General features: G+C 32.8%; 101 protein-coding genes and 1 other RNA gene (2 of these 102 only partly in view). 47 read left to right on the top strand and 55 right to left on the bottom strand.

Annotated elements, in window-relative coordinates; genetic code table 11:
- On the bottom strand, positions 1 to 321 hold the 5' end (the start) of the coding sequence (locus ACRHNM_RS07985) for a TetR family transcriptional regulator C-terminal domain-containing protein (protein ID WP_431135402.1). It extends 336 nt beyond the left edge of the window; the window shows 321 of its 657 coding nt (coding positions 1-321); its start codon is at positions 319 to 321; the stop codon falls past the left edge of the window.
- A 252-nt stretch (positions 322 to 573) separates the two neighbouring features.
- On the opposite strand from ACRHNM_RS07985, the gene ACRHNM_RS07990 reads away from it, so the two are divergent.
- Complete coding sequence (locus ACRHNM_RS07990) at positions 574 to 1,422, top strand: DUF2911 domain-containing protein (RefSeq protein ID WP_431135404.1); 849 nt, start codon at positions 574 to 576, stop codon at positions 1,420 to 1,422.
- Between the two features lie 69 nt (positions 1,423 to 1,491).
- Here ACRHNM_RS07990 and ACRHNM_RS07995 read toward each other — a convergent pair whose 3' ends face one another.
- From ACRHNM_RS07995 to dnaA, 6 genes are all read right to left on the bottom strand, one after another.
- Positions 1,492 to 3,195, bottom strand: a complete 1,704-nt coding sequence (locus ACRHNM_RS07995) for a sodium:solute symporter (protein WP_431135406.1) — start codon at positions 3,193 to 3,195, stop codon at positions 1,492 to 1,494.
- Between the two features lie 112 nt (positions 3,196 to 3,307).
- Positions 3,308 to 5,812 (bottom strand): PIG-L family deacetylase, encoded by a 2,505-nt coding sequence (locus ACRHNM_RS08000; RefSeq protein ID WP_431135408.1) that lies wholly within the window; start codon positions 5,810 to 5,812, stop codon positions 3,308 to 3,310.
- Between the two features lie 84 nt (positions 5,813 to 5,896).
- Positions 5,897 to 6,613, bottom strand: a complete 717-nt coding sequence (locus ACRHNM_RS08005) for an SAM-dependent methyltransferase (protein ID WP_431135409.1) — start codon at positions 6,611 to 6,613, stop codon at positions 5,897 to 5,899.
- A 2-nt stretch (positions 6,614 to 6,615) separates the two neighbouring features.
- Positions 6,616 to 8,010: a PQQ-dependent sugar dehydrogenase gene (locus tag ACRHNM_RS08010; protein ID WP_431135411.1), complete on the bottom strand. Its 1,395-nt coding sequence runs from the start codon at positions 8,008 to 8,010 to the stop codon at positions 6,616 to 6,618.
- Positions 8,011 to 8,080: 70 nt separating this feature from the next.
- On the bottom strand, positions 8,081 to 8,545 hold the full coding sequence (locus ACRHNM_RS08015) for a low molecular weight protein-tyrosine-phosphatase (protein ID WP_431135413.1): 465 nt from the start codon (positions 8,543 to 8,545) through the stop codon (positions 8,081 to 8,083).
- A gap of 11 nt (positions 8,546 to 8,556) precedes the next feature.
- Positions 8,557 to 9,984: a chromosomal replication initiator protein DnaA gene (dnaA, locus tag ACRHNM_RS08020; RefSeq protein ID WP_431135415.1), complete on the bottom strand. Its 1,428-nt coding sequence runs from the start codon at positions 9,982 to 9,984 to the stop codon at positions 8,557 to 8,559.
- 192 nt (positions 9,985 to 10,176) lie between these two features.
- Between dnaA and ACRHNM_RS08025 the strand changes: the two genes are divergently transcribed.
- Positions 10,177 to 10,587 carry an acyl-CoA thioesterase gene (locus tag ACRHNM_RS08025; RefSeq protein WP_431135417.1) on the top strand — a complete coding sequence of 137 codons (411 nt, stop codon included), beginning with the start codon at positions 10,177 to 10,179 and terminating at the stop codon, positions 10,585 to 10,587.
- On the opposite strand, the gene ACRHNM_RS08030 is transcribed toward ACRHNM_RS08025, so the two are convergent.
- Genes ACRHNM_RS08030 through ACRHNM_RS08050 form a run of 5 tightly spaced genes read right to left on the bottom strand, consistent with a single transcriptional unit; the run spans position 10,584 to position 14,129 of the window.
- The gene (locus ACRHNM_RS08030) at positions 10,584 to 11,204 is read right to left on the bottom strand and encodes an IMPACT family protein (RefSeq protein WP_431135419.1); all 621 of its coding nucleotides are present in this window, start codon (positions 11,202 to 11,204) and stop codon (positions 10,584 to 10,586) included. The genes ACRHNM_RS08025 and ACRHNM_RS08030 overlap by 4 nt on opposite strands.
- Positions 11,205 to 12,068: an EamA family transporter gene (locus ACRHNM_RS08035; protein ID WP_431135420.1), complete on the bottom strand. Its 864-nt coding sequence runs from the start codon at positions 12,066 to 12,068 to the stop codon at positions 11,205 to 11,207.
- Positions 12,065 to 12,682 carry an HAD family hydrolase gene (locus tag ACRHNM_RS08040; RefSeq protein WP_431135422.1) on the bottom strand — a complete coding sequence of 206 codons (618 nt, stop codon included), beginning with the start codon at positions 12,680 to 12,682 and terminating at the stop codon, positions 12,065 to 12,067. The genes ACRHNM_RS08035 and ACRHNM_RS08040 overlap by 4 nt, the downstream gene beginning before the upstream one ends.
- Positions 12,669 to 13,673, bottom strand: a complete 1,005-nt coding sequence (ribD, locus tag ACRHNM_RS08045) for a bifunctional diaminohydroxyphosphoribosylaminopyrimidine deaminase/5-amino-6-(5-phosphoribosylamino)uracil reductase RibD (RefSeq protein ID WP_431135424.1) — start codon at positions 13,671 to 13,673, stop codon at positions 12,669 to 12,671. The genes ACRHNM_RS08040 and ribD overlap by 14 nt, the downstream gene beginning before the upstream one ends.
- Entirely contained in the window at positions 13,674 to 14,129 is a 456-nt protein-coding gene (locus ACRHNM_RS08050) for an LEA type 2 family protein (RefSeq protein WP_431135426.1), read from the bottom strand.
- Between the two features lie 53 nt (positions 14,130 to 14,182).
- On the opposite strand from ACRHNM_RS08050, the gene ACRHNM_RS08055 reads away from it, so the two are divergent.
- Positions 14,183 to 14,674, top strand: coding sequence for a GNAT family N-acetyltransferase (locus ACRHNM_RS08055; protein WP_431135428.1), 492 nt, complete (start codon positions 14,183 to 14,185; stop codon positions 14,672 to 14,674).
- A complete protein-coding gene (prmC, locus tag ACRHNM_RS08060; RefSeq protein ID WP_431135430.1) occupies positions 14,671 to 15,540 on the top strand; it encodes a peptide chain release factor N(5)-glutamine methyltransferase in 870 nt (289 codons plus the stop codon). Before ACRHNM_RS08055 ends, prmC begins: the two co-directional genes overlap by 4 nt.
- Before the next feature lie 34 nt (positions 15,541 to 15,574).
- On the opposite strand, the gene ACRHNM_RS08065 is transcribed toward prmC, so the two are convergent.
- From ACRHNM_RS08065 to ACRHNM_RS08075, 3 genes are all read right to left on the bottom strand, one after another.
- On the bottom strand, positions 15,575 to 18,046 hold the full coding sequence (locus ACRHNM_RS08065) for a glycosyl hydrolase 2 galactose-binding domain-containing protein (protein ID WP_431135432.1): 2,472 nt from the start codon (positions 18,044 to 18,046) through the stop codon (positions 15,575 to 15,577).
- Positions 18,036 to 18,743 (bottom strand): copper homeostasis protein CutC, encoded by a 708-nt coding sequence (locus ACRHNM_RS08070; RefSeq protein WP_431135434.1) that lies wholly within the window; start codon positions 18,741 to 18,743, stop codon positions 18,036 to 18,038. The genes ACRHNM_RS08065 and ACRHNM_RS08070 overlap by 11 nt, the downstream gene beginning before the upstream one ends.
- A 94-nt stretch (positions 18,744 to 18,837) precedes the next feature.
- Positions 18,838 to 21,141 (bottom strand): beta-N-acetylhexosaminidase, encoded by a 2,304-nt coding sequence (locus tag ACRHNM_RS08075; RefSeq protein ID WP_431135436.1) that lies wholly within the window; start codon positions 21,139 to 21,141, stop codon positions 18,838 to 18,840.
- Positions 21,142 to 21,204: 63 nt separating this feature from the next.
- On the opposite strand from ACRHNM_RS08075, the gene ligA reads away from it, so the two are divergent.
- Both ligA and ACRHNM_RS08085 read left to right on the top strand, forming a co-directional pair.
- On the top strand, positions 21,205 to 23,199 hold the full coding sequence (gene ligA, locus ACRHNM_RS08080) for an NAD-dependent DNA ligase LigA (RefSeq protein ID WP_431135438.1): 1,995 nt from the start codon (positions 21,205 to 21,207) through the stop codon (positions 23,197 to 23,199).
- A gap of 98 nt (positions 23,200 to 23,297) precedes the next feature.
- Positions 23,298 to 24,038, top strand: coding sequence for a hypothetical protein (locus ACRHNM_RS08085; RefSeq protein ID WP_431135440.1), 741 nt, complete (start codon positions 23,298 to 23,300; stop codon positions 24,036 to 24,038).
- On the opposite strand, the gene ACRHNM_RS08090 is transcribed toward ACRHNM_RS08085, so the two are convergent.
- The 3 genes from ACRHNM_RS08090 to ACRHNM_RS08100 form a co-directional block, all read right to left on the bottom strand.
- Entirely contained in the window at positions 24,023 to 24,418 is a 396-nt protein-coding gene (locus tag ACRHNM_RS08090; protein ID WP_431135442.1) for a DoxX family membrane protein, read from the bottom strand. The genes ACRHNM_RS08085 and ACRHNM_RS08090 overlap by 16 nt on opposite strands.
- Before the next feature lie 365 nt (positions 24,419 to 24,783).
- The gene (locus tag ACRHNM_RS08095; RefSeq protein ID WP_431135444.1) at positions 24,784 to 25,695 is read right to left on the bottom strand and encodes a bifunctional metallophosphatase/5'-nucleotidase; all 912 of its coding nucleotides are present in this window, start codon (positions 25,693 to 25,695) and stop codon (positions 24,784 to 24,786) included.
- Positions 25,696 to 25,698: 3 nt separating this feature from the next.
- Positions 25,699 to 26,454, bottom strand: coding sequence for a 5'-nucleotidase C-terminal domain-containing protein (locus tag ACRHNM_RS08100; protein ID WP_431135446.1), 756 nt, complete (start codon positions 26,452 to 26,454; stop codon positions 25,699 to 25,701).
- 72 nt (positions 26,455 to 26,526) lie between these two features.
- Here ACRHNM_RS08100 and ACRHNM_RS08105 point away from each other — a divergent pair, with 72 nt between their 5' ends.
- The 17 genes from ACRHNM_RS08105 to ACRHNM_RS08185 all read left to right on the top strand — a co-directional run bounded on the left by ACRHNM_RS08105 (position 26,527) and on the right by ACRHNM_RS08185 (position 46,416).
- Positions 26,527 to 27,045: a DUF6913 domain-containing protein gene (locus ACRHNM_RS08105; RefSeq protein WP_431135447.1), complete on the top strand. Its 519-nt coding sequence runs from the start codon at positions 26,527 to 26,529 to the stop codon at positions 27,043 to 27,045.
- Positions 27,046 to 27,924: a 4-hydroxy-tetrahydrodipicolinate synthase gene (dapA, locus tag ACRHNM_RS08110; protein WP_431135449.1), complete on the top strand. Its 879-nt coding sequence runs from the start codon at positions 27,046 to 27,048 to the stop codon at positions 27,922 to 27,924.
- 123 nt (positions 27,925 to 28,047) lie between these two features.
- A complete protein-coding gene (locus tag ACRHNM_RS08115) occupies positions 28,048 to 28,863 on the top strand; it encodes an outer membrane protein assembly factor BamD (RefSeq protein WP_431135451.1) in 816 nt (271 codons plus the stop codon).
- 12 nt (positions 28,864 to 28,875) lie between these two features.
- Entirely contained in the window at positions 28,876 to 29,208 is a 333-nt protein-coding gene (locus tag ACRHNM_RS08120) for a DNA-directed RNA polymerase subunit omega (RefSeq protein ID WP_431135453.1), read from the top strand.
- Between the two features lie 6 nt (positions 29,209 to 29,214).
- Positions 29,215 to 30,426, top strand: a complete 1,212-nt coding sequence (gene coaBC, locus ACRHNM_RS08125; RefSeq protein WP_431135455.1) for a bifunctional phosphopantothenoylcysteine decarboxylase/phosphopantothenate--cysteine ligase CoaBC — start codon at positions 29,215 to 29,217, stop codon at positions 30,424 to 30,426.
- A complete protein-coding gene (locus tag ACRHNM_RS08130) occupies positions 30,419 to 31,306 on the top strand; it encodes a DUF4835 family protein (protein ID WP_431135457.1) in 888 nt (295 codons plus the stop codon). Before coaBC ends, ACRHNM_RS08130 begins: the two co-directional genes overlap by 8 nt.
- Positions 31,307 to 31,400: 94 nt before the next feature.
- Positions 31,401 to 33,053 carry a DNA repair protein RecN gene (gene recN, locus ACRHNM_RS08135; RefSeq protein WP_431135459.1) on the top strand — a complete coding sequence of 551 codons (1,653 nt, stop codon included), beginning with the start codon at positions 31,401 to 31,403 and terminating at the stop codon, positions 33,051 to 33,053.
- Positions 33,054 to 33,068: 15 nt separating this feature from the next.
- Positions 33,069 to 33,332 carry a hypothetical protein gene (locus tag ACRHNM_RS08140; RefSeq protein ID WP_431135461.1) on the top strand — a complete coding sequence of 88 codons (264 nt, stop codon included), beginning with the start codon at positions 33,069 to 33,071 and terminating at the stop codon, positions 33,330 to 33,332.
- Between the two features lie 121 nt (positions 33,333 to 33,453).
- The gene (locus ACRHNM_RS08145) at positions 33,454 to 34,266 is read left to right on the top strand and encodes an enoyl-ACP reductase FabI (RefSeq protein WP_431135463.1); all 813 of its coding nucleotides are present in this window, start codon (positions 33,454 to 33,456) and stop codon (positions 34,264 to 34,266) included.
- Between the two features lie 191 nt (positions 34,267 to 34,457).
- On the top strand, positions 34,458 to 37,433 hold the full coding sequence (locus ACRHNM_RS08150) for a T9SS type A sorting domain-containing protein (RefSeq protein ID WP_431135465.1): 2,976 nt from the start codon (positions 34,458 to 34,460) through the stop codon (positions 37,431 to 37,433).
- Between the two features lie 237 nt (positions 37,434 to 37,670).
- Complete coding sequence (locus tag ACRHNM_RS08155; RefSeq protein ID WP_431135466.1) at positions 37,671 to 39,374, top strand: FG-GAP-like repeat-containing protein; 1,704 nt, start codon at positions 37,671 to 37,673, stop codon at positions 39,372 to 39,374.
- A 150-nt stretch (positions 39,375 to 39,524) separates the two neighbouring features.
- Positions 39,525 to 41,426, top strand: a complete 1,902-nt coding sequence (locus ACRHNM_RS08160; protein ID WP_431135468.1) for a T9SS type A sorting domain-containing protein — start codon at positions 39,525 to 39,527, stop codon at positions 41,424 to 41,426.
- A 73-nt stretch (positions 41,427 to 41,499) separates the two neighbouring features.
- Complete coding sequence (locus ACRHNM_RS08165; protein ID WP_431135470.1) at positions 41,500 to 42,501, top strand: glycosyltransferase; 1,002 nt, start codon at positions 41,500 to 41,502, stop codon at positions 42,499 to 42,501.
- Between the two features lies 1 nt (position 42,502).
- Positions 42,503 to 43,471: a CdaR family protein gene (locus ACRHNM_RS08170; protein ID WP_431135472.1), complete on the top strand. Its 969-nt coding sequence runs from the start codon at positions 42,503 to 42,505 to the stop codon at positions 43,469 to 43,471.
- Positions 43,468 to 44,067 (top strand): dephospho-CoA kinase, encoded by a 600-nt coding sequence (gene coaE, locus ACRHNM_RS08175; protein WP_431135474.1) that lies wholly within the window; start codon positions 43,468 to 43,470, stop codon positions 44,065 to 44,067. The genes ACRHNM_RS08170 and coaE overlap by 4 nt, the downstream gene beginning before the upstream one ends.
- 63 nt (positions 44,068 to 44,130) lie before the next feature.
- Positions 44,131 to 45,702, top strand: a complete 1,572-nt coding sequence (locus ACRHNM_RS08180) for a sensor histidine kinase (RefSeq protein ID WP_431135476.1) — start codon at positions 44,131 to 44,133, stop codon at positions 45,700 to 45,702.
- Positions 45,703 to 45,705: 3 nt separating this feature from the next.
- Positions 45,706 to 46,416, top strand: a complete 711-nt coding sequence (locus ACRHNM_RS08185) for a response regulator transcription factor (protein WP_431135478.1) — start codon at positions 45,706 to 45,708, stop codon at positions 46,414 to 46,416.
- A gap of 105 nt (positions 46,417 to 46,521) precedes the next feature.
- On the opposite strand, the gene ACRHNM_RS08190 is transcribed toward ACRHNM_RS08185, so the two are convergent.
- From ACRHNM_RS08190 to ACRHNM_RS08230, 9 genes are all read right to left on the bottom strand, one after another.
- Entirely contained in the window at positions 46,522 to 46,713 is a 192-nt protein-coding gene (locus tag ACRHNM_RS08190) for a cold-shock protein (RefSeq protein WP_431135480.1), read from the bottom strand.
- A gap of 83 nt (positions 46,714 to 46,796) precedes the next feature.
- On the bottom strand, positions 46,797 to 47,756 hold the full coding sequence (miaA, locus tag ACRHNM_RS08195; protein ID WP_431135481.1) for a tRNA (adenosine(37)-N6)-dimethylallyltransferase MiaA: 960 nt from the start codon (positions 47,754 to 47,756) through the stop codon (positions 46,797 to 46,799).
- The gene (locus tag ACRHNM_RS08200) at positions 47,707 to 48,582 is read right to left on the bottom strand and encodes an ion transporter (RefSeq protein WP_431135483.1); all 876 of its coding nucleotides are present in this window, start codon (positions 48,580 to 48,582) and stop codon (positions 47,707 to 47,709) included. The genes miaA and ACRHNM_RS08200 overlap by 50 nt, the downstream gene beginning before the upstream one ends.
- Positions 48,583 to 48,604: 22 nt before the next feature.
- On the bottom strand, positions 48,605 to 50,560 hold the full coding sequence (locus ACRHNM_RS08205) for a DUF3857 domain-containing protein (RefSeq protein ID WP_431135485.1): 1,956 nt from the start codon (positions 50,558 to 50,560) through the stop codon (positions 48,605 to 48,607).
- 8 nt (positions 50,561 to 50,568) lie between these two features.
- Positions 50,569 to 51,933: an exonuclease domain-containing protein gene (locus tag ACRHNM_RS08210; protein WP_431135653.1), complete on the bottom strand. Its 1,365-nt coding sequence runs from the start codon at positions 51,931 to 51,933 to the stop codon at positions 50,569 to 50,571.
- 75 nt (positions 51,934 to 52,008) lie between these two features.
- Positions 52,009 to 52,674 (bottom strand): YggS family pyridoxal phosphate-dependent enzyme, encoded by a 666-nt coding sequence (locus tag ACRHNM_RS08215; protein ID WP_431135487.1) that lies wholly within the window; start codon positions 52,672 to 52,674, stop codon positions 52,009 to 52,011.
- 52 nt (positions 52,675 to 52,726) lie between these two features.
- Complete coding sequence (locus tag ACRHNM_RS08220) at positions 52,727 to 53,965, bottom strand: DUF1015 domain-containing protein (RefSeq protein ID WP_431135489.1); 1,239 nt, start codon at positions 53,963 to 53,965, stop codon at positions 52,727 to 52,729.
- 69 nt (positions 53,966 to 54,034) lie between these two features.
- Positions 54,035 to 54,922 carry a 3-hydroxyacyl-CoA dehydrogenase family protein gene (locus ACRHNM_RS08225; protein ID WP_431135491.1) on the bottom strand — a complete coding sequence of 296 codons (888 nt, stop codon included), beginning with the start codon at positions 54,920 to 54,922 and terminating at the stop codon, positions 54,035 to 54,037.
- Between the two features lie 50 nt (positions 54,923 to 54,972).
- Complete coding sequence (locus tag ACRHNM_RS08230) at positions 54,973 to 55,935, bottom strand: Gfo/Idh/MocA family protein (RefSeq protein ID WP_431135493.1); 963 nt, start codon at positions 55,933 to 55,935, stop codon at positions 54,973 to 54,975.
- 156 nt (positions 55,936 to 56,091) lie between these two features.
- On the opposite strand from ACRHNM_RS08230, the gene ACRHNM_RS08235 reads away from it, so the two are divergent.
- Together ACRHNM_RS08235 and ACRHNM_RS08240 are read left to right on the top strand one after the other, a co-directional pair.
- Positions 56,092 to 56,733: a protein-L-isoaspartate(D-aspartate) O-methyltransferase gene (locus ACRHNM_RS08235; RefSeq protein WP_431135495.1), complete on the top strand. Its 642-nt coding sequence runs from the start codon at positions 56,092 to 56,094 to the stop codon at positions 56,731 to 56,733.
- 2 nt (positions 56,734 to 56,735) lie between these two features.
- Positions 56,736 to 58,016 (top strand): T9SS type A sorting domain-containing protein, encoded by a 1,281-nt coding sequence (locus ACRHNM_RS08240; protein ID WP_431135497.1) that lies wholly within the window; start codon positions 56,736 to 56,738, stop codon positions 58,014 to 58,016.
- A gap of 2 nt (positions 58,017 to 58,018) precedes the next feature.
- Here the strand turns inward: ACRHNM_RS08240 and ACRHNM_RS08245 are convergent, their stop codons facing one another.
- On the bottom strand, positions 58,019 to 60,487 hold the full coding sequence (locus ACRHNM_RS08245) for a DUF5686 and carboxypeptidase regulatory-like domain-containing protein (protein WP_431135499.1): 2,469 nt from the start codon (positions 60,485 to 60,487) through the stop codon (positions 58,019 to 58,021).
- Between the two features lie 164 nt (positions 60,488 to 60,651).
- Positions 60,652 to 61,110 carry an SsrA-binding protein SmpB gene (gene smpB, locus ACRHNM_RS08250; protein WP_431135501.1) on the bottom strand — a complete coding sequence of 153 codons (459 nt, stop codon included), beginning with the start codon at positions 61,108 to 61,110 and terminating at the stop codon, positions 60,652 to 60,654.
- Positions 61,111 to 61,232: 122 nt separating this feature from the next.
- Here smpB and ACRHNM_RS08255 point away from each other — a divergent pair, with 122 nt between their 5' ends.
- Complete coding sequence (locus tag ACRHNM_RS08255) at positions 61,233 to 61,979, top strand: DUF6503 family protein (RefSeq protein ID WP_431135503.1); 747 nt, start codon at positions 61,233 to 61,235, stop codon at positions 61,977 to 61,979.
- On the opposite strand, the gene ACRHNM_RS08260 is transcribed toward ACRHNM_RS08255, so the two are convergent.
- The 3 genes from ACRHNM_RS08260 to deoC all read right to left on the bottom strand — a co-directional run bounded on the left by ACRHNM_RS08260 (position 61,972) and on the right by deoC (position 63,940).
- Entirely contained in the window at positions 61,972 to 62,481 is a 510-nt protein-coding gene (locus ACRHNM_RS08260) for a phosphoglycerate mutase family protein (RefSeq protein WP_431135505.1), read from the bottom strand. The two genes, ACRHNM_RS08255 and ACRHNM_RS08260, sit on opposite strands and share 8 nt — an antisense overlap.
- Before the next feature lie 71 nt (positions 62,482 to 62,552).
- The gene (gene deoD, locus ACRHNM_RS08265) at positions 62,553 to 63,251 is read right to left on the bottom strand and encodes a purine-nucleoside phosphorylase (protein ID WP_431135507.1); all 699 of its coding nucleotides are present in this window, start codon (positions 63,249 to 63,251) and stop codon (positions 62,553 to 62,555) included.
- Positions 63,252 to 63,283: 32 nt separating this feature from the next.
- Entirely contained in the window at positions 63,284 to 63,940 is a 657-nt protein-coding gene (deoC, locus tag ACRHNM_RS08270; protein ID WP_431135509.1) for a deoxyribose-phosphate aldolase, read from the bottom strand.
- A gap of 423 nt (positions 63,941 to 64,363) precedes the next feature.
- Here deoC and ACRHNM_RS08275 point away from each other — a divergent pair, with 423 nt between their 5' ends.
- On the top strand, positions 64,364 to 64,981 hold the full coding sequence (locus ACRHNM_RS08275) for an OmpW/AlkL family protein (RefSeq protein WP_431135511.1): 618 nt from the start codon (positions 64,364 to 64,366) through the stop codon (positions 64,979 to 64,981).
- Between the two features lie 58 nt (positions 64,982 to 65,039).
- Here the strand turns inward: ACRHNM_RS08275 and ACRHNM_RS08280 are convergent, their stop codons facing one another.
- Both ACRHNM_RS08280 and clpB read right to left on the bottom strand, forming a co-directional pair.
- A complete protein-coding gene (locus tag ACRHNM_RS08280; RefSeq protein ID WP_431135513.1) occupies positions 65,040 to 65,444 on the bottom strand; it encodes a hypothetical protein in 405 nt (134 codons plus the stop codon).
- 153 nt (positions 65,445 to 65,597) lie between these two features.
- Entirely contained in the window at positions 65,598 to 68,207 is a 2,610-nt protein-coding gene (gene clpB, locus ACRHNM_RS08285) for an ATP-dependent chaperone ClpB (protein WP_431135515.1), read from the bottom strand.
- Positions 68,208 to 68,409: 202 nt separating this feature from the next.
- On the opposite strand from clpB, the gene ytxJ reads away from it, so the two are divergent.
- The 4 genes from ytxJ to ACRHNM_RS08305 all read left to right on the top strand — a co-directional run bounded on the left by ytxJ (position 68,410) and on the right by ACRHNM_RS08305 (position 77,420).
- Positions 68,410 to 68,793 carry a bacillithiol system redox-active protein YtxJ gene (ytxJ, locus tag ACRHNM_RS08290; RefSeq protein WP_431135655.1) on the top strand — a complete coding sequence of 128 codons (384 nt, stop codon included), beginning with the start codon at positions 68,410 to 68,412 and terminating at the stop codon, positions 68,791 to 68,793.
- 219 nt (positions 68,794 to 69,012) lie between these two features.
- Positions 69,013 to 72,303 (top strand): tetratricopeptide repeat protein, encoded by a 3,291-nt coding sequence (locus ACRHNM_RS08295; RefSeq protein ID WP_431135517.1) that lies wholly within the window; start codon positions 69,013 to 69,015, stop codon positions 72,301 to 72,303.
- Between the two features lie 203 nt (positions 72,304 to 72,506).
- Complete coding sequence (locus ACRHNM_RS08300; protein WP_431135518.1) at positions 72,507 to 76,502, top strand: hypothetical protein; 3,996 nt, start codon at positions 72,507 to 72,509, stop codon at positions 76,500 to 76,502.
- A gap of 36 nt (positions 76,503 to 76,538) precedes the next feature.
- Positions 76,539 to 77,420, top strand: a complete 882-nt coding sequence (locus tag ACRHNM_RS08305) for a T9SS type A sorting domain-containing protein (RefSeq protein WP_431135520.1) — start codon at positions 76,539 to 76,541, stop codon at positions 77,418 to 77,420.
- Here the strand turns inward: ACRHNM_RS08305 and ACRHNM_RS08310 are convergent, their stop codons facing one another.
- The 4 genes from ACRHNM_RS08310 to fahA form a co-directional block, all read right to left on the bottom strand.
- A complete protein-coding gene (locus tag ACRHNM_RS08310) occupies positions 77,421 to 78,233 on the bottom strand; it encodes a hypothetical protein (protein WP_431135522.1) in 813 nt (270 codons plus the stop codon).
- Entirely contained in the window at positions 78,212 to 79,390 is a 1,179-nt protein-coding gene (locus ACRHNM_RS08315; protein WP_431135524.1) for a CHASE2 domain-containing protein, read from the bottom strand. The genes ACRHNM_RS08310 and ACRHNM_RS08315 overlap by 22 nt, the downstream gene beginning before the upstream one ends.
- A gap of 168 nt (positions 79,391 to 79,558) precedes the next feature.
- Positions 79,559 to 80,743 carry a hypothetical protein gene (locus ACRHNM_RS08320; protein ID WP_431135526.1) on the bottom strand — a complete coding sequence of 395 codons (1,185 nt, stop codon included), beginning with the start codon at positions 80,741 to 80,743 and terminating at the stop codon, positions 79,559 to 79,561.
- 114 nt (positions 80,744 to 80,857) lie between these two features.
- Positions 80,858 to 82,150, bottom strand: coding sequence for a fumarylacetoacetase (fahA, locus tag ACRHNM_RS08325; RefSeq protein ID WP_431135657.1), 1,293 nt, complete (start codon positions 82,148 to 82,150; stop codon positions 80,858 to 80,860).
- 200 nt (positions 82,151 to 82,350) lie between these two features.
- Here fahA and glyA point away from each other — a divergent pair, with 200 nt between their 5' ends.
- On the top strand, positions 82,351 to 83,625 hold the full coding sequence (gene glyA, locus ACRHNM_RS08330) for a serine hydroxymethyltransferase (protein WP_431135528.1): 1,275 nt from the start codon (positions 82,351 to 82,353) through the stop codon (positions 83,623 to 83,625).
- Positions 83,626 to 83,819: 194 nt separating this feature from the next.
- Here the strand turns inward: glyA and ACRHNM_RS08335 are convergent, their stop codons facing one another.
- From ACRHNM_RS08335 to ACRHNM_RS08350, 4 genes are all read right to left on the bottom strand, one after another.
- Positions 83,820 to 85,376 (bottom strand): right-handed parallel beta-helix repeat-containing protein, encoded by a 1,557-nt coding sequence (locus ACRHNM_RS08335; RefSeq protein WP_431135530.1) that lies wholly within the window; start codon positions 85,374 to 85,376, stop codon positions 83,820 to 83,822.
- 112 nt (positions 85,377 to 85,488) lie between these two features.
- On the bottom strand, positions 85,489 to 86,232 hold the full coding sequence (locus ACRHNM_RS08340; RefSeq protein ID WP_431135532.1) for a hypothetical protein: 744 nt from the start codon (positions 86,230 to 86,232) through the stop codon (positions 85,489 to 85,491).
- 97 nt (positions 86,233 to 86,329) lie between these two features.
- A complete protein-coding gene (locus tag ACRHNM_RS08345; RefSeq protein WP_431135533.1) occupies positions 86,330 to 86,716 on the bottom strand; it encodes an acyl-CoA thioesterase in 387 nt (128 codons plus the stop codon).
- A gap of 3 nt (positions 86,717 to 86,719) precedes the next feature.
- The gene (locus ACRHNM_RS08350; protein ID WP_431135535.1) at positions 86,720 to 87,751 is read right to left on the bottom strand and encodes a glutaminyl-peptide cyclotransferase; all 1,032 of its coding nucleotides are present in this window, start codon (positions 87,749 to 87,751) and stop codon (positions 86,720 to 86,722) included.
- Positions 87,752 to 87,838: 87 nt separating this feature from the next.
- Here ACRHNM_RS08350 and ffs point away from each other — a divergent pair.
- From ffs to fsa, 4 genes are all read left to right on the top strand, one after another.
- Positions 87,839 to 87,937, top strand: an RNA gene (gene ffs / locus ACRHNM_RS08355) — signal recognition particle sRNA small type.
- Between the two features lie 108 nt (positions 87,938 to 88,045).
- Entirely contained in the window at positions 88,046 to 88,849 is an 804-nt protein-coding gene (locus ACRHNM_RS08360; protein ID WP_431135537.1) for an SDR family oxidoreductase, read from the top strand.
- A gap of 44 nt (positions 88,850 to 88,893) precedes the next feature.
- Entirely contained in the window at positions 88,894 to 89,310 is a 417-nt protein-coding gene (locus ACRHNM_RS08365) for a hypothetical protein (RefSeq protein WP_431135539.1), read from the top strand.
- A 157-nt stretch (positions 89,311 to 89,467) separates the two neighbouring features.
- Positions 89,468 to 90,121: a fructose-6-phosphate aldolase gene (gene fsa, locus ACRHNM_RS08370; RefSeq protein ID WP_431135541.1), complete on the top strand. Its 654-nt coding sequence runs from the start codon at positions 89,468 to 89,470 to the stop codon at positions 90,119 to 90,121.
- 58 nt (positions 90,122 to 90,179) lie between these two features.
- Here fsa and ACRHNM_RS08375 read toward each other — a convergent pair whose 3' ends face one another.
- Positions 90,180 to 91,619, bottom strand: coding sequence for a TlpA family protein disulfide reductase (locus ACRHNM_RS08375; RefSeq protein ID WP_431135543.1), 1,440 nt, complete (start codon positions 91,617 to 91,619; stop codon positions 90,180 to 90,182).
- 186 nt (positions 91,620 to 91,805) lie between these two features.
- Here ACRHNM_RS08375 and ACRHNM_RS08380 point away from each other — a divergent pair, with 186 nt between their 5' ends.
- Entirely contained in the window at positions 91,806 to 93,431 is a 1,626-nt protein-coding gene (locus tag ACRHNM_RS08380) for an ABC-F family ATP-binding cassette domain-containing protein (protein WP_431135545.1), read from the top strand.
- Positions 93,432 to 93,521: 90 nt separating this feature from the next.
- Here ACRHNM_RS08380 and ACRHNM_RS08385 read toward each other — a convergent pair whose 3' ends face one another.
- The 5 genes from ACRHNM_RS08385 to nhaC all read right to left on the bottom strand — a co-directional run bounded on the left by ACRHNM_RS08385 (position 93,522) and on the right by nhaC (position 97,045).
- On the bottom strand, positions 93,522 to 93,764 hold the full coding sequence (locus ACRHNM_RS08385; RefSeq protein WP_431135547.1) for a putative signal transducing protein: 243 nt from the start codon (positions 93,762 to 93,764) through the stop codon (positions 93,522 to 93,524).
- A 358-nt stretch (positions 93,765 to 94,122) separates the two neighbouring features.
- Complete coding sequence (locus tag ACRHNM_RS08390) at positions 94,123 to 94,380, bottom strand: DUF6952 family protein (RefSeq protein WP_431135549.1); 258 nt, start codon at positions 94,378 to 94,380, stop codon at positions 94,123 to 94,125.
- Positions 94,381 to 94,392: 12 nt separating this feature from the next.
- On the bottom strand, positions 94,393 to 94,701 hold the full coding sequence (locus ACRHNM_RS08395; protein WP_431135551.1) for a thioredoxin family protein: 309 nt from the start codon (positions 94,699 to 94,701) through the stop codon (positions 94,393 to 94,395).
- Between the two features lie 96 nt (positions 94,702 to 94,797).
- On the bottom strand, positions 94,798 to 95,436 hold the full coding sequence (locus tag ACRHNM_RS08400) for a peroxiredoxin (protein ID WP_431135553.1): 639 nt from the start codon (positions 95,434 to 95,436) through the stop codon (positions 94,798 to 94,800).
- 139 nt (positions 95,437 to 95,575) lie between these two features.
- Positions 95,576 to 97,045 carry a Na+/H+ antiporter NhaC gene (gene nhaC, locus ACRHNM_RS08405; RefSeq protein ID WP_431135555.1) on the bottom strand — a complete coding sequence of 490 codons (1,470 nt, stop codon included), beginning with the start codon at positions 97,043 to 97,045 and terminating at the stop codon, positions 95,576 to 95,578.
- Between the two features lie 205 nt (positions 97,046 to 97,250).
- Between nhaC and ACRHNM_RS08410 the strand changes: the two genes are divergently transcribed.
- A complete protein-coding gene (locus ACRHNM_RS08410) occupies positions 97,251 to 98,816 on the top strand; it encodes a LuxR C-terminal-related transcriptional regulator (RefSeq protein ID WP_431135557.1) in 1,566 nt (521 codons plus the stop codon).
- Between the two features lie 176 nt (positions 98,817 to 98,992).
- Positions 98,993 to 101,680, top strand: coding sequence for a tail fiber domain-containing protein (locus tag ACRHNM_RS08415; RefSeq protein WP_431135559.1), 2,688 nt, complete (start codon positions 98,993 to 98,995; stop codon positions 101,678 to 101,680).
- Here ACRHNM_RS08415 and ACRHNM_RS08420 read toward each other — a convergent pair.
- The gene (locus tag ACRHNM_RS08420; protein WP_431135561.1) at positions 101,677 to 102,894 is read right to left on the bottom strand and encodes an aminotransferase class I/II-fold pyridoxal phosphate-dependent enzyme; all 1,218 of its coding nucleotides are present in this window, start codon (positions 102,892 to 102,894) and stop codon (positions 101,677 to 101,679) included. The genes ACRHNM_RS08415 and ACRHNM_RS08420 overlap by 4 nt on opposite strands.
- Positions 102,895 to 103,081: 187 nt before the next feature.
- Here ACRHNM_RS08420 and ACRHNM_RS08425 point away from each other — a divergent pair, with 187 nt between their 5' ends.
- Both ACRHNM_RS08425 and ACRHNM_RS08430 read left to right on the top strand, forming a co-directional pair.
- A complete protein-coding gene (locus tag ACRHNM_RS08425) occupies positions 103,082 to 103,543 on the top strand; it encodes an Lrp/AsnC family transcriptional regulator (RefSeq protein ID WP_431135563.1) in 462 nt (153 codons plus the stop codon).
- Positions 103,544 to 103,598: 55 nt separating this feature from the next.
- Entirely contained in the window at positions 103,599 to 104,225 is a 627-nt protein-coding gene (locus ACRHNM_RS08430) for a CPBP family intramembrane glutamic endopeptidase (protein ID WP_431135565.1), read from the top strand.
- Positions 104,226 to 104,281: 56 nt separating this feature from the next.
- Here the strand turns inward: ACRHNM_RS08430 and ACRHNM_RS08435 are convergent, their stop codons facing one another.
- Entirely contained in the window at positions 104,282 to 104,494 is a 213-nt protein-coding gene (locus ACRHNM_RS08435) for a dodecin (protein ID WP_431135567.1), read from the bottom strand.
- 117 nt (positions 104,495 to 104,611) lie between these two features.
- On the opposite strand from ACRHNM_RS08435, the gene lpdA reads away from it, so the two are divergent.
- Positions 104,612 to 106,012 (top strand): dihydrolipoyl dehydrogenase, encoded by a 1,401-nt coding sequence (gene lpdA / locus ACRHNM_RS08440; protein WP_431135569.1) that lies wholly within the window; start codon positions 104,612 to 104,614, stop codon positions 106,010 to 106,012.
- A gap of 247 nt (positions 106,013 to 106,259) precedes the next feature.
- Positions 106,260 to 107,000, top strand: coding sequence for a DUF6090 family protein (locus ACRHNM_RS08445; RefSeq protein ID WP_431135570.1), 741 nt, complete (start codon positions 106,260 to 106,262; stop codon positions 106,998 to 107,000).
- Between the two features lie 148 nt (positions 107,001 to 107,148).
- On the opposite strand, the gene ACRHNM_RS08450 is transcribed toward ACRHNM_RS08445, so the two are convergent.
- The 3 genes from ACRHNM_RS08450 to ACRHNM_RS08460 all read right to left on the bottom strand — a co-directional run bounded on the left by ACRHNM_RS08450 (position 107,149) and on the right by ACRHNM_RS08460 (position 109,556).
- Complete coding sequence (locus ACRHNM_RS08450) at positions 107,149 to 107,739, bottom strand: hypothetical protein (RefSeq protein WP_431135572.1); 591 nt, start codon at positions 107,737 to 107,739, stop codon at positions 107,149 to 107,151.
- A 67-nt stretch (positions 107,740 to 107,806) separates the two neighbouring features.
- Complete coding sequence (locus ACRHNM_RS08455) at positions 107,807 to 108,544, bottom strand: LytR/AlgR family response regulator transcription factor (RefSeq protein WP_431135574.1); 738 nt, start codon at positions 108,542 to 108,544, stop codon at positions 107,807 to 107,809.
- Positions 108,537 to 109,556: a sensor histidine kinase gene (locus tag ACRHNM_RS08460; RefSeq protein ID WP_431135576.1), complete on the bottom strand. Its 1,020-nt coding sequence runs from the start codon at positions 109,554 to 109,556 to the stop codon at positions 108,537 to 108,539. The genes ACRHNM_RS08455 and ACRHNM_RS08460 overlap by 8 nt, the downstream gene beginning before the upstream one ends.
- 224 nt (positions 109,557 to 109,780) lie before the next feature.
- Here ACRHNM_RS08460 and ACRHNM_RS08465 point away from each other — a divergent pair, with 224 nt between their 5' ends.
- From ACRHNM_RS08465 to ACRHNM_RS08475, 3 genes are all read left to right on the top strand, one after another.
- Positions 109,781 to 110,203 (top strand): MotA/TolQ/ExbB proton channel family protein, encoded by a 423-nt coding sequence (locus tag ACRHNM_RS08465; RefSeq protein ID WP_431135578.1) that lies wholly within the window; start codon positions 109,781 to 109,783, stop codon positions 110,201 to 110,203.
- A gap of 166 nt (positions 110,204 to 110,369) precedes the next feature.
- Entirely contained in the window at positions 110,370 to 110,942 is a 573-nt protein-coding gene (locus tag ACRHNM_RS08470; protein ID WP_431135580.1) for an RNA polymerase sigma factor, read from the top strand.
- Positions 110,943 to 111,143: 201 nt separating this feature from the next.
- Positions 111,144 to 111,971: a mechanosensitive ion channel family protein gene (locus tag ACRHNM_RS08475; protein WP_431135582.1), complete on the top strand. Its 828-nt coding sequence runs from the start codon at positions 111,144 to 111,146 to the stop codon at positions 111,969 to 111,971.
- 112 nt (positions 111,972 to 112,083) lie between these two features.
- Here the strand turns inward: ACRHNM_RS08475 and ACRHNM_RS08480 are convergent, their stop codons facing one another.
- The gene (locus tag ACRHNM_RS08480; RefSeq protein ID WP_431135659.1) at positions 112,084 to 113,436 is read right to left on the bottom strand and encodes a DEAD/DEAH box helicase; all 1,353 of its coding nucleotides are present in this window, start codon (positions 113,434 to 113,436) and stop codon (positions 112,084 to 112,086) included.
- 101 nt (positions 113,437 to 113,537) lie between these two features.
- Between ACRHNM_RS08480 and pabB the strand changes: the two genes are divergently transcribed.
- Positions 113,538 to 114,839 carry an aminodeoxychorismate synthase component I gene (gene pabB, locus ACRHNM_RS08485; RefSeq protein WP_431135583.1) on the top strand — a complete coding sequence of 434 codons (1,302 nt, stop codon included), beginning with the start codon at positions 113,538 to 113,540 and terminating at the stop codon, positions 114,837 to 114,839.
- Here the strand turns inward: pabB and ACRHNM_RS08490 are convergent.
- Positions 114,836 to 115,343 carry the 3' portion of a hypothetical protein gene (locus ACRHNM_RS08490; protein ID WP_431135585.1) on the bottom strand. It continues 185 nt past the right edge of the window, so only the last 508 of its 693 coding nucleotides appear in the window; its start codon lies beyond the right edge, outside the window — the gene reads right to left on this strand; its stop codon occupies positions 114,836 to 114,838. The two genes, pabB and ACRHNM_RS08490, sit on opposite strands and share 4 nt — an antisense overlap.

The following is a 115,343-nucleotide window of genomic DNA, read 5'->3' on the forward strand; positions in this document are numbered from 1 at the left end:
TAATGCATAAACAACATAGCTTCGATTGGCTGTTAAGTTTTCAAAAAATGTAAAATAGAAACTTAATAGTTTGTTACGAGCATCGAAAGACATGTAATCTTTATTTTTTTCTAAAGCATTGTGAGTATTGTCAAAAAAAACTTTGAATATGTGTTTTTCTATGGCTTCAAATGAACCAAAAAACTCATAGAACTTATGTTCTTCAAAGTTGTTGGCTTTAGCAAAAGCATATACTGTTTTTGGTTGATGATTATGCTCTAGGACATAATCCATATAAAATGTTATGATGTCGCTGGTGGTAATATTTTTCTTTTTTGCCATGACGAATAATTATGCTGTAAATATACAAAACGTTTAACTATTTGCTTAATATATTAAACAAAATTTAACAAGACATTATCAATTACAAAAAGAATTTCAAACCGCAAGAAGAGTCTTTGTTTTCACAATTTAATTCTAATAGATTCTTAATGTCTAGACAAACTCAAGTAATTTATAGTTTTATTAACAAATTAAGGCTCACCTAGTTTGTAAATTTACCTGAATTAAAAACTAATCATTAAATCTAAAACTATGAAAAAATTATTACTAGTTTTTGCAGTATTTACAATGTCTTTTAGCGTGAATGCTCAAATTGAAACACCACAACCTAGTCCGTTCTCAAAAATGGAACAAAAAGTTGGATTGACAGATGTGTCTTTAGAATATTCCAGACCAAACATGAGAGGTCGTACGATTTTTGGAGATTTAGTCCCATACAATAAGCTTTGGAGAACTGGAGCAAACAAGAATACGATGATTACCTTCAGTGATGATGTTACGGTTGAAGGCAAAACGCTTAAAGCTGGCTCTTATGCTATTTTTGTAACACCTTCAGAAAAATCTTGGGATGTTGTTTTTTATTCAGATACTGAAAATTGGGGAGCTCCAAGAGAGTGGGATGAAACTAAAGTCGCTGCAAAAGTTACTGCAGAAGTATATCCGTTACCAATGAAAATTGAAACATTTACTATTTCATTTGATGATTTAGCAAGTGACTCTGCTGTTCTTGGTATGATGTGGTCTGATGTTTATGTAGGAGTTAAGTTTGAAGTGCCAACGGATAAAGTAGTTACGGCTTCTATAGATAAAGCAATGGCTGGTCCAGGAGCAGACGATTATTATGCTGCTGCGCGATATTACTTAGAAGCAGACAAAGACATCAAACAAGCTGTTCAATGGATTGATAAAGCAATTGATATGACAAAAGATGAACCGCGTTTTTGGTGGTTGCGTCAACAATCTTTAATTCATGCTAAAGCTGGAAATAAAGATAAAGCAATTGCTGCTGCCAAAGCATCTATGGCTGGAGCTAAAGAAGCAAAGAATGATGATTATGTAAAGATGAATATGGACTCTCTAAAAGAATGGGGAGCACTGTAATTGTTGACTTATAATCATAAAAAAGACCTTTTGAAATTTCAAAAGGTCTTTTTTATTTTAATTTGTGGCTTAAGCTTCAGGTAACGAGGTGTTTCTGTTTATACTTTGAATTATAAAAGCAATACCAATTACAATGACGCAACCTACGAAGTTTAACCAAAGAAATGGAAGGTTGATGACCTCATATTGATTTAATAAAAATAAGGCTATAACCAGAATTTGAGTGATTAAAGCAGCTGTAAATACTGCATTACCTTTTACATATTTGAAAAAGAATCCCAGTAAAAATATACCGAGGACATTTCCATAGAAAATAGAGCCGATAATATTGACGAGTTGAATTAAGTTTTCAGCGAGATTAGCCACACAAGCAACTCCAATAGCTACAATTCCCCAACCTAAGGTAAACCACCTCGATACTTTAACCATTTCGGTTTCTGATTTTTCAGGCATGTTTCTTTTGTACAAATCCATAGTGGTTGTGCTAGCTAGCGCATTTAATTCACTTGATGTGCTAGACATGGCTGCGCTTAAAATTACGGCTAGTAACAAGCCAATTAAACCTCTGGGTAGATTGTTTAAAATGAAGTGTATAAATACATAATCTTTATCGTTGCTTTCTACCTTTAAGTTTTGCGCGTCTCCAGCTTTTTCTATTAATTCTCTGGCATCTGCCCGAAGCTTATCGTTAGAGGCGTTTAAAGCCGCAATTTCTTTTGAAAGGTCTTTATCTTTTGATTGCACAAACGCACTAATGAGTACTTGCTTATCTTCAAATATTAATTGTTGTTGTTTCTGAATTGTTTTGTATTCTTGAGCATATTCAGAATTTAAAACCACATCAGTTGCAGTTGGGTTAAAGTTAACAGGAGCCTGATTAAATTGGTAAAACACAAACACCATCACACCAACCATTAAAATAAAAAATTGCATTGGCACTTTTAAAAGTCCGTTAAACATCATGCCTATTTGCATTTCCTTTAAAGACTTTCCAGATAAATAACGTTGCACCTGACTTTGATCTGTTCCGAAGTAAGATAACATTAAGAAGGTTCCACCAATAAGACCGCTCCAAACTGTATATCGATTGTTTAAATTGAATGAAAAATCCAAAACTTCCATTTTTCCGCTTGCTCCAGCTATATGTAATGCTTTTGAAAACGTAATATCTGCAGGAAGTTTACTGATAATTAGAACAAAAGCAATAATCATTCCTGTGAAAATAACGACCATTTGATGTTTTTGAGTCACATTTACAGCTTTAGTACCACCAGAAACGGTGTAAATAATTACCAAAACACCTATAATGATATTTAGTAGAAGTAAATTCCATCCTAAAACAGCTGAGAGAATAATAGCAGGAGCAAAAATGGTTATACCAGCTGCTAATCCGCGTTGAATTAAAAATAAAATAGCTGTAAGTGTTCTGGTTTTTAAATCAAATCTGTTTTCAAGAAACTCATAAGCTGTATAAACTTTTAATCGATGGTATAAAGGAATAAACACCATACAAATCACGACCATGGCAATGGGTAAGCCAAAGTAAAATTGTACAAATCCCATTCCGTCATTAAAGGCTTGTCCAGGTGTAGACAGAAATGTAATAGCACTGGCTTGTGTTGCCATGACAGACAATCCAATGGTCCACCATTTTGACGTGTTGCCACCTTTTAGATAATCTTTTACATTTTTACTACCACGAGACTGGTAGGTTCCATAGACAACAATAAGTAACAACGTACTGATAAGTACAATCCAATCTAATGTTTGCATTTTAAAAGGCTTTGGTTATGAAGTAAAATGCAATGATGTAAATGACATTAGCAAGAAGTACAAGTGTGTACATTCGATTCCATTTATACTTTTCCATGGGTTGTTATTTATATTAGTTGATATTGTTTTTTCCTAAAGATAACATGTTGGCAAATAAGCGATAAGCTCCAGAAACACCTGCAGGAAATTCCCTAAAGAAGCTTAAACCTGTGTATATGTAATGTCCTTTTCCATATTTGGCGACTAATAAACTTCCAGATTTTGGAGTTTCATCTTTATCATGCATTGAAAGAACAGGCGTAAATTCATCTGCCCATTGATCTGGAAAATACAAACCACGTTCTTGAGTCCATCCTTCAAAATCTTTGGTTGTGATTTTATTTGGGTAGTTTAAAATTTCATGGTTTGAAGCCAGTAAGGTCACTTCAGCAAATTCATCAGTTACGCGATCTCTTGACAATTTTAAATCATAAGGAGCAATGTTATCTACAATCAATCTGCGATTTGTATTGTATTGCACAATCATATTTCCACCTTGAGCCACATAATCAAAAAGTAGCTGCTGTTTAAATTTTAAGGCCTCAACCGTGTTATAAGCTCTAATCCCTAAAACAATAGCGTCAAAACGATTCAAGGTTTCTGAGGAGATATCTTCAGGTTTAATAATGGTTACGTTGTATCCAATTTGTCTTAAACTTTCGGGTACAACATCTCCAGCACCTTCGATATAACCGATATTTTTACCGCGTTTTTGAATGTCTAACCGTACAATTTTACTTTCACTAGGTAATAAGACTGTTTGAAATGGAATATGGTCATAATCAATCTCAATTAATTCCTTAGAATACACCTGTTCTCCTACATGAACCACAGGTTTTAAAAAGCCTTCACTTTGTGTTTTAGGAGGAATAACAGTAAAGGTTAGAGGTTGTTCTTGGCCTCTGTTAGCGATACTGATTTTTTGTTTTTGAGGAAAAACACTCCAGTCATCTGGATGTTCTATTTGGATATAGCCTTCCAGATTGTTACGTCCAGCTTTAACAATTATTTCAATTTCACGTGGTGCATCAGCGTCTAAAATAATGACACGTTCTGAAATTTTTGCTGAAGCTTCAGGAATAATTTCAAAAGGTTTGTAAACTTCTCCTTTTACTGGATCATTTGTTTTGTAAACGATAGGTTTTGTATAGGATATGTTCACACTTTCAATATTCAGATTAAAAGTAACATTCAATGCACTTGGTCTTTCAGGTTTACCGATAAGGCTTTTATCTGTGACAGTATACATGCCTAAGCTTCCTTTTTTAGTAAGCCAGTAAGGTGTTGAAACATCTTGATTGTTATTAATTTTAAGTGTTTCTTTAAATTCGTAGCTTGTATTGTTATCTAACTTTAAATGTTTATCAATTTGAATTCCGTTTGGATTGATGATAGTATTCAATGTAATATCAGAATTGCTTCTGTTTATAACTTCTATGTTTAAATCTACACTTGAACCAGCAGCTGTATGGTTTGTGTTAGATGATGCTTCGAGATATAATCCAGCGCAAGCCGCTATGATACCTTTAATTTCATTTGTTTTAATGGTTTTCCAATGCGTATCGTTTAAATCTTGTATGGCTTTGTAAGCTCTTAACAGTTCAGGAATTGAAGCTGAAGGGTTTTTGAAATCATATTGATTTTGAACGGCATGCAAAATGTCACCAATAACTTTTCCACCTTCAACTCTATTCCAAGAGGTATCAATGCCTTCAAATAGATTGTCTTTATTAACAGGTAAATCACCCTTAATTAATTCGATGTATTCAATTTGACTTCCACGACTTCCTGTGCTGCCAAACCCTTGAGATTTATGCTGACTTCTGCTTAGTGCTGCAATTTCAGGGTTACTTAAACCACTGCTTGGAAAATACACGCCAGTATCTATTTGTAATAAATTGGTTTTGTCTGCTTTTTCAAAATTTTCCTGACTTCCGTAAAACCACCATGATGTATTAAAAAATAATCGTTTTGGTTGCCAGGTATCAACAGACGATAATTGTTTAGGATACGAATTTTTGTCGCCAACCAAATCAAAGGCTTCAATACTTAACATAGCTGAACTCGTATGGTGACCATGGGTAGAACCAGGACTTCTGTGATCAAACCTATTGATAATTACGTCTGGTTTAAATTTTCGTATCGCTAATACAACGTCACTTAAAACTTCTTCTTTATTCCAGATGGCAAGTGTTTCTTCTGGATGCTTTGAATAACCAAAATCATTGGCTCTCGTAAATAATTGTTCTCCACCATCGGTTCGTCTTGCAGCTAATAATTCTTGAGTTCTGATGACGCCTAATAATTCTCTTATTTCTGGACCAACCAGGTTTTGACCACCATCACCTCTGGTTAATGAAAGGTAAGCTGTTCTGGCCTTAATTTCATTAGACATGTAAGAGATAAGTCGCGTGTTTTCGTCATCAGGATGTGCAGCAACGTATAATACAGAACCTAAAAAATTTAATTTTTTTATGGACTCAAAAATCTCTGAAGATGTAGGTTTTTTAGGTTGTTGTGCAAGTGTTAAAGATGAAGTAAGTATTAAAAAAACTATAAGATGTAAATATCTTCGCATAATAGATCAGTTAGCTAAAAATCAAATATAGCAAAGTAATCTAGGGTAGTGGTTTGTTTTAATGTTTCTTTAACTTAATAAAAATTAGTCTTTGTGAATCACAAAAATAGCAGGACGCTTATGCAAATCTATATTGACATGCCTCCATTCTTTAACGGTTAAAGTTTTAATAAATTCTGTAGGTAAGGTAAGGTCGCATGCTATGCAAACTCTTGTCTGAGGATGCAGTGCATTACAGATGTCTTCTATAATTTTGTTATTTCGGTAAGGGGTTTCAATAAAAAGTTGTGTTTGATTTTGTTCAAATGATATGCGTTCCATTTTTTTTAGAGTCGCTTTTCGTTCATTTTTATCAATAGGAATATATCCATTGAAAGCAAAACTTTGACCATTCATTCCAGAACTCATTAAAGCCAGAACAATTGAAGAAGGGCCTACCAGAGGAACCACTTGAATATCGTTTTCATGAGCTAATTTTACAACATCAGCACCAGGATCTGCTATTCCTGGGCAACCAGCTTCAGAGAGGAGTCCCATTGGTTTTCCTTTTTTGCAGGAATCAAGAAAATGAATAATGTCTTCAGGTTGTGTGTATTTGTTTAATAGTTCAAATTTTAGTGTAGATTGTTGCTTTCTTGAGTCTACTTTTTTTATGAACCGTCTTGCTGTTTTTTCGTTTTCAACAATATAATCATCAACGACTTCAATTATTTTTTTTACTGAAATAGGCAACACTTCTAAAGGAGGGGTATCTCCAAGACGGGTTGGAATGAGATAGAGTTTTCCAAAATCTGTATTCATACTTAATTCACTACGAGTTTGCGAGTATCCTTATTTCCATTAATGTCTGAGATTTCAACCAGATACATACCATTAGACATATCTTTTGTAGAGATTGATATGTTTTGATTGGTAAATCCTGAAACCGTTTTGATGGTTTTGCCTAAAATATTATAAAATGTAATGGAATTAATTTGGACAGAGCTACCTGTTGTATCAAAATTTAAAACAGTATCTGAAGGATTTGGAAACATTTTAATACTTTTTAAGACGTTTTCATCAACACTTAAATTTACATCTACGATTCTTGAAATGGTTCCAGAGTTTAATCCTACAACAAACAATTCGCCATTAACATCTTCTGCAAAAGCTGAAAAACCACCACTGAATTGATCTTCAAAAGTCAATTGAAATACATCAGGAGAAGTTTCCTCTACAACACCAATTTGATCGCTGCAATAATCTGCAAAGAAGTATAATCCTTCCAAACTGGATTGTAAAGACCCTCTATATCTATAACCACCAGTTATAGCACATTTAAATGGGCTTCCTCCATAATCATATTCAGCAACAGGAGGTGTGTGTGTAATTTCGCTACATCCAGTCACAAAAGTTCCTATTATGGACCCTTCGTAACATTTCCAGCCATAGTTTTCTCCGCCAGTACTAGATGCAGGAACTCTGTTTATTTCCTCTTTAGCACTTTGACCAACATCAGCAATCCACATATCTCCATTGTCGCGATCAAAAGAAAACTTGAAAGGGTTTCTTAAACCATAAGACCAAATTTCATCTAAGGCAGTAGAATTGCTTATAAACGGATTATCAGCAGGAATGCCATAATTTCCATTACTTGTTCCATCGACATCAATACGAAGCATTTTTCCTAATAATAAACCTAAATTTTGAGCTCTATTTCCGGGATCATTTCCAGAGCCACCATCTCCTGTAGAAATATAAAGGTAGCCATCATTTGGACCAAAGTGCATGTCACCACCATTGTGATTACTAAAAGGTTGAGATATGGTTAATAAAATGACTTCAGATGTTGGATCTGCTGTATTCGCTGTGTTTCTGGTAAATCTTGAAATTACGGTATCTCCCGAATTATTGATGTAATTCACATAAAAGTAACCGTTAACAGTATAATTTGGGTGAAACGCCATAGCAAGTAATCCGCGTTCTCCACTGGTAAAAACTTGTGAGTCGATGTCTAAAAAGGGGGTTGAGTTTGTGCTACCATCAGAATTTAAAATCTTGATAACACCACCTTGTTCAACAACAAATAAACGATCATCACCTGCATGTTTTACATTTACAGGGCTTGAAAATCCGGTAGCAAACGTTTCTAATTCGATGTCTTGAGAAAAACCAAATGCATATATTACACACATTAAGTATAGGGTAATTTTTTTCATAGCTTATAATATTAAGTCTTCTATATTGTCTAAAAATACGAAAAAACAAATAATTGGTTACAGAAAACTCCTATAAACTAGTATTTTCTAAACTGTGAGATAGGGTGTTACATGCTTTTTCTAACAGTTGAAATACCTGTTTGAAATCTGACATATCTCCATAATACGGATCTGGAACGTGTGTAAGTTTGATGGTTTTATCTACATCAAGAATACATTGTACTTTGGCAATATCATTTGTGTTTCTGGCTAATGCTATTACGTTTCGATAGTTCGAGTCGTCCATCGTGAAGATGTGGTCAAACGCATCAAAATCAGCCACTTTAAATTGTCTGCCACGTTGATGAGAAATATCAATACCATGAGATTTTGCTACAGCAATTGAGCGATGATCAGGAGCTTCGCCAACATGATAATTGGCAGTTCCTGCAGAATCTACATAAAATTGATTGGTTGCTAATTTTGATTCTAAAATACCATGCGCTAATGGTGAACGACAAATATTGCCTAAACAAACCATCAAAATACGTGTCATGGTGTGATTATTTATAAAGAAAGTTTCTTAGAAAGGTCTTCTACATACTTTCTAAATTGTTTATCGGTAGACGACAAGTTGTCTACAGTTTTACAAGCATGAAGAACTGTAGCGTGATCTCGTTTCCCAATTTGTGAACCTATACTTGCTAATGACGCTTTGGTATATTTTTTAGCAAAAAACATAGCTAATTGTCTTGCTTGGACAATGTGTCTTTTTCTAGTTTTAGATTGAAGAGTGCTAACGTCCATTTGGAAATAATCTGATACAACTTTTTGAATGTAGTCGATAGATACTTCACGCTTGGTATTCTTTACGAATTTTTCAACGATTTCTTTAGCAAGATTAACTGTGATTTCCTTTTTATTAAATGACGATTGAGCAATTAAAGAAATGATAGCGCCTTCAAGTTCACGAACATTTGTTTTGATGTGTTTTGCAACATATTCAATAATATCATTGGGCATTTCTACACCATCACGATATAATTTGTTTTTTAGGATAGACACTCTGGTTTCAAAGTCTGGACTTTGAAGTTCGGCAGAAAGTCCCCATTTAAAACGTGATAATAAGCGTTGTTCAATATCTTGCATATCAACTGGAGCTTTATCACTGGTTAATATGACCTGCTTGCCATTTTGGTGTAAATGATTGAAAATGTGGAAGAAAACATCTTGAGTTCCAGATTTACCAGATAAGAACTGAACATCATCAATAATTAAAACGTCAATGATTTGATAAAAGTGAATGAAATCATTTCTATTATTCTTCTTAACTGAGTCTATGTATTGTTGGGTAAACTTTTCAGCAGAAATATACAATACAGTTTTTTCAGGATATTTGTCTTTTATATCAACACCTATAGCATGTGCTAAATGTGTTTTTCCTAATCCGACACCTCCAAAAATTAACAACGGATTAAATGATGTGCCTCCAGGTTTACTGGCAACAGCTAATCCTGCATTTCTAGCTAATCTATTAGAATCACCTTCTAAGAAATTTTCAAAACTGTAATTTGGGTTTAGTTGCGATTCAATCTTAACGTTCCTGATACCAGGAATTATAAACGGATTTTTTAATTCAGGATTTTTATTATTAAGAGGAACATCGACATCTTGAGATTTCATAGCGCCACGATTAGAACTAGGAATCTTTTCTGTGAACGGTTGTTTGTTACCATAGGTGTTTTCCATTTTGATAACATAAACCAGTTTTGCTGTTTCGCCTAACTGTTTTGTTAAAGCGACTTTGAGAATTTTCACGTAATGTTCTTCAAGCCACTCATAGAAAAATTTACTAGGTACTTGAATACTTAATGCGTTATCAGAAAGTTTAACCGCTTTGATTGGCTCAAACCAAGTTTTGTAGGCTTGAGGTTGAATATTATCTTTAATAAAAGACAAGCAATTAATCCAAACCGATTGCGCAGTTACATCCATTCTCTAAGTGTAATTTTTGTGTTGTTAGTTAGTCAGCAAAAAAAAGAGAAATCCGAGTTTCTCCTGATTGATTTTTACATGGCAAATATGTGAACAAAATTTTTAATAAAAAAATCAAAAGGTGTTGATTTTTTAGAATTTTTTTCTCATGTTTAAATCGGTATCGAATTTACAAAAAAAATATCAATAACAATGACCAATCTTACAAAAACCGACGAAATACAGTTTAGAGTTCGCTATGGAGAAACGGATCAAATGGGTGTCGTTTATCATGGCAATTATGCACAATATTTTGAGATAGGCAGAACAGAGTGGTTACGTAAAATTGGTTTTTCTTACAGGCAAATGGAACAAGACGGAATTATGTTGCCAGTGATAAGTTTGTCTATAAATTACAAAAAGTCAGCGCGTTATGACGATCTGATTAAAGTAAAAACTACACTTGTAAAAAAACCTACGGCAAAAATTGAATTTGATTATGAAATCTTAAATGAAAAAGATGAGATTTTAACAACAGGAAATACAGTTTTAGTATTTATGGATATGCATAAGAATCGACCTACAAGATGTCCAGAATATATTTTAGACCAACTGTCAATTTAATCGTTAAAAGTTCTTATGTTTATTTCGTACAGACGATCAAATATTTCAAAAACTGTAGCAGCTTCTTTTAATCTTACTGAAATGATTAGCTCACAGCTTAATTCTAAAGTTTGATTTATTACATTTAGATTTTTTTCTTTTACAATGCGCATGACTTTATTCATGTTCTTGTAATCAAAAGTGATGGCATATTCAACATTAATCGTTTTGGTAATTATTTTCGAAGCTTCTAAAGCCATCTGAGCTCCAGTTCTGTAAGCATTGATAAGTCCGCTTACACCTAATTTTACACCTCCAAAATACCTGACAACAACAATTAAAATATTAGTAACTTCAAACGATTGTATTTGTCCGTAAATAGGCATTCCTGCACTATTGTTTGGCTCACCATCATCATTAGCTCTAAAACTAAATTCGCTTTGAGATTTTCCTATTTGATAAGCATAACACCAGTGTCTTGCCTGATGATGTTGTTTTTTTAAGTTTTCAATATGCGTTTTAACGTCATCTTCAGTCGTAATAGGAAAGGCGTAGCCAAAAAACTTACTATGTTTATCTTTAAATAGTACTTCAGGAGAGGCTTTGGTTATTGTTTTATACGTGTCTTTTTCTGTCATTTAAGACAAAGTTACTAATACAATTGAAATTACAGCCAATACAATACCAAACCAATTTGTTTTTGAGATGGTTTCTTTAAAAACGATAAGACCTAAAAGAGTTGAAACCATAACTATGGCAACATTGTTTACCGTAAACAGTGTTGAACTTTCTAGGCTTTCATGGTTAAGTGCTTTCAGTAAGTAGTAAATGGAAAAGTAGTTGACAATACCTAAGAGGCTTCCTGCTATTAATGCCTTGATAGTTAATTTAACGGGCTTTTTTAATAATTTTAAGGAGAGAATACCTAGGCCAATAATAAAAGCAAATGCAAAAATGGTTGCTGAAAAAATTGGAATTCCATTTTCAGAGACATAGGTTGTTTCGAGATATTTTATAGAAGTATCTATAGTTCCTGAACCAAAAAAAAGTAAAATTGGAAGCCAGAGACCTTTAGTAATGTTGTCTGTTGTTTTTGGTTTGACAGAGGTGAGAAACACGGCTACTAAAGCTAGAATTATTCCAATTATTTTTTGAACGCCAATACCTTCATGATACACATAAATTCCAAAAATTACAGGGATAATCACGCTCATTTTTGAAGCGACTGATGCCACTGAAAGCCCGTTGCGCTGTGCTGTAAGTGCCATAACATTGAAAATAGCTATAAAAAGAAAACCCAGCGCAAGTGCACCAAAGAGCCATTGCGAATTTACTATTTTATCAATATTTAAAGGTTCGTCGTAACTCCATATACCAAATAAACAAGCAGCAAAGTAATTCACAACAATGGCTTGAAGGGTATTGATGTTAAATTTATCTAATAGTTTAAAAATGATAAATATTAGGGTAGAAGCTGTGATGCTTAAGAGTAGGTATATCAAAACAAGTTCTTTTTTATGAAAAATAAATCAGTGACATTTTCTTTGGTTTCATCAATATTCCAAATGTGAATTCCTAATTTTGAAGCCGTGTCAGTATTGTCTTTAGTATCGTCTATAAACAAACATTCTTCAGCTTTTAAATTATTTTCTTTGATGACAAATTCGTAAATATCTGTATTTGGTTTTCGCAAGTTGATTTCATGAGATAAATAAAATTGGTCAAAGCAGGCTTTAAAATCCTCATAAAACGGAATGTGTTCTTTTATCCAATTGATATGTAACTCGTTGGTATTACTCAATAATAAGAGTTTGTATGTGTTATCTTTTTTTAATTTCTGAAGAAATGTTAAACGCTCGTGAGGGAAGTCTTTTAAAATAAAATTCCAGGCATCAATAATGTCTTTTTTTGAGAGCTTCGGAAAATTATCAGTATAAAATGTGATGAATTCTTCCGAAGAAATCAATCCTTGCTCATACAGGGCATTTATTGCTATGAGGTCTTCAGGTAGGGCTTCTAATTCAAATACAGTGAGTGCGTTTTGCATGGCACCATGTTTGTCTAAATTGATGAAAACATCACCAAAATCGAATATAATCGTTTTAATTGTTGACATATATTTTTAATGTATCGTCATTAATTGGTTCTTCTGAAATTAATTCTCCTGAAAATTGAGGTGCTTTCGTCCCTGTTTTAAAAACAGATTTTCCTTTAAAAATGCGAGCTTCATCCCACAGGTTTTCATCAATGAAAGTTTGAAGGGTTTTTGCACCACCTTCAATAATCACTGAGTTGATGTTTTTTGAATAGAGGTAGTTACAAATTTCTTGACCTAAAGGTGTTTTGAAATCGACTTCATTCTCAGAAATGACAATTGTTTTGCTTGATTCATCAAACACTGAAAGTGCTCTAGGTAGTTTATGATGTCTGTCAATAACAACTCTAATTGGATGTTTTCCTGACCAATCTCTAACGGTCAGACTCGGGTTATCTTCTAAAACGGTATTAGTTCCAACCAGAATAGCTTGTTCTTCACTTCTCCATTTGTGTACCAACTGTCTTGAAAAAGCATTGGTAATCCAAACAGGCTTCTTTTTCTTTTTTGTTGATGGCGCAATAAAGCCATCGCTAGTTTCAGCCCATTTCAATATAAGATAAGGTCTTTTTTTATTGTGGAAGGTAAAAAAACGTTTGTGATGGATTTTACATTCGTTTTCTAAAACACCAACTCTAACATTGCATCCAGCATTTTTAAGTTTTTCGACACCTTTTCCGGCTACTAACAGATTATCATCAATACAGCCAATCACAACATTCGGAATTTGATGGGTAATAATTAAATCTGAACAAGGAGGTGTCTTACCAAAATGAGAACATGGTTCTAATGTTACGTATAGTGTAGCTTGCTTAAGTAGCGCTTTGTTTTTAACTGAATTAATTGCGTTTACTTCAGCGTGATCACCTCCATAAGCACTTGTAAAACCTTCACCTATAATTTTATCGTTACAAACAATAACACTACCTACCATTGGGTTTGGAGCTGTAGAGCCCAATCCGTTCTTAGCAATGTCAATACAGCGTTTTATGTAAATTTCGTGTGTAGTCAACTAGAATTTTAGGTTTATATTTTCGGTTTCATCAATAGCATACGAGTGAGAAAATCCAAAGATTTTATATGTAATATCTCCTTTGTATTGTACCTCTATTTTTTTGTTGAATAAACTACCTAGCAATCCACTTAGATTTTTATTACTAAACAAGCTATCTGTTGGTATATTTGTCGTTAGAGGAATTGAGAATTCATGTTTAGCAGGAACTTCAAAAGAGTTAGTAGATATTGAAGCCATTTCATTGCCATTAACAAATACTTTGATTTCGTCTGTTTGCAATTCGCCTCCAATATCGTTAGAATTCATAAACAAAGCATCAGCAGTTAAAATGATTTTTTTACTTGTAGATTCAAGAACTTTAATATTTTCAATCCCTAAAAACACAGGCTTTTCTTTTACAGAGCAAGAGGTAAAAGAGATGATAAGTGTTAATAAGATTATAAGTTGCTTCATTTAAGAATTTTTAGATTTGTACTATCTTCACAGCGCAAAAATAGAATATTAAAGTGAGCAAAGATACTATTGTTATTCGAGAAATTCGACCAGAAGATAATCCTCAAATTGAAGCTGTTATCAAAGGCTGTTTTCCAGAATTTAAAATTCCCTTAAAAGGTACCGCTTATGAAGATGCTGAAACACCTTTTATTTATGAATCTTATCAAGGTGATAGAGAAATTTATTTCGTTGTTGCTAATGGTAATGAAGTTTTAGGAGGAGCAGGTATAAAGCAACTTAAAGATATTGATGCTAATGTTTGCGAGCTTCAAAAGATGTATTTTTCGCCAAAAATAAGAGGTAGAGGGTTTGGAAAAAAATTATTTGAAAAATGCTTAGCATCTGCAAAAGATTTCGGTTTTGAAATGTGCTACTTAGAAACGGCCTCACAATTAAAAGCTGCGATTCATATTTATGAAGACTTCGGGTTTGAACACAGAACGGAACCTTTAGGAAATACAGGACATTATTCATGCGGTGTCTGGATGACAAAAAAATTATGAGATTAAAAAATATTCTTGATAAGTTTCACTCTGTATTAGATGATATCTACGGAAAAGAAGAAGTCAATTCTTTTTTTAATATTTTGATAAAACATTACTTAGAACTACAACGCATTTTATTGGTTTTAAATCCTGATCATACCATTACCAGTGAGCAAAAGTCATTGTTTTTAGAAGCGTTAGAACGTTTAAAGACCAATACTCCTATACAATACATAACAGGCGAAACAGAATTTTACGGTTTGCCGTTTAAAGTTAATCAGCATACTCTCATTCCAAGACCAGAAACTGAAGAACTTGTAGCACTGATCATACACGATTTTAGTTCTAGTGAATTTGATAAGCCTCTTAATATTCTTGATATTGGAACAGGTTCTGGCTGTATTGCAATTGCTTTAGCAAAACACATTCATGAAGCTGAGGTTTGTGCTTTAGATATTTCAGAAAAAGCCTTAGTGGTTGCAAAACAAAATGCAGCACTCAATACTGCTCATGTTGAGTTTATTCCTGGTAATATTTTAAATCCGTATCACACTGAACTTGCTTCAGTATCTCAAAATTTTGATTGCATTGTCTCAAACCCTCCCTATGTTAGACATTTAGAAAAAAAAGAAATCAAAGCCAATGTGCTTGACAATGAACCTCATTTAGCCTTATTTGTTGATGATGAGAATCCGTTACAGTTTTATAAAGCAATTTGCGAATTTGCACAAAGACACCTCAAACCTAGCGGAATGTTATATTTTGAAATCAACGAGTATTTAGGAAAGGAGGTGGTTGAGCTTTTAGAAGCATTTGATTTTAAATCAATAGAACTAAAAAAGGATATGTTTGGTAAGGATCGAATGATAAAAGGGATGAAATAGGTGAGTTTTGTCATGCTGAACTTGATGCAGTATCTCATAAGAGTAAATCATTCAACGTCTTAATTTTCAAATCTTCCAAACTTACTGCTTTAGTCTCAAACTCAATTGTTACTGATGTATTGGGTAGTAAGTCAAAATAATTGTCACTAAAATGCCCTTTCAAGACTGTATATAGAAATACATTTTTTTGAAGGGTAGTACTTTTTAAGGTAATTTGAAAACCGTTTTTCGTTTTAGTAATTTTTTGTGTTATTGGCGCTTTTTTAAGTTTTAAATCTTTGGGTTTTGCTAAATAAAAAAAAGAAGTACTGTTACTGAATTTAGAAATGATAAGAATGCCCTTTTTGTCTATGCCAAGAGTGTCAATATTTAATTCATGTTTAATGGCACTCGAATTTCCTGAAGCATAAATCTGTTCATCTGAACTCCATAATTGATTTCCGTTAAAGTCAATGATCTTAATTTGCAGCGAACTTGTTATCCCTTTGAGACCATCATTAATAATGAATGTTTTAAGTATAGTATTGTTAATTTCTGAAGAGATTAAAATGTTTTTAAACGATTTTTTAGCTTGATAATGTAACGCTTTCCAGTGTCCGAAGTAATCAATACTCGACCAGGATACTGCTGGCCAGCAATCATTTAATTGCCAATATAAAGTGCCCATGTTATAGGGTTTAGCTCTCCGATGAGCTTCAATACCTCTGGTGATGCCATAGGCTTGTAATAACTGACTTACATATACGTAATCTTCGGGATGATGAGGAACTGGAAAGTCACGTTGCATATACGCATTGATAAGATCAAAACCACGACTGTGTTTTTGATGATTTTTAAAACCTTCCGAAGTAATTTCCAAAGCATCACTTTGATTGATGTACTGAATGGTTTCATACGTAGGAAATGATTGAAATCCGAACTCACTCATAAATCGAGGAACATTATTTTCAAGATGTTCAAAAGGATAACCATCATGCCAAATCCACCAGTCATGAGCATCTCCTTCGGTTTTGTATTTCGGATTACCACGTCCGAATTTTGGTGAGCTTTCCCAATAGGGAACTTCAGTGGTGTTTTTTATAACTGTTGGAAGTAACTTTTTAAAGATGAATTCATAATCATTCCAGATGTCTTCTTTTTCAGATTCGCTAAAACCATCCTGCCAACCCCAACGATGCCAGCCTTCGGAGTTTTCATTATTTCCACACCATAATGCTATTGAAGCGTGATTTCGAAGTCGTTTTACATTTTCAATGGCTTCTTGTAGCACATTATCTTTAAATTGCTTGTCTCCAGGATACATGCCACAAGCAAACATGAAATCTTGCCAAACTAAAATGCCTTTTTCATCACATAAATCATAAAAAATATCATTTTCATAAATACCACCTCCCCAAACTCTGAGCATATTCATATTGGCATCAACAACATCGTTTAGAAGCTTCTCATAATGTGCAATAGTCACTTTGTTTTGCATGCTGTTTTGCGGAATGTAATTTGCACCTTTCATATACACAGGCACGTCATTTACCTTAAAATAGAACGACTCTCCAATACTGTCTTTTTCGGTAACCAGCTCGATTGTTCTTAACCCTTTTTTTATTGAAATACGATCGAGAATTGTGTGGTTGTTTTTTACAACAACCTCAATGTCGTATAAATACGGATTGCCAAGATTATGTGGCCACCATCGTTTAGGGTTTTTGATGGTTAAATTAAAATCTGGTGTGTTATGAAATCCGATATTTTCATAAGTTTGATGCAATTGATTATTGACATATATAAAATAATCAAGAGGTGTTTTGAGTTGGTTTTTCAATCTTAAATTAACACCTATGTTTGCTTCTTCATTGGTCAGTTGATAAGATTGGATGTAAATGTCTTCAATTTTGAAACTGTTCCATGCTTTTAGAGAGACAGGTCTCCAAATGCCACTGGTATTCAGTTTTGGTGCCCAATCCCAACCGTATTGAAACTGTGCTTTTCTGGTAAAAATGCGATGGCCTTCAGGAAGTTGGTAACTTAACTTGTTTTTTTTATGATCTTCTGAAACAGATGTGTGTTTAAATACAATACGCAATTCATTTTTAGGTTTTAGAGCAGATTTGACATCAATTGAAAATGTTCTAAATGCATTATGAGATTCTAGAATTAGACTATCATTCAAAAACACAGAGGCATAGGTGTCTAATCCTTCAAAATTAAGTTCAATATGTTGTTTGTTAAGTGTTTTCTTATCGACTAAAAAATTGGTTTTGTATTCCCAGTCAGTTTTTGAAATCCATTGTAAACCATCTTCATTATTACCAATAAAAGGATTCTTGATGTGATTATTCTCTAATAAATCAGAATGTACATTTCCGGGAACAGTTGCTGGAATCCAAACGGAATCATTTACAGCTTTAAATTGCCAGTTGTCATGTAAATTGATGGTTTCTGGAACATCGTGTTTTGGTTGACAACTCGTTATCAAAAAGAGTACTATGATGAGAATGTTATATTTCATCTGTTACCGCTTTTAGAATGGTTTTAATTTCTGTTAGATCAGAAACGGTTTGAGAAATGCTGCCAAAATAATCTGATGTTTCCGTTGAAATTACTTTAGAAGCAGATGCGTGAATTTCCTTAAATTCAGCTTTTTTGAAACGTTGCGCAGTTTTAGCATTAATACCACTTCCGACTAAAATTATAATTCGATTTTGAGCTTGTTGCTTTAATTCTTTAAGGGTGTTAAATCCTTCTAGTGCTTTAGGCTGCTGACCTGATGTTAAAACTCTTTCTGCTCCTAAATCGATAAGTTGCTCTAATGCGGCTTTTGCATTTGGAACCATATCAAAAGCACGATGAAAGGTAAACGGTAAAGGTTTTGATAATTCTACCAACTCTTGAGTTCTTTCGATATCAATAGTGTTATTGTGATTCAATACACCTGAAACAATACCATGACATCCCAAATCCTTGCAAATTAGAATGTCCTTTTTTATAATGTCAAATTCTGATTCAGAATATTGAAAATTACCACTTCGAGGTCTAATCAAAACAAAGGTTTCGACATCTAATTTGGAAAGAACCTGTGTTATCAATCCATAACTTGGCGTCACACCACCAATTGATAATTCGTTACAAAGCTCGATGCGTTGTGCTCCAGCATCTTGAGCGTTTTTAGCAGATTGGTATGAGTTGGCACAGATTTCTAAAAGCATATTTTATATTATTACGAGACTTTGGATTCGAAGTCGCTTGTTTTTTTGGTAATTATGAGATTCTCATATCGTTTCATTCCTATAAATGGCAATATCAATTTACAATAATTTCATCAATGAATGTCCATGCTTTATTATCTGTACCTTGCTTTTTATCTGGAATGGTTCCGTAATTTGGTATGTTTAAAATGATGGTTTTGACTTTAATATCTAAATGTTCTGGTTTTGGAAATGTGTAGTTGATATGTACTAAGTTTCTAGTCGCTTCATTTTGGATGTTTATTTTGTCTGTTACTTTAGATCCATCTGCAAGCTGAAATTCAAACCAAATTTCATTTGGCGCATAAATCCATTGTCCAGGTCCATTGTAAAATCGAGTGTTTATAGTATTTAAGTCAATTGCGTCTTTAAACTCAATAGTAACTTTCACATCTTCTCCCCAAAATCCTAACCATTCTTTGTCGCCATAACGTGTATCACTTCCTGAAATACCATTAATCAAACCTTGAGGTCCACTTCCAGAATACACAGGACTAGGAGCTTTATTGATGGAAATAGTTCTACCAACAGCTTTATGATATTGGATGGTTTCAGAAAACACATTACCTAAGCGTTTATCTGAATTGAATACAGCAGCTTTAATCGTCATACTTTTAGTGACTGGCAATGATTTTTTATAAATTTCAGAAGACAGATTTGGTTCACTACCATCTAGAGTGTATCTGATTATTTTATCATCAATAGCTGTTGAAAGCTTATAAGAGTTGGTATTGTTTACTGAAGCCAGTGCTCCTTCAACTTCATATAAATGATTAGCATAGTTAATACCTAAAGCGTCTAACCGTTTGTTGAACAGTTCAACACGTTTTACAAAATTTGAATAATTTTTATTTTCGTCCTTAGACCAAACTACTTCGCTGAGAGCTATAATTCTTGGGAAAGCCATATACTCAACTTGATTTTCAGTGGTAATGTATTCTGTCCAAATATTGCCTTGAGCACCTAAAATATATTTGGCATCTTTTTTATTTAATTCGGAAGGAATAGGTTTAAAATTATATACGTTTTCTAAGGGATTAAAACCTCCAATTGCTAAAGGTTCATCAGGATTTGTAGACTGATAATAATCGAAGTAACAGTGAGAAGTCGGCGTCATGATCACATTGTGTTTTAATCTAGCGGCTTCAATTGCGCCTTTTGTTCCTCGCCAGGACATGACAGTTGCATTTGGAGCAAGACCACCTTCCAGAATTTCATCCCAACCGATGATTTGTTTGCCTTTAGAATTGAGATAGGTTTCAATTCGAGTGATGACATAGCTTTGCAGTTCATGTTCATTTTTTAAACCTTCTGTTTCAATTCGGTTCTGACATTGATTACAGGCTTTCCATTTGGTTTTAGGAGCTTCATCTCCACCGATATGAATGTATTTGCTCGGAAATAATGTAACCACTTCATCAAAAACACCTTCTAAAAAATCAAACGTTTCTTCTTTTGAACAGTAAATAGTTTCAAAAACGCCCCATTTTTCAGCAACGTTTAGTTGTTCACCTGTACAGCCTAAATTAGGATACGCGCTTATAGCAGCTTGTGCATGTCCTGGTAATTCAATTTCTGGAATCACAGTAACATATCTGGATTTTGCATAGGCAACAACCTCTTTTATCTCTTTTTGAGTGTAATAACCACCATAAGGCTTGCCATCAAATTGATGAGGTTGATTGTTGTAGTGCCCAATTAGTGTTTCATTTCTATAAGCCGCAATTTCTTGAAGTTTTGGATATTTTTTAATTTCGATTCGCCATCCTTGATCGTCTGTGAGATGCCAATGAAAGGTATTCATTTTTAGTAAGGCAAGTGCATCAATGTAGCGTTTTATAAAATCTACGGAAAACAGGTGTCGACTTACATCTAAATGCATGCCACGATATTGAAATTGAGGAGCATCCTTTATCGTCATGCATTGAAGCTTTACTCTCTTTTTAGGCGTTGTATTGTTTTCAAATTCTGAAGGTAAAAGTTGACGTAAAGTCTGTACGGCATAAAAAGCACCTTGATCTGTTTTTGCACTAATCGTAATTTGATGAGGTTGAACATTGAGTTTGTAGCCTTCAACGTTTTCAATACTTTCATCTAAGGAAAATCGGATAGCGTCACTATCATCTAGTTTAATGTTGCTTCCGTTTAAAATGAAACTCTTAAGAAAATCACCAGAAATTTTGAATCTTTTATCGTAAGTGATTCCTACAGAATTATCTAAGAAGAAATAACCTTCATTTAAGGTTTGCTCATGAGGAACAGGGATGATCTGAGGAATTTCAACGGAGCGTTCTTCAGAATTACAACTGAATAAAAAACTGATAAAAATAAGGACAACCACAATTATTCTGGCACTCATTTTACTATATTAGAGGCTTTAAATATAAGGTAAAAAGATAACTTTTTTTCACGACGATTTTTAATGAGCATAGCAACACAAATCCAATCGCTTCGCAACGAATTACGAGAACATAATTATAAGTATTACGTATTAGATTCTCCCACAATTGATGACTTTGAGTTTGATATGAAACTTAAAGAATTACAAGAATTGGAGGCTAAGCATCCTGAATTTTTTGATCCCAATTCGCCATCTTTACGCGTAGGTGGAGAGATTACAAAAAACTTTCAGACCGTAGTTCACGAGCATCGAATGTATTCTTTAGATAATTCATACTCTAAAGAAGATCTTTTAGATTGGGAAAAACGTATTGAAAAAATTATAGATGGAACTGTTGAATTTGTTTGTGAATTAAAGTACGATGGTGCTTCTATAAGTTTAACTTATGAAAACGGAACCTTAGTAAGAGCAGTAACTAGAGGTGATGGAACACAAGGAGATGATGTAACGGCAAACGTGAAAACGATAAAATCTGTGCCATTGCAATTAAAAGGTGATTATCCTGAAAAATTTGAAATACGAGGTGAAATCGTATTGCCATATGAAGGATTTCATAAAATGAATGAAGAACGACTTGAGGCAGGAGAGGAACCTTACCGAAATCCGAGAAACACAGCCTCTGGAAGTTTGAAACTTCAAGACAGCGCTGAAGTAGCCAAACGCCCTTTAGAATGCTTGTTGTATGGTATTGTAGGTCGGAACTTGGCATTTTCGACTCAATATGATAGTTTAGAATCCGCTAGGCAAATGGGTTTCAAAGTTCCTGAAGCAGCCAAGCTAACCAAATCTGTAGATGAGGTTTTAAAGTTTATTGAGTATTGGGATGTTCATCGGCACAACTTGCCTTATGAAACAGATGGTGTTGTTGTTAAAGTGAATAGTTTACAACAACAAGAGGAGTTAGGTTATACAGCAAAAGCACCTCGTTGGGCAATGGCTTATAAATTTAAAGCCGAGCAGGTTTCTACGCGATTAAATGAAATTACCTATCAAGTTGGTCGAACTGGAGCTATTACGCCAGTTGCCAATTTAGAGCCTGTAGAATTGGCTGGTACTACTGTAAAAAGAGCATCACTACACAATGCCGATCAAATTGAAAAACTAGACATTAGAGAAGGAGATGAAGTTTATGTAGAGAAAGGAGGAGAAATTATCCCAAAGATTATTGCGGTAGATTTAAGTAAGCGTCCTTCAGATTCTCAGCCTACTCATTATATCACACATTGCCCTGAATGTCAAACAGAGTTGGTAAGAGAAGAAGGAGATGCAAAACATTATTGTCCGAATTACAATGGCTGCAAACCTCAAATTATAGGTAGAATTCAACATTACATTTCAAGAAAAGCAATGGATATTGAAGGCTTAGGAGGAGAAACGGTTGCGCTTTTGGTTAATGAAGGGTTGATTTCAGATTACTCAGACTTATATGGTTTAAACAAAGAAGTAATCTTGCCTTTAGAGCGTATGGCTGAAAAAAGTGCTGAAAATCTAATCAAAGGTATTGAAGCGTCAAAGAAGATTCCGTTTGAGCGTGTTTTGTTTGCCTTAGGAATTCGTTATGTTGGAGAAACAGTTGCAAAAAAATTAGCGAAACATTTCAAGAATATTGATGCGATAGCAATTGCTTCAACCGAAGATTTGGTTGCTGTTGATGAAATTGGGGAACGCATTGCAGAAAGTGTTGTTGATTTCTTTTCTTCTGAAGAAAATAAAGCTTTAATTGATAAATTGAAATTAAATGGACTTCAGTTAGAATTATCGGCTGAAAAGCTAGCGAATCAAACCGATAAATTAAAAGGCTTGTCTATTGTGGTATCAGGAGTTTTTGAAACTGTATCCAGAACCGAACTGAAAAAACTAATCGAAGATAATGGCGGAAAAGTGTCATCTTCAATTTCTTCAAAAACCAATTATGTTGTTGCAGGAGCTAATATGGGACCTAGTAAACAAAAAAAGGCTGAATCGTTAAAAATACCTATTCTTTCAGAACAAGAATTTTTAGAGATTGTTAAGTAAATTCTTACTTTTTAATACATTTTATCGATTAAATAAGATTTTAATCGTTTAATTCTGATCATTTTATATATTTGCTTTGTTATTAATTCAACACGTTTATGCAAATTGGGAAATTTTTAGGAGCATTAACTTTAGTTCTTAGTATTTGTTTTCTTGGACTACAGTTTAAAGGTCTAGAGGTAGAGGCTGCTGGAGTGAGAGCTTTAGCAATTACCTTTCTTACTGTCTTATATCTAATTAGAGTTAAAAATAAACATCCTTTTTTCTTGTTGTTTTTAATCTTCTTTTCAGTGTCTGAAATTTTCAATTATGTGACGTGGATTATTAATTTAGATATATCATCAGAAGTAGACTATTACTATTATATAGGTAATACGTTATATATTATTTCCTATCTGTTTCTCATAGCCAGAATTACTGTGTCTATGGATGTAAAAAAAGCATTTCTTAAATTCCCGATTCAAATAGGGTTGTTAACTATACTTGGTTTGTTTTTTGTGTATTTCGTTTCAGATACTACCAAAAATGAATTGACGTATAATGAGTATTATTTAGAATTGCTTTACAATGCAGTCGTTATGTTTTTAATGGCTATGGCATTAGTAAACTATATGCATAAAGATGACAAGAAATCTATGAACTTGCTTATTGGTACCATATGTATCATGTTTTCTGAAGTTATTCAACTTGCTTACTTTTACATTGCAGATTTTAATTTACTCAATGTACTCTGTTCTGCATTTTTAGTTTTTGCATTTTTGTTCTTTTATTTACAATCACGACTTGAAAACAGAAAAGCAGTTGATTACAGTCATCATGATGCTCATGTTTCAGAATGAAAATGCTTTCCAGTGAAAGGAATTTCTTTTCGATACAGATATAGTAATATTCCAGAGAGTATAAAAGTTAAGACTGCTGTAATAAATAAAAGACCTCCATCGTCATTAATTTCAATTCCTAATTGAGTGAGATGCATTACAATTGCACCACCAATAATTCCCAGTGTTAAAAATGCACCAACCCAAGCTGTTTTTCTCAAAAGCAGCAATATTCCAGCAATAAGTTCTGCTATTCCAATGCCAATCCTGCCAATTGGTTCTAAGTTTAATTTTGTAAAAATATAAATACTATCTGGGTGAGCTGTAAACTTAAATCGTAAGGTTTGAATTAATATAACTGCTACAATGATTCTTAAAATTAAAGGAATATATCTTTTCATGCTGCGGGCATTTTGTGTTTAGACGTAATTAGCCTCTTAAAACTTCTGAAAAGAGATAAAATCATTACTATAATCGACAAAACGATTAATACTGTCGATTAACCGCAACTGTGTCTATTCTTGATGATCTGATTATGAGATTGACGATGAAAAATGATTACAAATTTACACCACATTTGATATTTGTTATTTATAGTCTCTGAAAGAATACTTCATATAAGTGGTTTGTTTTTACTAATTAAATTTGTTTATGATTATCATGTAATGAGAAATAATGATAAAAAATAAAAACTAAGTGGCTGTTTTGTAGATACAACGAAACTATTAAGGCATATTAATGTTAAAAGGGATTTAGAATCATAGACTTATACGCTAATAGAAGTGCCGTTTGCTGATTTATGTTTATCTGAATCAAAATAAAAATCGATTTTACCTAAGTTAATTCCATAGCAACCTACTTGGTTGACTAGTGTTTTTTTACCACTAAGGTTAGTCACCACAGTTGGCTTGTCTAAAAATGTATGAGTATGACCACCAATAATTAAATCTATGTCTTTTGTAGCTTTAGCAAGTTTTAGATCGCTTATTTTATCTGGAATATGGCTATAGTCATACCCTAAATGTGACAAACAGATAATAAGGTCGCATTGTTCATCATCTTTTAAAATGCGACTCATTTCCTGAGCAGATTCTATAGGATCATTGTACTCGGTTTCTTTGTATAAATCTTTGTCAACCAGCCCTTTTAGTTCAACTCCTAAACCAAAAATTCCAATTTTAATACCATCTTTAACAATGGTTTTATAAGGTTTGACATGAGTATCCATAACCGTATTTGAAAAATCGTAATTAGCAGAAACGAAATCAAAATCAGCATGAGGTAATTGTGCGTATAATCCGTTAATACCATTATCAAAATCATGATTTCCTATCGTTGCTACATCATACTTTAGCATACTCATCAACTTAAACTCTAATTCTCCTCCGTAATAGTTAAAATACGGTGTGCCTTGAAAAATATCTCCTGCATCTAATAATAAGGTGTTTGGGTTTTCTTTTCTGATAGATTCTATTAAACTGGCACGTCTGGCAACACCTCCTTTATTAGGATTGCGTCCATCTTCTGGTCCGAAAGGGTCAATATGACTATGCACATCATTAGTATGAAGAATGGTTATTTTTGTTTGAGAGGATTTAAAAGATGATAATCCAATACCTCCAAGTCCGATTAACGCTGAAGCAGCAGCTGTTTGTTGAATAAAATATCTTCGTTTCATTGGTTATTGTTTTATCTGATAAAATCGATCATCAATTACTGGAGCAATCGTATCTTTTTTTGTAAAATAATCTATTAGAACATTCCTGATTTTATAATTAAGAACATATAAACTATCGTTAGGTTTAAAAAAGGTCATTCGGTCACCTCCATTATACAAATAATCATTAGTAGCGACGTAATACGTTTTATTTGCATCAATAGTTTTACCATTAACTAATGCTGTTTTTAACTGAAGTTCTTCATCTAAAATAATCTGTAACCCCTGAACTGGATGTGCTCGTTGTTCTCTTACAAGGTAATCTACAAGTTCGTTAACTTTTTCGCCTTTCATTTTTACAACAACAACAGAATTTTCAAAAGGCATCACATTATAAGCTGTTCTGGTTGTAATATCTCCTTTAGAAATAATGGCTCGTATGCCTCCATGATTAAGCAGAACGAAATCTATTTCATGTCCTGTTCTCGTTTTAAATACTGGATTGGATTCTTCATAAACAGCATCTGCCATCATATTACCAATAGCTGTATTTAAATGACCATCAGTTTTAGAATAGGTGTCTTTAGAATAAGAAATCACACTATCAAGGCTTTTATTAATCTGTATTCTGTAAGGTTTTATGTAATCTTCAATAGATTGTTTTGTCTCAAGACTATCAGTTATGGCTATTTGTCTGCCATCAATTTTATAAAGATATTTCGACTTGCATGACGTAAATAGAATTAAGGATAAGCATGTTAAAAAAAAGATGTTTTTCATAGGTGATTTATGCAATCGTTAACAAAACATGCAGCTACTTTTTTACTACATTTGTACAAAGCATAAATATAAATGATTTTAAAGGCATTTAAGGCAAATTCTAATCAAAAATATATTAACAAATTGCTAAATGCACGTCAGGTTGCTGTTAGTAATACGAAGATGAATTCGGTTGGTGTGATTTTGAATATGAATGAGTTTTCAGATTTTGATGCTTTCAGAAACTATTTTAAAGAGCTTGGTATTTTGCCTTCTAAGACTAAAATTATTGCGTTTGTTGATGACGCTAAAGATGCAAATCCGCTTTGGGATACGTATTTTAATCCGAAAGATTTTGGTTGGAAAGGTAAAATAAACAACATCGATTTGCAGTCGTTTATTGATACAAAGTTTGATGTTTTGATAAGTTATTACACAAAAGAAAGTTTAGAATTAAAACTCATAACAGCAGCTTCAAAAGCGAATTTTAAAGTTGGTTTAATTCAAGATGATAAACGAGTGTTTGATTTAATGATTGATGTTAAAACAAAAGAAAGCACACTTTTTATGAGTGAACTGACTAAATATTTACACGTTTTAAATAAAATATAAATGACAAAATTTCAAGGTACAGGAATTGCCATAATCACGCCTTTTAAAGATGATTTATCGGTAGATCATTCAGCTTTAGCTAATCTGGTGAATTATAATATTGACAATGGTACAGATTATATTGTGATTTCGGGAACTACAGGAGAAAGTGTGACCATAACTCAAGAGGAAAAAAAAGAAATTACAGCAACAATAATTACAGCAAATAAAGGAAGAGTGCCTCTTGTTTTAGGTATTGGTGGTAATAACACTAGTGACGTTATTAATGAAATCAAGGCTACAGATTTAAGTGAAATAGATGCAATTTTATCAGTATCGCCATATTACAGTAAGCCAACACAAGAAGGTGTTTATCAGCATTTTAAAGCTATATCAGAAATCTGTCCTGTAGATGTTATAATGTATAATGTGCCTGGTAGAACGTCTTCAAACATGTCACCAGAAACCACTTTGCGTTTAGCTAAAGATTTCAGTAATATTATAGCTGTTAAAGAAGCAGGTAATAATGTCCATCAATATTTAAAATTACTAAGAGATAAGCCAGAAGATTTCTTAATAATTTCTGGAGATGATGATTTAGCTCTAGGCGTTGTTTTAGCTGGTGGAGCAGGAGTGATTTCGGTAATAGGTCAGGCCTTACCTAAACAATTTTCTAAAATGATACGCTTAGGATTGGAAGGCAAAGCCAAAGAAGCTTATGTGATTCACTTTCAATTGATGCATATTATTAGCTTAATTTTTTCAGAAAATAATCCTGCAGGAATTAAGGCGGTTTTAGCATCTCTTGATCTTGCAAAATCTAATGTTAGATTGCCATTGGTTGAGGCTACAAATTCATTACAAAAAGAGATTAAGCAGGCACTTCAATTACTGGATTGATTTTAAAAAAGTTAAAATATACTTAAACATCCTATTGGTCTGTTTTCAAGGTTTAATTTAGCATGAAATATTAGTTTTTATAATACGTTATAAATACGTACTTTTGCAACCTGTTTTTTATTTATGAAGAAAATTGTTTATATCCTTTTATTAGCCATCACACTATCATCATGTAGTGAGTATCAAAAAGCCTTAAAATCTGAAGACGTAAAGACTAAAGTAGATATGGCTACTAAATTATTCGAAGATGGTAAATACTCAAAGGCAGAAAGACTTTTTAAACAAGTAATACCAAGATACAGAGGTAAGCCTCAGGCAGAGCGATTAATGTATATGAGTGCGATGTGTTCATATCAAATGAAAGATTATCATATTTCTGGTTATCATTTTGAGCGTTTTGAAAATAGTTATGTAAATAGTGATAAAGCAGAAGAAGCTTCTTTTTTATCGGCTAAGAGCTATTATCATTTATCACCTGTGTATTCTAAAGAACAAAAAGAAACGGTTGAAGCTCTTGAAAGACTTCAGTTGTTTATCAATAAGTATCCTGATTCAGAATATTTACCCGAAGCAAATATTCTCATTAATGAATTAGATTTTAAATTAGAAAAGAAAGCTTTTGAAATCGCTAAACAATATAATAAGATTGCATATTTTGAGTCTTCTGATTATGAAGCCGCAATTAAAGCCTTTGACAATTTTTTAGTAGATTATCCAGGAACTAGTTTTAGAGAAGAAGCCATGTTTTATCGATTGGATTCTGCTTATAGACTAGGAATAAACAGTGTTAAAAGTAAAAAAGAAGAGCGATTAAACATAGCCATGGGCTATTACAATACATTTCATAAGTATTATCCTAACTCTGAAAGAACTGAAGAGGTAGATAAGATGTATGAGGAAATGCAAACCCAATTAGAACAATTCAATACCAAAAGTTAATCATATATTATTATGACAGATTTAAAGAAAACCAATGCTCCTGTATCGACTTTAACGTACGATAGAAATATTATTGATGCGCCTACAGACAATATCTATGAAGCGATTTCTGTAATATCTAAAAGAGCAGAACAAATCAATACTGACATCAGAAGAGAATTAGTTGATAAGTTAGAAGAATTTGCAACTTACAACGACAGTCTTGAAGAAATCTTCGAAAACAAAGAGCAGATTGAAGTTTCTAAATTCTACGAAAAATTACCAAAACCACACGCCTTAGCAGTACAAGAATGGTTAGATGATAAAATCTACTACAGAAATACTGACGATGACGTTAAGGAATAATTAAGCATGTCTATCTTAAGCGGCAAAAACATACTATTAGGCATTACTGCTGGTATTGCTGCTTATAAAACAGCTAACTTAGTTAGGTTATTTATAAAAGCAGGTGCTAATGTAAAGGTCGTTATGACACCTGCTTCTAAAGACTTCATTACACCTTTAACGCTCTCAACATTATCTAAAAACCCAGTGCATTCTTCGTTTACTCATGACGACGATGATAATGCGATGTGGAATAATCATGTCGAACTTGGTCTATGGGCTGATTATTTTGTGATTGCACCTGCAACTGCAAATACCATGTCAAAAATGGCAAATGGTACTTGTGATAATTTGTTATTGGCAACCTACCTTTCAGCAAAATGTCCAGTTTATTTTGCTCCAGCGATGGACTTAGACATGTACAAGCATCCATCTACCTTAGAATCTTTTAAATTACTAAAATCATTCGGCAATATCATGATTCCTGCTACTTCAGGAGAATTAGCCAGTGGTTTGGTCGGAGAAGGACGAATGGCAGAACCAGAAGATATTATTTCATTTATTGAAAAAGAGATCATAAACACGCTTCCGCTTCGTGAAAAAAAGGTTTTAATTACAGCTGGTCCAACTTATGAAGCTATTGATCCTGTCCGTTTTATTGGAAACCATTCTAGTGGTAAAATGGGATTTGAAATTGCTAAAGCTGCTGCCAGTTTAGGAGCTGAGGTAATTCTTATTTCTGGTCCAACGTCTCAACAGGTGTCGCATAGCTTGATAGATGTGAAGTTTGTAACCAGTGCTTCAGAAATGTATGATGCTGTACATTCGTATTTTAAAACTGTCGATATTGCTATTCTTTCTGCAGCTGTAGCAGACTACAAACCGAAAAATGTGTCAGATATAAAAATAAAAAAGGCAGCAGCAACGTTTAGTATTGAGTTAGAGAAAACAAAAGACATCTTAAAATCATTAGGAGCAATTAAAAATCATCAGTTTTTAGTAGGATTTGCCTTAGAAACAAATAATGAACTAGATAATGCAAAAGGGAAATTAAAGAGTAAGAACTTAAACCTTATTGTGTTAAATTCTCTTAATGATCAAGGAGCAGGTTTTGGTGGTTCAACAAATAAAGTTACTTTTATAACAGATACAGAAGAGGTGATAGAGCACCAACTTAAATCTAAAACAGAAGTCGCTAGAGACTTAATGCAACAAATTATCAAACAACAGCATGCGTAAATTTATTTATTTATTATTAGTAACGTTTTCTATTCAGTCATTTTCGCAAGAGCTTAATTGTGAGGTTGTGGTAAATGCTCAATTTACAGGAAATGAAAATGTACAGGTGTTTAAAACGCTTGAACGTCAACTAAAAGAATTTATAAATAATACAACCTGGACCAACAAAACATTTAAGCCTCAGGAGCGTATCAATTGTAGTATGGTTATTACCATTAATGACTACAACAGTGACAGTTTTCAGGCTTCTATCCAAGTGCAATCTGCAAGACCAGTTTATGGATCTTCTTACAGCACTCCTGTTTATAATTATAATGATAAGGATTTTGATTTTCAATATTTAGAATTTCAAAATATGGTGTACAATCCTAATCAGTTTGAGTCTAATTTGATTTCAGTTTTGTCTTTTCATGTCTATATGATTTTAGGCATGGATGCTGATACATTTTCGCCTAAAGGTGGCTCAGAGTATTATGCTCAAGCTCAGGTGATTTCAAATTATTCGCAACAAGGAAACTACAAAGGCTGGAAACTTGAAGATGGTCAGCAATCCCGTTTTATTTTAATAGATAATATTTTGTCTGATACTTATAAGGAGTTTAGAGACGTGCTTTACAGTTATCACAGAAACGGACTAGATGAAATGAGTAATGATACCAAAAAAGGTAAGTTGGCCATAGCCAACAGTATAGGGTTATTGAAAGATATGAATAACAGGCGACCAAACTCCTATCTTATGCGAGTGTTTTTTGATGCTAAAGCCGAAGAGATAGAAGATATTTTTAGTGGTGGACCAACAGTTAACATTTCAGATTTGGTCTCTACTTTAAGTAGACTTGCGCCTACACATGCTTCAAAATGGCGTAACATTAATTTCTAGAATTTACATTTTTATACTTATTTTTACTTTTAATAGTTGGTCTTAAATTTAAGTCACAAAAAGTAATGTATTTGCTCGCAATTTAACAAGTTATATGCTCACGAATTTAACCATAAAGAATTACGCTCTTATTGATGAATTACATGTAAGTTTTAGCACAGGACTTACAATCATCACAGGAGAAACAGGAGCTGGTAAGTCTATCCTTTTAGGAGGTTTGTCTCTGGTTTTGGGAAAACGAGCAGACTTGAGTCATGTGAAAGACAATTCAAAAAAATGTGTCATTGAAGCAACTTTTGATATAGCTAAATATAACTTAAAATCTGTTTTTAAAACAGAAGATCTCGATTACGAGTCGCAAACCATAATTAGAAGAGAAATTTTACCATCTGGTAAATCCAGAGCATTTATTAACGATACTCCAGTAAACTTAGATAGCTTGCAGGTCTTAGGAGAGCGTTTGCTTGATATTCACTCTCAACATCAAACCATACAACTTACAAATGATAATTTCCAGTTCCAGGTTATTGATGCTTTAGCTAAAAATGAAACAATATTAGAGACTTACAGCGCTTCACTAAAAGAATTTAAACATTTAAAATCAGAACTTAAAACGCTTCAGGATAAAAAAAATACAGCCATAAAAGAGTTAGATTATCACACGTTTCTGTTAAAAGAATTAGAAGAAGCTAAACTGGTTGAAGGAGAATTAGAAAGTTTGGAAGACGAGTATGAAACACTTAATAATGTCGAAGAGATAAAAGAAAAATTATCGTTGTCTCATAGTCTGATGAGTAATGAAGATATAGGAATCATAACACATCTTACCGAATTAAAGAATCACTTTTCAAAACTTTCAGGATATTCCAATCCTTATAACTCTGTTTTCGAGCGTATCCAAAGTAGTTTAATTGAACTTGATGATGTATTTTCAGAAATAGAAAACCTACAAGAACAGTTAGAAGCAGATCCTAACCGATTAGAACAGGTTAATGCTAAGCTTCAGATTATAAATAATCTACTACAAAAGCACACGGTCTCAAGTATTAAAGAATTACTTCAGATTAAAGATGAATTAAGTTCAAAAGTTATTGAAACAGAAGGCTTGGACGCTCTCATTTCAGAAAAGGAAACTGCAATCAATACGCTAAAATCCAAATTAATAGTTGAAGCTGAATCTATTCGGAAAAATAGGATAACTATTATTCCTAAATTGAGTACTCAGTTAGAATCTATATTAGCGACGTTAGGCATGCCAAATGCCAAGTTTAATATTAAAATAGAACCAACTCACTCTTTTTTAAACAACGGCAGAGATGAACTTCAGTTTTTGTTTTCAGCAAATAAAGGGGGTCAGTTTAATGAGCTCAAAAAATCAGCTTCAGGAGGAGAATTGTCCCGAATAATGCTTGCTATTAAGTCTGTTTTGTCAAAATACATGCAGTTGCCAACTATTATGTTTGATGAAATAGATACTGGTGTTTCTGGAGAAATTTCGAATAAAATGGCGACGATAATGCAGCAAATGAGTAAGACGATGCAAGTATTTACAATCACACATTTGCCTCAAATTGCAGCCAAAGGCGATGCACATTTTAAAGTTTTTAAAGAAGATGTCAATAATGTAACTCAAACGCAACTCAAACAGCTAAATCCTAATGATCGAATTGTAGAAATAGCTCAGATGTTAGGAGGAACAGATGTGTCATCATCTGCAATTGCTCATGCCAAAGAGTTGTTGAACTAATTTATTGGTAAATACATGATTCGTAAGAGTTTATTAAAAATAGTATGTAGTAGTATTTTGTTAATTTTAATAAGCAGTTGTCATGACGATCCATGTGATGTCAGACATACGGTTGTTGATGGTGAATGTATTCCTGATTATATCTTTCCAGAGAAAGAAAATTTAAAATCAGGAGATACGTTTTATCATAACACATATGGCGTAATTGTTTTTAAAGAAGGAAATTGGTTTACTGATAAAGGTAAACTCATATCAGAAATGAATATTAAAAAGAACTAATACAATTAAAGTTTTATTAACTTTGAAGCAAACAAGAAAAACCAACCTTAAATTTTTCTTCTAAAGAAATATTCGAAAAACAAACAAACATCTTTACAACTAACAACTAAACACTATTAGTATGTCATACAATTTATTAAAAGGTAAAAAAGGAATCATATTTGGAGCATTAGATGAAAATTCTATTGCCTGGAAAACTGCAGAACGTGTTCATGAAGAAGGAGGAACATTTGTACTAACCAATGCGCCAATAGCGATGCGAATGGGGCAAATAAATGAGTTGGCTGAAAAAACAGGTTCTCAAATTATTCCCGCTGATGCTACATCTGAAGAAGACCTGCAAAACTTAGTAGAGAAATCTATGGAAATTCTTGGAGGTAAAATAGATTTCGTGTTGCATTCTATTGGAATGTCTGTAAATGTAAGAAAAGGAAGGCCTTATACAGATCAAAAATACGATTGGACTCAAAAAGGAACAGATGTGTCTGCCATGTCGTTTCATAAAGTAATGCAAACGCTCTATAAAGCTGATGCTATGAATGAATGGGGAAGCATTGTTGCTTTAACATATATGGCTGCACAACGTGTGTTTCCAGATTATAATGATATGGCAGACAATAAAGCTTATTTAGAAAGCATAGCGCGTAGTTTTGGCTATTTCTTCGGAAGAGATAAAAAGGTTAGAGTGAATACAATTTCACAGTCACCAACACCAACGACAGCAGGACAAGGTGTTAAGGGATTTGATGGATTTATTTCTTACGCTGAAAAAATGTCTCCTTTAGGAAATGCCACAGCAATAGATTGTGCGAATTATACAGTTACATTATTTAGTGATTTAACAAAACGGGTTACATTGCAAAACTTATACAATGATGGAGGCTTCAGTAACATGGGAGTTAGTGATGCTGTAATGGATAAATTTGTTGAATAGCTAAGAATTCAGATTTAAAAAAAAGCAGCCACTTGTCATAGGATCAAGTGGCTTTTTTTATTTGAAAAAAACAGTAGTATCTGGTTGTTTGTCTATCTTTTTTGCACTTAATCGAATTGCTGTTAAAGACTTTTTTATTCATTTTTTATATGATTAATTTAATACCATTAATAACTAAAACTAACTCAAATATGAAAAAAATTACTCTTAGTTTATGCCTTGTGTTATTATCTTCAGTCTTTTTGACTTTGAATGCACAAGTTTTGAATCAAAATGCTAATTGGCCAAGTGTCGATTGGATTTTAACAGGAACTTATACTGATTCTCCTGCACCAGATTTATCTGTAGAGGCAGACCCAACAGTAGATGCTAATTTTGCATTTGATGACGATGATTCAGGTAATGGTAGTGATGATAGTATTGCTGCAGAATCACCAGAAATTGATCTTACAGCAGCTTTTGACGCAGGAGAGACTTGGTTAACAGTTTCTTTAGATTATGTATATCGTAAGCTTTCTGTAGAAGAATTCCTTAGAATTCAGTATTTTGATGGAGAGACACTGACTTGGGTAAACTGGGAGCCTGATTCAATGCCAGGTAATGACACTGCATTAACTGACGACTTTTGTTCGGGTACTCCAGTAGCTTATACATCTGCTGTCTTGAATATCTCAGGATTCTCAGTATTACAACAATCAAACTTTCGTTACCGATTTGTATATGATGATGATCCTAACGGACCAGCTTGGGAATATGGGTTTTGCTTAAACTCACCAACAATTACATCGGCAACTCCACCTTCGTGTCCAGATCCTACCAGCTTATCTGCGACCACATTAAACACAACAGATGTTGATTTAGAATGGGTAGAAATTGGTTCTGCAACAAGCTGGAATATAGAAATAGTTGATGTCACTGCAGGTGGAACTCAAACAATGATACCAACTTATTCTGGTGTTACAAACCCTTACACAGAAACAATGTTGTTACCTGGTAATGATTATGAATTTTACGTGCAATCCGATTGTGGAGGTTCTGGTACTTCAAACTGGGTAGGCCCTTTTGCGTGGTCTCAACCTGTAGCAGGTAGTGTCTGTGAATCAGCGATTGTTATTGGTGCTTTACCTTATACTATAACCGACGATACAGGAAATTATGGTGATGATTACGATCTAGCTCCTGGAACTGATTGTGGAACATTAAATAATTATTTAAATGGTGATGATGTAGTCTATGAATATACAGCAACATCTGATACTTCAATTAATGTAAGCTTAACAGGTATAGGAAGCACTTATACAGGAGTATTTGCTTACAACGATTGTGCTGATATTGGTGTGATGTGTGCTACAGAAGGTGATTTTTACGATTTTAATGATGGTATAGCCGACTTAGAGTTTGATTTAACAGTTACTAATGGTGAAACGTATTACTTTGTAATTTCTACTTGGGCAACTCCGCAAACTACAGCTTATACATTAAATATTACTGAAAATTCTTGTACAGATGCTACAGTTGCTTATAGTGTTGTAGATGATTGTGCAAATTCAGGAGGATTCAATATTCTTGTTGATATTACAGATCTTGGTTCATCTACATCAATAGATATTAATGATGATCAAGGTAGTGCAACACAATCTACAGCAGTAGCTGATATGTTCACTTTTGGTCCTTATGTTAATGGAACAGATGTTATTATATCTATAACAGATAACGATGATCCAAACTGTAATCAGGCTAGTAATGCTTTAACACAAAATGTGTGTCCAGTATCAAACGATGACTGTGCTGACGCTATAGACTTAGATCCGTTTGCCAATGCAGATGGAACTTGTACTGTACTGTATTCAGGAAGTAATGTTGGGGCAACAAATTCTGCAGGAGAAATAGCTCCTAGTGGAACTTGTGCAGATGGAGACGCAGCTCCTGCTGATGTTTGGTTTACATTAACTGTTCCAGCTTCAGGTCAATTTGATTTTGAGTTTATAACAAATCCTGGTTTTTCTACGTTAGTAGAATTGTACACAGGAACATGTGGCTCTTTAACAGCTTTAGATCCAGTATTATGTACCAATGGAGCTACAAGAACATTTACAGGTTTAACTCCAGGTGAAACGGTGTATTTAAGAGTTTGGGATTATGGAAGTGATGATGAAGGTGTTTTAGAAGTATGCATAAACTACTTGAATTGCGCGCCAGCAACAGTTACTTACAGTGTTATAGATGATTGTGCTAACTCTGGAGGTTTTAATATTCTTGTAGATATCACAGATGTTGGTTCGTCAACTTCTATAGATATTAATGATGATCAGGGTAGTGCAACACAATCGACAGGAGTAGCAGGAATGTTTACTTTTGGTCCTTACACTAATGGAACAGATGTTATCATTTCGCTAACTGATAATGACGATGGAAATTGTAGTCAAGCTAGTGGAACTTTAACACAGGCTGCATGTCCTCCAGATAATAATGCTTGTGCTGGTGCTATAGTCATAAATGATGGAGATAGTGTAACTGGTTCAACAATAGCTGCTACAAATGTTGAAGCTTTAACAGCTTGTGCTGGTGGTGGTGGAAGTGCTGTTACTGGTTGTGCAGGAGGAACAGGGACTCTTAATTTTGGAGCTGGTATATGGTATGTGTATACAGCAGGTCCAGATGAAGCGATTACGGTTACTACTGATAATAGTATAGCACCATTTTTTGACACTGAAATTCAGGTTTTCTCTGGAGATTGTAATAATCTTGTATGTGTTGGTGGAGATGATGATGGAGGAGTAAACGGTGCACTTTCAACATTCTGCTGGGAAAGTAGTGCTGCTGACGGAACCACAGTAGATTACTATATTTATGTAGATGGTCATGCAGCTAATAGTGGTGATTTTACTTTAGATCTTTCAGTAGAGAGTACATTATCTACCACAGATTTTGAAAGTCAAAATGCATTTTCATATTTCCCTAATCCAGTGAAAAATGAATTAACATTAAAAGCTCAAAATAATATTCAAAATATATCTGTCTTAAATATGTTAGGTCAAGAAGTTCTTAGAACATCACCTAATACTTTAGAAAGTAAACTAGATATGAATGCCTTGAGTCAAGGTTCTTATTTTGTTCAGGTTACCATCAATAATGTAACTGAAATAGTTAGAATTATTAAGGATTAATTCTTGTCAATATTATTAAAGAGGTTTTGTGAAAGCAAAACCTCTTTTGTTTTTAATACTATAATTTCCAGGTTATTAAATTGTAAACTGAAGCTCTAAGGATTAAAGCCATTAAACATCAGAATATAAATGAGATTAATGGTCTTAAAAACTAATCAGACTTAATGTTTTTTAGTTAAATTTACTTTCAATAGAATCAAAATCATGTGTAAATATTATTTAATAACTTATTGCTTTTTGCTTTTTTCAAGTGCTTTTTATTCACAAATCGCTTTTGATGAATCTTCAATTACTTATGGATTAAATGCTTCTTACGGAACAGGTTTTGTTGGTGGAGGTATTTCTTTTTGTGATTTTGACGATGATGGTTGGGACGATGTAACTTTGGCCACAGAAACAGGTGAACCCGTTAGATTCTTTAAGAATAACTCAGGTAGTTTTACTGAAATATTTCCAAATATTACCGATTATAATTACGAGTACAAACAAGTCATCTGGATAGATTACGATAACGATGGAGACAAAGATCTCTATATGGCTTCTCACAATGCTCCAGGTAAATTGTACAGAAATGATGGTAATTTGAATTTTACAGATGTCACTTTAACGTCAGGTATTTTTACAGGAAATCAAAAAAACTTTGGAGCATCTTGGGGAGATTATAACAATGACGGCTATTTAGATGTGTTTCTTACATATCGTTCAGGTGTTGAAAGTAACAGACTCTATAAGAATAATGGTGATGGTACATTTTCTAATGTTAGTAGTTTAGCTGGTTTATCTAATGGAGGACATTTTTCATTTAGTGCTAGTTTTTTTGATTATAACAATGATGGTTGGCAAGACATTTATATAGCTAATGACAGACACATAACAACTAATATTTTATACCATAACAATGGAGATGGAACATTTACAGATGTAAGCGCTCAATCTGGATCTGGTTTAATTATAGATGCTATGTCAACAACTATAGGTGATTACAATAATGACGGTTGGTTTGATATTTACATAACTAATACAGATTATGTTTATGAAAATGTCAATCATGAAATTGGTAACGTTTTTCTAAGAAATAATGGAGATGGTACATTTTCTAATATTGCTGTTAATAATGGAACAGATTTTAATAGTGTTGCTTGGGGAGCTGTTTTTTTAGATGCAGATAATGATATGGATTTAGATTTATATGTAAGTGGTATGCTTGATGGATCAGTATCTTTACCTTCAGCGTTTTATGAGAATGATGGATTTAACAATTATACCATTCCTGCCAATGCTGGTTTTCATAATGATACCGAAGAGAGCTACTCTAATGCTATAGGTGATTTTAATAATGATGGCTATCCTGATATTATTGTTAATAACGAAGCTGCTAATATGTTTCTTTGGGAGAATAATTGTGAAACTAATAACAACAACTGGTTAAAAGTTCATCTTGAAGGTACTGTATCTAATAAAGATGGTATAGGATCAATAATTGAAATATCAATCAATGGAAATAAGCAGTATAGGTATACACTAGCAGGAGAAGGTTATCTTTCCCAAAATTCTAATTCTGAATTTTTTGGATTAGCTGAAAATGATACTGTAGATTATATAAAAGTGACTTGGCTAAGTGGTTTGGTAGATGTGATAAATAACGTTTCAGCAAATCAAACCTTAACGATTATTGAGGGGTCAAATGTATTATCTAATAATGAATACTTTGTTGATACTATAAATTTCGTGCCAAATCCTGTCAAAGACATTTTAACCATTTATACGCATGAACCAATAGATAAGGTAGAAATATTTAATAGTTTGGGTAAGGTAATAATGACAAAAAATAGTAATGAATCAATTGCTAAAATTGATGTATCTAAGCTGGATTCAGGTGTTTTTTTTATGAGAGTTTTTATCAATCAACAAACTAAAGTATTTAAGGTTATTAAAAACTAAGTGAAATCTCACAAATACATTTCATCGATTATTTTTGTTTTTTGTCTATTATTTAGATATTTTAGACAATTAGAAACAGTCTGTATTTCTTATTCAAGAGATTATCAATACATTTAGACTTTAATTTATTAACCAAATAACTTATTAAACATGAAAAAAATTACTTTTTTAATGGCTTTAGCTTTTCTATGGTCATTTACCTCTTTTGCACAATATATAGATGAAGATTTTGAAAGTGGAACATTTCCACCAGCAGGATGGACAGATGTAGCTGGTGCAGCACATGTTGTTCAAACAGATCCATTAGAACCACTTAATGATTGGGGAAGTTCAGCAGCACGATCTAATTCTCCGTCAAATTCAGCTTTTTTTGATGATTTTGATATTCAAAATGATAAATGGCTAATAAGTCCTGCATTTGATTTGTCTGGAGCTGTGAACCCAGAATTATTGTATTTTGATAATGTTAACTTTGCAGGTTTTGCAGGTGTGCAGGATGTTTTATGGTCTGATGACTATACTGGTTCTGGAGATCCTGCTCTTGCAACATGGAATTTACTAAATGATGTTATTGGTACGGAAGATACTTGGGTTCAAAATGGACCATTTCCAATTTTGTCAACAGGTACGCAGGTATATATCGCTTTTCATTATGAAGGAGATTTTACTGCTGAGTGGTATATTGACGATGTGCTAGTTAGAGATGCATTAACATGTACACCTCCTGCAGTTTCAAGTGCAGCAATAATTGAAGATTGTCCAAATTCTGAGTTTAGTCTCGAACTTATTGTATCTGATTTAGGAGATTCAGCAACAGTTACTGTAACTAACGATGGTGGAGAGCCTGATGTAGATGTGACATCTGTACCAACTACTGTCACATTAGGACCTTTTCCTGCTGGTACTCCAGTAAACGTGTCTTTATTACATGAAACTAATAGTGATTGTGATTTAGATTTTGCTCCTGCTGTAGATGCTTGTCCTCCACCAGCACCAGCTAATGATGATTTTGCTAATGCTCAAACTATTACTTGTTCTACAACAGCTTTAACAGGAAGTACTGCTTCTGCAACTCTCGATGAAGATGAAGCACCTGATGGGTTTACGGCAGATATGGATGCGCCTAACGTATGGTTCAGCTATGACAGTTCTGTAGAAGGAGCAGCTGATGTAACCGTTAGTTTATGTGGATCTACGTATGATACTTCTTTATTAGTGTATACAGGTACGTCAGGAAATTTAACTATTGTAGGAGGAAATGATGATAATGAAGCTTGTGGTGCTTTTAGTATACAAAGTCAAGCTACTTTTACTGCTAATGGAACAGATACATATTGGATTGCTGTTGAAGGTTATAACCCAACAAGTGTAGGTGATTTTACTATGACTGTAACTTGTGAGGCATCATGTACTCCTGCTCAAACTAATCAGGATTGTGCTAGTGCAACGTCTTTATTAGTTGATGGATCTACATCTACAGAAGATAATACTTGTGCAACAGTTAATGCAGAAACCAATTCATGTGAGTTATTCCAAACGATTGCTGATTTATGGTATACTTTTGAAGCTCCTGCTAGTGGAGAAGTAAACATTGTTACCGCTTTAGGAACTGCAACTGCAGCTCACCTTGCAGTGTATGAAGGTACATGTGGTGCGTTAGTAGAATTAGATTGTAGTACTGCTGTAACTTCTGGTGCTTCTTTAACAGGTTTAACTGGTGGAGCTACTTATTATGTACAGTTGTGGAATAACGGTTCTGAAGAAGGTACAATTGATATTACGCTTTCTGATGCATCTTTATCAACTAGCTCTTTTGAGAATGAAAAAGCATTCACATACTTCCCTAATCCAGTGAAGAATGAATTATCATTAAAATCTCAAAATACAATTCAAAATGTATCAGTATTTAATATGTTAGGTCAAGAAGTTCTTAGAGCTACACCTAATACATTAGAAAGTAACATAGATATGAATGGTTTAAGTCAAGGTGCTTACTTCGTTCAAGTAACTATCAATAATGTGACTGAAACAGTAAGAATTTTAAAGCAGTAAGCTTAAATAAATATGAGTTCAAAAGCCACCTTTAAGGTGGCTTTTGTATTTTGTTTATTTACCTTTGTATGGTATGGATGTATTACATTATTCGTTTATTATACCTGTTTATAACAGACCAGATGAAATCAAAGAGCTGTTAGAAAGTTTTTTGACAATTCATGGTACTATTCCTTTTGAAATTGTAATTGTTGAAGATGGCTCCACAATAGATTGTAAGTCAGTTATAAGGAATTTTTCAAGTCATTTAAACATATCGTATTATACGAAACCCAATTCTGGACCTGGAGATTCTAGAAACTATGGTATGGCTAAAGCAAAAGGTAATTATTTTATAATTTTAGATTCTGATTGCCTATTACCAGCACACTATTTAAGTGTAGTTAATAACAAACTTAATCACAATTATGTAGATTGTTTTGGAGGACCAGATACAGCTGATGAATCTTTTACAAATTTGCAAAAAGCTATTAATTTTGCAATGACTTCTTTTATAACAACTGGTGGTATCAGAGGATCAAAGACAAAGAATAAAAAGTTTCAGCCAAGAAGTTTTAATATGGGAATTTCAAAAGTTGCGTTTGAAGCATCTGGTGGCTTTGGAAACATTCATCCAGGTGAAGATCCAGATTTGTCATTAAGATTACATAAATTAGGTTTTAAAACTGAACTTTTTGAGGATGCGTTTGTCTATCACAAAAGACGTATATCCTGGTCTAAATTTCATACACAAGTCTATAAGTTTGGTTTGGTAAGACCTATACTTAATTTATGGCACCCCAAAAGTGAGCGTATTATTTTCTGGTTTCCTACCTTGTTTTGTTTAGGTGTTTTATTAGCTATTATTTCGGCTGCTCTTGGTAATTACTTTTTATTGATTACTTTCGGTCTATATGTCGCTTTAGCTTTTGTACTTGCTTTATATCAAACCAAAAATATTATGATTGCTACTCAAGCAATTTTAGCAATATTTATTCAGTTTTTTGGTTATGGTTATGGCTTTTTGAAATCAACTTTAGTGATTAAAGTATTAAAAAAGAAGCCAGAAGATTACTATCCTAATCTGTTTTTTTAAAATGTTATCTAAATTAAGATCTATACTAACAAAGTCCATAAAGAATAAAAAGCTTAACGTCTTTGGCTTATTTTTCTTATTGGCTTTTTTAATATTAGTACTTAGTAAATTGTCGAAATCTTATACTGAAACATTGACGGTTGGTGTTAGTTTTGTTAATCTGCAAGAAGATAAAGTTTTAATAATTGATGATCGACCTAAATTAAAGATTATAGTAAATACCTATGGTTTTAATCTTTTAGGCGCTTATTTTCAAGATAATACAATTGCCATTGATTTAAAAGATGATGTTTATATAAGTAAGGATTCTTATGTGTGGATAGCCAATCGAGCTTTGCCAAATATAGAAAAACAATTCAGTAAAAGTTTTAAAATAGAATCGATACAACCAGATACTTTAAACATCCCTTTCGGAACTTTATCTGTTAAAAAAGTACCAGTAAAACTCAATTCTAGTGTAACTTATGCTTCAGGATATGATACATTAAAAGGGATGGTATTAGAACCAGACTCTATAAAAGTCATTGGGTCAAATACTGAGATAAAAGCCATTAATCACGTTGAAACTTCAGAATTGAATTTAATCAACATTAAAGAGGATATAAGCACAACGATAGGTCTCAAACTTCCAGATGAAGGTCATACCATAAAATTATCCCAAGAAAAAATTACAGTAACAGCTGAAGTTCAAAAATTCACCGAAGGTACACTTGAAATTCCAGTTGTCATAACGAACCTTCCTTCAGACACACAAATTAATTATTTTCCAAAAACGATTAAGGTCTCGTATGAAGTGAGTTTAAATCATTATAAATCTATAAAACCAACAGATTTTAAAATTGAATGTGATTATTCAGAGATTAAAACTTCTAATAAATCTTATTTCACACCTAAGCTTAAAAAAGTGCCAGAAAACGTGAAGCGTATAAAATTGAAACAAGATAAAATTGAATACATTATAACAGAATGATAATAGTAGGACTTACAGGAGGTATAGGAAGCGGTAAAACTACTGTTGCTAAATTATTTGAAAGTTTGAACATCCCAATCTATATTGCAGATGTTGAAGCAAAACTTTTAATGAACACCTCTACAGGTATAAAAGAAAAACTTGTTGAGCTTTTTGGAGAAAAAGCATACCTTAATGATGAGCTCAATAGACCTTTTATTGCCGACACAATTTTTAATAATAAATCGTATTTAAAGAAGATGAACGCTATTGTGCATCCAGAAGTTGGGACGCATTTTAAACAGTGGCTAGCGCAACAAAACTCACCTTATGTGATTAAGGAAGCGGCTATTATTTTTGAGCATCAGAAACAATCACAATACGATTTGATTATTTCAGTTATAGCTGATGAAGACAAACGTTTACAACGCGTTATAAATCGGGATCAAAGTACTCCAGAAAAAGTCTTAGCCATAATGAAAAATCAAATGAGTGATATCGATAAAGTTAAACTATCTGACTTTGTTATTGTTAACAATGATAAAAGCACTCTAAAAAAACAAGTACAAAAAATACATAAATCCATACTTAAACACATCAAAAATACTACAATTTAACTTTTGTGTTAATGTAAGGTTAAAGGGGAGTACATGTAAATGTTAAAATGTTAAATTTGAGCGATGGGCAAAAAGCTATTCATTTTATTGGTGGTTTTAATGAGTTTATCACTCATAGGTATCATTTTTGTACAAGCGTATTTTATAAATAATACACTTAAAAATGAAAAAACAAACTTTACCTTAAATGTAAAGCGTTCTTTAAGTTCTGTTTCTAAGGCTATTGAAGATAAAGAGTTTCAAGTGTATTCACAAAGGCTTCAAAATCTTATAGAAAGCGGAGTTGATCCTGACTCAACAGCCATGCGACAAGTTTTCATTTTAGAACAAGATGATTTGTCTAATGAAACCAGAATTTATGGTAATGCCATTTCTGAGGAAAGTTTTAAAGTACCATCATTGTTCTTTGACATTGGTTTAGACAGTTTCAATTTAAGTCGCGTAAGAAATACCAGAACCACAGAAATTTATGATAACAGCACTATTGATGGTAACAGGTCTATAAGCTTACAAAAGTCTATTAAGAATTTTAGTAACCTTACTTTACTGGAAAAAGCTCAGTTCGAATCTATAACGAGAGATCAATTTAAAAATATTCCTATTTATAAGCGTGTTTCGGCAGATGAGGTACAATCTCTTTTACAAAAACAACTTGATAATAATGGAATCAATACAAGTTTTGAATTTGCCATTTATGATAGAGACCTTTCAACAAAAGTACAATCTGAAAATTTTGATTTAAATCCAGATTCTACAATTGGAGTTCCTGTTTTTCTTGATAACAACAAGGAAAGTGATTATATGCTTTATGTGGATTTCCCTGAAAGAAATAAATTTTTATTGTCTTCTATTTTAGGAATGATTGCATTATCAATTCTATTCACATCTATAATCGTAATTGCATATACAAGTGCAATTTATCAATTGATAAAGCAACGTCAAATCTCTCAAATAAAAACAGACTTTATCAATAACATGACCCATGAGTTTAAAACACCAATTGCAACGATTAATTTGGCCTTAGACTCCATTAGAAATCCCAAAATTATTGCAGATCAAGAGAAAGTGATGCGTTATCTTAAAATGATTAAAGATGAAAACAAACGTATGAATGCTCAAGTTGAAAATGTGTTAAGAATTTCTAAGTTAGAGAAAAATGAACTTAATATAAGTAAGGAAAGAGTGAAATTACACGATATAGTCGAAGATGCAGTGAGCCATATAGAATTGATTGTTGAAGACAGAAAAGGTTATGTTAAGACCCATTTAGACGCAGAAAAGTCATCTGTTTTAGCAAATGATACGCATTTTACAAATGTTATTGTAAATATATTAGACAATGCAGTGAAATACAGTGATGAAGCTCCAAAAATAGATGTCTATACTGAAAATGTTGGGAATAATATATTGTTGAAAATTGCCGATCAAGGAAATGGAATGTCTAAACAAGTACAGAAAAAAGTGTTCGAAAAATTTTATAGAGAACACACAGGAAATGTACACAATGTTAAAGGTCACGGCTTAGGCTTAGCCTATGTTAAACGAATAGTTGATGACCATCAAGGTCATATATCAGTAGAAAGTGAAAAAGGAAAAGGTAGTATATTTACAATTAAGCTACCATTAATATCGTAAATTATGGAAGAACAAAACAAAAAAATACTTTTAGTCGAAGATGATCCAAATTTTGGAACAGTTTTAAAAGACTATCTTAATATGAATGATTATGATGTTGTTCATGCAAAAAACGGAATGGAAGGATTTGAAAAATTTAAGAAAGATGATTTCGATCTTTGCATATTAGACGTTATGATGCCTTATAAAGACGGATTTACACTCGCTAAAGAAATACGTGAGAAAAATACCGATGTTCCAATTATCTTTTTAACTGCAAAAGCAATGAAAGAAGATGTATTAAAAGGTTATAAGGTTGGAGCAGATGATTATTTGAATAAACCTTTTGATAGTGAAGTTCTTTTAATGAAAATAAAGGCTATCATTCAGCGTAAAGCAACAGATACTATAGCAGATAGTAAGCAGTTTGAATTTAAGATAGGTAGGTTTGATTTAAATTCTAAACTACGTTTCTTAAAATTCAATGGTAAAGATCCAATTAAATTATCTCCAAAAGAAAATGAATTACTTCGTCTGTTGGCACTTCATGAAAATGATTTAATGCCAAGAGAACTTGCACTTACAAAGATATGGAGAGATGATAATTATTTTACATCAAGAAGTATGGATGTGTATATCGCTAAACTTAGAAAGTATTTAAAACTTGATGAGAATGTAGAGATTTTAAATATTCATGGCGAAGGATTTAGATTGGTAGTGAATCAAGACGCCTAGAAATTATGTATATAAAATAAAATCCAGCAATTTGCTGGATTTTTTTTGTTCATAAAAAAAGCCTATCAAATGATAGGCTTAGGTTTTAAAAAAACGAATTGAATATTAGATAACTTTTACGTTAATTGCGTTTAATCCTTTTTTTCCTTCTGTTAAATCGAATTCTACTTCGTCACCTTCTCTAACCTCGTCGATTAAACCAGAAATGTGTACAAAATGTTCTTTGTTGTTTCCTTCTTCAGTGATGAATCCAAATCCTTTTGAATCGTTGAAGAATTTTACGGTACCTTTACTCATAATAAAAAATTATATTTATTTAAGTCGCAAAAGTAACTTTAATTAATTGAATAATAGTGTCTTTTATAGTTTAATTTAAATTATCACGTTAGAAAACCCTTTTTGTAATCTGTTATGGCTTCAATTATGAGTTTTGCATCAGTCTTATAATCAAACCATAATGTGTTTGTATTTCTTTTAAACCACGTCAGTTGTCGCTTTGCAAAACGCCTGGTATTCTTTTTAATTTCTGAAACGGCAAAATCTAAAGACCATTCGTCATTTAAAAATTTAAATAATTCTTTGTAACCAACGGTATTTAAGGCATTCAAATGTTGTTTAGATGATAAAGCTTTAACTTCGTTTAATAAACCTTCAGTTAACATAAAATCAACACGCTTATTGATTCTATCGTAAATAACTTCACGCTCTGCAGTTAAACCAATCGTTATGGTTTTAAAAGCCCTTTCTTTATGTGTTGAAGATAAAAATGAAGAATAAGGTTGCTTAGTTCCAATACAAATCTCTAAGGCTCTTATGAGTCTGTGCGGATTAGCGATTGCAATTGTTTTGTATGATTTTGGATCTAAAAATTTCAGTTGATCTTGAAGTGCTTCAATTCCCTCAGATCTTAATTTTTTATTTAAAGATGTTCTGATACTGGAATCTACTTTTGGAAACGCATCTAAGCCTTTTATAACTGCATCAACATAAAGACCAGAACCACCTACCATGATGACAGTATCTCTAGTTTCAAATAGTGTATCTAACATTTTAATAGCTTCTTTTTCAAAATCACCAACACTGTAGTTGTCTTCAACAGATTTATGATGAATAAAGTGGTGTTTTGCAGACGCCAATTCTGATGGAGTAGGAGCCGCAGTTCCAATGTGCATTTCTTTGTAAAACTGTCTTGAATCTGCAGAGATAATATCTGTGCCAAAATGTTGTGCAAGTTTTATACTCAAAGCTGTTTTGCCAATGGCTGTCGGACCAACAATAGAAATAAGAATTTTAGTCATAATGTAATTTACAACCGCATTTATGGCAAAATTCTGCACCATCTTGATGTGTTTCACTAAGACAATTTACACAACATTGGGTGTTGAGCTGTAGGCTTTTCTGGTGTTCAAGTTCTTCGTCGGAGAATTTCTTTTTTTGATCGCCTGAAGCCTTTGTGTATTCCGCAGAAACGATACCAGTAGGAACTGCAATAATACCATAACCTAATATCATAATTATTGTAGCAATAAACTGACCTAATGCTGTTTCAGGTGCAATATCTCCAAAACCAACAGTAGTGAGTGTTACGATACACCAATAGACACTTTTTGGAATGTTATCAAACCCATGTTCTGCACCTTCAACCAGATACATTATGGTACCAAAAATTACGGCAGCAATGAGTACTGCGAATAAAAAAACTGAAATCTTAGCTCTACTTGCTTTAATAGCACTTGCCAGCTGGTTTGAAGCTCCTAAATAACGTGCTAATTTTAAGATTCTGAATACGCGTAATAAACGCAATGCTCTTAAAGCAACTAATGCATGAGAACCAGCTAAAGCAAATGAGATGTACATTGGTATGGTAGAAAGGAAATCAACAATTCCGTAGAAACTGAAAATATATTTCCAAGGTTTACGAACGGTAATAACTCTGGCAATGTATTCAATAGAGAATAATATCGTAACAGTCCACTCACCATAATACAGTATGTTATGATATTTAGCATCAATTGTCTTCACACTTTCCAACATCACTAATAGAATACTGGCCAGAATAAAAATGAGTAACACAACATCGAATAATTTTCCAGCAGGTGTGTCTGCTTCATAAATAATTTCATGAAGTCTGTCTCTCCAACTGATATTTGTCGTTTGTTTACTCATATTATCAAAAGTACTAAAAACATTACTCTTTCTTATCTAATACAATAAGAGAGTTGTTTTGTATGTCAACAACATTTGTCATAAGAGTTTTTAGAGCGTCATAAAAAATGGGATCATAAATAGGCTCATTAAATGTTAATTTAAAATACATGGTTATAACGTTTTCATTTTGCTGTGCTGAAAACAATAAAGAGCCTTTGTTTTCCGGGAGTTTTAAACTTGTAGATTCTGGTATTTCACTAATTTTATAACTATCATCAATATTGATCTTGATGGTATAAATATAGGCGTCTTTATAACCAAAATCAATAGGATAACTTCTTTCCTGAAGTTTGAAAGGGTTCTCATTAAAAAATTTAAATAAGAACGGATTTAGATAAACCGTTTCACCTACAACATCTGGTGTTGTTTGTATATTAAAATTAGCATTGAAACTATCATCTTTCTTTTCTGTATCAACCACATTAAAGTCTGAAAACACTAATGCACTATAGGTGTTTTTAAAAGCTTCAGTATATGCGGTAGGATTATTAAAATAGGCTTCTCTAGAGCTTAATGAATGATAACCATTAGATTTATAAGTTACATTTCCTTTTAACATGTTAGTTGCATCTAAATTCAATTCATAGCTATATGCTTTAAGACTCATGTCATCAACATTAATGTTATACCAAGAACTGTTGTTTTTGAAACTGAGTTCTCTGCCATATTGATTTAAGCATCTAAACGGAATTTGTCCAAAAAAATAGAAATCTTCAGTGGCATCAAGCAAATAGGGTTTTTCATCTATAGTTGCTTTTACAATCAGATAATTGAAATCTGAAAGTACAGGGTAAATCTGCGTTACAAGTCCGTTGTTTCTTGTAGATAAAATGATAGGACTCACATCTATTTCATGTTCTTTTAAAAGAAGGTACAATAGAGTATTAATTTCTCCTACTGAACCAGATTTTTCACTTAAAAGTTGTTTTACAGAGATGTTATCAAAAAGATTGTACTCCTCGTTCCAGCTATAATTCGTCTGAACGTATTCAAATATTGCTTTCGCTTTATCTAAAGGGTTTTTAAGTAACGCTATATCATCAGGCAGTACATCTTTGACTCTGCTTTGTTTTTGTAATTCCTTACCTAGTTCAAGATCGCGTTTAATTTCGTTGTCAATTGTTTTCCAGCTTTTGGTTATATCTTCAACGCTCCCATCGAAACCTCTAACTGTTTTTAATTCGTATTCAATTCGTGCCAGATAATTGTTTCTGGTGGTCATATAATCTTCATCAATAAAAGCTGGCACATTTTTCATCAGATACCTGCTTACAGTACAATTAGAACTTGCACTTCCTGAAACTAAACACTTTAGTTCGTAATTTACTTTGTTTACAGATAATTTTTGACCACCAACTAATTTTATATTATATTCCCAGTTTCCAGGAATACTGGCAATATATTCACTGTGTAACTTTGGAATTTCTCCCTGAAAATCCCAACTTTTATACTTATACATGAAAGGAGAATCCAGCGTATAACTATAACTTATTACTGAGCCTTCTTTTACATTGGGAAACGCAAACTTTATTAAGGTATAATTGTCATTGTATTTTTCTTCAAAAATATCACTCTTTTCAAGTTTGGTTGTAACAACTTTATCGTTTTCTATATTATAGACTGTAGCATCGATATCTTCTATTTTTTCTTTTTTCCCTTTATTATTATAAATAAGGATGGATGCTTCAGCATATTTAAAACCATTACGGTTTAAGATTTTTAGTTTTCGTGTAATTTTAGTATTTAATCTGAAGGTTGAATTATCTACAAAGCTATTTCCTTTTTCATAAATAACTAATGCGCTTGCTGTTGAGTCTTTTGAATATATGTTTTGTTCAATATCAGGTCTGGTAACTTCATATGTGGCAGCATAATCATTGCTTTGTGCATTTGCATTTATAAATATCAATACTAATAGTAAGGTAAGTTTTTTCATGTGGTTATTTATAAGGAAATTGTTTTTACATGCTTATTACGTCTTAAATAACTCTGTATAATGTGTTGTGTGTCTCTGTTGTTTTCCATTGGAGTAATAATAGATTGAAGAACTTCAATATTAGTGATTTGATAATTCAAATCAAAAAATCCTAAACCTTGAAATATACCATTTTGTATGTATATAACGCTTCGCTCATCAATATCTCTGCCTTTATCTATGATAAGCATGTCTTTATTGTCATAACTATATTTTTCAATAAGCTGTTGTACACGTTTATTATATGAGCTTGCAGGTTCTTCTTCGATGCAAGCACCAGCACACTGTTTAATGGTATAATTGAAGCAACTGTGTTTTGTTGGATATAAGCCGGTAAGTTTCTGGCACAAATTATAGTCTTCTACAATTTTAAACATGAAACTTTTAGCACTTTGACGGTTTGTAAAAGTTATAATTGGTCTCTTTTCTCCGTTAGCGATATCTATATAAAGAATAGTGTACCCACTAGTATCTTGATAACTATACAGAGCATGCGTAAAAATATTTCGTCTCAAGGCTCTGTTATGTATTGGCTTATTTCGTTTAATTTCTTCGCTTTCTTTTAATAAGGCAACGAGTTCACTACCTGTTGTTTCGTAAGTTACTGAAGCAACTTGCAACTGTATTTTTTTTGACTTTCTGCTTTTGTCTGTTAGGTGCTGGTTAATGCGATGTTTAATGTTTTTGCTTTTACCAATATAAATAATTTTACCATCTGCATCGTGAATGTAATATACACCTGTAACTGCTGGCAAAGCATCAATGATTGTTTTATGATTCGGGTTTAAGCGTCTTTCAGCAACTGCTTTTTTTATATTGTTTTTTATGATATACTTATCTAAATCTTTGGTAAGCAGTATTTTAAATAGCTTTACAGTTGCCATAGCATCGCCATTTGCACGATGTCTGTCACTAACAGGAATACCTAATGATCTTGTGAGTTTACCTAAGCTGTATGAAGGTTGATCTGGAATTAATTGTTTAGATAATTCTACAGTACAGAGTGTTTCGCGTTTAAATCCGTAACCTAATCGTTTGAATTCTGTTCGAAGAATGCGGTAATCAAATTCTGAATTATGAGCAACAATAATACAATCTTCTGTAATTTCAACAATGCGTTTAGCAACCTCATAAAATTTAGGTGCTGTTTTAAGCATATTGCTATTGATACCAGTAAGATTTACTACAAAAGGCTGAATATCTCGTTCAGGATTCACTAAACTAATAAATTTATCTACCACTTTGTGACCGTCAAACTTATATATGGCTATTTCAGTAATTCCTTCTTCATTGTATTTTCCACCAGTGGTTTCTATGTCTAATATTGCGTAAATAAGAAAAGAGTTTAAAAGTTATAAGTTTTAGAAGTGAAATAATAAGACATAAATAGATTGTGAAAAATAATTTGTTTACTGGTTTCTAGCTCCAAATATACTACTTCCAACTCTAACCATAGTGCTTCCGCAGTCGATAGCTAATTTAAAATCGCCACTCATTCCCATTGAAATCGTTTTTAGTTCACAATTATTGGTTTTCAGGTGTTTTAAATTTTCAAATGTTGTTTTAAGTCGTTTGAATTCTTCTTCTATTTGGTTTAAATCCTCTGTAAAAGTAGCCATACCCATAACACCAATAATGCAAACGTTAGATAAAGATGCTACCTCTTTTGAAGCCATTAATGCTTTTGCATCAGCAGGAGACATTCCAAATTTAGTGTCTTCCTCAGCAATTTTTATTTGAAGCAAACAATTAATAATTCTATCGTGCTTTTTAGCTTGTTTATTGATTTCTTTCAGCAGTTTAAAACTATCTACACCATGAATTAAATTTACAAACTCAGCCATATATTTCACTTTGTTACGCTGTACATGGCCAATCATATGCCATTCGATATCTTTTGGCATTTGTTCCTGTTTCTCAACCATTTCCTGGATCTTATTTTCTCCAAAAACACGTTGTCCAGCCTGATAGGCTTCCATTAAATCTGAAACAGGTTTCGTTTTAGATACAGCGACCAAAGTCACATGTTCAGGTAATTGAGATGTTATATCGTTTAAGTTTTGCTTGATATTCATTTTAGATTATGCTTTGTTTTAGATTCTGAAATGAGTTCAGAATGACGTTCTGTTAGAACTCATAAATAGTAATGCCACTTCTTAATTTTGGCAGGATGTAAGTGCTTTTAGGAGGCATTTTTAAACCTTCATCAGCAATTTGTTTCATTTGTTCTATTGATGTTGGACACATGCCAAAGCCAACCATAAATTCTCCGCTATCTACACTACTTTTTATGGTAATCATTTCATGCTGACCATTTACATATTCAATGCGATTATCGTTTCGTAAGTCATGTATGCCTAAAACCGGTCTTAAAATAGTTTCATACAACAGATGTGCATCTAATCGGTCTAAAGCTGTGTGGAATTCATAACTTGTTTTTCTTAAGTATAATGAATAGAATTCTCCATCTAAATACATACTAAAGTGATGTGGTTTAGATGGACTGTAAGGCATAGTGCCTCTGTTTTCAATTCGGTATAATTCATCAAGTTTTATTAAGAATTCTTCTTTGCTCAAACCATTTAAATCTTTTATTAATCTGTTAAATTCATGAATCACCAATTCAGATTCTGGAATGAGATACGACATGAAAAAGTTATAAGATTCAGTACCATTATGATTTGGATTATTTGCTTTTTCATCAGTATATAATAAATGTGAAGAAGCCGAGCGATGATGACCATCTGCTATGTAAATGGTATTCATTTTTTCAAACTCTTTCTCAATAATAGCTACAGTGTTTTCATTATCTATTTTCCATAAAAAATGAGTGTCTCTGTAAGTCATTGTAAACTCAAATTCGGCATATCCCTTTTGCGTATCTTTTATTATTTTTGAAATGATGTCATTATCAGGATACGTTAATAGTACAGGTTCTGCATTAAACCCAACTGTTTTTAGGTAGGATTTAAATGTTTCTTCTCGTTTTGCTAAAGTATCTTCGTGTTTTTTTATAATATCATTTTCATAATCTTCAGCACTGGTTGCAGCGATAAGTCCGTTAAATTCCTGTCCGTGTCTGTTTACAATTTTATAAACGTAAAAAGAAGGTTTTTTATCCTGAACAAAAATACCATCTTCTTTAAATTCTAAATACCTGTTTTTTACAAGTCTATAACGATCTTCACCAGTAATGACCTGATCGTATTTGTAACCAGGATTTACAATATGAAGAAAACTAAACGGGTTATAATCCATTCGTGATTCACGCTCATCGACTGTATAACTTTGGTATGGACGCGCAGCAACCAAGCCAACAATAGCTCTTGTAGGTCGTACCGCTTTAAATGGAATTACTTTAGCCATTATTTAGTGTTAGAGTTATAAAAGAAAAACGAATTAGTATTTTTATTATTTATCTCCAATGCCTTTTTACTACTGAAACTGTTTCGATACGTGTTCTGCTTTTCTGCTTTCAGAATAATCATAAAAACCTTCACCAGATTTCACGCCTAGTTTTCCAGCACGTACCATGTTAACTAATAATGGACAAGGTGCGTATTTTGGATTTTTAAATCCGTCGTACATAACATTTAAAATAGATAAACACACATCGAGTCCGATAAAATCAGCCAGTTGTAATGGACCCATTGGATGAGCCATCCCTAACTTCATAACCGTATCGATTTCTTCAACACCAGCCACACCATTATAAAGTGTTTCTACAGATTCATTAATCATTGGCATTAAAATACGATTGGCTACAAAACCAGGATAATCATTTACTTCAGTTGGAATTTTACCTAACGTTTTCGATAATTCCATAATGGTATTGGTCACATCATCGCTTGTATTGTAACCACGAATGATTTCAACCAATTTCATAATGGGTACAGGATTCATAAAATGCATCCCAATAACCATCTCAGGACGAGACGTTACAGCTGCAATCTGTGTGATGGAAATAGACGATGTATTAGTTGCCAAAATGGTGTCTTCAGGACAAGCTTCATCCAATTGCTTAAAGATTTTAAGTTTTAGATCAATATTTTCAGTAGCAGCTTCAACAACCAGGCTAGCATATTCTACACCTTCAGAAACATTAGTGAAGGTCGTGATATTGTCTAAAGTGGCTTGCTTATCTGCTTCAGTGATTTTGTCTTTAGCCACCATACGATCTAAATTTTTAGTGATGGTATCCATTCCTCGTTTTAAAGAGGCTTCACTAATATCTATTAATTGTACTTTAAATCCAGATTGAGCAAATGTGTGGGCAATTCCGTTACCCATAGTTCCTGCTCCAATGACTGCTACATTTTTCATTTTATATTTGTTTTTTTGTTTCCAGTAAAAGGAAACTAGAGTTATGTTTATTATTTAAATTGATTTATAATCATAGTTGCAACACGTAAGGCTTCAGTACCATCATGAAGTGTTACAACTGGAGTTGTATTGTTATTGATAGCATCTGCAAAGGTTTCTAATTCATCTAAAATAGCATTGTTATTGGCTACATCAGGATTGTCGAAATAAATTTGCTTTTTGATGCCTTCAGCATTTTGAAGAATCATATCAAAATCTCCAGGCTGTTCAGGAGCATCTTTCATTTTAACGACTTCACATTTTTTTTCTAGAAAATCTACAGAGATGTAGGCATCCTTCTGAAAAAAACGAGTTTTACGCATGTTTTTTAACGAAATACGGCTTGCTGTTAAGTTGGCCACGCATCCATTTTCAAATTCTATACGAGCATTGGCAATATCTGGTGTGTCGCTAATAACCGAAACACCGCTTGCAGAAACATGTTTTACTTTAGATTTTACAACACTTAAAATGATATCAATATCATGAATCATCAAATCTAAAACGACAGGAACATCTGTACCACGAGGGTTAAATTCTGCTAGACGATGTGTTTCAATAAACATTGGGTTGTTGATTTGATTTCTTACAGCAATAAAGGCTGGATTAAATCGCTCTACATGCCCAACCTGTCCACGAATATCGTGTTGAGCTAAAAGTTCTCGAATGTGTTCGGCTTCTTCAACCGTATTTGTAATGGGCTTTTCTATAAAAATATGTTTTCCTTTTGCAATTGCCTTTTTAGCACAATCGTAATGAGATAATGTTGGCGTGACAATATCTACCATATCGACAGCATCAATAAGCCCTTCAATAGTATTAAAGTAAGTATATCCAAATTCCTCTACTACTTTTTTTGCATTTGTTTCATCTGCATCATAAAACCCAACAAGGTCATATTTTTCAGATTGATTAAGAAGTCTTAAATGAATTTTACCTAGGTGACCAGCACCAAGAACACCAGCTTTTAGCATTGTTTTACGTTTTCAACAAAAATAAGATTTTTCAAAGTTTATTTATGCGAATTTCACAATAAATAATGTCTGAAATTGTGTCGTTGATAATTCGATGAGATTTAACTTTCAGTATAAAAATGTTTCAATTATTTTTACCTAGTAAACCTCACTACTTTGAAAGACACATTTAAACATCAAGGCCTTCGGCAACAACTTGTCGCTACTGTAAAAGCTAAAGGAATTAGCGATGAAAAGGTATTAGACGCTATTGGTAAAATACCAAGACATTTATTTATGGACTCTGGATTTCTTGATCACGCTTATCAGGATAAGGCGTTTCCAATTGCTGCAGATCAAACCATTTCACAGCCTTACACCGTTGCTTTTCAAACGGAATTATTACAAATCACACCAGATGATAAAGTTTTAGAAATAGGAACTGGAAGCGGTTACCAAACTGCAGTTTTATGTGTGTTAGGTGCTAAGGTTTATAGTATTGAACGTCAGCACGAACTCTATAAAAAGACCAGTAAGTTTTTGCCTAAATTAGGATACAGAGCAAAGAAACTCATTTTTGGTGATGGTTACATTGGCTTAGAAGATGAAGCGCCTTTTGATAGTATCATCGTAACAGCAGGAGCTCCTTTTGTTCCGAAGCCACTATTAAGCCAGTTAAAAATAGGAGGTAGGTTAGTGATTCCGGTTGGTGATGAGGTTCAGGTCATGACGTTGTTTATAAGAAAAGGTCCTAAAGAGTTTGAACAACACGAGTATGGCGAATTTAGATTCGTACCTTTACTAGAAGATAAAAACTAATTATGAAATACATCACGTTTCTATTTGCCTTGTTGACTCAATTTTTAAGTGCTCAAAATTATACAGAATATGCCACTGGTAGTTCGTCAGATGTTACGACTAACCATGAGTTTGGAATTTGTATGATGGGAGGAGCCAGCGAAAATGATAACGCTATGACTTGGTTTTTAAACAAAGCTGATGGTGGAGATGTTGTGGTTTTAAGAGCGTCTGGAAGTGATGGTTATAATGATTATTTTTATTCTGATTTGGGTGTTTCTATAAATTCGGTGACCACATTTGTTATTAATAATGAAGCTGGAGCGACAAATTCGTATGTACTTGAAAAAGTTGCAAATGCTGAAGCCATTTGGTTTGCTGGAGGAGATCAATTTGATTACGTGAGTTATTTTAAAGATAATGCTATGGAAGAGGTTCTGAATAATTTTATAAATAATAAACGCGGAGTGATTGGTGGTACAAGTGCTGGAATGGCAATTTTAGGTAGCGCGTATTTTTCTGCTGAAAATGGAACCGTTACTAATGCTCAAGCATTGTCAAATCCATATCACAACAGAATGACTTTGGGTTATAACGATTTTTTAGACATTCCTTTTTTAGAGCATGTGATCACAGATACACATTATGACGATCCAGATCGAAGAGCGCGTCATGCAGCATTTTTAGCGCGTTATGCAACAGACAACGGATTGGCATCTTTTGGGATAGCTTGTAATGAATATACTGCAGTATGTATTAATGAGTTTGGTGAAGCTAATGTTTATGGTGATTATCCTAATTACGATGAGTTTGCCTATTTTGTGTTTGCCAATTGTAATAATTTCACCTATTGGCCAGAAACTTGTGTTGAAGGTCAACCGTTGACCTGGAACAGAGATGGAGAAGCCATAAAAGTATACACAGTTCCTGGTACTCAAACAGGTGAGAATTTTTTCGATCTCAATGATTACACGAGCGGTTCTGGAGGTAGTTGGGGAAATTGGACTATTAACAATGGAACATTTTCTACAAGCACTTCTACAAATCCTTTATGTAGCGCTTTAAGTATTAGTGAAAATGAAATTTTAGAAGTTTCTGTAGGACCAAATCCTTTTCGTAATAGTCTAACAATACAATCTCAGTTGGTAAATTTTGATGTGATGCTTTATGATGGCTTTGGAAAGCGAGTTGCTCAATTTAAAAATCAATCACAAATTGATACCTCTATTCTGGCTACAGGATTATACTTTTTAAGGATTTATTCTGAAGGATTACAGGAAACGTTTAAGTTGGTGAAAGATTAGTGTTAAAAGAATTTCAACCCAAATACAATGGCATCACTGGTAAACCCACTTTGGTAAGAACGCACATAATCTATTCTTAGAAAACGCCATTTTCCCCAACCAATATTATCTAAACCGATAGTGTATTCCTGATAGGGTTTGAAATCTGGAGTTGCTAAGGCATGAGCACCAAGGACTAAATTGAAATTAAGTTTATTTATTAATGGAATTCTGCTCAGAATAAATCCGTTAAAATCATGTTCAGCATGCATTTCTAAATACGAATCATTTGTACTTAAATCGTAATATCCTAGATTATTAAAGACCTCTGTGTAGTTTCCTTTCTGACTGATATGAATTTGGTTACCGCTAAAATGTTGAAAGTCGACAAACGAAATGTCATCTGCACTAAAGAATTTTCCAGCTCTGATGTTATAGCTAAACCGTCCTTTATTTGATAGGTTAAATGACTGATAAAGTCCTGCTTTTATCTGATCAAAATTATAGTCGTCAAAAGTAGCTCCTAACCCTTTTTCATAACCAACCAATAGTGTAGGATACTTGTCTTTAGTAATGTTTAGTTTGCTATCAGGATAACTCAAATATTCTTGTCCGAAATTAATACGAGCCAACACATTTAGTTTTAAAATATTATGAGTTTCAAAAGGAGTAATACCATAAGCAGATTCACTTAAAGGATTATTACTGGTGTATATGTCATCATCTTCAGGAAAAAGTACCTGATCGGTAGTGTTGAACAGTGCTTTTCTTCTTTCGTAACTTAACGTGGAGTACAATCTGAATCCGTTAAATAGCTCTTCAGAAAAACTAGCCTGAACAAAGCTACGATCGTAAAGCTTCATATAATTGTCTTCAAAAAATAAAGAAGCAACGGTGTTTTCTAGCCTTGAAATAGGTTCTGCAGCATTAAACTGTGTTGCCTCAATTCCTCCAGAAATTGTTAAAAAAGGTCTGGACGTATTATTGAATTTATAGGTGGCAGCTAAAGTGCCTCTTAAACGATTGTCACTAAACCCATAATTAATGTTTCCGTTTACAGAAAGAAAACGTTTGAAATCATCAAAACTTTTTCTGTAAAATCCTCCAACATTTCCATTCCAGCCTTGAACAGTGTTAAAACTTATGGCTTGAATAGGAGATGTAGTACCAATACTCCAGTTTTCATACGTGTTGTTATAAGTGTAGCCACCAATGATGTCACCAATTTTGAAGGCATTGTTAACACGGTCAACAGAATCTTTATAAACTTTGGAGTCTTTTACAATTTGAATACTATCTTTTTTAATATAATCTGTAATCTCTTCTTCAGTTAAAGGAACAGGTCTTACAGAGGTCCAAAACAGAGCATCTTTTTTATTAGCTTCATCAGCAAAAGATACAATTTCTCTGCTAAAATCTTTGCGTGTTAGGCCAGGATTGATGTTATAATTACTGTAAACAGCAGTGAATCGTCCATCGCCTTTAATCCCAAACAAGCCATATTTAAAATCAATATTTTGAGACATTTTAGTCCAGATGGCATTCTGCTCTGTAAAGGCATAACTTTGAGTAATGGTAACTTTATCAACTGCTGGAATTCGCGCTTGTATACCAGTAATATCTAATTCGGCTGCATAAATTGTCCATTGATCTTCAACAATGTAGATAAACCCTTCAAAAACAGGATCATTTTTACGACGAGGTGTCGCTTTAATTTTATTGATTAAATGTCCTCTGTCGTCATAAAAAACGCCTTCTAAAGTATAACGGTAATACCCAAAAGCATTATCAGCAATAGGAGAGATGATTTGATTACCAAGTTCGATGGTATTATTATATAAATCGAACTCAACATCAATAGCATTATTAAAACTAAATCCTTTGTCATCACCACTCACTTTGGAAGCTACAATTTTTTCTTTGAGTTTGTTAGGTCTTAAAAACTCAAGTTTAGAGATGGTTTCAGATAAATAAATCACACCACTTCGCGTAGAATCTAAACCTCCACCAAGATCGCCAATCTCTTGTCCGAGAATTTTTTCAGGAGCATCTTTAATCCGAATCAATCCACGAGAATAGAAATCGGCTTTATAACTCTGAATTTTTTCAAGGTTTTCTTTACGCTTGGCTATGGCTTGTCTAATAATAGAGTTTGCAGGATTTTCTCCAGTAGTAATTACCACCTCGTTTAGTGAGATTTCTTCATCATCTAAAGTAGCATTAAGGTTATAAGGAAACGATTCAATAGAAACTGTTTTTTTTACCGTTTTATAGCCTAAAAATTGAAAAACTACCGTATAGGTTTCTGGTTCAGTGATGTTGAGCTCATAATTGCCATCTTCATTGCTGGTTGTACCTTTGTAGGTGTTTTCAATAAAAATATTAACGAATGGTAAAGGATTGTTTTTTGTATCTGTAACCGTTCCTCTTATTTGTGAATAAGAAATGCATACATACAGAAATAAAAGTGTAGAGAGTAATTGTTGTTTCATAGGGTTGATTGATGGTCTTATTATATAGACGTACTTTTAATAGAAAAGGTTGCCTTGAACGTCAAACATAGACATTTTAATAAACCTCGTTTGTTAAACAATCATAAATAAAACTAATGTAATTGTTAAATGTTTTGTAACATTTATGGAGCCGAAAGGAAATGTTATTTATAGATTTTTTTAATACGATCTAAATTTCTCTTATTATCACGATCTTTAATGGTATCACGCTTATCATATAGCTTTTTACCTTTTCCTAAGGCAATGTCTAGTTTAGCTAAGCCTCTTTCATTTATAAATAATCGCAACGGAATGATTGCATTACCTTTAATATTGACTTCTTTTTCGAGTTTTTTGAGTTCACGCTTGTTAAGCAGTAATTTACGTTCGGCTTTGGGTTTGTGGTTGTAATAATTACCATACATATATTCCTGAATGGTCATATTTATTACAAATAATTCGCCGTTATCATTAAACTCACAAAATCCTTCAGCAATAGAAGCTTTACTATCTCGAATGGATTTAATTTCGGTACCAGTTAAAACAATACCAGCAGTGTAAGTATCGAGAATCTCGTACTCAAACTTTGCTTTTTTGTTCTTTATGTTTACTGGTTTTTGCATATATGACAAAGGTAGTTTTTATAGTTAAAAGTAAAAAGTTTGAAAGTTATAAGTTTTTATTTAAGTGTAATTGAATATGTACCTTTGCGACTTAAAATGATATACCTAAAAGCTATGCATAAATGAAATATACTCTTTTAATCGTTGTTTCTTTTTTTATTCTGAATTGTAAAAATGAAAAAGCTGAAAAACTATCAGCAGCATTTATCGTTAATGAATCTATGAAAGTGTCTGGAAGTGATAAGGTTGCGTCTTCAACGATTGGTTTTAATTTTAGGAATAAATACTATTATGCAGATAGAAAAAACGGAAAATTTTTATTAAAACGTCTTACTATTGAAGCAGATAAAGATTCAATTTTCGATGTTTTAACAAATGATGCTTTTGAGCGTTATATAAATGATAATGAAGCTGTTTTTGTTGAAGACTCTATGAAAACAAAATATGCCGCATCTGTAAATTCAGTACATTATTTCTCCGTATTGCCTTATGGCTTGAATGATAAGGCTGTAAATAAAGCACGTTTACAAGATGTGTTAATTAAAGGGCAAATGTATTACACAATTAAAGTCACATTTGATCAAGAAGGAGGAGGAGAAGATTATGAAGACGTGTTTTTGTACTGGGTTCAACAAGATACCTATAAGGTAGATTACCTGGCTTATTCATATAATGAAGTTGATGGGAAGGGATTTCGTTTTAGAGAAGCGTATAATGAACGTTATATCAATGATATTCGATTTGTTGATTATAACAATTATAAACCAGATGAAGCTTCAGTAGCACTTTCAGATTTGCCTGAATTGTTTGAAAACGGACAATTAAAACTCTTATCAAAAATAGAATTAGAAAATATAAGTGTTAATTGATTTTTAAGACCTGATCGATTTTATGGTCTTCATAAATGGTAACAATAAATAAACTGCCATTATCACGATCGTCCATGTCTGCATATTTTTCTTTGCCTAAAATAGCATTAGCAAACGCTGGAGTTGTATTGCTGTGACCGACAATTAAAACCGTTTTGCCAAAGGTAGCTTCAGCGAATTCTTCAGAATATAAATTTGTTGGATCGTATAATGTGATTTCAAGCGCTTTAGCCTTTGCTGTTGGAGTTGCGGTGGCTATTGTTCTGTTGTAGTTGGTTGAGTATACAGCGTCAAAATTGATGTGTTCAAAAACGTTGCTCCATTTTTCAGCACGTTCAATTCCTTGTTCTTTTAATTTAGGATTTCTTTCGTTTTTATCACTTCTATCTTTTTCAGCATGTCTTATAAGATAGTAGGTCGTTATTGAAGAGTTTATTGACTCCTGAGCGTTTACTGGTGTAATAAAACTAAAAGCAAAGGCGAGTATTAAAACATATTTCATTTAGTCAGGTGTTTGAGTAAAGATATGAAACTCTATTTTTTGGAATCAAAAAGGCGTGTTAAAGTTTTAAATTATGCCAGCTCTAAAGCAATGTCAATCATGCTTTTAAATGTGGTTTCACGTTCTTTGCTGGTCGTGTGTTCACCTGTAACTAATGAATCTGAAATGGTAAGTATGGCAAGTGCTTTAACATCGTGTTTTGCAGCAACAGTATAAAGTCCTGCAGCTTCCATCTCAACACATAACACATCAAATTTTGACCATTTTTTATAGGAATTGCTGTCGTCTTCATAAAATTCATCAGAAGATAACACATTACCTGCTTTTATTGGAATATTTTTTTGTTTAGCAACCTCAACAGCTTTTATGAATAATTCAAAGTTAGCAGTAGGAGCATAGTAAGCACCATCAAATCTTGAGTTGTTTATACCAGAATTTGAAGATGCAGCCATGGCTAAAACAATATCTCTAACTTTCACATTTTTTTGATATGAGCCAGCACTACCAACTCGAATCAAGTTTTTTACACCATATTCGGTTATAAGTTCATGTGTGTATATCGAAATGCTGGGAACTCCCATTCCTGTACCCATTACAGAAATAGGCTTACCTTTAAAAGTACCAGTATAGCCAAGCATGCCTCTAACCTTGTTAAAGCATTTTGGGTTTTCAAAAAATGTTTCAGCAATCCATTTTGCTCGTAAAGGATCTCCAGGTAATAAAATCGTTTCGGCTATGTCGCCTTTTTTGGCTTCAATGTGTACACTCATGCGTTAAAGATAAAAAAAATGAACTAATATATTTAAGCTTCAGACATTTGTTCTGAAACAATAGCAACACCTTTTGAAGTCCCTATCCTGTCGACACCAATATCAATGTATTTTTGAGCGGTTTCTAAATCGCCAATACCACCAGAAGCTTTAATCTTTGCTCGGTTTTTAACTGTTTTTTTCATGATTTTAACAGCAGTAAGTGTTGCGCCACTTTTAGAAAATCCGGTTGATGTTTTTACAAAATCAGCTTTTGCATCTAAACAAATTTCGCATGCTTTAACAATGTCGTTTTTAGATAGTTCACTAATTTCAATAATGACTTTTAAAGGGATTCTTCCAATAGCGAGTTTAACCTCACTGATATCTTTAAAAACTTCAACGTAGTTTTTGCTCTTTAAAAAACCAATGTTAATGACCATATCGATTTCTTGAGCACCTGCTTCAACAGCTTGTTTAGCTTCAAAAGCTTTGGTGTCTGTTGACGTTGCTCCCAATGGAAAACCAACTACAGTACAAATCTTTACGGAAGATCCTTTTAATAATTGTTTTGCAAGTGGGATGTAACTACTGTTGATGCAAACAGAAAAAAACTTGTGCTTTTTAGCTTCATTACAAAGGTCAATGATATCTCGTTCTGTGGCCGTAGACTTTAGTAAAGTATGGTCTATATAAGTATTTAATTCCATGGTATTCTTTAGTAGGTATTTGAAAATGACTTAATAACTCTCTACAAGTAGAGGGATTTACTTGGACAAATTTTTTTAATTGTCTTAAGTTGTGTTGGAATTAATAGCGGATTCAAAGTTAATATTTATATGTTAATACTAATGTTAAATCTCTACTTTTATTGTGCAGTTCGTCGAATAATTTCAACTTAATATTATAACTAATTCGTAAAAAGGAAGTTGTGTTATTTCAGATTAATGAGTTTTTTCTGGTAGCTTTTTATGTCAACTTCATTCTCATATGTTTCTTATAAGCTCTTATTTTTATAAATAAAATGAATGAATTAAATCTGTTAAAATCATAATTACCATACTATGACTTTTGTCATCATTTCATGCAGGTATGTGTTATATTTTTGTGTCAAATATTAAATCAAACATATCATGAAAAAACTAATTTTTAGTACAATTTTAGCTTGTTTATTTGTTTTTAATGCTCAAGCACAGGACGATAACACAATGTCAAATGATGATTTCAGTAAGTGGCAGATTCGTTTTAGAGTTCTTTCGGTAATTCCTTCGCCTAGTGATGACATCGTTGGAGCAGATGTGGATATTTCAACCTCTTTTGCACCTGAATTTGACTTTACATATTTTTTTAATAAAAACATTGCTGCAGAGTTAATATTAGGAACTACAAAACATGAAGTTGAACTTGAAGATGGAGCAGATCTTGGGCATGTCTGGTTATTGCCTCCAACATTGAATTTACAATATCATTTTTATACAGGAGATTTTAAACCTTATGTTGGTGCAGGTATCAATTATACTATTTTTTATGGTGTAGATGCTGGAGATTTAGACGATATTGATTATGACAGTACAGTTGGGTTTTCTTTGCAAGCTGGTTTAGATTATAATTTGAACGAAAAATGGTTTTTAAACCTTGATGTTAAAAAATTATTTCTTGAAACAGATGTCACACCAAAAGGTGCAACTGAAAGTTCAAAAGTAGGAATTGATCCGTTAATCATTGGTTTTGGAGTTGGAATGAAGTTTTAACCTGAACCTAAATTTTAATTATTTTAACCTAAAAACGAGCTTAATCAAGCTCGTTTTTTTATATGGTTTCAATATTTAGTTGGGCGTTTTCACTTTCAATAATTTTATGAATCCATTTAATGGCTTCGGTTAAATTATCAAAAATACCAAAAGGTTTATCATAAAACTGACTTTCATATTCAACGCTTGTTCTCATTTTATCATTTGCAGGAATGATTGCTATTGCCACCATGTTAGATATTTTCTCAGCTTCTTTGTAAACTAACGGGTTAACAGAATACGAAGTGACTCTATTAGAGATATAGGCCATGTTTTTATTATCAAAATGTTTATTTAAGATGTGTCTGAAATCATCAACCTTCTCCATATCAATAGTAACACCTTCTTTTACTTGTTTGATTAAAAAGTCGTCAAACACAAATACTTCAGCATGACCAATATCATAATAGTGGAACATTCCCATAATCCATATTTTTTTTGATTAGTATATAATAATATACAAAAAATGCTTCTTAAAATGAAAAGCAACGCTCATTTTATTTCTAAAATTCACGCTGCTTTTCCACTAACCAACCACTTAAAAGACTGTTATTTGAAGGTTTTGTTACAGTAGATTTTAAATTTCTTCTGATACAAAACTCGCTTCATTCCTAAAGACCAGTTTATCATCAAATGCATCTAGTAAAATGATGCTGTCTGTTGAGATGTTTCCGGATAGAATCTCTTTACTTAAAGCGTTTAAGACTTCTTTTTGAATGACTCTTTTTACAGGTCTTGCGCCATATTCTGGATTATAACCTTTGTTTGCTAAATACTCTACAGCTTCTGGAGTTGCATCAAATGTAATGCCTTGTTTTGCAATCATTTTTTGTACACCTTTTAATTGCAAACCAACAATAGCTTTAATATCAGCTCTGGTTAAAGGTGTAAACATGATGGTGTCATCAATTCGGTTTAAAAACTCGGGACGCACACTTTGTTTTAATAAGGCTAAGACGTCAACTTTGGCAGCTTCCATGGCGGAATCAATATCTTTAGTGGCCTCAAAACGTTCTTGTATGATATGGCTTCCCATATTAGAAGTCATAATAATAATGGTGTTTTTAAAATCTGCAACACGACCTTTGTTATCTGTTAATCGTCCTTCATCTAGGACTTGTAATAAAATATTGAAAGTATCAGGATGGGCTTTTTCAATTTCATCGAGTAACACGACTGAATACGGTTTGCGTCTAACAGCCTCAGTTAGCTGTCCGCCTTCATCATAGCCAACATATCCAGGAGGAGCACCAACTAATCGACTCACACTATGACGTTCCTGATATTCGCTCATATCAATTCGTGTCATGGCATTTTCATCATCAAATAAATATTCAGCCAAGGCTTTTGCCAATTCAGTTTTACCTACACCTGTAGTTCCCAGGAATAAAAAGGTTCCTACTGGTTTTTGTGGATTTTGTAAACCTGCTCTTGAGCGTCTTACAGCGTCACTAACAGCAATAATGGCCTCTTCTTGTCCGACCACACGTTTGTGCAGTTCTTCTTCTAGTTTTAAAAGCTTATCACGTTCACTTTGTAGCATTTTAGTGACTGGAATACCTGTCCATTTTGCAACAACTTCAGCAATATCATCATAAGTAACTTCCTCTTTGATAAGAGAGTTTCCAGACTGATTTTCTCTAAGTTCGCTCTGGTATTTCTCAAGAGCTTCTTGAGCTTCCTTGATTTTTCCGTATCGGATTTCTGCTACTTTACCATAGTCGCCTTCTCGTTCTGCACGTTCTGCTTCAAGTTTATAGTCTTCAATATTTGATTTTGTTGTTTGAATATTATCGACAACTTCCTTTTCACTTTTCCACTTGGCATTAAGTTCGTTACGTTCTTCTTTTAAATTTGCTAAGTCAGAGCGTAATGATTTAAGCTTTACTTCATCTTTTTCTCGTTTAATAGCTTCTATTTCAATTTCAAGCTGCATAATTTTTCGATCGAGAACATCTAATTCTTCAGGTTTTGAATTGATTTCCATACGCAATTTAGAAGCCGCTTCGTCCATTAGGTCAATGGCTTTATCTGGAAGAAAGCGATTTGTAATATAGCGCTCAGACAATTCTACAGCTCCAATAATAGCTTCGTCTTTAATACGAACTTTATGATGTGTTTCGTATTTTTCTTTAATTCCTCGCAAGATAGAAATAGCGCTTTCTGTGTCTGGTTCATCGACCATAACTTTTTGGAAACGACGTTCTAGAGCTTTGTCTTTTTCAAAATATTTTTGGTATTCATCAAGTGTTGTAGCACCAATTGCACGAAGTTCTCCACGAGCTAATGCAGGTTTTAAAATATTTGCTGCATCCATAGCTCCTTGTCCGCCACCTGCACCAACCAGTGTGTGGATTTCATCTATAAATAAGACAATGTCTCCTTCGCTAGTTGTAACTTCTTTAATGACTGCTTTTAGTCGTTCTTCAAATTCACCTTTATATTTTGCACCAGCAATAAGAGCTCCCATGTCTAAGGCATAAATTTGTTTGTTCACGAGATTTTCAGGAATGTCACCATCGATAATTCGATGAGCTAAACCTTCGGCAATTGCTGTTTTTCCAGTTCCAGGTTCGCCTACAAGTATGGGATTATTTTTTGTTCTTCGAGATAAGATTTGAAGAATGCGTCTTATTTCCTCATCACGACCAATTACAGGATCAAGTTTGCCATCTTTAGCCAACTGATTTAAATTTTTTGCATACTTATTAAGAGAATTGTAAGTATCCTCCTGACTTTGGGATGTAACTCGGTCACCTTTACGAAGCTCTTCAATAGCAGCTTTAAGGTCTTTTTCGTTGACGCCTTGATCTTTTAACATTTGAGCTATTTTGCTGTTAGATTTAAAAATAGCGAGAATCAAATGCTCAATAGAAACATAATCATCATTCATCTTTTTTGCAATGATAGATGCTTCGTTAAGTGTTTTACTAGCATCACGAGAGAGCATTAAATCACCTCCAGAGACTTTTGCAAAACTTTCAAGTTGCTTATCCAATGCTAATTTTAAAACGTCCATATTGACATTTAACTTTTTTAGTATAAATGGTAATACGTTTTCATCAACTTCAAAAATGGCTTTTATGATGTGCTCATTTTCTATTTGTTGATGCCCTAAGCTTTGAGCAAGTTGTTGTGCCTGCTGAATTGCTTCTTGAGATTTTATGGTATAATTATTAAAATTCATATGTATATAGTCTTGTTTTTTATTAGTATTTTACGATAGCATTATGTCAAGAACCTTACCAATCAGATTATTTTAAAAGCAAACGACAATATGGCTGATTTTGTGTAAGATAACGTGACTTTTCGTCAGTTGTAAGATTGAATTAAAGATACGACTTAAAGGGTTAAAATAGGTGAATATAACCTTCAGAATAAAAACAATTATGGGATTTTTAAAAAACATATTCGGTTCAGATGAACCAAAGGAAGAAAAATTATTGCCTTGGCAGCCTTTAACCAAAGTATCTCAATTGGATGAGATAGAAGAGCGCTCAAAAACCAAAACGCAAGTTATATTTAAACATTCGACGCGCTGCGGAATTAGTAGCATGGTCATGAATCAGTTTGTGAGCATGTATGATTTAGATGCGAATTTAGATTTGTACTATTTAGATTTACTGAGTTATCGCGATGTGTCTAACGAGGTTGGTTACAAGTTTCAAGTGATGCATCAATCACCACAATTACTCATTATCAAAAATGGGACAACAGTTGCTCACGCGTCCCATGGAGCAATTAATGATCTCGATTTGGAACGGTTTGAATGAATTTTATTAGAACTTGAGTGCTACACATGAACTTATTAATAGAAATAAAGTCTTACATTATATAACAAACAAGTCATTTATCAGATTTGGTTTACTTATTTTAATGCTGTACTTTTAAACTTGTAAGTGGCATCTCGTATTTACAAAACAGTATACCAACTCTATCTTCGTTTTAGTTTACAATTGTTATGATTAATTAAGTTATTAATCATTCTAACAATGACCAAATCATTTTGTATACAATTTTATTGTTTGTGTTTTCTATTTGTCACTTTTGTTCAAGCTCAAGATGACGCTTATGATTCATGGCAAATCAGTTATAGTGAAGGTATAAAAGCCTTTGAGTCTAAAGATTTTGAGAATGCTAAAACAGCATTTATTAATGCCATTACAATATCTGATCAATTCTCTGAAGTAAATAAAGCCGAAAAAGGAAATACAGCATTTTATTTAGGTCAGACTTTTTTTGCATTGAAGATTAATGCACAAACCATTTCATTAATAGAGCATGCTATCGAGGTTTCTGAAGATACGACATCTCTTGATTATGTTGAAAAAGCTAAATTCCTGGGAAATGTTTATGACATAGAATCTCAATATTCAAAGGCACTTCAACACTATAAAGGCGCATTACAGGCCTTAAAAATTAATAATCAAACACAAACACTTGTTTACGCAAATGGTTTAAGTCGTGTTGGAAGTATTTACAGAATTGAGGGCAATTATGACAAAGCAGAAAAAACGATAATTGAAAGTCTAAGGATTATTGACCATGTTGAAAGCAAAACGCATTTAGATTATGGCACGACACTTTCAAGTTTAAGCATCGTTTATAAAAAGAAAGGACAGTACAAGCAAGCGGTAAGTTCTGCCAGAGAAGGGTTGGATATTATCAAGAATGTAACTGGTGTTAAAAGTTCTGAGTATGCTTCGGCTAGAACTAATCTAGCTCAAATTTATACAGAAACAGGAGAGTACGATAAAGCTATTGACATGCAAAAAGAAGCTTTAGCATTATATGATAGCATTGGCAAAAAATCTATCAATTATGCAGGAGCTTTAATAGCCTTGTCAAATTTATACCACGAAGTAGGTGAATATCAGAAGGAAATACCAATCTTAAATGAAATTCAAGGAATACTAAGTGAAACGCATTCTGCACAAGCCACTATTCATAATAATTTAGGGCAAGCTTATGACAGAATGGGAGATTATGAAAAAGCTTTGTTTTTCACTCAAATTGGAATTAGTAAAACAACGTCTACACATTCTAGTTATGGCACAAGACTTCAAAATTTAGCATTTATATATGTCAAACTTGGCGAAATGCAAAAAGCTCTGGAAACCTATGCGTTATCTAAATCAGCGATTGAAGAAAAATATGGAACATCCCATCCTTTGTATGGCAGACTCGTCAATAATATTGGTAAGTTGCATTACACTCTAGGAAATTTTCCAGAAGCAAAAACTTATTTTAAAGAAGCTTTAGATAATTTTTTAAATAATTTTGATGAGAATCACCCTAAATATGGATATTACTTAAATGATTATGCCAGGACATTATTGATATTAGGACAAAGCAATGAAGCTCTTACCTTGATGAAGAATAATCTAAGACTGGCAGAAGACAATTCAAGACGTGATACCGAAGCGTATTACAACAGGCAATACAATTTAGCAATAGCTTACAACAGTTTAGGTCGTTATGAAGAGGCTTTACCATTGTTGTTAAATTCTACAGAAAACTTAAAACTTAAATTAGGAAATGATCATCCAGATTACGGTAAAATGCTTAAAAGTTTAAGTGATACTCATGTAGGTTTAGGGAATTATGATGAAGCCTTTCGTTTGATGGAAATCACTAATGAAGTCACAATTAAACAACTGGATAAAATCTTTAAGTTTAGAAGTGAAATCGAAAAAAAAGCATTTTTGAAAATTGTAACTAAAAATTTTGATGATATGCAATCCGTTCCTATTTCTGCAGGTGATGAAATGGATTCTTGGAATGCTCTGAATTTAAATAACCAGTTAATGTTGAAAGGCTTGCTACTCAATAACTCTAAAGATGTCTTAAGTCAGTTGCAAACCTTAAATGATACTGATATTCAGCAAAAAATTGATAACTACAATATTTTAAAGCGACGATTGACTAAAGTATTAAGTCAGTCTCTATTAGAACGTGAGATAGATACAGACAGTTTAAAAGCTGTTATTAATACTGAAGAAGCACAGTTAGTGAAATTATATAGCTCACATTTTAGTAACCAATTAGACCTGACTAAAGACTGGAAGTCATCACAAAAACAATTGAAAAAAGATGAAATTGCCATTGAGTTTTCAAATTTTAAATATACAAATAAGAATAAATTGACCGATAGCATTATGTACGTAGCATACATTTATAAACGCCATTGGAAGTTTCCAAAAATGATCCCTTTATTTGAGCAAAACAAGTTAGAATCTATTCTCAAAAGTTCAAATCCAAATCAACTATACACTTCGCAATATTTATATGATTTAATATGGAGTCCTATCGAAAACTATACTAAAGATCACAACACAATATACTTTTCGCCAAGCGGACTCTTAAACCAGATTCAATTTGCTGCCATTGCAAAAACCAATGACTTTTCTATTGGTCAAGTCTATAATTTAGTACAATTAAGTAGTACAGCAATTTTAGCAAGTAAGCCTACTGAACCAGCTACTGACAGTGCTTTATTTATCGGTGGAATCGATTATGAATATGTTGAAGCAACGTCGAAAACAAATTTAAATTCAGATTATGCCTATTTAGATACTGAAGTTTTAAGAAATACAAAAGCAACACGAAGCAGAGGTGAAACTTGGACATATTTGGAAGGTACTTTAGCCGAAATTAATAATTTACAATCCATATTCAATAGATATCAGAAAGATTACCTTGTGCTTTCAGGAAATGAAGCAACAGAAACTAATTTAAAAAGGTTAAGTGGAAATTCACCTCATGTAATTCATATTGCTACACATGGCTTTTTTTATGAAAACTTAGAAACAAATCATGCAAACCAATTCAGTTTAAGTACAGAAGACCAATATAGGTTGGCTGAAGACCCTTTATTACGTTCCGGATTAATATTGGCTGGTGCTAATTATGCATGGAAAAACGGGAGTAATCCAAATGAAATAGATGATGGTATATTGTCAGCCATGGAAATCTCTCATATAGACTTGTCTCAAACAGATATTGTCGTACTCAGCGCTTGTGAAACAGGATTAGGTGATATTGATGGTAGTGAAGGTGTTTATGGTTTACAGCGTGCTTTTAAAATGGCAGGAGTAGATATTATTGTAATGAGTTTGTGGCAAGTGCCTGATGCAGAAACAGCTGAATTTATGAACTTGTTCTATGAAAACTGGGTCAAAGATAAACAGGTAAGAAAAGCGTTTACCGTTGCACAGCGTACCATGCAAGAAAAATACAATGATGAACCATTAAAATGGGCAGCTTTTGTTTTGTTCGAGTAGAGTGTATTCTATCTGCTTGTAAATGAAAGATGTAATTAAGGTAGGTGAAATACTCCTTGTTACTTTGTAACCACAGTTTAATTTAATATATTTAGAATCCCTTATGTGATTTTTGAAATTTTTTTTCGATTTAAATATATTAATTAATAGCACGAGTCCCATTTACTAAATGCTTAATCATTTATGGTTTAAACTAACCAATTATGAAAAATCGTGCTACGGATTGTGAGTCTGTGACCATAAGCCTGAATAAGTTACTAAAATGTGTGCTTATAGCTTTCTTATTTTTTTTAAGCTCAAATACACAAGCTCAAATAACCTCATTTCCATATACTGAAGATTTTGAAAGCGGACCAGCTGGCTGGTTTGCACAAGGAACAACTTCATGGCAATGGGGAACTCCTTCTGCCTCACTCATAAATTATCCAGCTTCAGGATTTAATGCGTGGGTTACAAATTTAACTGGTAATTATTCAATTGATGAAGATGGATGGATACAAAGTCCGGTATTTGATTTTTCAACGCTATCAATTCCAGAGATTCAATTTGCCATTTGGTGGAATTGTGAAGAACTTTTTGATGGTGTCGTACTACAATCTTCCGTAAACTCAGGTTCCTCATGGGAAAATGTTGGTAGTTATGGAGACTTTAATTGGTTTACAAATCAGTTTATTAGTGCAAACCCTGGAGGTCAAGGAGATGGTTGGAGTGGACATGAAGAAAACTTTACGGGATCAGGAGGCTGGAGAATTGTTGCTCACGGATTACCAAATTTAATAGGACAATCTAATGTTATATTTCGTTTAGCGTTTGCTTCAGATTACAGTATTAATGATGAAGGTATCGGTTTTGATTTAATAAAAATATATGATGGTGATTGTAATGCTGGTGATGATCAAAATTTTTCTGCATGTTATTATAATTCTGATGTTGTTGATTTAAATAATTATTTAAGCTTTGATGCTTCTACAACCGGAACTTGGCAAAGTTTTAATGAAGTGACCATTATTAATAATAGTCAAGTGGATATGGCTGCTGTAAGTTCGGGTAATTACACTTTTAGGTATACAGTGACTAATGGTGGTTGTGTGGATACTTCAGATATTTCAATATCAATTGATAAACAACTGGATGCTGGAAATGATGGAGAACTTATTACTTGTTCTCCATTCACCAATACAGATTTGTTTAACGCACTCAATGGGTCTCCAGATACAGGTGGTACTTGGACTCAGGTTTCAACAGATCCAATTACCTTTAGGTATTCACATGCAGCAGTAGGTGTATGCTCAGAGAGCTCAGCAGTAGTTTTTGTGTATTCAATTCAATCTATTGATGCCAGTGAAGGAATAGAAGAGGAGCCATGTTATATTTTTGAAACGGTAAATTTAAATGATTATTTGCCTGACGGAATTCCTGAAACAGGTGGTACATGGACATTCAGACCTTCAACAGAAGAACCTGATCAGGATATTCCAATTTCTGAAAATGATGATGTAGATTTTCCTGATACTGGAGCAGGAGAAGTCGCTTATAATTTTGATTATGATGTAACAGAAGACTGTGTTATTTATTCTTACGATCTTACGGTTAACGTAACTATAGACCCTTTTCCGGATGCTGGAGAAAATAAAACAGTTGACCTCTATTGCTACGATTATTCAACGTTACATCTCAATCAATTTGTTTCACCCAATTTGATACCAACACATAATGTAACTTGGGAAAGTTTAGATGGTTTAACCGTTCTAAATGAAGATGAAGTCATTCTTCCCAATACTGGACCTGGTCAGTTTTCTTATACGTTTGATTATACCATATTTAACTCTTGCGGACAGCAAGATACAGCAATAATAACCATTTACTTAGACGTATTAAATCAGACAATCTTAATTCCAGACTATGAGTTTGAACGTTATCTTATAGATGATGGTATCGATAGCAACCTTACACCAGATGGTGAAATAGCAATTTCAGATATTTGTGATGTAACAGCATTGAATATATCAAACTATGATATTGCAAGTTTTGAAGGACTTCAATACTTTTCTAATTTAACTAGTTTTTACTTGTATAATAATCAATCTCAAAATCTCGATTCTATTGATTTTTCTGGAAATATTTTGTTATCAAATATAGATGTAATTATTGCGCCTAATTTATCAAGTATTGTAGTAAATCAAAATGTGAATTTAGAGACATTACAAGTGTTTAGTCAAAGTAATGCATTTACATCTATTGATGTGTCTAACAATTTAAGTTTAACAGAGTTGTTACTAGGAAATAATAACCTTACAGAATTAAACATTCAAAATAATGATTTTATCACGTTTTTAGCCTTAAGTAGTAACCCCTTATCAGAATTAAACCTTTCGAATCTTAGTGCTTTAAATACTTTGGTTACGTTTAATACAAATATTGAATATATTGACTTAACTCATAATCCAAATTTACAAACATGGCTTGGTGATAATGGAAATTTAAGATTAGTTTATTTAAATAATGGAGCAAATGAAATATTAACATATTTGGATTTGCGAAATAATTTAAATCTAAACTGTATTTATGTGGATAATGTTCTTAATGCTCAAGATGCTGTGGATTGGTTTAAAGATGGTTTTTCAGATTATGTCGAATCACAGGTTACCATCGATGTTCAAGCAGACGATAATTTTGTTCAGTATGATGGGTTCGGTAATCAAGCACAGGTAGAAGCATGGTTTAATAATCATGGTGATGCAAGTGTTTTTCCAGATTGTGGAAACATTACATGGACTTATACTTATCATATTATTGAAGAACCTAACCAAAATGGTACAGATTTATTTTACGATACAATTTTTACAGCTACTGATGAATTTGGTAATTCAGACAGTACTGCAGCTAGTTTTGTTATAGAAGGAATAAAGCATTTTTCAGAAGATTTTTATGGGTTGGGAGGAACAGCTTGTGAAGATACGTTAGATTTAAATACTATAATTACAGATGTAGAACCTACAGCCAATATTGTTGCTTTTGACATTTCTTACTCTTTATCACAAGTGAATAATTTTCAAACTAATCAAGGCCCATTTGAATCTAGTTTTAATAATACAATTGTTGATTTTCCTGACACAGGAGCTGGCTCGTTTAGTTATTTATATAAAGCAACAATAGAGAAAGATATTCCTTATTTTAGACCAGATCAAGGGGAATTCGATTCAATTTTTATTTACGATGAAGCACTCATCACTATTGATGATAAAACTGTTGCTTTTAATGTTGAAGAATTAGAAGATATCACAGTATGTCTAGAAAGTGGTGAAATTTCATCTATTCAAGATTTAACAGATTTACTGGTTATTACTCCAGACCCAGATGTTTTATTACCTCAGGATCCTATTGATTTAAATCAGTATTGGACACCCTCAGTTTATTCTGGTTCAGGAACCTATACCTTTAACCCTACGTCTGCTTTTCCGCAATGCCCAACTAACGCAGTTTCAATAACAGTTACTGAAGCATCTTGCAGCAGCAATCTATTAGATCTCAATATCTTTTTAGAAGGCGCTTATGATTCAAATACAGGACTCATGAGAGATGATATGAGAACTACAGGAGTCTTGCCAACTACAAGCCCATATGTTGATGCTATAAGTTGTGATGCATCCGTTTTTAATGTTACTGGTAGTCAGGCAATAATCGATTGGATCTGGCTGGAAATAAGAGATAGTAATAATCAAACAACAGTTATTAAATCAAGGTCAGCATTACTCAGAGCAGACGGAAGTATCGTTGATGTTGATGGTGTTTCGCTTGTAAATATTGATATACCTACAGACGATTATTACATAATGTTAAGTCATAGAAATCATTTAGGTGTGCTATCATTTAATTCATACACATTTAATGGAACTACTATAAGCATTGATTTCACAACCTCTAGTCTTTTAGTTCAAGGTACAAATAATGCGATCGCTAACTTTAGTGATGGTAAATATGGTCTTTATGCAGGTGATTTTAATGGAGACGGTCAAGTTCAAAATACAGATAGAAGCATTGTCATTCCTTTAATTGGTTTAAGTGGCTACAACAATGCAGATTTAAATTTAAATGGAGAAGTACAAAACAACGATATCAATAGCATTCTCACTCCTAATATTGGAAAAGGCGTACAATTTATGAATAGAAATCTATTTGCACAGCGCAGACAAAATTGATTTTTATGAGAATTAATTTATGATAAACATTAAACTATGAAAATTATTTATAACACTCTATTTAGAAACATTGTAATGACAGTTACTCTGTTTAGTGTGCTTTCAATAAGTGCTCAGGACATCCATTTTACGTTTGGAAATCCTCAGAACACCAATGATGGCACCTTTGATTATTTTGAGGTTGATGTTTTTATTCAAACAATACATACAACAGGAAGTTTTAAATTGGGATCAGGACAGTTGTATTTTAATTATAATCCATCTGCTTTTGGAACACATGTTTTTAATAATTCAAACTTTGAAGTTACAAACCCGAGTAATGAAGGCTACATCGCTGGTCAGTTTATGGATGAAGTGAATTCAGAATTGTATGGAAATTTTACCATCAACGACAATAAAATGTCACGAGTATCCTGGTCTTTTTTTCAAAAAATGAATGCCAGTGCTTTTTTTGATGATAACGTTTCGGCAATACCAACGAAACTTTGTCATCTCAAATTTAAATATAGTAATGTAAATGAAGATCCAATGCTTAGGTTCGAGGATGGAGATGTTTATGATGATCAATTTATAGCTGTATGTAAAAACCTGTCCGATGATGTATTTTGCGCTGAACAGGTAGGTTTGGAATTAATTAACGATACCTTTGATAGCAGTGGTGCTCGGTTCTCAAGTTCTGAAATAGAATCGCAATCTACAATTAAGTTATATCCTAATCCAGTTAAAAATATCCTTAATATTGAAGGAGACTTAAAAGACGCAATATCGCTTAAGTTATATGCTTTATCCGGACAACTTATTTTAGAATTAAAAGACAATTTCAATTCAATAGATATGAATAAAATTGAAGCAGGTGTTTATGTTTTAAAACTTTTAGGTATCAGTGGAATCAATACTTTTAAAGTCGTTAAAGAATAATTAAAAACAAAGCTTAAAATCCTCACAAATGGCTGTTTGAACTTCTGAATTTGTAAAACCCATATTTTTTAAGTCAGCACTAATTAGAGATATGTTCGCTTTAACATCTTTGAATTCATCGTTACTTAGTATATGAAATGAATAAAAAGGAACTTTGTTAATGTTTGGAAATTTAGTTTCGGTGATAGCCCACTCGTAATCATTACCTTGTTGTAATAATGTGCCATCAACCATTAAAGAAATGGTATTAACAGGAGTTCCTATGGTTGTTATGGTCTTGGTGTCTTTATGCCTTAACAGGAAATAATAATCTTTTTCCTTATTTGGAATACGATCCCATTCAAATCGAATTTCGTTGTTGTAAATTTTAGTACTATCAGCAGGATAACGCATCAAAATAATATCATCACCTCTATAAACCACGCCACTTTTATCTCGTCGTAGTACATCGGTATTTGTAAATTCTTTCCATACATATGAAAAATAAGTTTTTGCAAAAGATGATTTTGTAGTTATGGGTTTTATTGCTAACAATTCTTTATAACTAAAGGTTCCTGTTTGGAACAATTCAAAGACATCACCATTTTCATTTACAATATACACAAGGTCTTCTCTTTGCATAATTAGTTTTGTGTGTTTGTCTAATACAGTTCCTTTCTTTACAATTTTCAGTGAGTCATTGACTTCTATTTTGGGTGATCCTTCATATTTGTAAACAAATAATTTGTTTTTTTCTGCAAAGCTAAATTGAAATGTTAGGCATAATACAACTAACAAAACATAACTTTTATTTACTTTAAGTAAGTTTTCCATTTTCGTTTAGTATTTATATATCGTGTTAAATGCTTGTAATATTTAAAATAACTTCCAGAAAGTATAATTCCTATAATGATGGGAAACGGACTAAGAATAATATCATTTTTAAATAACCAAATGGCTAAAGCAAAGAGTACAATTGCAAAAATGAGTTGATATACCTGCTTTCTGGTTCGATAACTTATTTTGTACTTTTTATTCCATTTCATATACAAAATAGTAGAAAAATACATACATATAAAAGTGATAATACACAACCAAAACAATGATATTCTGTGCATTAAATCGTTTTTAATGAGCATGTTGGTTATGTTCCCATGAATAACCATACCATACATATCAGCATCACTTTTACCTGCAATCGTAGGATTTAGTGGTGTAAAAAATTTATCTTGAATGTCATATTTATTTCCTGTTGGAGAACCAATATAACCCATAATAACAATTTTATCTTTGAGAATAGGTTTGTTGTCATTTAGAAAAAAATCATCTAGAATCAAATGAGGAAAAGCAGTATAATCTCCAGAATATTTAATGGTTTGTAAAGTGTTTAATTTTTCATCGTAATTGTATTTCTTCCATCGTTTTTTGCTTAAATATTTTTTAGCTATCAAGGTCGCAAATGAAGATTGTTTTGTATCATTAATCACTTTTTTTCCAATAAACTCTCGTATAACAGCTGTATTAGTTTTAAAATTGAAGTCTACAAATCCAGGTTTATGTTTCGTTTTAAAAAAAGGGTCACTAAAAATTAAACTGTCATGATATGCTTCAAAGGATGTCACAACTTTTTTGTTTTGAAGCAATTGGGACAATAACGTATCTGTTTTTGTTTTGTCTGAATGTGCTTCTAAAATAATATCAAATCCAACCACTTTAGGGTCTTCTTTTAAAATTGCACTTAAAAGATTAGCGATTACTTCTCTATCGTGATTTTCTATATTAACTAATATGATTTCACTATTAATTTTATCTCTATTGTTGAATTTTTCAGAGTAAAACACATCCAAAAAACTAAAGTCAGAAAATGCTTTATGAAGCGGGTTAAAAAAACGAATGTTGAAAAAAGCAATAGACAGAACTAATAATAGAATGCTGGTAAGAATAGTAGATAAAAACGCATCTCTTATTAATAGCTTAGTCTTTTTTTTCATGGGTTGGTTGTGTTATTTAAATATACATATTAATATTTTAAAGCACAATAACTAAAATAGGGTAGGTAAGATGGTCTTATTATAGGTGTATAGATGATTGAAAATGTTACAGTTATATATAAAAAAAACTCCATAAACTATTTGGCTATGGAGTTTTGTCAGTTTATATCAACTTCTTCTCATACTATACGAATTAATGATGTTTTTTAATCTTAATTTCAAATCTTCACCAGTATCGTAAACCATTTGAGTGTCAGTTGGAAAATAAAGAGGTCTGATTCTCGTTAATTCAAACTCTCTATGGTTTAAAGCTCTTTCATCACCTCTAAATGTTGCATAAACGTGTTCGAAAACAAATTCACTGTCAACAGGAAAGACATCTAGTATTTGATTTTTTCTTAAATCTGTATAAACAAGATTTGCTAATACATGAGTAGATTTAAACTGATGCGTTTCAAAATAACGTGCTTTAGCATTAATGATTTTATCAATTTTTATGTTGTTGCCTAAGCTATCAGTAACTAAATTTCCTGCTCTATCTGTCTTAAATTCCCAGCCATCAACAATGTTTTTTTGTTTCAATTCTTGTCTGGTGTTCACTTGCTCAGGAGAAATGTTAATTTGTTTCAATTGTAACTGCATAGCATAATCATAAGTAATATCATGAGCAGCATCAATATGATACTGTGTCCAGAATTTATTCAAACCATACGCATTGAAGTTTAACAAATCTGCTTCCAGTTGCTGAGGAATAATTTGATAGGTTTGATTTTCAATTGAGACCATAACATAATCTGTTCCTTTGTGATGAGCTTCAAGCATCAGATTTCTTGTGTCTTCAAAGTTTGGATTGATGCGTTCAATATAGCTGAAGATTTTATAGGCTTCTCTGGCATTGTATTTGTCTTCAGAATCTAAAAGAGAGATGCCTTCATCTATTAAGTAATCAGATGCTTTATATCTGTAGTTTACAATTTCTGATGTATAATCATTGAATTTTAAATTTAAAGTTTTGCCATTAATTTTTAAAGGTAATACTCGTTTTATTGCGTTTTGTCTTGCTTCTAAATCTAAATAGATGTCATAAATGGTTCTGTACTGCTCTGGATTTCCATCCTTTTTAAGGTGTTTTAGGTCTTGTAAATCTTCTTCTAAAACTTTGTAATAGGCATCTTCAAGCATTACAATATAATCTTGCTTACGTTTTTTATCTTTATTGTTTTCGAGTTTTCGTAACGCATCATTGATGGCTTGGTCATAATTACCATGACTAATTGCTTTTTCAATTTGTTTCCTTCCGCTACATGATGTTAGTACCAGAAGAAGTACTGTTGTGAGTAGTAATTGCTTCATAATTCTGGATTTTAAAGATTGTTTCTATATAGAATCCAAATATGATGCCAAATAAAAAACCCGAAGCAAATTTTAAATTTAACTTCGGGTTATATTTACGTAAGAGTATTGTGGCTACTTCTTTTTCTTTGGATTATATATCGGTAATAATTGTGTAGATACTTCACCAAAACCAATTCTGGTATCATCCTTTTCGCAGTAACCACGCATGATTACTTTATCATAATCATTTATGAATTTACGTTCAGTACCATCTTTCATTTTGATTGGCTTTTCACCTCTCCAGGTTAATTCTAGCATTGAACCATAAGAGTCAGGTGTTGGTCCGGAAATCGTACCACTTCCCATCATATCGCCAGAGTTTACAGGACAGCCATTTACTGTGTGATGCGCAAGTTGCTGCGCCATGTTCCAGTACATGTACTTAAAATTTGATTTGCTTACAGTAGTTTCTTTAGCGCCTTTAGGTTTAATAGCGACTTCAAGATTAATATCGAAACTTTTCTTTCCTTTGAATTGTAAATAAGGAAGTTGAGGCTTTAAAGGTTTCGGACTTTCAACTCTAAAAGGCTCTAATGCGTCTAAAGTCACAATCCAAGGCGACATGCTAGATGCAAAGTTTTTTGCTAAGAATGGACCTAGTGGTACATATTCCCACTTTTGAATATCTCTTGCAGACCAGTCGTTAAATAGTACCAAGCCAAAGATATACTCTTCAGCTTCTTCAATAGGAATAGGCTCTCCCAAATCGTTAGCATCTGTCGTAATAAATGCCATTTCTAATTCAAAATCTACCAGTTTTGAAGGTCCAAAAACGGGTTGATCACTATCTGCAGGAATCGTTTGTCCTTGAGGTCTGTGTATAGGGATTCCTGATGGAATGATTGAGCTACTTCTTCCATGATAACCTACAGGAATGTGAAGCCAATTAGGCAATAAAGCATTATCAGGATCTCTAAACATAGTACCAACATTTGTAGCATGTTCAATACTCGAATAGAAATCGGTATAATCACCTATTTGAACCGGTAATTGCATTTCGATTTCGTCTAATCTGAACAGAACAATTTCTTTATGTTTTGTATTGTTTTTCAGAGTTGTATTATTACTGTCAAATATTTCAGCAATACGATTACGTACCAAACGCCAGGTTTTTCTTCCATCAGCTATAAAGTCATTTAGTGTATCCTGAAGAAAAATATCATCCGTTAAAGGAATTCCTTCAAAATAACCTAATTGATGTAAGGCACCAAGGTCAATAGCTGTATCTCCAATTCGAGTACCAATTGTAATGATGTCATCACGAGTTAAAAAGACACCGAAAGGGATATTTTGAATTGGGAAGTCAGAGTTTTTTCCAACATGTAACCATGTGCTACGATCAGGATTATTTGCAGATAAAGGCATAATCATTAGTATTGTTTTAATATTGTTTTCTATTCAAACGTACATATTTTTTTTTGTTTTAATTGCATAAATCCATAAAAAATAGATTAAAATCTAATGTTAATAACCTGCTCATAAAACATTGCGTTAAACTAGCTTTTTTAAAACCTTTTCAGAAGATGATTTCTTATTTTTGAGAAATTTTAATTAAGACAATACTTATGCAACGCGATCAACAAATTTTTGAACTTATAGATGCTGAAAAACAACGACAAATAAACGGTTTGGAGCTTATAGCTTCAGAAAATTTTGTAAGCGACCAGGTTATGGAAGCTGCAGGTTCTGTTTTAACCAACAAATATGCGGAAGGCTATCCAGGTAAACGTTATTATGGAGGTTGTGAAGTTGTTGATGAAGTTGAACAAATTGCAATTGATAGAGTGAAAACGTTATTTGGAGCCGTTTGGGCAAATGTTCAACCACATTCTGGAAGTCAGGCTAATACAGCGGTTTATGCAGCTTGTCTAAAACCTGGTGATAAGATTTTAGGATTTGACTTGTCACATGGAGGACATTTGACTCATGGTTCTCCGGTGAATTTTTCGGGTAAATTATACAATCCGGTTTTTTATGGAGTGGAAGAGAATACTGGAGTTTTGAATTATGATAAAATTCAAGACATGGCAACTCGTGAACAACCGCAAATGATCATTGCAGGAGCTTCTGCGTATTCACGTGATATTGATTTTAAACGTTTTCGTGAGATTGCAGATAGCGTTAATGCTTTATTGCTTGCTGATATTTCTCATCCTTCAGGTTTAATAGCTAAAGGTATTTTAAATGATCCTTTACCACATTGTCATATCGTAACCACAACCACGCATAAGACCTTACGAGGACCACGTGGTGGATTGATAATGATGGGACAAGATTTTGACAATCCGTTTGGTTTAAAACTAAAAAATGGCAATCTTAAAAAAATGTCTTCACTTCTTGATTCTGCTGTATTTCCTGGAAATCAGGGAGGACCATTAGAACACATTATTGCGGCTAAAGCCATTGCTTTTGGTGAAGCCCTTTCTGATGAGTTTATGCATTACATGTTACAAGTAAAGAAAAATGCTGCGGCAATGGCAAATGCTTTTGTAAGTAGAGGTTATCATATCATTTCTGGAGGCACAGATAATCATATGATGCTTATCGATTTACGTAATAAAGACATTACAGGTAAAGCTGCTGAAGAAGCACTCGGAAAAGCTGATATTACAGTGAATAAAAACATGGTGCCTTTTGATGATAAGAGTCCGTTTGTAACTTCTGGTATTCGCGTTGGAACTGCAGCTGTGACAACCAGAGGCTTAAAAGAAAATGATATGGAAACGATTGTTGCCTTTATTGATGATGTCATAAAACATTATGACAATGAGGAGAAACTTGAGCGTATTGCAGAGCAAGTGAATACAATGATGAGTGACAAGCCATTATTTTCTAAATAATTTAATTGAAAGCTATGCTGAATTAGTTTGGCAGTTGATTCTATTTGATACATACGAAACCCTTTCTTCCAGAACTTCGGAATGAAAGGGTTTTTATTTTAATCTATTGTCGTTTAGACGTTAGGGGAAATCTTATTTGAAATATAAAAAAGTAACATAAGATTCCTCAATGCTTCGGAATAACATTAGTATTTTTAATCCTCAGAAGTCACAAATTGATAGGCTCCTAAGTCTGATGCAAATTCTGGAGTGGTAGGCCTTGTTATGCCTAAAATGTCTTTATCAACTAGGCTGGAAAATATTGAATTACCAATACCTCTTGCTGCGGAATCTTCATTTAACCTCAAATCGTTTTCAAAAGGTAATTTAAACTCTGGATTTTCGTTTAAGGTAATACGTTCAAAATGTATTCCATCGTTAAAATCAAACGGATTGCTACTCGCATTAAAACGAATCAAACAATCTGTAAACTTAAACAGTAAATCATTGCTGGATTCACCAGAGACATCAATTTCGGCATTATCATTTCCATAAATGATACAATTATTAAAATTAGCCTCTTCAAGGTTATTTGTGGTTACAGAGTTGTCTTCATTTATCATAAAATTGTTGAGTAATACGGAAGGGAATTGTCTGAAACTTGAATTCCAGTAATTCGCAATTGTACAATGCGTAAAGTTATATTTGCCTCCTAATGTACCAGCAAAAGAAGACTGGCCTGAGTTATTAATCACTAAGTTTTCTCCACGAACGGAAGATGCTCTTGCTAATATTCCAAAATTACTGGAGTTGTAAATTTTTGAATTGGTTATTGTTAATTTATCATTGGCTGCATTTTGATTGCCTTCAGATAAAATACCAATGGTTCCGTTTTTGATGGTTGCGTAATTAATTTCATTATTTACACTTCCATTAAACAAATAAATGGTAGACCATTGTCCGGGAATATCCTCAAAAAGAGGTTCTAAACGATCACCTTCAAAAATCACTTCGTTTTCTAATAGTTCTTGATCATCACTTAAGGTACCATTCACTTTTAATGATGCGTTATTGGTTATCAGTAAACCAGAATTGGCATGAAAATGGACACGTGCTCCAGCTTCAATGGTAAGTATATCACCTTCATCTACTGCTGCAAATCCATAAATCACATAGGGTTTTTCGTTGGTAAACGTGAGTTCGTCATCTTCTAAAAAGCGACCTTGTAGAGTGGTCTCGTCCTGAATTCCGTCGCCATCAACATCAAATGTCAATGTTTCAATAACATTCGTTGTATTGTCTCTGTTTGGGAAAATAAAAACAGCGTCCTTAATTAGAGTTACAAGTTCTACTTTCTGAAGGTTATTACCAGAATCGAATTCTATGGCATCTGTATCTAAAAATTGTAATTCAGACAAAGGATTTTCGTTGGTATTGTATGTGGTTTCTATAAAAATAAAGAGACTGTCTTTTGCTAAAATTTCTACATTTTCAAAAACTTTACCAGCCATTCCATCCACATTTAGTCTGTAGTTAGAACTTTCGCCTTGCGATAATCGAACTGTTGGTATAGAGATATCATCATTACTTCTATTGTAAACCTTGAGATTATAAGTGCTTGAACCAATATCTGCGAAAATTGTATCAAGATATATGGTGTCTTTTGAAAATGAAAGGTTTCCAGTGCTTGGAGCAAAATCGAAGTCTTTTCGACAAGAACTCCAAAATATGAGTATTGAAATCGTAAACAGGAAGGATAATAATCTTTTCATAACTATTTTTAATATCTACTGCGTATAAGTTAGAAACCTTATGCGCATAAAAATATAACTTTTGAAGTCAATTTGTAGTATAAAAACTAAAATTTAGTGCAATTCGTATAATTTAATTGGCTTTTTTTGATTCAGCTATAATCTTTTGAAATTCCTGACTGCAGATTACGAGTTCTTCAAGTAAATTTACTTGCTTGTTTTTAGATAGTAGTTTGGAATCAATTTCCTGAGCATCACAATAATCAAAAAACAGAGCTTGGTATGCTTTTGGAATGTTTAAATCGAATGTAAGTAATGTATTATTGAAAAATTGATCCTTTTCAAAAAGGGATTGAAATTCCTTGTAAGTAATAGGAATTACTGGTTTTTCTTTAGGTTTTTTACTTTTAAAAAGCCGACCAATCATTTGAGCAATAGCGATAAAATCTATATTGCCTTTGGGTTGAACTCCGTATTTATAAGGATGCCGTTTTATGTCTTCTTTGATTTGGTTGTTAATTTGTGATTCTAATTTAATGGAATCAAATGCCTTTTCGCGTTCATCTCTTAAAAGCACAGCATCAAGTTCGTTGATTGCTTTTTTTACTTCTATGATGACGATGTGATTAAAATCACGGTCTTTGATTTCTATAAATGTTTTGGTATGAAAAAGGGAACTCACATATAATGTGTCTTTTAATTTAGCTCCAATTTTAAAGTCGCCATCATCATTAGTATAAGTCATGATATTTTGAGTGATATTAACAACTAAAGCACCTTTTACAGTGGTTTCGGCATCGTAAACCTTGCCATTAATAGTTTGAGCTACAATGTGAATTGGCAAAAGCGTTAAAATGAGAAGAACAAATCTTTTCAAGAATAGAAATTAATTGGTTTGTCTTTCAAATTAATAAAATTAGAGCGACAACAAATACAAGATTATGATATTTTAACACTGATTTTAATAAAAATTTTTAGAATAAATCAATGATTTCTTGAGGAATACGAGTAGGTTTGTTGGTGTCGTGTGACATTAAACACCAAATGGTTTCGGAAGTTGTTAAAAGTTTACTGGTCTTTTTATTATAGATTTCAACGATTCGAGTAGATCTTAAACCCTCAGCTTTGGTAACAAATGTCTTTAATACTAAGTCGTCTCCTAAAAGTGCTTCGGCTTTGTATTGAATATGATGACTCAGCATAATCCAATAATACATATGTCTTAAATGTACTGAAGTATTCGCAATCCAGTTGTCTTCAGCTATATCCTGAACCCACTGCACATACCTAACATTGTTAACATGTTTACGAGCATCTAAATCTTCTGTTGAAACAGTGATGTTCTTTTCAAATATTAGCATATGTTATTTTTCATATACTTGAACCTCAAATAACTTATCCCAACGCTTACCAGTTACAAAAATGGTTTTAGTTTCAGAATTATAGGCAATACCATTAAGAACATCTAATCCTTCATGTTGTATGACTAATTGGCGTAGAGGTGAAAAGTCAATAACACCTTCAACAGCACCATTTTCAGGATTAATAATGGCTACACCATTTTTTTGGTAACGATTGGCATAAATTCTACCATTAATCCATTCCATTTCATTGATGCCTATAATTTTACCTTTATTGGTGTAAACTTGTAATTTTGAAACTTCGGCTAGGGTTTGAGAATCTAACAACCAGATGTTTTCTGTGCCATCAGATTTGTAAAGTGTTGTTCCATCATTACAAATTCCCCAACCCTCTTTACTTTGTCCGTATTTAAAACTACCAGTTTTTTCAAAACTGTCGACATCATAAACAAAACCAGTGTTCTCTCTCCATGTTAATTGGTAAATATTATTGTTTAAAATGGTTAATCCTTCTCCAAAATACTGTGGCGCCAAATCAACACTTTTTATAATATCAGAAGTTTTATAGTCCACTTTTCTTAGTTTAGATTCTCCATACTGACCTGTGCTTTCATATAAAATACCATTGTGAAATTCTAAACCTTGTGTGTAGGATGTGATATCATGAGGATATTCATTAATAATCTTATAATCGTAGATTTTAGGAAGTTGATCATTAAGAATGGTGATGTTAGTAGTGACCTCCTCTTTTGTATCATCATAATTAACAGTTGCTGTAATTGTTTGCACACCTAACTTTTGATTGTTTAAGTTTAAAGACGCATTGATAGGTTCACCATTCATCTGATAACTAATAGAAGAAATAGTAGCGTTATTAGGGTTGTTAAGAGAAAGTTTAAGTGTTTCTCCTAGTTTCACAACATTGTCTTTTGCGTTTGTATCAATTGAAAAATTATTTTTTTTTGGATTTGAATTTCCGCAATTAATTAGTGAGAGAGATAACGCAATGAGAATGAAAGATTTAAATACCGACATTTTTTATCAAATTTTAATGCAAGTTATTTAATAAAATTCGGTTTAAAAAATCATTGCAGAAGTATTAAAAGATTGTATCTTTGCAGTCGGCAAGTCCTACACAACCAGCTCCTGCTTAATCCTCCAGGTCGGGAACGAAGCAAAGGTACGCGGTCGTAGCGGTGTGATGTAGGTAGCTTGCCTTTTTTTGTACCCTAAACTCAAATCTTAACAGGTTATAATTTATTAAGAATGTTTGTTTTTAATAGCATTTAACTTTCAACTTTTTTACTTTTAACTTTTAAATCTAATTTCATGTCTAAAGTTGTATTGATAACTGGAGGTTCTTCTGGTATTGGAAAATCTATTGGTGAATTTCTAACCTATAAAGGGTATGACGTGTATGGTACAAGCAGAACGCCAGAACGCTATACAGACTCTAAATTTAGATTAGTGGCTTTAGATGTTGCTGATACCACTTCAATAAAAAAAGCAATTCAGACAGTAGTTGAAGGATCTGGTAGAGTTGATGTTCTTATTAATAATGCAGGTGCAGGAATTACAGGACCTATAGAAGAAATTCCTGATGTAGAAATCAAACGTAATTTTGAAACAAATCTCTTCGGACCAATCAATGTCATCAAAGCTGTTTTACCTCAAATGCGCCTTCAAAATTCGGGATTGATAATAAATATTACATCTATTGCTGGATATATGGGCTTGCCATACCGCGGAATTTACAGTGCGAGTAAAGGTGCTTTAGAATTAATTACTGAAGCTTTTAGAATGGAAATTAAAGATTTTAATATTCGCATGACGAATCTGGCTCCAGGTGATTTTGCTACTAATATTGCTGCAGGTCGCTATCATGCACCTGTAACAAAAGGATCTCCTTATGAAACTAAATATGGATCAGTTTTAAAAAATATTGATGAAGATGTTGATAATGGCAATGATCCTGCTTTAGTTGCAAATGCTGTTTTCAAAATTATAAATACACCATATCCAAAGATTCATTATAAAGTTGGTGCCTTTTTACAAAAGTTCTCTGTTGTTTTGAAACGAATTCTTCCTGATAAAACCTATGAGAAAATGCTAATGAAGCATTATAAGCTATAAGTATTGGTATGTTTTTTGATGATAGGTTGTTAAACTGTATCCTCATGAAAAAACAATTACCTTTTCTGTTATTTTTAACTTGTTTTGTCTTTACTGGTTGCAAAGATTATTTAGACTGTATTGTAAATAGACGACCTGAAATTCATGATGCTACTTTCAAAGATGGTACAATAGGAGTTTATTATTATCAAGAAGTCACTACTGAAATTAAAAATGAACCTCGCGATAATGATTATGGATATCATTACGATGTTTATGGTAATTTACCTGATGGTATTCACATGTTTGCAAATTACAGAACGGTTTCATTTGAAGGTACTCCAGAAGTAGCAGGAACATTTAGATTTACTTTACTCTTATATGTCGATCCGCCTTTGAGTTATGATTACGATACAGACCAATATGAAGAAGTTATGTGCTCTGAGTCGACTTCAAAAGAATTTTCAATTACCATTTATTAATTTCTACAGAGATTTAATTTGTTGATATGTTTTGAAAAAAACATATCATTTAAGCTATGTTAAAGTTGTAATTTCGTGATTAGTATTAATTACAAATCGTTTCTTCTTTTCAGAAATGAATTCAGAATAAACTGATGAAACAAAAAACACAATTTTTATGAAATTTTTTATTGATACAGCTAATCTTGATCAAATTAAAGAAGCTCAAGACATGGGTATTTTAGATGGTGTTACCACAAATCCATCATTAATGGCAAAAGAAGGTATTACAGGTCATGATAACATTATGAAACATTATGTCAATATCTGCAATATTGTAAATGGCGATGTTTCTGCCGAAGTTATTTCTACCGATTTTGATGGTATGGTTAGAGAAGGAGAGGCTTTAGCAAAACTTCATGACCAAATTGTTATTAAATTGCCTATGATTAAAGATGGCATTAAAGCCTGTAAATACTTTAGTGATAAAGGTATAAAAACCAATGTGACTTTAGTGTTTTCTCCAGGTCAAGCTTTATTAGCAGCTAAAGCTGGAGCAACTTATGTGTCTCCATTTATAGGACGATTAGACGATATCTCTACAGATGGTTTAAACCTTATTGCTGAAATAAGAATGATTTATGACAACTACGGTTTTGATACTGAAATTCTCGCGGCTTCTGTAAGACATACAATGCATGTTATAGACTGTGCAAAACTTGGTGCTGATGTTATGACTGGACCTTTAAGTTCAATTGTTGGATTGTTAAAGCATCCATTAACAGATATTGGTTTAGAAAAGTTTTTAGCAGATTATAATAAAGGAAATTAAACAATCCTTTTGTAACGTTATGGGACACTCTTGAATGGATGTATTTAAGAGTGTTTTTTTATTTTGTGTTAGGTGATTTATGTGATGACGATAAAATTTCTAAAACCTCAGTCATTTCTGGACTAAAAAGACCAATATTAGAATCTACAATTCTCATCTTTTTATCAATTACAAAGATTTTATGCGATAAAGTAATTACATATTTCTCCATGGCTTCTGAAGAATTAGAAAACATATACTCGTTTTTAGAAGCATAGTTCAAGGAACGAATCGTCTTTTTCCAGTAATGTAACTCATTGTCATTAAAGTTAATTGCGATAAAGTTTACTTCAGGGAATTTGGCTCTTAGTTCATTAATTTTAAAATGGCTATTTCTCGAATGCATTTTATAATTCGTAGACCAGCAATAAATGACAGTTGGCGCATTAATTAGAGTGTTTAGTTTTACGGTATTTCCTTCAAAATCAATTAATTCTGAGTTAGGTAGCACATTTCCAGGTCTCAATTTGCTTGATGCTTCATCTAGAGCTTTCAAATAAGTTTTATCTTTAGAATTAGTACTTTTACTTAGGTAATAATTAATCATTGTATTAGTTTCATCACGATCATTAGCATTTAAAATGAAATCTCTTGTGATGTGTTTTAATAAATAATTTTTAATATTTTCACTGGTAACAGCACTGTCAATAAGTTTTAACTTTTCAATATTGTAGTCCAGAGCCATTCTGTCAAAAACTTCATGATTTCCATCAATATAATATTGGTTTAAAGCCATATTATTAAAGTGCCAAAACAGGAATCTATTATAAACATATAGATTACTCAGGCTCTCGTTGTTAAGGTCTACCTCGTTTCTATAATCATAAAAACCTTCAGGTAAATCTTTAAAATGAATCAATTTATTATTTCCGTAATAACCAAAAGGAAACATTTCATGATATGCATAATGATTGTAGTCAATACTGGATTTTACAATACTTTTAAATAAGTCTGATGAAGGTTTTTTAGATAAAAATTCTTCAAAATGTTCTAGCTTTTGCTTTCTGCGACTAACCATGTGTTTTTGAAAAACTTCAGGTTCTAAATGACTTGTATTTCTAAACTTCTTATTTTCTATTTCGTCATCTATAAACGATTTTATAAGATAGTTATTCTTTTTAGAGCCTATACCAGTATATACCAAAGACTCATCAAAATCATTTGTGTTTAATCTAAATAACAAGCTGTCTTTTGGTTCTAAAAAAATAGTTTGATATTCTCCTCCATGAGTAAATGAATATAAACCAGGATTTAAATTATCAATTTTGTGAAGAAATCTATTGTTGTTATCAAGATAGATGGTGTCTTTACCTTCAATACCGTTACTAAGAGTAATATAATTGTTGCTTGGGTTGATAATTTCTCCACCAAAATAAGCATAATCTCCTTGAGTTGAGCTCGAGTTTTTACAGCTAAATACAAGTGAAAATGCTAAAAAAATATAAAAATAAAATTTCATAAATACGTTGTAGGTAGTTCAATTACTAAACAAAAATAGAGCTTGCAGGTAATAACTCTTGTTAATACGTTGTTAAATCTTATATATGCTATGTTTTCAAAGAATTTTCATCGAAAATAATTAGTGCTAGTTGTTTCTTACAATGGATTGATTTTTCTACTTTTGCAAAAAATTAAAACACATTATATGTTAACAGTTTCTAACCTTTCAGTACAATTTGGTAAACGTGTTCTTTTTGATGAAGTTAATACGACTTTTAATAATGGAAATTGCTACGGAATTATTGGAGCAAATGGTGCAGGAAAATCAACGTTCTTGAAAATCATAGCAGGAAAACAGGATCCTACTTCTGGTCATGTTCATTTAGAACCAGGTAAACGTATGTCTGTTTTAGAACAAGATCATAATTTGTACGATGAGCATACGGTTTTAGAGACTATTATTATGGGTAACAAGCCATTATATAAACTTAAAACTGAAATTGATGCGTTATATGCCGATTATACAGATGAAAATGCCGAAAAAATAGGAGAGCTTCAAGTAGAATTTGAAGAAATGAATGGCTGGAATGCAGATAGTGATGCTGCAGCAATGTTATCAAACCTTGGCATTAAAGAAGAGTATCATTACACATTAATGAAAGACTTGGATGGTACGCAAAAAGTACGTGTGCTTCTTGCGCAGGCACTTTTTGGTAACCCAGATTTACTAATTATGGATGAGCCAACCAATGATTTAGATTATGAAACAATCTCTTGGTTAGAGAATTTTTTAGCAAATTATGATAACTGTGTGATTGTAGTATCTCACGATAGACACTTTTTAGATTCAGTTTGTACGCATATTTCAGATATTGACTTCGGAAAAATTAATCATTTCTCCGGAAACTATACATTTTGGTATGAATCATCTCAATTAGCAGCGAGACAACATGCACAACAAAATAAAAAGGCTGAAGAAAAGAAAAAAGAGTTAGAAGAATTTATCAGACGATTTTCTGCAAATGTTGCCAAATCTAAACAAGCAACCAGTAGAAAGAAAATGATTGAAAAGCTAAATATCGCAGATATAAAACGTTCCAGCCGTCGTTATCCAGCAATTATTTTTGAACGCGATCGTGAAGCTGGAGATCAAATTTTAAATGTTGAAGGATTAGAGGCTTCTGTTGAAGGTGACATTTTATTTAAAAATATTGATATCAATTTAAATAAAGGCGATAAAGTCGTAGTGTTTTCTAAAGATTCTAGAGCAACTACAGCTTTCTATCAAATTATTAATGGTAAAGAAAAAGCAGATGCTGGTCAGTATGACTGGGGAATTACAACCTCTCAATCCTACTTACCATTAGATAATAGTGATTATTTTGATAATAATCTAACTCTTGTAGATTGGTTGCGACAATGGGCAACAACAGAGGAAGAGCGCGAAGAAGTTTACATTCGCGGATTCTTAGGAAAGATGATTTTTAGTGGCGATGAAGCTCTAAAAACAGCTAATGTTCTCTCTGGAGGAGAAAAAGTACGATGCATGTTGAGTCGAATGATGATGGTGAGAGCAAATGTTTTAATGCTCGATGAGCCTACCAACCATTTAGATCTTGAAAGTATTACTGCATTTAACAATTCACTTAAAAACTTTAAAGGTACTGTAATGTTTACAACTCATGATCACGAGTTTGCTCAAACAGTAGCCAATAGAGTTATTGAATTAACTCCAAATGGAGTTATAGATCGTTATCTAACATTTGATGAATATATGAATGATAAAAAAATAAAAGAACAGCGTGAAAAAATGTATGGTGTAAGCGCTTAGATGTTTCTTTTATAAATTAGCTATAACTAAGAGTTACTCACAAGAGTTGATTCAAAATGATCTGTTTGAGTTCTTAATAAATGTTGTTAACTAAGAAGATGCTTCCATCTCACTTTTAACACGATTCACTACAGTTATGGCTTTATCATACTCGTCATTATGTACAAACACTTCCTGGTATCCTTGATTCATAGAGGCGTAACCTGCTAATCGTTGCGATTCACCTTCATCTTTTATAATAGGAATGATGCCAATCTGCTCTAATTCATCTTTAATACGAGTGACTAAAATAAAATTACCGTAATAGATTTTTGTATATTCTGAAGCGTTCATAGTTTTAAGTTTTTATTTACACCTTTAAATTACAAAATTTATACCACTTGCTCTACTGTTTTTTTTGATATAAAAATGTTAAAAGTTTTCTAATAACTAAATTATTGTTTAACAATCTTGTATATTTGTTAAACAATAAAAATTATCGCTAGATAATATTTTGATTGATTTAGTTAGGTTGTTGAAAAGCCATGTTGTAAAGAACATGGCTTTTTTAATAGGCTTTATTTTTTGAACATTGATCTAATTAGGAAAAATGCTACTATACCAATTATGACACAAATAGACTTTATATAGAACCTCTTAAAGTTATTTGTGGATGTAACATAAAAAAACCGCTTCGTGGAAGCGGTCTTTTTTAATTATCGATTGAACCCAAAACACGTTTCATAAAAGTATTGAGTGCTTCTTTTTTTGGAGTACCTTCTTTTATCATTTTATGGACTTCAATGGCTCCATACATATTAGAAATTAGTTCGCCAACCACATCCAGTTCTTCATCTTTTAATGAAGGAACTTCAGTGAGGTTTTCCAGAGTTTCAATAGTTTCTACGATATAATCTTCATCATTATCTTCAATGAATTGTATCAAGTGCTTAATTACAGGTAGCTTCATAATCGTTTTTATTTATATGACTTCGTCAACTAATTCTTTTAAAACTTCAAATTTATTAGTCTGAACTTGATTTTTAAAATCACCACCTTTAAAAGTAGCAAAAGTAGGTAGATTGTCTACTGTTGCTAATTTTCTAGATTCAGGAAATTTTTCGGCATCAGCAATAACAAAAATAGCATTTTCATTTTCTGAAGCTAATTTCTTAAATTTAGGTTTCATTATCCGACAGTTTCCACACCAAGTCGCAGAGTATTGTACAATAACAATATCGTTGTTATCAACTATATGTTGTAGATTATCTTGTTCTAATTCTTGAATCATAACTTATATTTAAGTTTAAAAGTCATTGCGAGCAAAGTGCGAAATTTCTTTTTGGAAATTGTAATTTTACTCTGCTCGCAATGACAAAATTTTATATTAGTGAGATGCTAAATATTCAGCAGTGCCTTTTGCATTTGGCGCCATTGCATCTTTACCTTCTTCCCAGTTTGCAGGACAAACTTCACCTTTCTCTTGTACATGTGTGTAAGCATCAATTAAGCGTAAAAATTCATTTACGTTTCTTCCTAAAGGCATATGATTAACACCTTCATGAACAATTGTTCCTTCTTCATCAATAATGTAGGTTGCTCTATACGTTACATTATCACCTTCAACCTGAACTGTTCCGGTTTCTTCGTCGTAAGTTTCATTTGAAATATCTAAAATACCTAAGATACTAGAAAGATTTCTGTTGCTATCTGCTAAAATAGGGTAAGTTACACCTTCAATTCCGCCGTTGTCCTTTGCTGTATTTAACCACGCAAAATGAACTTCAGGAGTATCACAAGACGCACCTATAACGATGGTGTTTCTTTTTTCAAACTCACCTAAAGCAGCTTGAAATGCGTGTAATTCTGTCGGACAAACAAAAGTGAAATCTTTTGGGTACCAGAATAATAATACTTTTTTCTTGTTATTTACTGCTTCTTCAAGAACGTTTACTTTAAAGGTGTCACCCATTTCGTTCATTGCGTCAACGTTTAAATTCGGGAATTTTTTTCCTACTAATGCCATGTTTTATATTTTTTAATTATTAATTTTTCTATATCACAAATATACTTCACAATAAAGAAAATTGGTGTTATGAAAATTTTAATTTTTTATACAATTATAGTTTTTAATTATGGCTAATTATTTGTTTTATAATTAAAATCTATTTTTGTGTTAACATTTTAATTTTTATTCTGAATGCGGCAAATAGTAGTGTAGTAAATGGGCTTAGCCAATTAAAAATAGCATATACAAAATATTCTCCAACACCAACACCCAAAACACCTGATTGATAGGCACCACAAGTATTCCAAGGAATTAACACAGAAGTGACTGTGCCAGAGTCTTCAAGTGTTCTACTCAAATTTTCAGGAGCTAAGCCTCTGTCTTCATAGGCTTTTTTAAACATTTTTCCAGGAATAACTATTGCTAGGTATTGATCTGAAGCGATGGTGTTCAAGCCTAAGCAACTTATCACTGTGCTTGTAAATAAACCAAAAATTGTTGTCGCAACAGACAATAAAGCTTGTGTGATTTTTGCTAAAGCACCAATGGCATCCATAATACCACCAAAGACCATAGCGCATAATATAAGATAAATAGTCCAAAGCATACCTTTCATTCCGCCAGCCGAGAATAAGTCGTTTAATTTTTCATTTTCAGTTACAATAGAAGTGTCAGTCATAATTGAGTTCAAAATAGCCTCAAATTTTGATTCAGATAGATTATTTAAAATTTCAGGTTGAAAAATGAAAGCGAAAATTGCTGCTAAAACAACACCAGCTCCAAGCGCAATCAATGGTTTTGTCTTTGCAAGAATTAGAGCGATAACAATTCCAGGTACTAAAAATAACCAAGGAGAAATATTAAAGGTGTTATCAATAGTGCTTAAAAGACTACTAATATTTGCGTTTCCATTCGTATCGATGTTCATACTGATAACAGTAAATACAATAAGTGTTATGATGATAGTAGGCACTGTAGTAATAGTCATATATCGTATATGTGTGAACAAATCAGTTCCTGCCATTGCTGGAGCAAGATTAGTAGTGTCACTTAAAGGAGACATTTTATCTCCAAAATAAGCGCCAGAAATTACGGCTCCAGCAATCATGCCAGGATGTATGCCTAAAGCAGAACCAATCCCAACTAATGCGATACCCACAGTGGCAGATGTTGTCCAGGAACTTCCTGTAGCAATTGAAATGACTGCAGCAATGACAACAGAAGCAGGTAAAAATATTTCAGGACTTAAAACTTGAAGTCCATAATACACCATTGCAGGAATAACTCCGCTTATCAACCAAGTTCCGGCCAAAGCACCAACTAAAAATAAAATAAGAATAGGGACGAAAACACTTTTGAGATTTTCCCATACTTCTTTAATCATAATATTTAACGATACTTTATTAAATAAACCGTCAATCATAGCGACTAAACCACCCATTAATAGAATGAGTTGATTAGTGTATGTTCCTAACCATTCTTGTCCGTCTACAAAGAAAATGTTGTAAGCAAGTAAACCCATTAAAATGACAACAGGAATAAGTGCTTCTAAAATATTAAGCTCTTTATTTTTTACAATATTTTGATTGTCTGCTTTGAAATTGGAAATATTATTGTCGTCTTGCATGAATTAGGGATTTTGTTCTGTAATGTTACGATTTTGCCTTACGAATTGCAAATCGATTTCAATAGGTGTTTTAGATTAGCACTTATAAACTTTTGAATTTGAATAATTTATGTTTATTCATTATTTAGTTTTCTTGTAAATTGGTAACATTAAATCATTTTAGGTATCTTAGTCTGATACAGAGAGTTATAATTCATGATTGTCTATGTTTTACCAACCACAAGTTAAAATAATTAAAAGCAGATGCATACTTCGTTTATTTTTGTTTGCATCGTTTTTTGTAAATAGTCAAAATTCTGATGATCAAATTAAAAATGCATTAGCAGAATTTATGACTACTGATAATCCAAGAAAAGGGATTAATAACCTGCTTGCATTTCAAAATATTGTAGAGCAAACTAGCGATTCTTTGCAAGGACATTTTTATCTTAATTTAGGAATAGCTTATGGACAACTCAATCATGCAGATTCCTCTTTTTTGCATCTTAATAAAGCTGAAAAAATTGCTCAAAAAACAAATTCAGATTTTTTATTAGCCATGATACATAATACACGTGGCTTGGTTTTTATGGGAAAAGCTGAATATGAAGCGTCTTTGGATGCGTATCAAAAAGTTATGAAGCTGGCTGAAGGTAAAAACGAGCCAAAACTCAACGATGTTTTAAGTAAAACATATGGAAATTTAGGAGGTGTTTATTATCAATTAGGTCAAGTAGATAAAGCTTTAGAAACTACAAAAAAATGCTTAGCTCTTTCTGAAACTATTCAGGATACAACAGATATTGCACTCAATCATTTGAGACTAGCAATGGTATATAATGATTTAAATCAATTAGATAACGGAATTCATCATCTAAATAAGGCTCGAACATTCTTTAAGAATCTTAATGACCCAACAATGTTAGTGTATGCCGAAACTAATCTTGGTAAAATATTTCTAAAAAAACATTTACTTGATAGTGCTTACTCCCATTATGAACAGGCACACAAATATGCTAAAACTTTAGGAGATCAAGAAGAGTATATTACAACATTACTCGCTATGTCAAACGTCAAAATTGAACAATTTAAATTCGCTGAGGCTGAAAAATTTGCACAAAATGCACTTGATAGAGCAAAAATAAATGGGTTTTCTAATAGTGAGCAAAAAGCTTACGATTTACTTTATCAAATAGCTTTAAAGAAAGGTGATGACAGCAAAGCCCTAACTTTTCTTAATGCATCTGTTTCACTTAAAGACTCATTAAGTAATATTGAAGTAAAAGCTCGTGTAGCTGCTCTTGAAACACAATATGAAACTGCTAAAAAAGAAAAGGAAATACAAAAGCTTACTTATGAAAGTCAGCTTAAAAGTGCCAACTTACTAAAAGCCAGAAATGAAAACATAATGCTGATAGTTGGAGGACTAGCCATTATTATGATGCTGTTGTTATTCTTTATTACAAAGCATAAAAAAGAAAGGGCAGAACGTATAGCACAATCCTTACAAGTTGAAGCCTTGCAAAAACGATTCATGGAGCTACATAGCAGTCCGTCTGAACTTTCTGTTGATTTAAATATGGACGAGTTAAATCATAAATTACAAACACCGCTTACTGAAAGAGAATTTGAAACGCTAAAGTTATGTGTGGCAGGGAAGACGAATTCAATGATTGCAAAAGAAATGTTTGTTACGGTGAGTACAGTAAAATTTCATTTAAGAAATGCCTATAGCAAATTAGGCGTCAATAATAGAAAAGAAGCCTTTCAATACATGTTGGAATCGATTTAAATTTCTACAAAAAACTTTATAAAGTCATTTGGTTTTTTTTAGTAAAATATAGATTAAACATCACAAAATCAGTTATTTGTGTCTTATTTTTCAAATCCTAACCCATAAGGTTAGGCTTTTGTTTATATAAAATGTGCAGTTTTAATGTGTATTACTAACAAATGAATTTGTTACCAATGAAACACATCGCACTATTTCTTTTTTTAGCTTATTTTTTTAATATCAGTATGCTGCATGCTCAAGTAGGAATTGGAACCACAAATCCAGAAGCGTCATCTGTCTTAGATATATCAGCAACAGACAAAGGTGTTTTGGTTCCAAGGGTAAGTTTAATTGATGTGAATAATACAGCAACACCAATTTCATTACCAGCCAGAGGTTTGTTAGTTTGGAATACCAATGCAAGCGTAACAGGAGGTAATGGAGAAGGGTTTTATTTTTTTAATGGAGCTCAGTGGATGCCAGTTCAACAAACAATAAGTAATGACCACGATTTTTATGAGGAAGGAACTACAACCTCACCAGGTGATATTAATGACGACCAATTTACTATGGGAAATTTAGCCATTGGTAAAACTACAGCAGATTATTCTTTAGATATTGAAAATTCAGTAAATGAAAGAGGAGTTAATGTGTTATTGAATGGAACAGACAATGGTTTAAAACTGGGTAATAGAATTGAAATATCTAATACGGGATCTGGATTTCATTATGGTTCGTACAACATACTCTCGGGAACAGGAGCTGGTAGGCAGTATGGGGTTTTTAATTTTATTGATAATTCAGGTTCTGAAAATCATTATGGTTCATATAATTTTCTATCAGGTGCTGGATCGGGTATTCAGTATGGAGCTATAAATTTGATTGATAATAGTGGTGATGGACTTCATTACGGAAACTGGACAAGACTTCAAGGTACTGGAATAGGACAACAATTGGGAAATTATATCAATATAAATAATTCAGGAAATGCCACTCACTATGGCGAGTTTATTCGTTTAGATGGAAATGGCACAGGAACCCATAACGGCACTGAGATTCAATTGTCAGGTACTGGTTCTGGAGCACAATTAGGAACAATTAATGTGATTGATAATAGTGGAAATGGCTTGCATTATGGATTGTATAATGTGTTAAGAGGAACAGGGACAGGAACACATTATGGTAACTGGGCAAGGCTCCAAGGCATAGGAGCAGGTAATCAAATAGGATTTTATACTAACGTCATTAATACAGGTAATGGAGATCATTATGGTTTTTATTCTGAGCTTGAAGGAAATGGAAACGGAAATCAATATGGCATTAGGAATGAAATCACTAATTCAGGTTCCGGAATACATTATGGCTCATATAATACTTTAGCAGGTACTGGAGCAGGTGAGCAGACAGGGAACTATACAACAATTAATAATAATGGAAACGGTATCCATTATGGTTCAAGACATATAGTGAGTGGTTCGGGAAGTGGAAGCCATATTGGAACTTATAATCTGCTTTCAGGAATAGGTCAAGGAAATCATTATGCTGTTCAAAATAATATTGGTAGTTCAAGTGATTTTAATAAGTACGGCGTATCAAATGATATATATAGCTCTGGCAATGGTTCTCATTATGGTATCTATAATGAATTGAGTGGTTCGGGAAATGGAGCTAAGTTCGGTGTGTATAATCGAATGATCTCAGGTGCTGGTGGCACACATTATGGCGTGTTTTCTCAAGCATTAAAATCAGGAAGTTATGCTGGCTATTTTTTAGGAAATGTTTCCATAGGAACGACTACTGGCAATCGATATATCATGCCAGCTTCAAGAGGAACCGCTAATCAAGTGATGCAAACCGATGGCGTAGGTAATGTAAGTTGGGCAACCTTGAGTACGCCTACAGTAACAGCAGCTAACGGGCTCAATACATCAGGTAGTACTGTGCAATTAGGTGGTACGCTCAATCAAAATACGACCATCACATATGGTAATTATTCATTAACGCATAATCTAAATGGTGCAGGAGATTTTATTGTTCAAAGTGCTGGACTCAATCATTTTGAAGTCAGAAACAATGGAAACACTTATTTTGGAGGTGATACCCAATGGTATGACGAATCTAATTCAGGAACCATTTTAGCAAGTTTGTTTGATATTGGTGATGATGCAAATTTTTACCTTTACAGCAACGGAACCGTACAACATTATATGTCCACTACAGGAAATACGGTTTTTAACGATCAAGGTCTTGCCACTAACAATTTTATTGTTGAAAGTGATAATGAACCTTATCTTTTCTTTGTAAGAGGAAATCTTGACAGAATTGGCATCATGACCACAATTCCTTCACATGATTTAACAATCAAACAATCAAATACAACACAAGCTAGTGCTGGTGGATTAGCTTTAGAGCATCCTAGTAATGCTGATGAGTGGAAAATTTACCATAGCGGAACGCATCTTTCATTTGCCGAAAATGGAGTGAGAAGAGCTTATGTTGAAGCTGGAACTGGTAATTACGTTATTACATCAGATAAACGATTAAAGAATAATATTTTGCCAATGACAAATGTGATGCAAAAATTGAATGACGTCAATACCTATACGTATCATTATAAAGATCAGCAAATAGATTCCTCTTTATCGGCTGGATTTATGGCGCAAGAATTAATGCATATTTTTCCAGACGCTGTTAAATTGAATGAAGAAGGATTCTATGGTGTCAACTACAATTATTTTACGGTTGTAGCCATAAAAGCAATTCAGGAACAACAACAAGAAATCACTGAGTTAAAAAGATTAAATAAAACGATGGAAAACAAACTCGAATCACTTCAAAACGAAATTGAAGACATCAAGAATGCCCTAAAAAGCAGCAATTAAAGAACGGCTTTTTTTTCTAAAATATCAAGTTCTTCCATACAGTCTTTCATCATTTGATAAGTACGTTCAATATCAGCATCTAAACCTATTGAAAAACGAATCAAACCATCACTCAATCCCATAGCTTCTTGTTCTTCTTCTGGGATTTCAGAAGAGGTAGAACTTCCAGGTGCAGAAAACAACGTTTTATAAAATCCTAGACTCACAGCAAGATACCCTAAGTTTTTCTTTTGCATCATTTCCATCAATTCGTTGGCTTTGTCTAAGCTTCCAACATCAATAGTTAGCATACCACCAAATCCGTATTTTTCATTCATCATCGATTTAAATAAGTCATGTGATGGATGAGAAGCTAATCCTGGATACACGGTTTTTAAACCATCTTGCTCAAATTTTTCAGCTAAATAAGAAGCATTTAAACTGTGTTGTTGCATGCGAATATGTAAAGTTCTGAGATTCTTTAATACGGAAGCAGATCTTAAACTGTCCATCGTAGAACCCAATAGCATTGAAGCGCCATCATTGACATTTCTGAGCGCATCAATAAAGTCTTGTGTACCACATACAACACCTCCAACAGTGTCACTAGATCCATTTATGAATTTTGTTAAACTGTGAATCACGATATCAGCACCTAATTTTGCCGGAGAAATTGAAAGAGGAGAAAACGTATTGTCTACCACTAATTTAATATCATGTCGTCTGGCTATGTCTGCAAGTCCTTTTATGTCTGCAACCTCTAATAACGGGTTACTTACTGTTTCACAAAAAAGCACTTTTGTGTTTTTAGTAATGGCTGCTTCAACTGCCTCTAACTTAGTAATGTCAACAAATGATGTATCTATATTGAATCGTGGAGTAAAGTTTTTCAGAAACGCATAAGTACCACCATAAATAGTTCTGCTTGATACAATATGATCACCAGCTCCACAAAGTTGCATGAGTGTTGGTGTAATGGCTCCCATTCCTGAAGCTGAGACGTTTGCAGTTTCTGTGCCTTCCATAGCAGCGAGTGCTTCACCTAAGTATAAATTTGAAGGTGAGGAGTGACGTGAATACAAATAACAACCATCTGCATTGCCTTCAAAAGTATCAAACATGGTTTTTGCTGAAAGAAATGTATAGGTGGATGAATCAGAAATAGAAGGATTAACGCCTCCGAATTCTCCGAAATATTGTAAATCTTGTATGTTATTTGCTGGTTTAAAAGCCATTAGAATGTTATTTAAGTATATTGATTTTAATTAAATCTAGTTTATATAACATCAAATATCTGTATATTTAGAAGATATATCAATGATTATATTCAAAATTAGAAAATAAAACTATTATTAATTATATTTACAGATGATTTTGTTTAGTTCGTAGGGTTTCAATTTATAAAACTGAAAAATTTTCAATATGATACAACTGGATGTAATAGATAAAAAATTATTGCACTTTCTTCAGGAAGATAGCAAGCAAACTAATAAAGAGCTTTCGCATAAATTAAACCTCTCAGTTACTGCAGTGTATGAGCGAATAAAAAAATTAGAACGCGAAGGGATCATTTCAAAGTATGTAGCAATAGTAGATAAAAAAAGTGTTCATAAAGCCTTTGTAACATTTTGTAGTATTAAATTAGTACAACACAGTAAAGACTATGTGGTTGATTTTGAAAGACAGGTAGCTGACTTGGAAGAGGTTCTGGAGTGTTATCACATAAGTGGTGATTACGATTATTTGCTTAAAGTAATTGTTGCTGATATGGATGAATTCCGTGAATTTATGGTCAAGAAATTAACGACAATTAGTCATATTGGAAGCACACATAGTGCATTCATGATTAATGAAGTAAAACATACAACAGTAATTTCGATGTAATGAACCGTTTAAGATGCTAAACCGAGAAGTTTTTAATTTAGTTTAAATGTATCACATGCAAACAGCAACTTATAAACTTACTGAACTCTTCATTATTTTTATGATCATTCCTGTAAGTTTTGCTATAGATTATCCATTATGGATTAAAATGGCTATTGGTCTAATCGGGTTTATATATGTCGTATTTATACTGTTACGAATCGAAAAAAATAAGTTTAAAATAGCTCCAAATTTAAATTTGAATACATTCTTTAAACGCATAGTAGTTCAGCTTTTATTAATTTCAGTTTTTACCATAGTTTATATGTGGTTTGTAAATCAACCAAACCTTTTCATTATGGTATTAAACAAGCCATTATTGTGGTTGTTATTCTTATTTATTTATAGTTTATTTTCGGTATATCCTCAAGAATTGGTTTACAGAACCTTCTTCTTTCAACGTTATCAAGGCTTGTTTAAAAGTGATCTCTTATTTATAATTACCAATGCTGTGTTATTTTCATTAGCGCATCTCTTTTTTCGAAATAGTTTAGTGATGCTTTTGACATTTATAGGTGGACTATTATTCGCTATAACTTTCAAAAAAACGAAATCCACACTTTTGGTATCTGTTGAACATGCCATATATGGGTGTTGGTTGTTCACAGTCGGAATGGGAGAAATACTAGGTTTTCCGTCATAAATATATCTACTACAGTATCATAGTAGCAACCTCATAAGAGTCACAGCTGTTGATGTTTAGTCTTCCATAGTAAAGCCAATTTTAACAGTAACCTGCCAGTAAGATATTTTGCTGTTATCACCAATGAGTCCTCTGTTTTCAACAACTTCAAACCATCTTAAATTTTTTAATGATTTTGAAGCTTTGGCGATAGCATTTTCAATAGCATTATCGCTGGATATTTCTGAAGAACCAACAATTTCAATTTTTTTGTACGTGTGATTGCTCATAATTTAAGTTTTAAGATTAGCCTTTAAGATACAAAAATATGCTGGCTTTATATAATTATGAGTTAATCTAAATTTGTACTTTTGTAGTCGATTTTTAACGAACAAAAACAGAGATAAATGAAATCATACGATGTAGCAATAATAGGTTCTGGTCCTGGAGGATATGTAGCAGCAATTCGTTGCGCGCAATTAGGCATGAAAACAGCAATAATCGAAAAATATTCAACACTGGGCGGAACTTGCTTAAACGTAGGTTGTATTCCGAGTAAAGCTATGTTGTCTTCTTCTCACCATTACGAAGAAGCAACGAAGCATTTTGAAGATCATGGTATTGAAATTCCAGGAGATGTTAAAGTAAATCTTGAAAAAATGGTGGCTCGTAAACAGGCTGTTGTTGATCAAACTACTGGTGGAATTGATTTCTTAATGAAGAAAAATAATATCGATGTTTATGAAGGTTTAGGAAGTTTTAAAGATGCAACTCATATTCAAATAGAAGGAAAAGATGCTGGAGAGATTGAAGCAAAAAATATCATTATTGCTACTGGTTCAAAACCGTCTAACTTGCCATTTATTACTCTAGATAAAGAGCGCATTATTACATCTACTGAAGCTCTAAAGCTAAAAGAAATTCCAAAGCATATGATCATCATAGGTGGAGGTGTGATTGGTTTGGAACTCGGACAAGTGTACAGACGTTTAGGAGCTGAAATTACTGTGATTGAATTTATGGACAGAATCCTTCCTACTATGGATGCTGGGTTGTCTAAAGAACTGAATAAAGTCTTTAAAAAGTCGAAATGTAATATGATGGTGTCTCATAAGGTGCAATCTGTGGAGCGCAAAGGAGACGAAGTTATTGTGAAAGCCGAAAATAAAAAGGGAGAGGTTGTAGAGTTTAAAGGCGATTATTGTTTGGTTTCTGTTGGTCGTCGTCCTTATACTGACGGACTTAATGCTGAAGCTGCAGGTGTGAAATTGACTGATAGAGGACAAGTTGAAGTGAATGAACATTTACAAACTAATGTGCCTAATATTTATGCTATTGGTGATGTTGTAAAAGGAGCTATGTTAGCACATAAAGCTGAAGAGGAAGGTGTGTTTGTTGCTGAAATTTTAGCTGGACAAAAACCGCATATCGATTATAATTTAATTCCTGGTGTGGTTTACACATGGCCAGAAGTAGCAGCTGTTGGTAAAACGGAAGAAGAATTGAAAGCTGATAATGTAGACTATAAAGTTGGACAATTTCCATTTAGAGCTTTGGGAAGAGCAAGGGCAAGTGGAGATCTTGACGGATTTGTAAAAATCTTAGCAGATAAAACAACCGATGAGGTTTTAGGAGTGCATATGATTGGTGCGCGTTGTGCCGATTTAATTGCTGAAGCGGTCGTTGCTATGGAATACAGAGCCTCTGCTGAAGATATTTCTCGCATGTCACATGCACATCCAACATTTGCTGAAGCAATAAAAGAAGCGGCTTTAGCGGCTACTGATGATCGTGCGTTACATGTTTAAAGTAGAGTTATCATTCCGCACTTGATGCGGAATTCAAAATATATCAAAGCGAACTCTTTAGTTCGCTTTTTTTGTAACTATTATTCTGATTTAGTCATTCCTGCGCAGGCAGGAATCCACTACTAAAACTACATAGCTTTTTTTTAAATTTAATGAGATTATCAGCTACATTTTAATATCTTTAAACACAACAAATAACCAACCTCAACTACAGCCATCAACCTAATTTACTTCTATTAGAAAGTGAATGATTAAATTTTTCAGACGAATTCGTCAAAACTTTATTTCCGAAGGAAAAACTGCCAAGTATGTTAAATACGCCATAGGTGAAATTGTCCTTGTGGTTATTGGGATTCTCATTGCTCTTCAAATAAATAACTGGAATGAAGCTCGAAAAACCAATAATCAACTTCATGGCTATCTAAAAAGTATCAGCAAAAACATTCAATCCGATACAGCCGAAATCAATCAGATAAAAAACATTAGAATACAACATAATCACGCTGCAAAAGATTATATGAAATGTATGATTAAAGATTCAATGTCTTTAAGTCTAGTAAGTAGAATTGCTCCTGTTGTTGGTGAACAATATTTAAATGTGAATTCAGCAGGTTTCGATGCGCTAAAAAACTCAGGTTTTATTGCTAATTTACAAGGTTCTGCTATTGAAGATGCTATTTTCGATTATTATGCCTATTTTGAAGAAATACACGAAAGTGAGACGAGTTTAAATAATTTTATCGAGAGTATGGAAGTTGGTTTATTTGATGGAGATTATGATAAAATTTCAAGATTCTTTAAAATGAGATATAAGGAAATGACAAACGAAGAATTACAATTAACTTTAGGGCTTATCTATAAGAACTCTAAAATGTTAGGAATAATGCAACGTGTTGCTGATGAAGAATATTTTGAAGTATATGATAGTTTAAAAGTTAAAGGTCATAAAATTGTGAAATTAATAGAAGCTGAAATTGCTAATGATTAAGTTCTTCATGATAAATAGGGTTTTATAATCTCACTTACATTTTTAAATAACGCACATATCCTCAGCACACCAGCATTTTGGTATAGCGAAAGCCTTAATCCTTCATGTAAGTATTATTGAAAATCCTTTTAAAAGATATAATAGATGTTTATAGTTCTTTAATCAAATCATAAATCCGTAATCGGTTGCTGTAATCGTCCTCATTAACATCTCGAACAAAACAGTACACACTAATTTTGTTGTTTTTTACTTTTTCATAAAGTTCTTCAACTGTAAAGGGACCGAATTCTTTAGACTGTTCAATGTAATAAAACTCATGTTCATAGATTAAATTAGATACTTTTTGCTTGTACTTTTCTCTTAAAAACAGTTTGACATCTTCAATGTTATTTAAGTCTTCTGAATAGTTTGTAGTATTGATAAAAAGCGCAAATTCTTTTTTATTCTGATGATTCAGAACCAGAACATCATCATCCTTAAAAAAGGCTTTAACAGTTATGAGGCCATCTTCGGTTTCTATAGTGAAAACGTTAGAAATACTTAATGTCCAGGATGTTTTTATAACTGATTTTTTCCTTGAGATTTCAAGAATATTATCTTCTTTGAAAGTGTAAATAGACTTTTTTTTAGAAATTCCATTCACCAAAACCCATTCTTGATTAATGAAATGTGAATCGTGATGACGATTGTAATCGAATGGTTTCAAGTTAGGAATTATCTTGCGTAAGTAATCTTCCATTAAGCAGGTTTTCTACAAAAATAATAATTATTAATCCAACGTGTTTTTTGAAGATTTATTGAATGGTTTAGAATTTTTCTAAAAAACGTAAGGCTTCCTTTTTGTATGTTCGGCTTATTGGTAATGCTTTATTTTGAATCGTAATATGTTCGTGTGTGAATGATGTTATAGCAGATACAGAAATAATATACGACCTGTGAATCCTTAAAAACAATGTCTTCGGAAGTTTTGCTTCAATAGACGAAATCGTTTCTCTGGTGATTACAGTTGCACCTGTACTGATTGCAGTTGAAGGATCTAAATGAATTTTCAGATAATCACTATAACTTTCAATATAGATGATATCATTAAAATCTATTTTAATCATTTTCCGCTCAGAACGCACAAAAATGAATTCAGAATTCTCACTTATTGTTGTGACAGAAGATTGTTTTGTACCATAAATCTCAAAATAGGTGTGAAGCGCTTTTTGTAATCTTTCAAAAGAAATAGGTTTCAATAAATAATCAACAGCTTTAAGTTCAAAACCCTCTACTGCGTAGTCTCTGTAAGCTGTTGTAAATATGACTTTAATATTACTGTTAATGGACTTCGCAAATGAAATTCCAGAAATTTCAGGCATATTAATGTCTAAAAACACAAGGTCAATCTTATGGTTGCTTATGTAATTAAACGCTTCAATAGCATTGCTGCAACTTGCCACGACTCGTATGTTATTAATTTTCGATACATGTGTTGCAATGATTTCTCTGGCAATAGCTTCATCATCTACAATTAAACAGGAAATGCTGTGGTTTTTAGTCATGTTTTCCTGTATTTAGTTGAAGTTGTACTGAAAAGACTCCATCTTCATTTTTGATGTCGAGATGATACTGATTCGCATATAATAATTCCAAGCGCTTTTTAATATTGTCTAATCCGATGCCTAGTTGCGATGTATTGTTTTCAGAGTTTGAATTTTGTATGCTGAAATCAATGGAATTTGAATCTGCAATAAGCTGAATGTTAATCGTAAGTTTACCATCGGTAATGCTTCCGTGTTTGAAACTATTTTCTACAAACGGAAGTAAAAGCATAGGAGCAATTCTAGCGGTTTCTGAAGCCACATCAATTTTAAAATTAACTTGTAAGGTGTCGTTGAAACGCATTTTTTCCAAATCGATATAATCTTTAATGTGAGCAATTTCTTCAGACAATAAAACGAAAGGTTTTTCAACCTGATACAACAGGTAATCTAATAAGTTAGACAACTTAAGAATCATGTCAGGAGTTTGATCAGCTTTTTTTAAAGCGAAGCCATACATGGTGTTTAATGTATTAAATAAAAAATGCGGATGAATTTGCATTTTTAAATAGTTGAGTTCTTGTTCTTTCAGCTTTAACTGAGTGTCTAATATTTTGGTTTCTAAAGCGTTGGTTTTTGAGGCTTGTTTGAGATTCAGTTTTAAGAGTTTAAAAGCACTTACCACTATTACAATAAGATAGACTGCTGTCATGATAAACAGTATATTTTTAGTTAGCGGATTCATATTGGTATATTCAAAATTTGAAATATAAATCAGACTAAAAAAAATTGAAACAAATAGTAAATACAAAGAAATAATAAAAGTATAGCTAGTGTAAAGTGCAAAACGCCAATACTGTTTAGTGATTAAATAATCTGGAATTAATTTGTAAGTAGCTACGTAAGTCGTAGCTATCGTAATTGGCATTAAAAAAAGTGAAAACTTAAACGTGTCTTTATAAGTGGCATTGTCAACTTCAAAAACATTAGTAAAAAAGAATAAGACAGCTACCCAAAAAAAGAGGTGTAACATGATTTGTCCGCATTTCTTTAATATCAATTGTCTTGTAAACATAACGATAATGCAATAATACCATATTTTTCACTGAATGAAACGAATTAGAGATGAACGACCAATTTAGCAAGCTTTTTAACCAACTTGTAGAATCAGGTTTTAAAATGGTTATTGGTCGCATTTAAGAAAAAGGAGGTCGTCTTATGTTTAAGTTTGAATATGTTTAACTAAATTTAAAAACTATGATGACACTAACACTTGCTTTAAATAGCGTATTGAATCTTACTATTTTTATGAATATTCTTATGGATGGAGGTCCTTTCTTTATGACACTTATATTAATATGTTTGTTGTTATCAATTGCATTTCTTGTGATTGGTTTTTCTAATGTTAAAAAAGTTTCTGAGAAATCAGCAAAAATGCTCCGGCTTACTGCAGATTCCAGTTTATTAGGATTGGTTGTGGGATTTTTGGGATCTGTTCTCGGTTTAATTACTGCTTTTGATTCTGTTGAGGCTATGGGAAATCCTGATCCTGCTATTTTTGCTGGAGGTTTAAAAGTGTCTTTATTAACAGCAACATTCGGACTTTTTACATTTGTAGTCGCTCGTATTGGAATCTTAGTTTTGAGATCTGTTTTAAAACATGAATCAAAAATCGAATAGTTTTTATTCATCAAATTTATTAATGCGAGACTATCTGATAGCCTCGCTTTTTTTATGTAATTTTCGCATGAACTTATGCTAATTTTGAAAACATATGTTATTATAATGTGACTTAATTTGAATGAGCGTGTCTTAACGATAACCTTTTATAATCAATCCAATATTTTTGGAACCCTTAGAAAAAATTAATAAGCAGTCTGACGAAGAACTGGTGAGCAACATTGTGAAAAACAATGATACTTTACTATTCGAAGTGTTGTACGATCGGTTTGCACATTTAGTGTATAATAAATGCTATGGTTTTGCTAAGGATGAAGACGAGGCTAAAGATTTAACACAAGATGTGTTTTTGAAACTATTTGTTAAACTGGCTAGTTTCAAAGGGAAATCGAAATTCTCAACATGGCTGTATGCATTTACATATAACCATTGTGTGAATTATGTCACAAGAAATACAGCTAAAAAATTTGAAAAGCAATCTGTAGATTATGCAGATATTGAAAATATTTCTGAAGAGCCAAGCGACGAGGGATTTAATGAGATGCGATTAGACAAACTCAAACAAGCCCTCGAACTCGTTTCGCCAGATGAAAAAATGATACTGTTGCTAAAATACCAGGATAATCTTTCTATAAAAGAGATTGAAAGTGTTTTAGATATTGGAGAAAGTGCCGTTAAGATGCGAATCAAACGGGCTAAGGATAAATTGTTAACTGTTTATAGTGATAACCTTGTGTAATGGAAAATCCTTTTAAAGACATAGATAAGCCATTGAGGTCAGTTCCGCCAGAGCTGAAATCCAAGGTCATGAACGATATTGCCATTGCAAAATTATTGATGGAATTGGCTGAGCTGTTCTCTTATAATTTAGGAGATGTTATCGAAACAGTAATGAGTAAAAGAGAAAAGAAATAATAGCTATTAATAAAAAATCAAACAAATGGATCAAGTAACAGAATATAAAAATATAGCCATGGAATCGCTCACTACAATGTGGTTTGAAATAACAAAGATTTTCCCAAGTATTATTGGAGCTCTTGTTGTTTTATTAATAGGTTGGTTAGTCACAAAAATTATTGTTAGGTTAATTAGAAAAGCCTTAAAACTTGCCAAAGCAAATAAACTGGATGATAAATTAAATGAGATTGAAATCATAGAGGGTAAACAACTCAACTTTGATACTGTAAAAATTGTATCCACTTTTGTGAAATGGGTGATTTATATTATGTTACTTATTGTGGTTTCTGACATTCTGAATCTTAAAATTATTTCTGAACAAATTAGTAATTTCCTAGCGTATTTACCACAATTATTTGTTGCACTTATCATATTTACATTGGGTTTATTATTTGCAAACTTTGTAAAAAACGCACTGAAATCCTTTTTTGAATCCATGGATTTGTCTGGTGGAAAAATGATTAGTCAAGTCGTATTTTTTCTGTTAATCATATTCATCTCAATAACCGCTTTAAATCAAGCAGGTGTTAATACAGAAATCATTACGAGTAATCTCACCATGATTCTTGCTGCTTTTTTGTTGTCATTTGCCTTGGCATTTGGTTTAGGAGCTCGTGAAGTGGTTGCCGATTTATTAAGAACGTTTTATACAAGAAAGACGTATGAAGTAGGTAAAAAAATAGAATTTGAAAATAAAGTTTATGAAGTAGATTCTATAAACAACATTTCTGTGGTGTTAAAAAATTCAGAAGGTAAACTTATAGTGCCTATTAAAAATATAGTGGAAAATCAGATAAAAGTTATTGACTGAATATAATTTAGGGTTAAAGGTTGGTTTCTAATTATATGGCTTTAACGATTTGAAGATATTTCGCCTCCCTTTTCATTAATTTGAAAAGGGATTTTTTTTATCTAACTAATAACTATTTCTTCTTATTACGCTTGTTGTAATTTTTATCACCTCTGGTTTTAGGTTTTTTGTATTTAGCTGCGATTTTAAATTTATAAGAGCCTCCTAAATTCTCTTTTTTATTTTTGTCTTTCTTTTCATGAAAAGCAGGTCCAGCAACATCGTCTGCTGTGCGTTTTGTAGGATTGTTACGTTCTCTAATTTGCGGACGCTCTTCTTCAATTAATTGCTTAGATATTTCAACATGTTCAGGAAACTCAATTAAAGGAATGTTCATGTCCATATATTCCTGAATGGTTTCAATCGCTTCTTGTTCTTTTTCAGTAGAGAAGGTGAGTGCATGACCTTGTTGCTCTGCACGACCTGTTCTTCCAATACGATGCATATAGTTTTCTGGAAACTTAGGCGTGTCAAAATTAATGACATGACTAATGTTTTCTATATCTAATCCACGAGCCATCACATCTGTAGCAATCAAAACTCTGTTGTCGCCTGCTCTAAATTGCTCAATGCTTCGAAGCCTGTAATTTTGTGTTTTATTAGAATGAATGACACAGGATTGACCAGGAAAACGTTCTTCTAATTCATCAAAAAGTAAATCAGCTAATCTTTTAAAAGCGACAAAAACAAGAACTTTGTTATAAGTTTCAGTGTCTTGCAGCAAATGTTCCAGCAAATTTGTTTTGGTGTGAAAATTAGCAACATCATAACGTTGCTGTTCAATATTATGAAGTGGTGTTCCAGAGATTGCAATGGTAACGCGTTCGGGATTGATGAAAAAATCTGTAATCAATTCATCAACATCTTCTGTCATAGTTGCAGAAAACATGATGTTTTGTCGTCGCTCAGGTAAAATGTCAAAAATATTGAGTAGTTGATGTCTGAAGCCTAAATCTAACATCACATCAACTTCATCAATGACCAGTTTTTGAATACTCTTTAGTTGTAACACATGACTAACGGCAAGGTCAAATAAACGTCCTGGAGTGGCTACAGTAATATCTTGTCCTTGTGCAACAGCCTGTTTTTGTGTGTTAATATTTGTGCCACCATACACACCTAAAACTCTAACGTTAATGTAAGCTGCTAATTTTTCAATTTCATCAACAACCTGAACAACGAGTTCTCTGGTTGGTACTAAGATAAGTACTCTGGGATTGTCCTGAGTAGAATATTTTAAATGACGCAAAATAGGCAACATGTAAGCAAACGTTTTTCCAGTTCCTGTTTGCGCAATACCTACAACATCTTTTCCGGAAGCTACAAGATTAAATGCTTCAGCCTGAATAGGAGTTGGTTTTACAAAGCCTAAGTCGCCTAGCGCATTGTATAAAGGCGTGTTTAAATTTAAATCTTCAAAAGAGATGGCATCGTTTTCCATGATGCAAAGGTAATTTTTTACTTTGGAAAAACAGACTTGTTCTGCATCGCTTTAATTCAGTATTTTTGTGACTCATCTAAAACGTCTTGAGAAGTCTTAAATCTGTACATATTTCTAATCCGGAAACTTTCAAAAAACAGTTGCTGCTATGGAGTCAGAAATTTGAAGAAATTGTCTGGTTAGATTCTAACAATTACAAGCATAAGTATGCCAGCTATGATGCCGTTATGGCAGTCGATGCTTTTACGAGTATTCAAACCGATTATTACGATGCTTTTGAGCAGCTTAAAACTTATCAATCAAGTACTAAAGACTGGGTTTTTGGTTATTTGTCTTACGATTTAAAGAATGATGTTGAAGACTTGGTCTCTAGAAATTTTGATGGCTTACAGTTTCCTGAATTGTGTTTTTTTCAGCCAAAAAAGCTATTTTTTTTAAAAGGAAACACACTGGAGGTTCATTATTTGAATGTGGTTTCAGATGAAATTGAAGACGATTTAAAAGAGATTGATAACATAGATGGTTGTCACTCTGAACAAAGTCGTAGTGTCTCGGATGATATCAAAATAAAACTGAGAATTCATAAAGATGAGTATTTCGAGAAAGTCAATACTATGCTCAGTCACATTCATAGAGGTGATATTTATGAGGCTAATTTTTGTCAGGAGTTTTATGCTGAAAATACCACAATTCATCCTTTAGAGATATATAACAATCTCAATCAGATTTCTAATCCGCCTTTTGCAACATTTTTAAGATTATACGATAAGTATTTGCTTTCAGCTTCACCTGAGCGCTACATAAAAAAAGAAGGACACAAAATAACATCGCAACCAATAAAGGGAACAGCGAAACGGTCTTTAAACAAAGACGAAGATGATGAACTTAAAAAAGCGCTTTTTGAAGATGTAAAGGAGCGAAGTGAAAATATTATGATTGTTGATTTAGTGCGTAACGATTTGTCTAAAACAGCTACAAAAGGGAGTGTAAACGTTGAAGAGCTTTGTAAAGTTTATTCTTTCGATCAGGTGCATCAAATGATTTCGACTGTTACCTCTCAAATAGACGAAACAACGCATCCAGTAGATGTGATAAAAACCACATTTCCTATGGGAAGCATGACAGGAGCTCCTAAAATTTCAGCAATGAAAATTATTGAAGCACTTGAAGCAACCAAACGCGGATTGTATTCTGGAGCTGTAGGTTATTTCACTCCAGAAAATGACTTCGATTTTAATGTGGTCATTAGAAGTATTCTTTATAACGATACAGAAAAATATGTCTCATATTCTGTTGGAGGCGCAATTACTGCAAAAAGTGATCCGCTCAAAGAGTACGAAGAATGTTTGTTGAAAGCAAAGGCTATGCGTGAGGTTTTAGAACACTAGCCTAAGTTTTTCCTGAAACTTTTTTGAATGGCTTTAAAAATTCGTTCTAGTCTGGATACTTCAATGTGTTTGATTTTTGAAATGTCTTCAAAATTGAGTTTGCCAAAAACATGTAAATCAACAATATTTGCAATTTGTGTCGGAACCCAACTGTAAAAGCCTCCTATAACTTTTGGTGTGTTTTTAAGACTAATATCTTGAATATTGAAAGTTTCTAATAAATTACTATTGCTGTCTGAATATAAAAATAAGTGTTTATGCTTGTGATCTTGAATATAAGAAATGTCATCAAAATCTTCCTGCATGATTAAATCTAAATCGGCATCAACAGAGAATTGTTCATCCAAACCATCTAATTCTTCTTCTAAAATAGAATTTGTACTTACAGTGTTTTTATGAAAGGCTTCATTTTTAAATAAGGTATCTAATTCCTGATCAGCAAAATAAAATAGCTTAAGCTTAATGGCAAGTGCTTCATCATCAATATTATAACCAGATTCATAT

Source organism: Psychroserpens mesophilus, from assembly GCF_050617655.1.
GTDB classification, from domain to species: Bacteria; Bacteroidota; Bacteroidia; order Flavobacteriales; family Flavobacteriaceae; genus Psychroserpens; species Psychroserpens mesophilus_A.

What these genes read in the sequence shown, in the direction of transcription:
- ACRHNM_RS08380 (WP_431135545.1), top strand. Translation starts at nt 91,806, where the DNA reads ATGTTAACAGTTTCTAACCTTTCAGTACAATTTGGTAAACGTGTTCTT.
- ACRHNM_RS08085 (WP_431135440.1), top strand. Translation starts at nt 23,298, where the DNA reads ATGCAAATTGGGAAATTTTTAGGAGCATTAACTTTAGTTCTTAGTATT.
- miaA (WP_431135481.1), bottom strand. Translation starts at nt 47,756, where the DNA reads ATGGTGCAGAATTTTGCCATAAATGCGGTTGTAAATTACATTATGACT.
- ACRHNM_RS08180 (WP_431135476.1), top strand. Translation starts at nt 44,131, where the DNA reads ATGGGCAAAAAGCTATTCATTTTATTGGTGGTTTTAATGAGTTTATCA.
- ACRHNM_RS08350 (WP_431135535.1), bottom strand. Translation starts at nt 87,751, where the DNA reads ATGTCGGTATTTAAATCTTTCATTCTCATTGCGTTATCTCTCTCACTA.
- ACRHNM_RS08300 (WP_431135518.1), top strand. Translation starts at nt 72,507, where the DNA reads ATGAAAAATCGTGCTACGGATTGTGAGTCTGTGACCATAAGCCTGAAT.
- ACRHNM_RS07990 (WP_431135404.1), top strand. Translation starts at nt 574, where the DNA reads ATGAAAAAATTATTACTAGTTTTTGCAGTATTTACAATGTCTTTTAGC.
- ACRHNM_RS08305 (WP_431135520.1), top strand. Translation starts at nt 76,539, where the DNA reads ATGAAAATTATTTATAACACTCTATTTAGAAACATTGTAATGACAGTT.
- nhaC (WP_431135555.1), bottom strand. Translation starts at nt 97,045, where the DNA reads ATGCAAGACGACAATAATATTTCCAATTTCAAAGCAGACAATCAAAAT.
- ACRHNM_RS08105 (WP_431135447.1), top strand. Translation starts at nt 26,527, where the DNA reads ATGATTTTAAAGGCATTTAAGGCAAATTCTAATCAAAAATATATTAAC.
- ACRHNM_RS08445 (WP_431135570.1), top strand. Translation starts at nt 106,260, where the DNA reads ATGATTAAATTTTTCAGACGAATTCGTCAAAACTTTATTTCCGAAGGA.
- ligA (WP_431135438.1), top strand. Translation starts at nt 21,205, where the DNA reads ATGAGCATAGCAACACAAATCCAATCGCTTCGCAACGAATTACGAGAA.
- ACRHNM_RS08150 (WP_431135465.1), top strand. Translation starts at nt 34,458, where the DNA reads ATGAAAAAAATTACTCTTAGTTTATGCCTTGTGTTATTATCTTCAGTC.
- ACRHNM_RS07995 (WP_431135406.1), bottom strand. Translation starts at nt 3,195, where the DNA reads ATGCAAACATTAGATTGGATTGTACTTATCAGTACGTTGTTACTTATT.
- ACRHNM_RS08000 (WP_431135408.1), bottom strand. Translation starts at nt 5,812, where the DNA reads ATGCGAAGATATTTACATCTTATAGTTTTTTTAATACTTACTTCATCT.
- ACRHNM_RS08015 (WP_431135413.1), bottom strand. Translation starts at nt 8,545, where the DNA reads ATGACACGTATTTTGATGGTTTGTTTAGGCAATATTTGTCGTTCACCA.
- ytxJ (WP_431135655.1), top strand. Translation starts at nt 68,410, where the DNA reads ATGGGATTTTTAAAAAACATATTCGGTTCAGATGAACCAAAGGAAGAA.
- ACRHNM_RS08425 (WP_431135563.1), top strand. Translation starts at nt 103,082, where the DNA reads ATGATACAACTGGATGTAATAGATAAAAAATTATTGCACTTTCTTCAG.
- ACRHNM_RS08050 (WP_431135426.1), bottom strand. Translation starts at nt 14,129, where the DNA reads ATGAAGCAACTTATAATCTTATTAACACTTATCATCTCTTTTACCTCT.
- ACRHNM_RS08200 (WP_431135483.1), bottom strand. Translation starts at nt 48,582, where the DNA reads ATGAGTAAACAAACGACAAATATCAGTTGGAGAGACAGACTTCATGAA.
- ACRHNM_RS08005 (WP_431135409.1), bottom strand. Translation starts at nt 6,613, where the DNA reads ATGAATACAGATTTTGGAAAACTCTATCTCATTCCAACCCGTCTTGGA.
- ACRHNM_RS08025 (WP_431135417.1), top strand. Translation starts at nt 10,177, where the DNA reads ATGACCAATCTTACAAAAACCGACGAAATACAGTTTAGAGTTCGCTAT.
- ACRHNM_RS08455 (WP_431135574.1), bottom strand. Translation starts at nt 108,544, where the DNA reads ATGACTAAAAACCACAGCATTTCCTGTTTAATTGTAGATGATGAAGCT.
- ACRHNM_RS08205 (WP_431135485.1), bottom strand. Translation starts at nt 50,560, where the DNA reads ATGAAAAAACTTACCTTACTATTAGTATTGATATTTATAAATGCAAAT.
- ACRHNM_RS08420 (WP_431135561.1), bottom strand. Translation starts at nt 102,894, where the DNA reads ATGGCTTTTAAACCAGCAAATAACATACAAGATTTACAATATTTCGGA.
- glyA (WP_431135528.1), top strand. Translation starts at nt 82,351, where the DNA reads ATGCAACGCGATCAACAAATTTTTGAACTTATAGATGCTGAAAAACAA.
- ACRHNM_RS08240 (WP_431135497.1), top strand. Translation starts at nt 56,736, where the DNA reads ATGAAATACATCACGTTTCTATTTGCCTTGTTGACTCAATTTTTAAGT.
- ACRHNM_RS08295 (WP_431135517.1), top strand. Translation starts at nt 69,013, where the DNA reads ATGACCAAATCATTTTGTATACAATTTTATTGTTTGTGTTTTCTATTT.
- ACRHNM_RS08130 (WP_431135457.1), top strand. Translation starts at nt 30,419, where the DNA reads ATGCGTAAATTTATTTATTTATTATTAGTAACGTTTTCTATTCAGTCA.
- ACRHNM_RS08165 (WP_431135470.1), top strand. Translation starts at nt 41,500, where the DNA reads ATGGATGTATTACATTATTCGTTTATTATACCTGTTTATAACAGACCA.
- ACRHNM_RS08345 (WP_431135533.1), bottom strand. Translation starts at nt 86,716, where the DNA reads ATGCTAATATTTGAAAAGAACATCACTGTTTCAACAGAAGATTTAGAT.
- ACRHNM_RS08385 (WP_431135547.1), bottom strand. Translation starts at nt 93,764, where the DNA reads ATGAACGCTTCAGAATATACAAAAATCTATTACGGTAATTTTATTTTA.
- ACRHNM_RS08185 (WP_431135478.1), top strand. Translation starts at nt 45,706, where the DNA reads ATGGAAGAACAAAACAAAAAAATACTTTTAGTCGAAGATGATCCAAAT.
- deoD (WP_431135507.1), bottom strand. Translation starts at nt 63,251, where the DNA reads ATGAGTGTACACATTGAAGCCAAAAAAGGCGACATAGCCGAAACGATT.
- ACRHNM_RS08390 (WP_431135549.1), bottom strand. Translation starts at nt 94,380, where the DNA reads ATGAAGCTACCTGTAATTAAGCACTTGATACAATTCATTGAAGATAAT.
- ACRHNM_RS08365 (WP_431135539.1), top strand. Translation starts at nt 88,894, where the DNA reads ATGAAAAAACAATTACCTTTTCTGTTATTTTTAACTTGTTTTGTCTTT.
- ACRHNM_RS08335 (WP_431135530.1), bottom strand. Translation starts at nt 85,376, where the DNA reads ATGAAAAGATTATTATCCTTCCTGTTTACGATTTCAATACTCATATTT.
- ACRHNM_RS08160 (WP_431135468.1), top strand. Translation starts at nt 39,525, where the DNA reads ATGAAAAAAATTACTTTTTTAATGGCTTTAGCTTTTCTATGGTCATTT.
- ACRHNM_RS08145 (WP_431135463.1), top strand. Translation starts at nt 33,454, where the DNA reads ATGTCATACAATTTATTAAAAGGTAAAAAAGGAATCATATTTGGAGCA.
- ACRHNM_RS08075 (WP_431135436.1), bottom strand. Translation starts at nt 21,141, where the DNA reads ATGAGTGCCAGAATAATTGTGGTTGTCCTTATTTTTATCAGTTTTTTA.
- fsa (WP_431135541.1), top strand. Translation starts at nt 89,468, where the DNA reads ATGAAATTTTTTATTGATACAGCTAATCTTGATCAAATTAAAGAAGCT.
- ACRHNM_RS08010 (WP_431135411.1), bottom strand. Translation starts at nt 8,010, where the DNA reads ATGAAAAAAATTACCCTATACTTAATGTGTGTAATATATGCATTTGGT.
- ACRHNM_RS08140 (WP_431135461.1), top strand. Translation starts at nt 33,069, where the DNA reads ATGATTCGTAAGAGTTTATTAAAAATAGTATGTAGTAGTATTTTGTTA.
- ACRHNM_RS08395 (WP_431135551.1), bottom strand. Translation starts at nt 94,701, where the DNA reads ATGATTCAAGAATTAGAACAAGATAATCTACAACATATAGTTGATAAC.
- ACRHNM_RS08465 (WP_431135578.1), top strand. Translation starts at nt 109,781, where the DNA reads ATGATGACACTAACACTTGCTTTAAATAGCGTATTGAATCTTACTATT.
- lpdA (WP_431135569.1), top strand. Translation starts at nt 104,612, where the DNA reads ATGAAATCATACGATGTAGCAATAATAGGTTCTGGTCCTGGAGGATAT.
- ACRHNM_RS08095 (WP_431135444.1), bottom strand. Translation starts at nt 25,695, where the DNA reads ATGAAACGAAGATATTTTATTCAACAAACAGCTGCTGCTTCAGCGTTA.
- clpB (WP_431135515.1), bottom strand. Translation starts at nt 68,207, where the DNA reads ATGAATTTTAATAATTATACCATAAAATCTCAAGAAGCAATTCAGCAG.
- ACRHNM_RS08475 (WP_431135582.1), top strand. Translation starts at nt 111,144, where the DNA reads ATGGATCAAGTAACAGAATATAAAAATATAGCCATGGAATCGCTCACT.
- ACRHNM_RS08400 (WP_431135553.1), bottom strand. Translation starts at nt 95,436, where the DNA reads ATGGCATTAGTAGGAAAAAAATTCCCGAATTTAAACGTTGACGCAATG.
- ACRHNM_RS08315 (WP_431135524.1), bottom strand. Translation starts at nt 79,390, where the DNA reads ATGAAAAAAAAGACTAAGCTATTAATAAGAGATGCGTTTTTATCTACT.
- deoC (WP_431135509.1), bottom strand. Translation starts at nt 63,940, where the DNA reads ATGGAATTAAATACTTATATAGACCATACTTTACTAAAGTCTACGGCC.
- ACRHNM_RS08070 (WP_431135434.1), bottom strand. Translation starts at nt 18,743, where the DNA reads ATGCTTTTAGAAATCTGTGCCAACTCATACCAATCTGCTAAAAACGCT.
- ACRHNM_RS08430 (WP_431135565.1), top strand. Translation starts at nt 103,599, where the DNA reads ATGCAAACAGCAACTTATAAACTTACTGAACTCTTCATTATTTTTATG.
- ACRHNM_RS08040 (WP_431135422.1), bottom strand. Translation starts at nt 12,682, where the DNA reads ATGTCAACAATTAAAACGATTATATTCGATTTTGGTGATGTTTTCATC.
- ACRHNM_RS08115 (WP_431135451.1), top strand. Translation starts at nt 28,048, where the DNA reads ATGAAGAAAATTGTTTATATCCTTTTATTAGCCATCACACTATCATCA.
- smpB (WP_431135501.1), bottom strand. Translation starts at nt 61,110, where the DNA reads ATGCAAAAACCAGTAAACATAAAGAACAAAAAAGCAAAGTTTGAGTAC.
- coaBC (WP_431135455.1), top strand. Translation starts at nt 29,215, where the DNA reads ATGTCTATCTTAAGCGGCAAAAACATACTATTAGGCATTACTGCTGGT.
- ACRHNM_RS08215 (WP_431135487.1), bottom strand. Translation starts at nt 52,674, where the DNA reads ATGAATATCAAGCAAAACTTAAACGATATAACATCTCAATTACCTGAA.
- dapA (WP_431135449.1), top strand. Translation starts at nt 27,046, where the DNA reads ATGACAAAATTTCAAGGTACAGGAATTGCCATAATCACGCCTTTTAAA.
- coaE (WP_431135474.1), top strand. Translation starts at nt 43,468, where the DNA reads ATGATAATAGTAGGACTTACAGGAGGTATAGGAAGCGGTAAAACTACT.
- ACRHNM_RS08090 (WP_431135442.1), bottom strand. Translation starts at nt 24,418, where the DNA reads ATGAAAAGATATATTCCTTTAATTTTAAGAATCATTGTAGCAGTTATA.
- ACRHNM_RS08415 (WP_431135559.1), top strand. Translation starts at nt 98,993, where the DNA reads ATGAAACACATCGCACTATTTCTTTTTTTAGCTTATTTTTTTAATATC.
- ACRHNM_RS08220 (WP_431135489.1), bottom strand. Translation starts at nt 53,965, where the DNA reads ATGGCTAAAGTAATTCCATTTAAAGCGGTACGACCTACAAGAGCTATT.
- ACRHNM_RS08375 (WP_431135543.1), bottom strand. Translation starts at nt 91,619, where the DNA reads ATGAAATTTTATTTTTATATTTTTTTAGCATTTTCACTTGTATTTAGC.
- ACRHNM_RS08275 (WP_431135511.1), top strand. Translation starts at nt 64,364, where the DNA reads ATGAAAAAACTAATTTTTAGTACAATTTTAGCTTGTTTATTTGTTTTT.
- ACRHNM_RS08255 (WP_431135503.1), top strand. Translation starts at nt 61,233, where the DNA reads ATGAAATATACTCTTTTAATCGTTGTTTCTTTTTTTATTCTGAATTGT.
- ACRHNM_RS08410 (WP_431135557.1), top strand. Translation starts at nt 97,251, where the DNA reads ATGTTTTACCAACCACAAGTTAAAATAATTAAAAGCAGATGCATACTT.
- ACRHNM_RS08435 (WP_431135567.1), bottom strand. Translation starts at nt 104,494, where the DNA reads ATGAGCAATCACACGTACAAAAAAATTGAAATTGTTGGTTCTTCAGAA.
- ACRHNM_RS08030 (WP_431135419.1), bottom strand. Translation starts at nt 11,204, where the DNA reads ATGACAGAAAAAGACACGTATAAAACAATAACCAAAGCCTCTCCTGAA.
- ACRHNM_RS08120 (WP_431135453.1), top strand. Translation starts at nt 28,876, where the DNA reads ATGACAGATTTAAAGAAAACCAATGCTCCTGTATCGACTTTAACGTAC.
- prmC (WP_431135430.1), top strand. Translation starts at nt 14,671, where the DNA reads ATGAGATTAAAAAATATTCTTGATAAGTTTCACTCTGTATTAGATGAT.
- ACRHNM_RS08225 (WP_431135491.1), bottom strand. Translation starts at nt 54,922, where the DNA reads ATGAAAAATGTAGCAGTCATTGGAGCAGGAACTATGGGTAACGGAATT.
- ACRHNM_RS08065 (WP_431135432.1), bottom strand. Translation starts at nt 18,046, where the DNA reads ATGAAATATAACATTCTCATCATAGTACTCTTTTTGATAACGAGTTGT.
- ACRHNM_RS08100 (WP_431135446.1), bottom strand. Translation starts at nt 26,454, where the DNA reads ATGAAAAACATCTTTTTTTTAACATGCTTATCCTTAATTCTATTTACG.
- dnaA (WP_431135415.1), bottom strand. Translation starts at nt 9,984, where the DNA reads ATGGATGTAACTGCGCAATCGGTTTGGATTAATTGCTTGTCTTTTATT.
- ACRHNM_RS08360 (WP_431135537.1), top strand. Translation starts at nt 88,046, where the DNA reads ATGTCTAAAGTTGTATTGATAACTGGAGGTTCTTCTGGTATTGGAAAA.
- ACRHNM_RS08170 (WP_431135472.1), top strand. Translation starts at nt 42,503, where the DNA reads ATGTTATCTAAATTAAGATCTATACTAACAAAGTCCATAAAGAATAAA.
- ACRHNM_RS08280 (WP_431135513.1), bottom strand. Translation starts at nt 65,444, where the DNA reads ATGGGAATGTTCCACTATTATGATATTGGTCATGCTGAAGTATTTGTG.
- ACRHNM_RS08320 (WP_431135526.1), bottom strand. Translation starts at nt 80,743, where the DNA reads ATGAAGCAATTACTACTCACAACAGTACTTCTTCTGGTACTAACATCA.
- ACRHNM_RS08310 (WP_431135522.1), bottom strand. Translation starts at nt 78,233, where the DNA reads ATGGAAAACTTACTTAAAGTAAATAAAAGTTATGTTTTGTTAGTTGTA.
- ACRHNM_RS08245 (WP_431135499.1), bottom strand. Translation starts at nt 60,487, where the DNA reads ATGAAACAACAATTACTCTCTACACTTTTATTTCTGTATGTATGCATT.
- fahA (WP_431135657.1), bottom strand. Translation starts at nt 82,150, where the DNA reads ATGCCTTTATCTGCAAATAATCCTGATCGTAGCACATGGTTACATGTT.
- ACRHNM_RS08460 (WP_431135576.1), bottom strand. Translation starts at nt 109,556, where the DNA reads ATGTTACACCTCTTTTTTTGGGTAGCTGTCTTATTCTTTTTTACTAAT.
- ACRHNM_RS08230 (WP_431135493.1), bottom strand. Translation starts at nt 55,935, where the DNA reads ATGCTAAAAGCTGGTGTTCTTGGTGCTGGTCACCTAGGTAAAATTCAT.
- ACRHNM_RS08260 (WP_431135505.1), bottom strand. Translation starts at nt 62,481, where the DNA reads ATGAAATATGTTTTAATACTCGCCTTTGCTTTTAGTTTTATTACACCA.
- ACRHNM_RS08450 (WP_431135572.1), bottom strand. Translation starts at nt 107,739, where the DNA reads ATGGAAGATTACTTACGCAAGATAATTCCTAACTTGAAACCATTCGAT.
- recN (WP_431135459.1), top strand. Translation starts at nt 31,401, where the DNA reads ATGCTCACGAATTTAACCATAAAGAATTACGCTCTTATTGATGAATTA.
- ACRHNM_RS08190 (WP_431135480.1), bottom strand. Translation starts at nt 46,713, where the DNA reads ATGAGTAAAGGTACCGTAAAATTCTTCAACGATTCAAAAGGATTTGGA.